The sequence below is a fragment of the Aeromicrobium wangtongii genome (genome assembly GCF_024584515.1).
In the GTDB taxonomy this organism is placed as follows: Bacteria; Actinomycetota; Actinomycetes; order Propionibacteriales; family Nocardioidaceae; genus Aeromicrobium; species Aeromicrobium wangtongii.
In genome coordinates, this window is sequence record NZ_CP102173.1 from 2360976 (window position 1) to 2473252 (window position 112277).

Sequence of the window (112277 nt, forward strand, 5' to 3'; positions counted from 1 at the left end):
GTCGTTGATGTCCTTGATCATCGCGTACTCGATCGAGACCCGGCGCTTGGTCTTCTGGGCGTACTCCCAGGCCGCCTCGACGGCCTCGTGCACCGACCAGCGGGTGTTGATCGGCACGAGCTCGTTGCGCAGCTCGTCATCGGGGGCGTGCAGCGACAGGGCCAGCGTGACGGGGATGCCCTCGTCCGCGAGCTGCTTCATGCGCGGCACGAGTCCCACGGTGCTGACCGTGATGTTGCGCGCCGACATCCCCAGCCCGTCGGGCGCCGGCGCGACCATGCGTCGCACCGCCCCGATGACGGCCTTGTAGTTGGCCATCGGCTCGCCCATGCCCATGAAGACGACGTTCGACAGGCGCCCCGGTCCGCCGGCGATCTCGCCGCGAGCCATCTTGCCGGCGGCGTCGACGACCTGGTCGACGATCTCGGCGGTGCTCATGTTGCGTTGCAGTCCGCCCTGCCCGGTCGCGCAGAACGGGCACGCCATGCCGCAGCCGGCCTGGCTGGAGACACAGATCGTGGCCCGGTCGGTGTAGCGCATCAGCACCGACTCGACCAGCGCCCCGTCGAACAGCTTCCACAGGTTCTTGACCGTGGCGCCCTTGTCGGCCTCCATCGTGCGGACGGGGTTCAGCAGTGTCGGGAGCAGCTCGGCGACGATCCGGTCGCGGCTGGCCGCGGGGAGGTCGGTCATGTTGGCCGGATCGCGCTCGAGCCGGCCGTAGTAGTGCTGGGCGACCTGCTTGACCCGGAAGGCCGGCTCCCCCAGCGCCGCGGCCGCGGCAACGCGCTCGTCACCGCTCAGATCGGCGAGATGACGGGGAGGCTTGGCACGGCCACGCTTCTGCTCGAAGACGAGCGGCAGCGGGTTCGGATTGACAGTCGACACATCGGCCATTCTCTCATCCCGGACCCAATGTCCCGAATCCGTCAGCGGCGCGGCAGATCGGCGACGAACTGCAGCTTGTCGAGCACCGGCGCAGGGATCACGAACGGGTACAGCGGTCCCTTGCCCATGCTGCGGTTGATCTGGTTCAGCGCGACGCTGAGCGGGATCCACACGCCGACGACCAGGTCGCGGAACGAGGTGAAGCTCTGCGGCGACGCGACCGTGGTCAGGCCGTGCGCCGACGCCGTCTCGATCGTGTCGCAGATGTGCATGTAGTGGGCGAAGGTCTCCGCGAAGTCCTCGAACGGGTGCATCGTGGCGTACATGCTGATGTAGTGGCCCTCCCATCCCGCGGGAGGCCCCTCGGAGTAGTGCCGCTCGATCGCATCGGCATAGCTCTCCTCCTCGTTGCCGAACAGCTCACGCGCCTGCTCGATCAGGTCGCCCCGCACGTGCTGCCACTCGATGTAGTGCCCGATCTCGTGGCGGAAGTGCCCCAGCATGGTCCGGTAGGGCTCGTCGAGCTGGACGCGCACCTTCTCGCGGTGCGCGTCATCGCTCTCGGCGAGGTCCAGCGTGATGATGCCGCTGGCGTGACCGATCGTGACCTTCTGCTTCGCACTGGAGAGCAGGTCGAAGGCCAGCCCGTTCACCGGGTCCTCGGTGCGCGGCACGATCGGGAACCCCAGCGTGTCCAGCTCGACCACGAGGCGGCGCTTGGCACCCTCGGCGACCTTGTACTCCTTGAGCGCCTCGACGTCCTCGTCATTGGGCCTGGTCCGCGTCAGGCCGCACGCGAAGCAGGAGTCGCCCGGCCGCTCGGTGAGCCAGGTGCAGCCCGAGAGCTTCAGGTTGCGGCAGACGTACCAGGTGCGGCCGTCGGCGTCGGCGTACTGTCCCTGGTCGTCGACCGGGACGATCGCGTGCTCGGCGCGGGAGAAGCCCAGCCTGGTGTGGCAGGTGATGCAGATCGAGTTCTCGAAGTACAGGGAGTTGCCGCACACACGGCAGGAGAAGGCCTTCACCCGCCAAGTCTGTCAGTGGCGGGCCGGTTCCGCCTGCGGCGGGATGCTCACAACGGTGCGACGTCGACCTCGACCCGCAGCGTCGAGGTCTTCGCCTCGGTGAAGATCACGCCCTTGACCGGCGGGACGTCGGAGTAGTCCCGTCCCCAGGCGACCGTGACGTAGCGGTCGTTGACCAGCTGGTCGTTGGTCGGGTCGATCGCGAGCCAGCCGTCGCCGGGAATCCACACCGCGGCCCAGGCGTGCGTCGCATCGGCCCCCACGATGCGTTCCTTGCCCGGCGGCGGTGTCGTGGCGAGGTAGCCGCTGACGTACTGCACGGCCAGACCGTGCGAGCGCAGGCAGGCCAGGGTCAGGTGGGCGAAGTCCTGGCAGACCCCGGCCCGCTGGGCGAAGATGTCGTCGACCGTCGTGCTGACGGTCGTGGCGGTCTTGTCGTAGGTGAAGTCGGCGTGGATGCGCCGCATGACCTCCACGACCGCCTCCCCCACCGGGCGTCCCGGGGTCAGCGACTGCGCCGCGTAGGCGTGCGCCTCGGGCGTCTGGTCGGCCAACGCCGAGGCGAGCGCGAGATCCTGGGCGCGCCACGCATCGGCGACGTCCGGGCGCTGCGCGGGCCGGGCGGACTCCCAGGGCATCGCGAGCGCCTCGGTGGAGTGCTCCTGCGGGCCCACCTCCACCTCGCTGGTGGCCAGGATGTCCAGTGCCCGGTGCGGCTGGGTGACCTGGAAGTAGGTCGCGGTGTTCCCGTAGAAGTCCAGGTCGTCGGACCGGTCGATCGGCGCCGGCGTGATGTCCAGCTCTCGGCTCACGATCCGCTGCCACGGCAGCTCACGCGGCACGAGATAGGCGATGCCCAGGCTGTCGGTGACGTCCTCGTCGTAGGAGTACGTCGTGCGGTGCGACACCCGGTAGCGGCGCGTGGTCATTCGCTCACCGTCGCGAAGCCGAACGAGCGGGGCACCGGGCCGGGAGCGAAGTGCAGCGCGCCGACGGCGTCGGCGAAGCGGGTCAGCTGGCCCAGGTACCCGGTCAGGAAGCGGTCCAGGTGGGGACGCCGCTCCCCCTCGACGGCCGTCAGCAGCGCGAGGTCGGCGCGGTCCAGCTCCTCGGCCAGGTCGTCCAGGAGCCGCTCGGGGCGGGTCGACCCGGTGGACCCGGGCATGGCCGACAGGTGCTGGCGCAGCTCGGCGATCCCGGCTGCCAGCGAGCGTGGGTTGTCGACATCGGCCAGCAGCAGGTCGAGCACACCGCTGACCCGCACGTAGCCGCGGTAGCGGCGCCGGTGCGTCACGGCGCTCTCGGCGGCCACGAGCACCGCATTGTTGACGTCCCGGTCGACGTCGATGCCGCGCCGCACCGTCGTGGTCGCCCCGAGCAGGTGGCACAGCTGCAGCCCGCGCTCGACGGCACGGCCCGTGCAGATCATCCGCCAGGCGGGATCGCGCATCATGTTCGCCGTGACACCCTGCAGGGACAGGATGCCGGTCAGCATCTGCCCGGCGCTCTCGGAGACCTGGTGGCTGTAGCGGTACGCCGACAACGTCGCCGAGGCGCGCTCGGTCCAGCTGAACGCCTGCCAGGCGTCCGGGGAGAGCTGGTCGCGCACGCTCTGGGCCGCATCGCGCAGGGCGCTGATCGACTGCGCCACCGATCCGGGCCGGTGGACGTCCAGCAGCAGCGACCGGAAGTTCTCGTCGAGCTCGTCGGCGCCGTGCCGCGAAGGGCTCAGCCGGTCGATGGTCGACATCAGGACGGCCAGGGACGCCCCGCCGGCGCTGTGCGGGCGGGACCGGAAGTCCTCCGCGCTGGCGTGGGCGGTCAGCACCAGGCGCAGCATGTCCTCGGCGCGCTCGGCATAGCGGCCGAACCAGAACATGTCCTCCAGGACGCGCGGCACCATCGCGGCGGGCGCCCGGACGTTGGTCAGCGGCAGGACGTCGACGAGCCCTTGGTCGGGGTCGTCGGGCCGGTCCTTGAGCACCCAGACGTCCTTGCTGGACGGCCGAGGGCTGCCGTCCTGCACCGTGGCCAGTCCCCCGACGAGCGGCCGGTACGTCGAGCCGTAGCGCAGGGTGAACGTCCTCAGGGTGAGCGCACTCGGCTGCAGGCCGCGGTCACCCAGCGTCGGCGACTGCGACAACGGCAGCAGCTCCTGGCCGACGAACCGGTGCGGCTCGGCGCGGATCAGCTCGGCCCGCCGGGCGGACGGGAGGTCGTCGACGTCCACCGATCCGTCGATCGAGCGGATCATCAGTCCGTCGAGGTGGTCCAGCACGTAGGCCATCGAGCGGGGGTCGCCGGTCCAGTAGGTCTGGACCGAGGGCAGGCGCAACGGCTCGTCGAGCAGCAGCTCGCACATCGCCGACATGTACGGGAGCATCCCGGGGTTCTCGAGGACCCCGGCGCCCAGGCCGTTGACGACCCGCACCGTGCCCCGCCGCACCGCCTCCGACAGCCCTGACACCCCCAGCTGGGAGCCCTTGCGGAGCTCCAGCGCATCGCTCCAGTCGGCGTCGACCCGGCGCAGGATGACGTCGACGCGCTCGAGCCGGTCGAACACCCGCATCCACACGGCGCCCTGGCGCATCACCAGGTCGCTGCCCTCGACCAGGGGGAAGCCGAGGCTCGAGGCGATGAACGCCTGGTCGTACGCGGTCTCGGAGTGCGTGCCCGGCGACAGCACGACGACCCGGGGATTGCTGGCGTGGCCGGGTGCCGAGTCGATCAGCGTGGCACGCAGCGCCTGGAAGAACGGCGCCATCCGGTGCAGACCGGCCTGCCGGTACAGCTCAGGCAGGACGCGCGAGATGACCCGCCGGTTCTCCATCGCGAAGCCGATGCCGGACGGGGCCTGGGCGCGATCGGCCAGCACCTGCCAGTCGCCGGCAGCATTGCGCCCCAGATCGGCCGCGGCCAGCAGCAGCGGGTGCCGGTCGCGGGTGGACGCCCGCGCCGCGACCCGCAGGAAGCCGCGGTGGGAGAACACCACCGCCGGCGGCAGCACCCCGGACGACAGCAGGCGCTGCGGCCCGTACAGATCGACCAGGATCGCGTTGAGCAGCTCCGTGCGCTGCGCCAGGCCGACCTCGAGGGGCGCCCACTCGGCGGCCTCGATCACGAGCGGGAAGGCGTCGAGCCGCCACGGTCCGGGCTCCTGCTCCGGGGGCGTGTAGGTGACCCCGTCATTGGCCAGGAAGCGCTCGATGTCTCCGCCGATGCGCTGCAGGTCCGGCCCGGTCAGCTGCACGGCCCGCTCGGCCAGCAGCCGCCAGGCCGGGCGCAGGGTCCCGTCGGGGGCGACGACCTCGTCGTGGCGCGCCGGCGCGCCGGTCAGCGTCGGCTGGGTCACGGCCGAGGAGTAGTCGCGCAGCGCGGTCATCGACCTGCTCCGCGAACGTCCGTGATCGACATGCCCCAAGAGTGCCCGGCACCGATGACGCGAAGGTCACCGACCCCGGCGGTGGTCAGCTGACGTCGACCAGCAGGTACAGGATCAGCCACGAGACAGGGGCCACCGCGATGAGCGAGTCGAGCCGGTCCATCAGGCCGCCATGTCCGGGCAGCAGGTTGCCCATGTCCTTGATGCCGAGGTCGCGCTTGATCAGCGACTCCGACAGGTCGCCCAGCGTCGCGAACACGACGCCGGCGATGCCCAGCACGACGCCGACCCACCACGGGCCGTCCAGCGCGTAGGTGACGGTCACGATGCCCGTGACGATGCCGAACAGCATCGAGCCGGTGAAGCCCTCCCAGGACTTCTTCGGGCTGATCGTGGGTGCCATCGGGTGCTTGCCGAACAGGACGCCGGCGACGTATCCGCCGATGTCGGAGGCGACCGTCGCGGCGATGAACGCCACGATGCGCCAGGGGCCGTCGGCCTCCTTGAGCATCAGCACCACGAACGTGCCCATGAGGTACAGGTACGACAGCGAGAAGATGCCGGCGCTGACGTCGCGGACGAATCCTTCGGCACCCTCGGACAGGCGCCACACCATCGTGCCCAGGACCGTCAGCGCCATCGCGACGGCGGCGGTCTCCATGCTGCCGTAGTAGGCGCCGATCAGCATGATCGTGCCACCGGTGATCACCGGGAGGACGGGCAGGTGGATGCGCGCGGTGGAGAAGGCGCGGGCCAGCTCGAACAGGCCGATGCCCAGCGCCACCGCGATGACGACGACGAACGACTCCTTGAGCACCGTCAGGGACACGACCACCATCGCCACCAGGGCGACGCCCACGGCGATGGAGGCCGGGAGGTTGCGCCCCGCGCGGCTGGTCTTGAGCGCCTTCGCGGGTGTCTCCTCGGCGGGAGACTCAGACCTCAAGGAGCTCTGCCTCCTTGTTCTTCAACAGCTCGTCGATGGCCTCGACGTGCTTCTTCGTCAGCGCGTCGAGGCGCTTCTCGGCGCCGGTGTTGTCGTCCTTGCTGATCTCGGAGTCCTTCTCGGCCTTGTCCATCGCCTGCTTGGCGTTGCGCCGGACGCCGCGCACCGCGATGCGTCCGTCCTCGGCCTTGGACTTGGCCAGCTTGATGTACTCCTTGCGGCGGTCCTCGGTCAGCTCGGGCAGCGTCACGCGCAGCACCTTGCCGTCGTCGCTGGGGTTGACGCCCAGGTCGGAGTCGCGGATGGCCTTCTCGATCGCCGGCTTCGCGCCGGCGTCGTACGGCTGGATGATGACGGTGCGCGGCTCGGGCACCTGGAAGCCGGCGAGCTGGTTCAGCGGCGTCTGCTGGCCGTAGTACTCGGCCGTGATCTGCGCGAACATCGCGGGGTGCGCGCGACCGGTGCGGATCGCGGCGAACTCCTCGCGGGTGTGCTCCACAGCCTTGTTCATCTTGCTGTCGGCATCACGCAGTGTCTGGTCAATCACGATGTTCTCCCCATCACGGTCATTGTGTCGTGCAGCCTAGACGGCGTGCACGAGTGTTCCGATCTTCTCACCGCGAAGGACGCGCGCCACGTTGCCCTCGCCCTCCATGCCGAACACGATCATGGGCAGCTTGTTCTCCATGCACAACGCGAACGCTGCGGCGTCGACGACCTTGAGACCCAGGCGCAGCGCGTCCTCGAAGGTCAGCTCGTCGTACTTGATCGCGTCCGGATCGGTGCGCGGATCGGCGGAGTACACCCCGTCGACGCCCGACTTCGACATCAGGACGGCATCGGCCTTGATCTCCAGCGCGCGCTGCGCCGAGACGGTGTCGGTGGAGAAGTACGGCATGCCGGCGCCGGCGCCGAAGATGACGACGCGACCCTTCTCCAGGTGGCGCATCGCGCGCCGCGGGATGTAGGGCTCGGCGACCTGGCCCATCGTGATCGCCGACTGGACGCGCGTCTCGACGCCCTGCTTCTCGATGAAGTCCTGCAGCGCGAGGCTGTTCATCACGGTGCCCAGCATGCCGATGTAGTCGGCGCGGGAGCGTTCCATGCCGCGCTGGCTCAGCTCGGCGCCACGGAAGAAGTTGCCGCCGCCGACGACGATCGCGACCTCGACGCCCTCGGCCACCGCCTCGGCGATCTGCTTGGCGATGCCGTTGACGACATCGGGGTCGATGCCGATCGATCCGCCGCCGAACACCTCGCCCGACAGCTTCAACAGCACACGCTTCAGCTGATGACCAGAGGCCGGATCGCCGACATGCTCTGCAGTGGTCACGAATCCGGCCTCTCGTCAATCAGCGGGTAGAACAGGTGGTGCTGGTGATCAGGCGCCGATCTCGATGTGCGCGAAACGCTTGAGCGTCACACCCGCCTCATCGAGGATGGCCTTGACCGTCTTCTTGTTGTCCTGGACGGACGCCTGCTCGAGCAGCACGTTCTCCTTGAAGAAGCCGTTGAGGCGTCCCTCGGTGATCTTGGCGATCGCCTGCTCGGGCTTGCCCTCCTCGCGCGAGGTGGCCTCGGCGATCTCGCGCTCCTTGGCGACGAGGTCCGCCGGGACGTCCTCACGCGTCAGGTAACGAGGACGCATGGCCGCGATCTGCATCGCGACCTGGCGGGCCACGTCGTGGCCCGACTCGCCCTCGAACTCGACGAGCACGCCGACTGCGGGGGGCAGGTCGCTGGCACGACGGTGCATGTAGGTCGCGACCTGGCCGTCGAACGAGGCCACGCGGCCCAGCTCGATCTTCTCGCCGATGACGACCGCGAGATCGGCAACAGCCTCGCCCACGGTCTTGCCGGCCTCGAACTCCGTCGCGGCGAACGCGGCGGCGTCGGCGGGACGGGTCTTGTCGGCCAGCTCGGCCAGCTTCTCGGCCAGCGTGATGAACTGCTCGTTCTTGGCGACGAAGTCGGTCTCGGAGTTGAGCTCGACGATCGCGCTGCCGTAGTTCGCGACGAGGCCGGAGGTGGCCTCGCGCTCGGCACCGCGCTTGGCAGCCTTCGCGGCGCCCGAGATGCGGAGCACCTCGATCGCCTTGTCGAAGTCGCCGTCGGCCTCGGTGAGCGCCTTCTTGGCGTCCATCATGCCGGCGCCGGTCGCGTCACGAAGCTTCTTGACGTCTGTGGCGGTGATAGCCATGTGTGTTCTCGCTTCTCAGGTAGTGGGGGTCACTCAGCGGCGGGAGCGGCGTCGGCCTTGGGGGCCTCGGCGGCGGGAGCCTCGTCGGCCTTGGGGGCCTCGGCGGCAGGCGCAGCAGCGGAGTCAGCGGTCGCGGCCGGAGCCTCGGTGCCGGCGGCCTTCGCCTCGGCGTCCTTCTTCTCCAGCAGCTCGCGCTCCCAGTCGGCCAGGGGCTCCTCGGCACCGAGCTCGGCGCCGGGCTCCTCTTCACCGGTCTTGGCGCCACCGCGGGCCAGCAGGCCCTCGGCGACGGCGTCGGCGATGACCCGGGTCAGCAGGCCGACCGAGCGGATCGCGTCGTCGTTGCCCGGGATCGGGAAGTCGACGTCGTCGGGATCGCAGTTGGTGTCGAGGATCGCGATGATCGGGATGTTCAGCTTCTTGCACTCGTCGACCGCGAGGTGCTCCTTCTTCGTGTCGACGATCCAGACGGCGGCCGGCGTGCGGCCCATGTCACGGATGCCGCCGAGGGTGCGCGAGAGCTTCGCGTACTCGCGGCTCATGCCCAGGAGCTCCTTCTTCGTGCGGTTGGATCCCGCGACGTCGTCGAAGTCGATCTCCTCGAGCTCCTTCATGCGCTGGAGCCGCTGGTGCATCGTCTGGAAGTTGGTGAGCATGCCGCCGAGCCAACGCTGGTTGACGTAGGGCATGCCGACGCGCTTGGCCTGCTCCTCGATCGGCTCCTGCGCCTGGCGCTTGGTGCCGACGAACAGGATCGTGCCGCCACGGGCGACGGTGTTCTTGACGAACTCGTACCCGGCGTCGATGTAGGCCAGCGACTGCTGCAGGTCGATGATGTAGATGCCGTTGCGCTCGGTGAAGATGAAACGCTTCATCTTGGGGTTCCAGCGACGGGTCTGGTGCCCGAAGTGGACGCCGCTCTCGAGCAGCTGGCGCATGGTGACGACTGCCATGTCGTATCTCCTTGAGGCACACGTGCGTGTGCCGATTCCTGGTTGACTCACCGACGGTTGCCGGTGACCTGGCACCTGTCCGTCGACGTGACCCACCATCCGGCTGTGCCGGACGGACCAGGACCACATCCGTATTCAGCTCTCGCGTCATACGGAGACAGGCGCGCGAATTTCACTTCCGGAGAAGTGAGTGCTCCCCCAGTCTAGGGCACCGACCCGCCCGGAACGAAATCCACAGACCCCGTGCTTGCAGCGGTCGTCCCCAGCCCGCTGCCCGGGCCTGTCGTGGCCCGGCGCGCGGACGTTGGCTGGGCCCATGCCCTTGCGTCTCGCCTGTGTCCTGCTGGTCATCTCCGTGCTGCTGGTGCCCGCTCCCGCGGCCGCCTCCGCACCCGGCTGGTCGTGGCCTCTTGAGCGGCACGAGGTGTCCGGACCCTTCGACCCGCCGGCCGACCGCTACGCGGCGGGACACCGCGGGATCGACCTGTCCGGCGTCGTGGGCGACCGGGTGCGCGCCGTGGCGCCCGGGCGGGTGACGTTCGCCGGGCGGGTCGGTGGCGTGCCGGTCGTGACGATCGACCACGGCGGCGAACGGTCCACCTATCAACCCGTCGCGGCGCGCGTCGAGGTCGGCGACGCGGTCACGGCCCGGCAGGTCATCGGCACGTTGCAGGGTGAGCACAGCCACTGCCCCGGCGCGTGCCTGCACCTGGGCCGGCGCATCGGCGAGGACTACCTCGACCCGCTCGACCTGCTCGGCGCGGGACGCTTCGTCCTGGTCAGTCCCGACGGCGCCCCTCCCCCACCCCCGGCCGGCGCGGGGGGCCGGCTGACCCGGCCCGTGGGCGGCCCGGTGACCTCGCCGTTCGGCATGCGGGTCCACCCGCTCACCGGGGTCCGCAAGCTGCACGACGGCACCGACTTCGCCGTCCCGTGCGGCACGCCGGTGCGTGCGGCCGCAGGCGGGACCGTCACCGCAGCCGGGTCGGCGGGCGCCTACGGGCGCCGCATCACCATCCGGCACGGGCAGGATCTGGAGACGTCCTACGCGCACCTGTCGGTCGTCTCGGTACCGGTGGGCGCCCCGGTGACGGCCGGCGAGGTCATCGGCCGGTCCGGGACGACCGGCCTGTCGACCGGGTGCCACCTGCACTTCATGGTGCGGGAAGGCGGAGCACTGACCGATCCGATGTCATCGCTGTGACCGGGCGCGTATCGCCCGAGGCCGGTCGTGCACCATGAGGGCATGCACGATCTCCTCACCCTGCCCAAGGCCGAGCTGCACCTGCACATCGAAGGAACCCTCGAGCCGGAGCTGGTCTTCGCGCTCGCCCGTCGCAACCGGCTGACCGTCCCGTTCGCCGATGTCGAGGCCCTGCGCACCGCGTACCGGTTCGACGACCTCGTGTCGTTCCTCGACCTGTACTACGCCTGCATGGACGTGCTGCGCACCGAGGAGGACTTCGCCGACCTGGTCACCGACTACGCGCGACGCGCCGCCGCTCAGGGCGTCCGGCACGTCGAGATGTTCTTCGACCCGCAGGCCCACACGTCCCGCGGAATCCCCCTCGACGTGGTGATGGCGGGGCTCACCGAGGGCATCCGACGGGCCAGCGCACTCCACGACCTGTCCGCCGGTCTCATCGCGTGCTTCCTGCGCGACCGGCCCGTGGAGGAAGCGCACAGCACGCTGGACGCCCTGGCCGGGCACGTCGACTCGCTGCTGGGAATCGGCCTGGACTCCGCCGAGGTCGGCTACCCGCCGTCGCTGTTCACCGAGGTCTACCGCGATGCCCGTCAGATGGGTCTGCGACTCGTGGCGCACGCCGGCGAGGAGGGCCCGCCGTCGTACGTCTGGGAGGCGATCGACGAGCTCGGTGTCGACCGTGTCGACCACGGTGTCCGCGTCATGGAGGACAGCGCCCTCGTGCAGCGCCTGCAGTCCGACCGGATGCCCCTCACGCTCTGCCCGCTGTCGAACGTCCGACTGCGCGTCCTGCCCGACCTGAGCTTCCACCCGATGCAGGCGATGCTGTCCGCCGGCTTGGTCGTGACGGTGAACTCCGACGACCCGGCCTACTTCGGCGGCTATGCCGGCGACAACTTCGTCGCCCTGGCCGAGGACCTCCCGCTCGGTCAGGACGACTTCGTGCTCATGGCACGCAACTCCTTCGACGCCTCGTTCATCGACGACGATCGACGCCGCGAGCTCATGACCGCGGTCGACGAGTGGCGGGCCGATGCCGACCAGGACGATCAGGCGCGGGGGTGGGCCAGCTTGTAGGCGCTGCGCAGGCGTTCGTTGCTGACGTGGGTGTAGATCTGCGTCGTGCCGAGCGATGCGTGGCCCAGGATCTCCTGGACGCTGCGCAGGTCGGCTCCACCCTCCAGCAGATGGGTCGCCGCGGTGTGGCGCAGGCCGTGCGGGCCCAGATCAGGTGCCCCCTCCACGGCGGCGAGCCGCTCGTGGACGATGCGCCGCACCGCACGCTGATCGATGCGGCCACCGCGAGCCCCCAGGAACATCGCAGCACCGCTGGACTCGGTCGCCAGCTCGGGGCGTCCTCGTTCCAGCCACAGCTCGAGCGCGTCCGAGGCGGGCAGGCCGTAGGGCACCGACCGCTCCTTGCGCCCCTTGCCGAACACCCGGACGACCCGGCGCTGGCGGTCGAGGTCGTCGACGTCGAGACCGGTGAGCTCCCCCACCCGGATGCCGGTGGCGTACAGCAGCTCGAGGATCGCCAGGTCGCGCAGACCACGCGCGCCGTCGTCGACCAGTGCCGCGATCGTGGCGTCCAGCAGCCCGCGCACCTCGGTCTCGCTCAGGGCGACCGGCAGCTCGCGGTGCGCCTTGGGATTGACCAGGAGCGCCCCGGCATCGGACGTCGCCCGGCCGGTGCGCGCCATCCACGTCGTGAAGACCCGTGCCGATGTGGCCCGCCGGGCCAGTGTCGTGCGCGCCTTGCCGAGGGTCTTGAGATTGGCCAGCCAGCTGCGCAGCACCCGGATCGTCAGATCGGCCGGGTCCGCGACCCCCAGGCGGGCCGCGTGGGCGCCCAGGTTCTCGATGTCGGTCAGGTAGGCGCGGACCGAGTGCGCCGACAGGTCACGCTCGGCGGTCAGGTGCTGCTCGTAGGCAGCCAGGACGGCCGACCACGGCTCGGTCAGCTCGTCAGGGGTCTCGGCACTCATCGTTCCCAGTGTGGTCCCCGGGCGGAGTCAGCCCACGTCGCCGCGCCGGGCGCGCGCTCACGACGGCGATCCTCCTCGACGGCGTGACTGATCCACGCGTTGCCCGGCGAACCCGGTGCCGTGGGCATACAGTGGGGGTCTCCGGTTGGAACAGCAGACGGATCCCAGGTCAAGCACGTCGAACGGGGATCACATGTCCGTCCAGCCGAGTGATCGCGACCAAGCGTGGTCGATCCTGAGCCAGGCAGTCAGCCACCCCACCGGTCAGCACCGCATCCTGCGGCGTTCACCGGACGGGCAGCGATCAGGACCCATCGTCCCGCGGTGAGGCCGAGGGCTGTTCAGCACGTCACACCGGGCAATCCACGACCAAGGGGGCGACCATGCAGGATCGTGTTCAGGCCGCCAGATTCGCCAAGATCATCGGCTCGCTGGACTCCGACCTGTCCGTCCTCGAGCGATTCTGTGAAGCAGGCAAGCAGATGCTTCGTGCGCACGGCGCAGCCATCACGGTGTACTACGACAGCCTCGAACGGCACACCGTGAGCTTCACCTCCGATCTGGCGCTCCGGATCGAGGAGGCGCAGGAGGTGGCCGGCGAGGGTCCCGGCTTTGAAGCCGCCCGCACCAACAAGATGGTGTTCGCGGACTTCAGCACCCCGTCAGGCACCCCATGGATGGCGCTGGAGGACTGCATGGCGGCCTTCAGCTTCGGCGGCACCGTGCTGGCCCTGCCGATCGATGCGGCCGGCGCACGCCTGGGGGTGCTCGTGGCGCACACCCTGTCGGCTTCGGACACCTTCGACGACGCCGCTGCCGGATATCTTTCCTCCGCGCTGGGCCCGGTCCTGCTGGACTACATCGGTCCGACGGCGTTGGAGGCCGAGCTCACCGAGGACTGGTCGTCACGAGCGGTCGTGCACCAGGCGACCGGGATGCTCATCTTCGATCTGCGGATCTCTGCCGATGACGCCCTGACCCTCCTGAGGGCCCATGCCTACGCCACAGTGTCCACACTGCTAGAGGTGGCGGCACACGTCGTGCACGGAGATCTCAGCTTCGATGACTTCAGCATGGAAGGAGACTGACATGGACGACATTCGCGTGGATCAGGCGTTGGCCGAGGTCACTTCCGCACTCCACCACCATCACGACGTCACCGGATTCCTGGCCGATCTGATCGAGGTCTGTCAGCGAGCGCTGGCCGTCGACGCGACGGGCATCATGGTGCTGTCGCGCAGCGGCCGCCTCCAGCTGTTGGCCGCTTCGACCCATCGATCGACCGAGCTGGAGCTGTACCAGTCGCAGATCGACGAGGGTCCGTGCGTCGACGCCGCCGCCGACGACCTGTCAGTCATCCTCGCGGAGGAGGCAGCACTGCGTGAGCGGTGGCCCCGTTTCGGGCCGGCCATGGTCGAGGCGGGCTTCCGGTCGGTTCACTCCATGCCCTTGCGGTGGGAGGGCGCACCCCTGGGCGCGATGGCGCTGTTCCGCCACGAGGCGGTCGCGCTGGACGGACGCGAGGACCAGGCCGCGCGAGCATTCGCCGATGTGGTCGTGCAGGCGGTGATGGACGACGAGCTGCCGGGCAGCTCCGCGACGCAGGACCGCATCGACGCAGCTCTGGCCGGGCGGGTGCTGGTCGAGCAGGCCAAGGGCGTGATGGCCCGGCACCGAGGGATCGGGATGGGCGATGCGTACGATCTGCTGATCGAGCGCGCCACCGCATCAGGACGCACACTGACCGAGGCCGCCGCAGAGCTCGTCGCCCAGGCTCAGCGAGGTGAGCTCGACCCCGCCTGAGCAGGGTGCTGAACGCCAGCACCGGCGAGGTCGTCGGGACCTGCTCCCTCGACGGGTGACCTTCAGCACCTACATCGGTCCGGAGTTCCGGGCCGAGGCGAAATCGCAGCCGAACGGTGAGCAGGACCGGAGCGACGCATCGAACACCGACGAGGTGCAACCGGAGGCTGACGAGCCGACGGCGTCGGCCACATCATCCGATGTCCGCGCGCCGGTGCAGCACCCAGCCCGCTCCGCTGCGCGTCGCGAGCTCCTGTCGCTCCAGCAGCGCCAGGGCTGACCGCACATCGCGCTCGCTGATCCTGGCCTCGGCCGCGATGTCGGCCGCTGACCTGCTGGTGCGCCAGTCGAGGCCGTCGAGCGTCGTCCGCGCGGCCGGCGGCAACAGGTCGAACTCCGTCGAAGGACTCGCCGCCGCGGACTCCTCGGCGCCGAGACCACCGAGCTCCTCGAGGACGTCCTTGCCCGAGGTGACCAGCACCGCCTTGCCCTCACGCACGGCCGCGTGCGCCCCACCCGACGCCTGGGAGGTCACGGGGCCCGGCACGGCCATCGTGACCCGGCCGAGCTGATCGGCCCAGTTCAGCGTGTTCAGCGAACCACTGCGCACCGCTGCCTCCACCACGACGGTGCCCTGGGTCAGCGCGGCGATGATCCGGTTGCGGGACAGGAACCGGCGTTTGATCGGGGTCTGCCCGGGTGCCTGCTCGCTGATCACCAGCCCTTCCTGTGCGATGTGCTCGAGCAGGCCCGCGTGCGAGCGGGGATAGTCGATGTCGGCCCCGCAGGCGAGCACGGCCACGGTCGCCCGGCCCATCGCCAGTGCGCCGCGGTGGGCGCATCCGTCGATGCCGTACGCCGCGCCACTGATCACGGTCCACCGCCCGTCCGCCAGGTCAGCGGCCAGATCAGAAGCGCACTCGGCCCCATAGGTCGTGCAGGCGCGCGCACCGACGATCGCGACGGCCTGCTCGCCCAGCTCGGCCAGGTCTGCCGCGCCTCGCAGCCACAGGCCCAGCGGTGCACCGCTGGTGCCGTGCAACGGCTCGACGTGCTCGAGATCGCCGAGCGCATCGGGCCAGCCCCGGTCACCCGGGCAGATCCAGCGCAGCCCGGCGGCCGTCGCGCGGGACCGGCAGATCTCGACCAGGCGGTCCAGGTCGTGCGACCGCTCGGTCCAGGCCTCGGGCATGCGGAAGCCCGGCAACGGTGAACCGCCGCGGACCGCCTCGACCACACGACCCGGCTCGTGCACCGCGAGCAGGTCCGGGAGGCGGGGATCGCCGGGTTCGGCGACGAGGCTGAGGGCCAGGCGGTCGTGCCGCGTCATGAGGCCTGCACCAGATCACGCATCGGCCCGCCCAGCGCAGTGCCACGACGCAGGCAGAGCGCGGCATCCACATCGTCCGCGCCGGGGACGTCGTGCCCGTTCAGATCGGCGATCGTCCAGGCCAGACGAAGGATGCGGTCGGCCGACCGCGCATTGAGCTTGTTGCTGCGCAGCTGCTGATCGACCAGGACGCGCCCCTCGTCCCGGACGGGCCAGTGCTTGCGCAGCTCGACCCCCGGCACCTCGCTGTTGAGCCGCCACGGGCTGCCGCTCAGACGACGCTCCTGACGGCCGCGGGCCTGCAGGACCAGGCCCGCCAGCTCTGCGGTCGACCGCGCCCCCGTGATCGCGGCGGTCAGATCGGGCCTGCTCATGGCCGACAGCGTGCGATGGATGTCGATGCGGTCACGGATCGGCCCCGACAGCCGGTCGGCGTAGCGCCGACGCATCAGGGGGGTGCACCGGCACTGGTCGGCCACGGCCGAGCTGAGGCCGCAGGGGCACGGGTTCGCGGCCAGCACGAGCTGGAACCTGGCCGGGAACGCTGCCGTCATGGCGGCCCGGGACACCACGACGTGACCGCTCTCCAACGGCTGGCGCAGCGCCTCCAGGACGTTGGAGGCGAACTCCGGCGCCTCGTCGAGGAACAGGATGCCGTGGTGGGCCAGGCTCAGCGCGCCGGGACGGATGACCTTGCTGCCGCCGCCCACGATCGAGACGGCGCTGGCCGTGTGGTGCGGGTCCAGGAACGGTGGACGGGTCAGCAGGGGTGCGTCGCTGGGCAGCACCCCGGCCACCGAGTGGACCGCGCTCACCGCCAGCGACTGCTCGTAGGTCAGGTCCGGCAGCAGCCCGGGCAGCCGTTGCGCCAGCATCGTCTTGCCGATGCCGGGCGGCCCGGTCATCAAGACGTGGTGCCCGCCCGCGGCCGCGACCAGCAGCGCCATGCGGGAGTCCTCCTGTCCGGAGATGTCGGCCAGGTCGAGGTGGGCCAGCCGGTCGGCGGACGTCCAGGAGATCGACGGGCTGTCGTCCAGTGGCGGGACCGGCGGGTCATCGGGTTCCTGCTGCCCGGTGAGCAGCGCGACGGTCTGCCGCAGCGATCGGACCCCCACCACGCAGATGCCGTGCACCAGTTCGGCCTCCGGCACGTTGACCTCGGGCACGAACACCCGGTCGAATCCGGCCTCAGCCGCCGCCAGCGTGGCCGGCAGGACGCCTCGGATGGCCCGCAGGCGCCCGTCGAGCGCCAGCTCGCCCAGGAAGGCAGCACCCGCCAGCTGCTCGGCCCCGATCAGCGACTTGGCGGCGAACACCGCCAGCGCGATGGCCAGGTCGTAGTGCGAGCCCGACTTCGGCAGCGTCGACGGCGCCAAGTTGATCGTCACCCGCTGGTCGGGCCAGGTCGTGCCGGAGTTGGCCACCGCGGACCGGCACCGGTCGCGTGCCTCGTTGACCATCGTGTCGGCCAGGCCGACCATGACCGTCTGCGGCAGCCCACCGCCGATGTCGACCTCCACCTCGATCGGGCGCCCCGCCAGGCCGTCGAGCGTCACCGAGTGGGTCGCGGCGGCCATCAGGCGACTCCGGCGATGCGTTGGACGACCGGGCCGCCCTTGGGCGGGACCACGACCGAGACGACGTCGATGCGCACGCTCGGCGGCGCGATGTCGTGCACCTCGAGCCAGTGGCTCGCGAGCCGGCGCAGACGGGCGGCCTTCTGACCGGTGATCGCCTCGAACGGGCCGCCGTGCTCGTGGGACGTGCGGGTCTTCACCTCACAGATCACCAGGGTCGAGCCGTCCCGGGCCACGATGTCGATCTCGCCGAAGCGACACGTCCAGTTGGTCGCCAGCACCACCATCCCGATGGATCTGAGGTGCTCGGCCGCCACCCGCTCGCCGTAGTCGCCGACGGACTTGCTGCGCTGATACGTCATGGCTCGAGCCTCGCCGGGGCGGCAGCGGCGATCCAGCGGGCACGGGCAACCTGTGGACGGCGCACGGGCGCGGTCATCGCTGTGGAGAACCGGCTCTAGAATCGCCCGGTGACTGCACTGACGAGACCTTTTCGTGGCCTGATCCTGGCGGTGCAGTTCCTGACCCGCATCCCCACACCGCAGGTCCGCGACTTCCACGAGGACGACATCGGCCGGTCTGCCTTCTGGTTCCCCGCCGTCGGACTCATCGTCGGGCTGGCGGTCGCGGTGCCCGTCGAGCTGTTGTCCGACCGTCCGCAGCTCGCGGCGCTGGCCGGCCTGGTCATCTGGGTGTGGGTCACCGGCGCCCTGCACATCGACGGGCTGGGCGACGTGGCCGACGCCCTCGGTGCCTCGCACCGCGATCCGGCTCGCTACGCCGCAGCGCTCAAGGACCCGCACATGGGCGCGTTCGGCGTGGTCACGGTCGTGATCCAGCTGATCGTCAAGTTCGTGCTGCTGTCGGAGGCGGCCAGCCAGGACCTCACCTGGGTGCTGGTGCTCGTACCGGCCTGGGCCCGTTGGATCAGCCTGGCCCTCCCCCGCCTCACGACGTCCCTGCAGGCCGGTCTCGGCGAGCGGTTCGGCGGCCAGATCACCTGGCCGACGATCACGGTGTGGGTCGTGGGCCTGTCCGTCGCGAGCGTCCTGACCGAGCCCGTGCTGCTGGTGGCGATCCCCGTGGCGGGCCTGATCGCGTTCTACTGGCACCGCCGGCTGGGTGGCGTCTCGGGCGATGGCCTGGGAGCCAGCACCGAGGTGTCCGAGAGCGTCCTGCTGATCGCCCTGGTCGCCACCACGCTGGGCTGAGGAGCCTGATCGGGCTCAGTCCGCGTCGGGCACCTTGACCTCGGAGTCCTGCAGCTCCTCGACGTTGACGTCCTTGAACGTCAGCACCTTGACGTTCTTGGCGAACCGCGCCGGGCGGTAGATGTCCCACACCCAGGCATCGCTCATCGAGACCTCGAAGTAGGCGTCCCCCGTCTCCGAGCGCACCTTCACGTCCACCGCATTGCACAGGTAGAAACGGCGATCGGTCTCGACGACGTACTTGAAGATCGAGACGACGTCGCGGTACTCGCGATACAGCGCGAGCTCCATCTCGGACTCGTACCGCTCCAGGTCCTCAGAGCTCATGGTGTGTGCCTTCCATCGCTGCCTTGACGTTCACGTAGGTCTTGCGGTGCTCCTCGCACGGACCCAGGGAGCGGAGCGCGGCCTGGTGGACCGGCGTGCTGTATCCCTTGTGCGTGGCGAAATCGTATGCCGGGAACTGCTCGTGCATGCGCACCATGATGCGGTCGCGTGTCACCTTGGCGATCACCGAGGCCGCCGCGATGGACGCCGCGACCCGGTCGCCCTTCCACATCGCGAGGCCCGGGACGCCCAGCCCGTCGACCGGGAAGCCATCGGTCAGGACGTAGCCGGGACGGACCTCGAGCTTCCACAGCGCCCGCCGCAGTGCGGTGATGTTGGCGTGCTGCAGTCCCATGCGGTCGCAGTCGGCGGCCGGGACCACCACGACCGACACATCGGCCGCCCGCTGCATGATCAGCTCGAAGCACGACTCGCGGCGCTTCTCGGTCAGGAGCTTGGAGTCGGCCAGACCGGGGATGGGTCGATCCAGGACGACCGCAGCCGCGACCAACGGTCCGGCGCACGCTCCGCGCCCGGCCTCGTCCACACCGGCCACAGGGTGCAGCCCCTGGCGCGCGAGCGCACGCTCGTAGCCGTACAGACCCGCGTCGCGGCGGATCGTGGAGCCCTTGGCCAGCGTCGTCATGGGATCTCGTCGGTCACTTGTCGTTGATGGCTTTGAATGCTGCCGGTTTGTGGATGAACCCGGCCCGGTTCAGCGGCCAGACGCGGAACCATGCCTTGCCGACGACCGCCTTCTCCGAGACCTGTCCCCCGCCGGGATCGCCCAGGTGCGCGCGCGAGTCCGAGGAGTTGCCGCGGTTGTCGCCCATCACCCACAGGTACCCGTCGCGGACCTTGACCTCGAATGTCCGGTCCTTGGTCGCCGACTCGTCCAGCAGGTACGGCTCGTCGAGCTTGACGCCGTTGACCGTGAGCTTGCCGTCGGTGCAGCACGCGACCGTGTCGCCGCCGACGCCGATGACCCGCTTGATCAAGTGGCCACCGGTCGGGAACAGGCCGACCTTCTCCAGCACCTTCTGCAGGCCGTTCGTGGCGTGACGCGAGTCCTCCGCGCCCAGCCAGCCTCCCGGGTCGTCGAACACCACGATGTCGCCGCGCTGGACGTCCCCGCCCCAGTAGGACACCTTCTGGACGAGGATCTTGTCGTCGACGAGCATCGTCGGCTCCATCGACTCCGACGGGATGTAGAACGCCTGGAGGAAGAAGGTCTTGACGATGACCGCCATCACCATGGCGGTCAGGACGAGAAGGATCGACTCCTGCCAGACAGGGAGCTGTCGCTTCTTGTCGGTCACCCGGAGAGCCTAGCCGGAAAGGTCAACGCGGCGACGCACGGATGGAACGTGTTCCCGTCCAGCCGTCCCGGACACCGACAGGGTGGTTCGGAAACGACAGCTGCCCCCGCCGCGAACGGCGAGGGCAGCTGCTGAGGGAGGCGACTCAGATGTCGCGCTTCTCCTTGATCTTGGCGGCCTTGCCGCGCAGGTTGCGCAGGTAGTAGAGCTTGGCGCGACGAACGTCACCGCGGATGGCGACGTCGATCTTCTCGATCACGGGGGTGTGCAGCGGGAAGGTGCGCTCGACGCCGACGCCGAAGCTGACCTTGCGGACGGTGAACGTACGACCGATGCCCGAGCCCTGGATCTTGATGCAGACGCCCTTGAAGACCTGCACGCGCGAGCGGCTGCCCTCGATGACCTTCACGTGGACCTCGAGCGTGTCGCCCGCGCGGAAGGAAGGCAGATCGGAGCGCAGCGACTCGCTGGCGACCTGATCGATGATGTTGGTCATGGTTGACTCCTCGTTGGTGCCACAGGTCACCCACGGCTGGTGATGAAAAGGAAGTGGTTCGGCGGTGATCGACGGCTCCCCTGTGGCAGATCCGTCCGGCGCCAAAGGTCAATGTTGCCATATGCGACACGAGCGGCGTTAATCGGCCACCGACGCACAACGCGCCCGCCGGATACCGGCGGGCGCGTCTGTCGTGCGGGTCGGTCAGCTGAGGGCGTAGCCCTCCTCGCCGTGCAGCACCGAGTCGATACCGGCGGCCTCCTCGTCCTGCCCGATGCGGAAGCCGATCGTCTTGCTGATGACCGTGGCGAGGACGAACGACACCACGAAGGAGTACGCGGCGACCGCCACGGCGGGGATCAGCTGGACGATGAACTGGTCCAGGTTGCCGCCACCGGTGAACAGGCCGGTGTCGATCGCGAAGAAGCCCAGGTACAGCGTGCCGATGACGCCGGAGACCAGGTGGATGCCGACGACGTCGAGCGAGTCGTCGTAGCCGAGCTTGAACTTCAGGTCGACGGCGATGGCGCACACGCCGCCGGCGAGCAGGCCCAGCACGATGGCCCAGATGGGCGTCAGCGCGACACAGGCCGGCGTGATGGCGACGAGGCCCGCAACGGCACCCGAGGCGGCGCCGACCGAGGTGGCCTTGCCGTTCTTGAAGTGCTCGATGACGATCCAGCCCACGATGCCGGCGGCGGGGCAGGCCAGCGTGTTCAGGAAGATCAGCGCGCCCTGGCCGTTGCTGATCGCAGCACCGGTGTTGAAGCCGAACCAGCCGAACCACAGGATCGCGGCACCGATGAGCACCAGCGGGACGTTGTGGGGCTTCTGCAGCTCCCGGCTGAACCCGACGCGCTTGCCGAGCACGAGGGCCAGCGCGAGGGCCGCCGCACCGGCGTTGATGTGGACCGCGGTGCCACCGGCGAAGTCGATCGTGCTGACGTCCAGACCCATGTCCGAGCCGAGGGTGCCGATCCATCCGGTCATGCCGTCGGCGTCGAAGGAGAACACCCAGCCGGCGACCGGGAAGTAGACCAGCGTCGCGAACAGGCCGGCGAACAGCATCCACGGGAAGAAGCGAGCGCGGTCGGCGATGGCGCCGGAGATCAGCGCGACGGTGATGATCGCGAACGTGGCGCCGAAGGCGGTCGACGCCAGGACGACACCGGCGTCTGCCGCTGCGTCACCGCCACCGAAGGCGGCGGTGGCCGCGTCCTGCATGCCGAAGTCGGAGAATCCGTTGCCGACGATGCCCGGGATCCAGTCGTCGCCGCTGTCGGTCAGCGTGGCCATGTTGCCGCCGTACAGGACCCACAGCACGCCGACCAGGCCGATGGCGCCGAAGCTCAGCATCATCATCGAGACGACGCTCTTGGCCCTGACGAGGCCGCCGTAGAAGAACGCCAGACCTGGCGTCATGAAGAGAACCAGGGCCGCTGTGATCAGCAGCCAGATGATGTCCGGGGTCATGAAGAACCTCTCTTGGGGGTGTGTGGTTCCGCCGAGCCAGCGACGTTGCTGCATTCGGACGCTCGTCACACTGTGTCGTCGAGAGGTTTTGCGGGCCTTGCCTGAGCATGTCCGCGGTGTTACGTGACCGTGGTTTGTGTTAAATCCATGTCACGCGACGGGGGTTCGGCCTGCAACGGCAGGTCAGGACAGCAGGTCGGGACGGCGCTGACGCGTCCGTTCCACGGCCTGCTCGTGCCGCCATGCCGCGATCGCCGCATGGTTCCCGGACAGCAGCACCGGCGGGACGTCACGTCCGCGCCACGAGGCCGGCTTGGTGTACACGGGGTACTCCAGCAGCCCGTCCTGGCCGTGGGACTCCTCGACGAGCGACTCCGGATTGCCCATGAACCCCGGGACGAGGCGCACGACGGCCTCGATGATCGCCAAGGCCGCGACCTCTCCCCCGTTGAGGACGAAGTCGCCCAGCGAGATCTCCTCGACGCGCCACGTCGTCGCGGCCTCGTCGATGACCCGCTGGTCGATGCCCTCGTAGCGGCCGCAGGCGAACACCAGGTGCTGCTCGGCGCTGAGCCGTTCGGCCACCCGCTGCGTGAAGGGCGTGCCCGACGGCGTCGGGACGACGATGACGGCCTCGTCGGTCGCCAGGGTGTCCAGGGCCTCACCCCACGGCTCGGCCTTCATGACCATGCCGGCGCCGCCACCGTAGGGCGTGTCGTCGACGCTGCGGTGCTTGTCGTGGGTGAACTCGCGCAGGTCATGGGTGGCGATCTGCAGCAGACCGGAGGACTGCGCCTTGCCCGCCAGCGACAGCTGGAGGGCGTCGAGGTAGGCGGGGAAGATCGAGACGACGTCGATGCGCATGGTGCTCAGTCGCCGGCGAGGTCGGACGCGGCGTTCTCCGCCTGGTCCGGGTCCAGCAGGCCGGCGACATCGGCGACCGTCACGAAACCGCCGGCGATGTCGACGACCGGGACCAGCTCGGTGACGAACGGGACGAACACCTCTCGCCCGTCGACGTCGACGGTCAGGGTGTCCTGGTAGGGCAGGTGGACGAGTCCGGTCACGGTGCCGACGACATCGTCGCCGGAGCGGACCTCGAGGCCGACCAGCTGGTGGTCGTAGAACTCGTCGGGATCGTCCGGGGTGTCCTCGGGGTCGATGACCGCTTCGAGGACGGTGCCGTGCAGCTGCTCGGCGGCGGTGCGATCGGGGATCTCCTTGAACGCCACGACCAGGCGTCCGCCGTGATGGCGCGCCGATGCGACGGTCAAGGTTCGGGGTCCACACACGACAGACGAGCCCGGGGCGAAGCGCCGGTCGGGCTCGTCTGTTCGGATGTCGACGTTCAGCTCACCACGGATACCGTGGGCGCGGCCGATACGGCCGATGACGACCTGCATTGTCACCGTCTAGCTACGACGGTCGACGTCCACGAAGTCGATGCGTGCACCGCCGCGACCGGCGATAGCACCCGCGACCTTGCGGATGGCTGTGGCCGTACGGCCCTGTCGGCCGATGACCTTGCCGAGGTCGTCGGGATTGACCCGAACCTCGAACAGCTCGCCTCCACGCGTCTGCTTGGCGCGGACGTCAACATCGTCAGGATGCTCGACGATGCCGGAGACGAGATGCTCGATGACCTCGATGAGGGGTGCGGCCACGATCAGGCCTTGGCCTCGTCAGCGGGTGCTGCGTCGGCTGCGGCGTCGGCGACGGGATCGCCCTGCACCTTGGCCTCCTCGGCGGCGGGCTCGGCCTCGGCGTCAGCCTTGGGCGCGTCGGCCTTCTTGGCGGCGGCCTTCTTGGTGACGGCGTCGGCCTTGGGCTCGCTGTGCAGATCCTTCAGCGCGTCCTGGAAGATGTCTTCCTTGCTGCGCTTCTCCGGGGCGAACTTCATGGTGTTGTTGCCACCGATGTCGCCGGTGATCTTCAGCAGCGCGGCGACGGCCTCGGTCGGCTGGGCGCCGACTCCGAGCCAGTACTGCGCGCGCTCACCGTCGATGTTGATGATCGACGGCTCGGCCTTGGGGTTGTACGTGCCGATCTCCTCGATGACACGGCCATCGCGCTTGGTGCGCGAATCGGCCACGACGACGCGGTAGAACGGGGTACGGATCTTGCCCATACGCTTCAGGCGAATCTTGACTGCCACGAGTGTGGTGTCTCCTCAGATGTGTGTATGTGGTTGACCAGCCGGTGCCGCGTGGGGACACGGCCGACGAGATCGGTGAGCCGGAGCGCACGAGGATGAGAGGGTCCCCGCGCAGACCGGACGCAATGCTTCATTCTGCCAGATCGATGCCGTGGGCTCCAATTCGGCACCCCCGACCGGAGGCCGCCGGTCTCGTGCGACCGCGCTCAGTGCTGCCGGACCCGCCGGCCGCCGATGCGCCGCTCGTGGATGACGATGATGACGTCCCGCTCCCCCGGCGCCCACGGGCGCGGTCGTGCCGTCGCGAGCAGCTCGGAGATCAGCGCCGGATCGTCGACCCGATCGGACGAGCCGACGACGGTGACGTTCCAGCCACGCTGGTAGGTGTCGTCGTGGAAGTCCGCCCCGAAGGCGACGTCGTCGTGCCCCTCACCCAGCTCCGCCAGGACGCTGTCGGCCGTCGTGCGGAAGTAGATGTCGTGGCCGCGCACGGCGAAATTCACCGGCAGCAGCTGCTGCCCCTCGTCGTTGACGAAGGCGACCCGCCCCACGGTCGTCGTGCCCAGCAGATCGCGGCACTCCTGCTCGGACAGCGCGGTGAACGAGCTTCTCGTCGCATCGGTCATGGCCGGGCCCCTCTCCTCGGTGGTGTCCTGCTCCGATCATGACAGGTCGCTCTACGATCGGGTCATGGCTGACCTCACCGTGTTCCATCACACCGGGTGCTCGACCTCGCGCCACGCCGTCGACGAGGTGTCGGCCGCCGGCATCGATGCCGAGGTCGTCCAGTACCTGAAGACCCCGCTCGACCGCGCATCACTGCTCGGGCTGATCGACAAGCTCGAGGACGAGCCGGCCGATCTCGTGCGCAAGGACGGTTTCTTCAAGGGCCTGGGCCTGGATCCGGACGACTTCGTGACACCCGATGCCGTCGCCGACCTGCTGGTCGAGCATCCCCGGCTGATGCAGCGCCCCGTGCTGGTGCGGGGCGACCGGGCGATCATCGGACGCCCCAAGGACCGCGTGGCCGCCTTCCTGGCCTGACCCGGCCCGACCGCCGTCAGGCGGTCGGGGCCGCGAACTGGGCCGAGTACAGCCGCTCGTACGCTCCCCCGGCCGCTCGCAGCGAGTCGTGCGTGCCCTGCTCGACGATGTGCCCGTCCTCCATCACCACGATGTGGTCGGCATCGCGGATCGTCGACAGGCGGTGCGCGATGACGAAGGACGTCCGGCCCGCGCGCAGCTGCTCCATCGCACCCTGCACGAGCGACTCGGTGCGGGTGTCGACCGAGCTCGTCGCCTCGTCGAGCACCAGGATCGACGGATCGGCCAGGAAGGCCCGGGCGATCGTCAGCAGCTGGCGCTGGCCGGCGCTGACATTGGTGCCCTCGTCGTCGATGACAGTGTCGTACCCGTCCGGCAGCGTCCGCACGAAGTGGTCGACGTAGGCGGCCTCGGCGGCAGCGATGATCTGCTCCTCGGTCGCCCGGTGCGCACCGTAGGCGATGTTCTCGCGGATCGTGCCGTTGAACAGCCAGGTGTCCTGCAGGACCACGCCGAAGTTGTCGCGCAGCGGACCACGGTCCATCCGGGCGATGTCGACCCCGTCGAGCGTGATGCGCCCCGACTGGACGTCGTAGAACCGCAGGACCAGGTTGGTCAGGGTCGTCTTGCCGGCGCCCGTGGGCCCGACGATCGCGACGGTCTGGCCCGGCTCGGCCACCAGGTCGAGGTGCTCGATCAGCGGCTCGTCGGGCGAGTACGAGAACGACACGTCCTCGAAGACGACCCGGCCGCGGACCGGGTCCGGGAACGGCGCATCGGCCTCGTCGGGACGTTCCTCGTCCTCGTCGAGCAGCCCGAAGACCCGCTCGGCCGACGCGACGCCGGACTGCAGCACCTGGATCATCGCGGCGAGCTGCGTCAGCGGCTGGGTGAACTGGCGCGAGTACTGGATGAACGCCTGCACGTCGCCGATGCTGAGGGCACCGGACGCGACCCGCAGGCCGCCGATGACCGCCACCAGCACGTAGTTGATGTTGGCCACGAACATCATGACCGGCTGCACGATGCCGGAGATGAACTGCGCCCGGAAGGACGCGTTGAACATCGCGTCGTTGCGCGAGTCGAACTCCTCACGCGCCTCGGCCTGGCGACCGAAGACCTTGACCACCTCGTGACCGGTGAAGACCTCCTCGATGTGGCCGTTGAGGCGCCCGGTGCTGGCCCACTGCTTCATGAACTCCGGCTGTGAACGCTTCGTGACCGCCTTGGTGATGAGGAAGGCCAGTGGGATCGTGATCAGGGCGACGAGCGCCAGCAGCGGTGAGATCACGAACATCATCGCGAGGGTGCCGATCACCATCAACAGGGACGTGAGCAGCTGGCTCATGGTCTGCTGGAACGACTGCGCGATGTTGTCGATGTCGTTGGTCGTGCGCGACAGCACCTCGCCGCGCTCGGTGCGGTCGAAGTACGACAGCGGCAGCCGGTTGATCTTGGCCTCGACGTCGTTGCGCAGGTCGGCGACCGTCCGCTGCACCACCACGGTGGCCAGACGCCCCTGGAACCACTGCAGCAGCGATGCCAGGACGTACAGCACCAGCACCCCACCCAGCACCCACGACAGGCGGGTGAAGTCGATGCCCGAACCGGGCTGGAGATCGACCGACGACACCAGGGAGGCCAGCTTGTCCTGACCGTCCGCGCGCAGCTTCTCGACGACCTCTGCCTTCGTGGACCCCGCCGGGAACTGGTCGGACAGGTAGCCGGTGAACACGATGTCGGTCGCGTGCCCCAGCACCTTGGGGCCGACGACCGACAGACCCGTCGCGACGACGCCGAACGCCACCACGCCCCAGACCATCATCCGGTCGCGCAGCAACCGGCCCATCAGGCGCCGCAGGGTGCCCTTGAAGTTGCGGGCCCGCTGCGGGCCCATCCCCATCCCGGCCAGCGCCGGCCCACCCGGCCGATGTCCGCTCATGCCGTCGCCTCCTCAAGAGTGAGCTGGGACAGGACGATCTCGCGGTAGACCTCGCAGGTGTCCATCAGCTCCGTGTGCGTGCCGGTGCCGACGACGCGACCCTGGTCGAGCACGACGATGCGGTCCGCGGTGCGGATCGTGGAGACCCGCTGGGCCACGATGACGACCGCCGCATCGGCGGTGACCGTCCTCAGCGCGGAGCGGAGGGCGGCATCCGTGGCATAGTCGAGCGCGGAGAAGGAGTCGTCGAACAGGTAGATCGCCGGCTTCTTGATGATCGCCCGGGCGATCGCCAGACGTTGCCGCTGGCCTCCGGACACATTGCTGCCGCCCTGGGCGACCGGGGCCTCGAGGCGCTCGGGCATCTTCTCGACGAAGTCCTTGGCCTGGGCGATCTCCAGCGCGGCCCACACCTCCTCGTCGGTGGCGTCCGGCCGTCCGTAGCGCAGGTTGGAGCCGATCGTGCCCGAGAACAGGAAGGGGCGTTGCGGCACGAGCCCGATCGCCGACCAGACGTTCTCCGGGTGCAGCGACCGGACGTCGTGCCCGTCGATCTGGACCACGCCGTCGGTGACGTCGTACAGCCGCGGGATGAGCCCCAGGAGGGTGGACTTGCCGCTGCCGGTCGAGCCGATGATGGCGGTGGTCTCCCCCGGACGGGCGATCAGGTCGATGTCGTGCAGGACGTCCTGCTCGGCGCCGGGGAAGGCGAAGGACGCACCGCGGACATCGACCATCCCGCGGGTCAGCTGGACCTGCTGCGCGCCCTCGGGCGCCTGCACGCTGGGCTCGGTGTCCAGCACCTCGGTGATCCGCTCGGCCGACACCTCGGCACGCGGCCACAGCATCAGCATGAACGTGGCCATCATGACGGACATCAAGATCTGCACCAGGTAGTTCTGGAAGGCTGTCAACGTGCCGACGTCCAGGTCGCCGCTGCTGATGCGGTACCCGCCGAACCAGGTCGCCAGCACGACCGCGACGTTCATGATCAGCATGACGATCGGGAACATCATCGACATGAGCCGGCCGACGCCGATCGCGACCTCCATGTTGGCGCGGTTCGCGTCGCCGAAGCGCTCGGCCTCGTAGTCCTCCTTGACGAAGGCCCGGATGACGCGGATGCCCATGATCTGCTCGCGCATGACGCCGTTGATGCCGTCGATCCGGACCTGCATGAGCCGGAACAGCGGACGCGCCTGGCGGATCACCAGACCGATGCTGACCACCAGCACCGGGACCACGAGCAGCAGCAGCCCGGACAGCTCGACGTCCTGGCGCAGCGCCATCACGATGCCGCCGAAGCACATGATCGGCGCCGTCACCAGCAGGGTCAGCGCCATGAAGACGATCAGCTGCACCTGCTGCACGTCATTGGTCGACCGGGTGATCAGGGTCGGTGCGCCCAGCTGCGCCATCTCCCGGGCGGCGAAGGTCTCGACCTTGCCGAACACCCCGGCCCGCAGGTCGCGGCCCAGCGCCATCGACGTCCGCGCCCCGTAGTACACCGCCACGATCGTGCACAGCACCTGCAGCACCGTGATGGCCAGCATCACCCCGCCCGTGCGGATGATGAAACCGGTGTCGCCGACCACGACGCCGCGGTCGATGATGTCGGCGTTGAGGCCGGGAAGGTACAGATTGGCGAGCGTCTGGACCAGCTGGAAGAACAGGACGATCGCGATGGGCCGCTTGTAGGGCACCAGGTACGTCCGCAGCAGCGGAAGGAGCATGACCTGAGGCTAGCCGCACGGGTCCACCCCGGGGCGGGATCGGGTCGTCGGCCGTCACGCCCAGAGCGAACACCGCCGGACGCCTACACCACCACGTTGAGGGCCAGCACGACCACGAGACCACTGACCGACAGGACGGTCTCCATGATCGACCAGCTCTTGATGGTCTGGCCGACGCTGAGGCCGAAGTACTCCTTGACCAGCCAGAAGCCGGCGTCGTTGACGTGGGAGAAGAACACCGAGCCGGCGCCGATGGCCAGCACCAGCAACGACACCTCGCCGCTGGGCAGGCCGGCCGCGATGGGCACCATGATGCCGGCCGCGGTGATCGTGGCGACGGTGGCCGAGCCGGTCGCGACGCGGATGACGACGGCCACGAGCCAGGCGATGAGCAGCACCGAGACGCCGCTGTCCTCGACGAAGTCCGCCACGACCTGCGCGATGCCGGTGTCGACGAGGGTCTGCTTGAAGCCGCCGCCGGCACCGACGATGAGGATGATGCCCGCGATCGGCGGCAGCGAGCTGCTCAGGACGTCCGAGACGTCCTCCTTGGTCATGCCGACGCCGATCCCGAAGGTGAAGATCGCCACGATGACCGCGATCAGCAGCGCCACGAACGGCTCGCCGATGAAGTCCAGGACCGAGCGCAGCGTCGTCCCGTCGTCGACGAGGATGTCGCCGAATGCCTTGCCCATCATCAGCACGACCGGCAGCAGGACCGTCGCGAGCGTGATCGCGAAGCTGGGCCGGCGTTCGCGCTTGTCCGTCGAGGCGTCGTACAGGTCGCCCGCCGGCACCGGGACCCACCGGTCGGCGAACCGGGCGAAGAGGGGGCCGGCGACGATGATGGTGGGGATCGCGACGAGGACGCCCAGCCCGAGGGTCAGACCCAGGTTGGCGTCGACCAGGTCGATCGCGGCCAGCGGGCCCGGGTGCGGGGGCACGAAGCCGTGCATCGCCGACAGGCCGGCCAGGGCCGGGATGCCGAGCGAGATGATCGACCGCTCGGCACGCTTGGCCACCAGGAAGATGACCGGCATCAGCAGGACGAGGCCGATCTCGAAGAACATCGGCAGGCCGATGATCGCACCGATCGCGGCCATCGACCACGGCAGCATCCGAGGGCTGGAACGCCCCACGATGGTGTCGACGATCTGGTCGGCGCCACCGGAGTCGGCCAGCAGCTTGCCGAACATGGCGCCGAGCGCGATCAGCACGCCGACGCCCGACACGGTGCTGCCGACACCCGCGCTGAAGCTGGCGACGACGTCCAGCATCTGCCGGCCGGCGATCGCGCCGACCGTCAGCGAGCCGAGGATCAGGGCCAGGAACGGGTGCAGCTTGAAGTACGTGATCGCGATGACCAGCACCGCGATGCCGATCAGGGCGGCGGTGATGAGCTGTCCCGTCCCCGCAACGGCCTTGACCGGCTCGGGGGCGTCGGCGGTGGCCAGTGCGGTGAGCATCATGCGTCGTCTCCTTCGGACAGACCGGACCGCGCGATGAACTCATCGACGATCTCGGCGGGGGTCGGAGTGATGTCGAAGGCCCAGCCGCGCTCGTCGTCCTCCAACGGCTCCAGCGTGTCCTCCTGGGAGGACAGCAGGGACGACGGCATGAAGTGATCGCGGTGCTCCATGCGGGACTTGATCAGGTCGTGGTCGCCGATCAGGTGCAGGAACACCACCTGCGGTGCGGCGTCGACCAGGACGTCGCGGTACGCCCGACGCAGCGCCGAGCAGCTGACGACTCCCCCGGTCTCGCCTCGCGCCGCGAGCCAGCGTCCGATGTCGGCGAGCCACGGCCAGCGGTCCTCGTCGGTCAGCGGCGTCCCGGCCGACATCTTGGCGATGTTGGCCTCGGAGTGGAAGGCGTCACCGTCCTCGTACTCCACCCCGAAGCGATCGGCCAGCTCGTGACCCACGGCGGACTTCCCCACTCCGGAGATACCCATGACGACGACCAGCGGGGGCGGCTTCATGGATCGACCGTAACGCAGAAAGATGCTTTTCGGCGGTACCCACTTTCGGCGTCCCGATGCCGACCATCGGCCGATGCCGGGGGCGGCCGGACGTGCCTACGCTCGAGCGATGTCGACCACGCGCACCCGCTGGGGCTCCGTCGTCGCTGTCATGGTGATCGCGCCATGGATGGCCGAGATGTCATGGGGCGGCATCCCCTTCACAGACGTGCTGCTGGTGATCGCCTTCCTCGGCCCGATGTACGGCGGAGCGGCGATCTTGATCCGTGAGGTCACCCGCCGGGCCGGACGTGGCTGGCCGACCGTGCTCCTCCTGGCGGCAGCGTTCGGCGTGCTCCAGGCAGGCGTCGTCGATCAGTCGCTGTTCAACCCCGAATACGCCCGGTACGACTTTCAGCACCCGCTGCACGTTGACGGGATCGACATCAGCCTGTACTACCTGGTTGCCTTCGTCACAGGTCATGTCGTCGTCAGCATCACGGTGCCGCTCGTCCTGGCGGAGAGCTGGTCGCCGTGTCCTGGCGAGCCGTGGCTGTCCCGCCGTGGTGTCCGGGTCGTCGCCGGCCTGTATGTCGTGGCGTCGGTCATCAATCACCTCGGGGTCAAGGACGAGGACGGGCGGGGCTTCCAGGCGTCCCCACTGCAGGTGGCTGTTGCGCTGGCAACCGTTGCGGCGCTCGTCGCGGTGGCGCTGTCCTGGCCGCGGCGCAGTGCCACCAACGCACGCGTTCCCCCACCGTGGGCGATGGCGTGCCTCGGATTCGCCGGCTACCTGTTCCACCTGCCGAGCGAGGACGCTGCCGCGATCGCCGTTGCGGTCGCGGTCATCGGGGGCACGAGCGCCGTCGTGGGTCGCTGGGGACGGTCTGCCGGCTGGACGGCCGAGCACGTGTTCGGGCTGGCGCTGGGTGTCACGCTGACGGGCGTGGTCATCCCGTTCGTCGCCGATCCCTACGCGGCGGACGTCGGCCGCGCGCGAGAGATGCTCGACGACGGGGTCGCAGCGGCCATCTGTCTGGTCGGTGCCGGGTTGACCGTGTGGAGGCGCAGGCGCCGGCACCGTCCGGCTACAGCAGGTCCTTGAGCTCCTTGGGCAGCTCGAAGTCCTGTGCGCCCTGGGCCGGGAAGCCGAATGCGTTGGCGCCCTCGTTCTTGGGCGCCGCGCCGCTGGCAGCCGCGGCACGCTTGGCCGGGTTGCCCGACACACGCTTGCCCTTCTTCTTCTGCTGCGGCTTCTGCTTGGCGCCGGCGCGCTTGCCGGCACCCGGCAGACCGGGCATGCCCGGCATCCCGGGGATGCCGCCGCCCTTGGCCATCTGCTGCATCATCTTGCGGGCCTCGAAGAATCGGTCGACCAGACCGTTGACGTCGCTGACCTTCGTGCCCGATCCCCGCGAGATACGGGCGCGGCGCGATCCGTCGATGATCTTGGGGTTGGTGCGCTCGGCCGGAGTCATCGACAAGATGATGGCCTTGATCTTGTCGACCTCGCGGTCGTCGAAGTTGGCCAGCTGGTCCTTGTACTGACCCATCCCCGGCAGCAGGCCGACGATCTTGGACATCGAGCCCATCTTGGAGATGGCTTCCATCTGCTTGAGGAAGTCGTCCAGCGTGAACGACCCGCCCATCAGCTTCTCGGCGTCCTTGGCGGCCTGATCGGCGTCGAAGGCCTTCTCGGCCTGCTCGATCAGGGTCAGCATGTCGCCCATGTCGAGGATGCGCCCGGCCATGCGGTCGGGGTGGAAGACGTCGAAGTCCTTGAGCTTCTCGCCCGTGGACGCGAACATGATCGGCCGGCCCGTGATCGACCGGACCGACAGCGCGGCACCACCGCGGGCGTCGCCGTCGAGCTTGGTCAGGACGACACCGGTGAAGTCGACGCCCTCGAGGAAGGCCTGCGCCGTGACGACGGCGTCCTGGCCGATCATGGCGTCGATGACGAACAGGACCTCGTCGGGGTTGACCGCGGCACGGATGTCGGCGGCCTGCTGCATCAGCTCGGCGTCGATGCCCAGGCGTCCGGCGGTGTCGACCACGACGACGTCGTGCAGGGTCCGCTGCGCCTCGGCCACACCGGCCCGCGCGACCTGGACGGGATCGCCGACGCCGTTGCCGGGCTCGGGCGCGAACACCGTGACACCGGCCTGCTGGCCCACGACCTGCAGCTGGGTGACGGCGTTGGGGCGCTGGAGGTCGGCCGCGACGAGCATGGGCGACTTGCCCTGCTCCTTGAGCCACAGCGCGAGCTTGCCGGCCAGCGTCGTCTTGCCGGCACCCTGGAGGCCGGCGAGCATGATGACGGTCGGGCCGTTCTTGGCGTACTGGATGCGTCGGGTCTCGCCACCGAGGATCTCGATGAGCTCGTCGTTGACGATCTTGACGACCTGCTGGGCGGGGTTCAGCGCCTGGCTGACCTCGACACCGAGGGCGCGCTCCTTGACCTTGGCGATGAACTCGCGGACGACCGGGACCGCGACGTCGGCGTCGAGCAGGGCGACGCGGATCTCGCGCGCGACCGCGTCGATGTCGGCCTCGGAGAGCCGGCCCTTGCCACGCAGGTTCTTGAACGCTGACTGCAGGCGGTCTTGCAGGGTGTCGAACATGGAGCGGCGACGTCCTCAGGTGGGAAGAAATACGGTCTGCTCAACTCTAACCGAGCCCCCTCAGGTCTCGGGCACGACCGCACGAACGGGCCGTCAGGCGAGGTCGGACGCGACCGCGGAGCGCAGCGACTCGGCGGTCGCGTCGCTCAGCCGCCCACCGGCGGCGTCGACGACGTAGAAGACGTCGCGCACCTCGTCGCCGTACGTCGACATGTGTGCCGAGCGGATCGACAGGCCCAGCGATGCGATGCGGTCGCACACCGTCCACACCAGTCCGCGGCGGTCACGAGCGCGCACCTCCAGGACCGTGGCGGTCTCGGTGACGCGGCCCAGCAGACGGACCCGGGCGTCCGGCGCGTCGGGGATCGCTGCCAGCTCGAGGCGTCCGGCCAGGTCGAGCTCGCCGGCCATCGCGGGACGCAGCCGGTCACGCAGTCGGGCCGGGTCGACATCGGACCGGGAGACCTCCCACAGCGTCACCGCGGCATCGTCCAGCGTGACGGTGCGCGCCGACCTGATGGCCAGGCCGGCCAGCGCCAGGCCTCCGGCGAGCTCGGCCATGACGCCGGGACGGTTGGCCGTCACGATGGTGAGCAACGATCCGCCCTGGTGCGGCTCCACGGTCACGGTGAAGTCCGATGGTCCCGTGGTGCCTCGCGCCGGGATGGGCACGTGCGCGGGCCACCCCTCGTACGTCGTCGCGTCGGGTGTCGGCACCGAATCGTCCAGCACCTGGCGCACCTTGGCCACCAGGCCCTCCACCAGACCGCGTCGCCATCCCGTCCACGCGGTGGCGCTGGTCGCCAGCGCGTCGGAGGCCGACAGGGCGCTGAGCAGGTCCAGGAAGTCCTCGGTGCCGACGATCTCGGCGACGTTGGCGGCGGTCGACGGGTCCTCGATGTCACGGCGGGTCGCGATGGTCGGCAGCAGCAGGTGCCACCGCACGAGCTTGCCGATGACCGCCGCATCGTCGGGCGTGAATCCCCAGCGCAGGGCGATCTCGGCGGCCATCGGCTCCCCCGCCTCGGAGTGGTCCGCGCCGTCGACGCCCTTGCCGATGTCGTGGAGCAGGGCCGCCACCGCGAGCAGGTCCGGGCGCGCGACATCGCGTCGCAGCCCGGCGGCGTTGACGCAGGTCTCGACGCTGTGCCGGTCGACCGTGAAGCGGTGCACCGGTGAGGACGATCCACGCAGCCGGATCGGGCCCCACTCGGGCAGCAGGCGCTCGACGACGCCGGCGAAGTCCAGCTCGTCCCACACCGGCACGAGCCCCGGCCCGGCGGTCAGCAGGTCGACCAGGTACCGGGTCGTCGACGGGGCCCATGGATCGGGCAGGTCCCCCATCGTCGTGGCGAGGCGCCGGGCCGAGCCGGAGCTGAGCGGGAGGCCGGAGCGCGCTGCGGCGGCCGCAGCGCGAAGGGCGATCTCGGGGTCTGCCGACGGATCGGCCGTCCTGGTCACGATGACCTCGCCGTCCAGCACGCCGACGCCGTCGTCGACCTGCTGGACGAGCGGGCCCTTCGCGGTGAAGGCGCCCTTGCGGGTGATGGGGGCCAGCGCGTCGTCGACCTTGCGCCAGGCCATCGACGCGAGGTGCGCGATGCGCCGGCCGACCTGCCGGGCGTGCAGGTCCAGCTCGACGGGCTCCATCCCGAGCAGGCGAGCGACATCGGGGACCATCTCGGGGCCCAGCCGCTCGACCCGGCGGCCGGCGGCCTCGTGCAAGGCGTCACGGATGTCCAGCAGCTCGTTGCGCAGCTGCTCGGACTCCGTGTGCGGGACGTCGATCAGCCACGTGGCGACCAGCGCGCGCAGCGTGACGCTGTCGCGCAGCCCTCCGCCGGACTCCTTCAGGTCGGGGACGGCAGCGTGCGCCAGCCAGCCGGACCGCTCGATCCGGGCCGTCCGGGCGGTGCGCACCTCCTCGACGCGGGTGCGGGCGTCCCGCCGCCAGTCGGCCAGCACCTCGGACCGCAGGGCCATGACCAGGCCGGTGTCGCCGGTGACCGGCCGCGCATCCAGCATGCCCATCGCGGCCCGGTGGTCGGTGGCCGCAGCCTCACGCATCTGGATCGTGTCGCGCACCGAGTGGTCCAGCGCGACGCCGTCGTCCCACAGGGGGTACCAGATCGCCTCGGCGACCTGCCGCACGACGGACTCGGCGACCGACGGGTCGTGCAGCAGCACGACGTCCAGGTCGCTGAACGGCGAGAGCTCCGACCGCCCGTACCCACCGACGGCGACCAGCGCCATCCGCGGTCCCCCCCGGGGATCGTCACCGGGCGGCGACGCCGCGGCGAACAGCTGGCGCAACCGCCGGTCGGCCCCGAGAGCCCGCTCGGCACGGCGACGGGCGAGATCGGGGTGCACGGTCACGCCCACAGGCTAGTGCCGCCCGACACGACGCTGGGCCTGACGTTCTGACGAACACGCCGACGGCGTGTCTGCCAGAACGTCAGGCCCAGCGGGGCGGGGTGGGTCAGAGAGCTGCCTCGTCCGTCTCGCCCGTGCGCACGCGCACGACCGAGTCGACGGGCACGACCCAGACCTTGCCGTCACCGATCTTGCCGGTCTGCGCCGACGTCGTGATCGTCGAGACGACGGTCTCCACGTCGGCGTCGTCCACCACGACCTCGAGACGGATCTTGGGCACGAGCGACACGTCGTACTCCGCGCCGCGGTAGACCTCGGTGTGCCCCTTCTGCTGCCCGTAGCCGCTCGCCTCGGTCACCGTCATGCCGGCGACGCCTGCCGCAGCGAGGGACTCGCGCACTTCTTCCCACTTGTGCGGCTTGATGACCGCAGTTACCAGCTTCATGCTCAGAGCTCCTTCAAGAGGTTGGATCCGCCGCTGTTGCTTCCGTACTCGTACGCCGTCTCGAGGTGCTCGATCTGGTCGATGCCGGTCACCTCGTCCTCCTCGCTGATCCGGAAGCCGATCGTGACGTCGATCAACTTACCGATGACATAGGTGAGGACGAATGAGTAGGCCAGCACGGCGACCGCCGCGACGACCTGCTTGCCCAGCTGCGAGACGTCGCCGCCGTAGAACAGGCTGCCGATGCCGCCGGTGTTGGCCTTGGTCGCCAGGACGCCGATCAGGATCGTGCCGACGAGGCCGCCCACGAGGTGGACGCCGACGACGTCCAGCGAGTCGTCGTAGCCGAGCTTGTACTTCAGGCCGACCGCGAGGGCACACAGCACACCCGCGACGATGCCCAGGACGATCGAGCCCACCGGGGACACCGCGCCGGCGGCCGGGGTGATGGCCACGAGACCAGCGACCGCGCCCGATGCGGCGCCCAGGCTGGTGCCCTTCTTGTCGCGGATGTACTCCACCAGGATCCAGCCGATGATGGCCGCGCCGGTGGCGACGGCGGTGTTGACGAACGCCAGACCGGCCAGGCCGTTGGCGCCGACGGCCGAGCCGGCGTTGAAGCCGAACCAACCGAACCACAGCAGGCCGGCGCCGAGCAGCACGAACGGCAGGTTGTGCGGACGCATCGGGTCACGACGCCAGCCGACGCGCTTGCCGAGCACCAGCGCCAGGGCGAGGCCCGCGGCACCGGCGTTGATGTGGACCGCCGTGCCGCCGGCGAAGTCGATCGCCTCCAGCTTGGTGGCGATCCAGCCGCCGTCGTCGCCGAAGTCGAAGACCCAGTGCGCGACCGGGAAGTACACGATCGTGACCCACACGACCACGAACACGAGCCAGGCACTGAACTTGGCCCGGTCGGCGATCGCGCCGCTGATCAGCGCGACGGTGATGATGGCGAACATGAGCTGGAAGCCCACGAAGACGTACTCGGGGATCGTGCCCGAGAGGCTGGCCTGAGTGACGCCGTCCAGCCCGACCTTGCCGAAGCCGCCGAGCAGGCTGCTGCCGTCAGGCCCGAAGGTCATCGTGTAGCCGTACAGGACCCACAGGACGGGAATGATGGCCAGAGCCGAGAAGCTCATCATCATCATGTTCAGCACGGTCTTCGAGCGGACCATGCCGCCGTAGAAGAACGCGAGTCCCGGGGTCATGAGCAGGACGAGGGCCGAGCTGGCCAGGATCCACGCGGTGTCGCCGGTATCCATGAAACCTCCGAAAGGATGAAGTGCTGCGGATGAGGTGCCATCCGCTGCATGACAGCCTGATGTCGGAGGATTTCGCGATGCCGCCGCGCATGTTGCACCCAGGTCACGAAATGCGCGGTCGTGTTAACAGCGCGTTACGTGCCGGACCGAGTGCGTCAGGACAGCAGCGCGTCGACGAACTCCTCGGCGTCGAACGGGGCCAGGTCGTCGGCGCCCTCGCCGAGACCGATGAACTTGACCGGGACACCGAGCTCGCGCTGGACCGCGATGACGATGCCGCCCTTGGCGGTGCCGTCCAGCTTGGTCAGGACGATGCCGGTGACCTCGACGACCTCACCGAAGACACGGGCCTGGGTCAGGCCGTTCTGGCCCGTCGTGGCGTCGATGACCAGCAGCACCTCCGTGACCGGCGCCTGCTTCTCGATGACCCGCTTGACCTTGCCGAGCTCGTCCATCAGGCCGGACTTGGTGTGCAGACGTCCGGCGGTGTCGACCAGGACGACGTCGGCGCCCTCGGCGATACCGCGCTGGACCGCTTCGAACCCGACGCTCGCGGGGTCGCCGCCCTCGGGGCCGCGCACCGTCGGGACGCCCACGCGCTCGCCCCAGGTCTGCAGCTGATCGGCGGCCGCGGCGCGGAACGTGTCGGCCGCGCCCAGGATCGTGTTCTTCTCCTCGGCCACCAGCACGCGGGCGAGACGGCCGACGGTCGTGGTCTTGCCGGTGCCGTTGACGCCCACAACCAGGACGACGCCGGGCTTGCCGTCCGCGCCCTGCGCCGTCAGCGACCGGTCGAGCGTCGGGTCGACCAGGCGGATCAGCTCCTCGCGCAGCGCGGCCTTGGCCTGCTCGGGATCGGTGATGCCCTCGACGCGCAGCTTCGTGCGCAGGTTCTGCACCAGCTCGTCGGTCGCGGTGACGCCGACGTCGGCGGCCAGCAGGGTGTCCTCGATCTCCTCCCACGCGGCATCGTCCAGCGTGGAGCGGCCGAGCACTGCCAGCAGCCCGCGCCCCAGCGCGCCCTGCGACTTGGCCAGCCGCGTGCGCAGGCGGACGAGGCGTCCCTGCGGGGTCTCGGGACGCTCGATCGTCGAGGTCGGCGCGACCTCCACCGGACCCGGCTCAGCGGGTTCCCCCTCCTCGACCCGCGACGGCGGCTCGATCGGTCGCGTCTTGGCGGCAGGCGGCAGCTGCTTGCGCGTCCGCGTCGCGACGAGCGCGACACCTCCGCCCACCAGGACGACAACAGCGGCAATGATGAGGATGAGGGCAGTCGTGGTCACCGCTCGATCCTACGGCGTGGCCGATGCGGCCCGCCTGACCCCGGCCTCGCCCCCGGCCGACGGTTTACCACGGTCCCTCGGCAAACCGTGTCCGCCCAAGGGAAATCTCCCTCGGGAGGACGACGTTTGCCGAGGGACCGTGGTAAACCGTTTTCGCGGGCGGACGCGTCAGCGCCCGGCGGTGACCGCCTCGGCGCCCACGAGGACCTGTCGTCCGACGCGCTCCAAGACCTTCGGGGAGTGGGAGACGATCACCAGGCTGCGTCCGGGCGCGAGCGCGAGGACGTCATCCAGCATCGCGTCGGCGGCGGCCTCGTCGAGGTGCTCGGTGGGCTCGTCGAGGACCAGGATGCGGTGGCCGCCCAGCACCAGACGGGCCAGGCACAGCCGCTGTCGCTCGCCACCGGACAGCCGGTTGCCCCGCTCCCCCACCCGGGTGCCAAGTCCGTCCGGCAGCGAGGTCACGAAGTCCTCGAGGCCGGCCGTGGACAGGGCACGCAGCATGTCCTGGTCGTCGGCGGACGGGTCGGCGATGCGCAGGTTCTCGCGGATCGTGGTGTCGAACACGATCTCGTCCTGGCCCAGGTAGCCGATGACGCCGCGGACGTCGGAGGCCGCGAGGTCGCGGATGTCGACGCCGCCGAGCAGCACCTGCCCCCCGCGGGGCTCCACCAGCCGAGCGAGGGTGTGCGCGAAGGTGCTCTTGCCCGACCCGCTGGGCCCCGTCACCGCGATGACGTCACCCGCGGGCAGGTCGAGCTCGATGCCGTCCGCGACCGTCGACGTCCACCCGACCGCGAGATCGTGCACCCGCAGGTCGTGGGACGCGGGCAGCGGGAGCGGCTCGGTCGGGTCGGTGATCGCCGCGTCCGCGACAGCCAGCTCCCCGAGGCGCGCCTCCGCACCCTCGATCTCGGGCCGCAGCCGCTCGGCCTCCGCCAGCGTGGACAGCGACTCCACCAGCGCGAGCGGCGCGAGGACCACGACGCCCACGAGCACCGGCGCGAGGCCGCCGGACAGGGCAGCGATCGTGGCGACGGCCGCACCGGTGGCCAGCAGCACGATCGCCTCACCCAGGCCTGTGACGACGGCCGCGCGACGTTGCGCCGCCGCCAGCGAGGCGGTCGCGCGACGGGTCTCGCGGCGCAGGACGTCGGTCGCGCCATAGGCGACGAGGTCCTGGGCGGCCAGCACGGCCTGCGAGACGTCCGCCGACAGATCGCCTCGCCACTGGGCGGTGAGCTCCCCGGCCCGCCGTACCGACCACGGCACCACGACGCGGATCGCGGCCATCGCCGCGAGCGTCGAGGCGGCCAGCACGGCACCGGCGAGGGGGTCGATCACCGCCACCAGCGCGATGGTGACCGCTGACGAGACGATCGCCACGACCCACGGCCCGCGCAGCCGCAGCACCCGGTCCTGGATCGCGTCGACGTCTGACACGACCCGGCTGACCAGGTCGCCACGCCGGTGCGCCGGCATGCCGCCGGGCGCGATCCGGTCCAGATCCCGGTAGACGGCGACCCGCGCCTCGGTGATGCGCGCGAACGTCGCATCGTGGGTCAGGAGCCGCTCGACGTATCGCAGCGCCGCCCGGGACAGCCCGAAGAAGCGCACGCCGACGATCGCGACCATCAGGTACAAGACCGGCGGACGCTCGGCCGCGCGCACGATCAACCACGCCGAGACCAGGAGCAGGGCGATGCCGGCGAGCTCGGACAGGACGCCGAACGTGCGTCCCCACAACATCTTCTTCATGCCAGCACCATCCTCGAGGCGAGCCGCAGCTCGCGGTCCGCGGCCGCGATCGTCTCCGGCCGGTGCGCCACGACGACGACGGTCACCCCGAGCGAGCGCAGCGTCGCCAGGACGGCTGCCTCCCGCGATGCGTCCAGACCGGCCGTCGGCTCGTCCAGGAGCACGAGCCGGGCGCTGCCGCGGCGCACCCGCAGCACCGCACGGGCCACCGCGATGCGCCGACGCTCGCCGGCGGACACGTCGTCGCCGGACTCGTCGACGACGCGGTCCAGAGGCAGGTCGGCCGCCCCGGCGTCACGCAGCGCCGCGGCGACGTCCTCGCGGCTCGCGGCGACGTCGCCCAGACGGACGTTGTCCTCGATCGTGCCCGGCACCAGGCCGGGCACCTGCGGGACCCAGGCGATCTGCTCACGCCAAGCGACCGGGTCGATCGACGACAGGTCGACGTCGTCGACCAGGACGTAGCCGGTGGTGGGGCGCTCGAAGGCCATCAGCAGCGACAGCAAGGTGGACTTGCCGCACCCGGAGGGGCCGGTCACCGCGATGAACTCTCCGGGACGGATCCGGGTGTGCGCCAGGTCGAGGCCGGGAACCGCGCGGCCGTCGCGCCGCACCACGATCCCGTCCAGGACGATCTCGGCGGTGCGCAGGTCCGGTGCGGGACCGGTCCCGGTGTGCCGGTCGTGATCGAGCAGGTTCAGCAGCTCGGCGGTCGCCTCGGCGCCCGCGGTGCTGTCGTGGAACATCGCGCCCAGCCGCTTGATCGGGGCGAAGGCCTCGGGCGCCAGCAGCAGGACGAACAGCGCCGGCTCCAGCTCGAGATCGCCCTCGACGACCCGCAGCCCGACGCTGACCGCCACGAGCGCGACCGAGAGGGTCGAGAACAGCTCGAGCACGAACGAGGACAGGAATGCCAGCCCCAGGGCCCGCACCGTCTCACGGCGGTGACGCTCCCCCACCTCACGCAGTCCCTGCTCCTGGCGACGGCCGAAGACCTTGAGGACCGTCAGCCCGTCCAGCACGTCGGCGAAGTGGGCGCCGAGGCGCTCCAGAGCCTGCCAGCGCCGATCGATGCGGTCCTTGGTCACCATGCCGACCAGGACCAGGAACACGATCACCAGCGGCAGCGTCACGGCCAGCACGATCGCCGACAGCAGGTCCGCGCTCGCCACGGCCAGCAGCACCAGCGGCGGGACGAGCCCTGTCAGGACGATCTGCGGCAGGAACCGGCCGATGTACCCGTCGAAGGCGTCGAGCCCCGGGCCGAGCAACGCGACGACACGTGAGCTGCTCGGCCGGGGGCCCAGGCGGCGGGGATCCAGCAGGTCGTCGACGACCTCCTCGCGCAGCTCGGCCTTGACCGTGGCGGCGGCTCGCGCCGACACCGTCGTGTGGCACCACGTGACGAACGCCCGGACACCGAGCCCGGCGGCGATCGCCGCCACCAGCGCCGCGACCGGCTCACCGTCGAAACGATGGGCGACCACCTGTGCCACGACGTACGCGACGGCGATCACCAGCCCGGCGGTGGCCAGGCCCAGCGCGACGCTGGCGCCCAGCAGGCGGCGGACGCCGCGCGAGCGGCGGACGAGACGCGGATCCAGGGGTGCCATCGCGATCAGACCGGGATGTGGTGGACGCCGATGCGGCGACGGAACACCCAGTACGACCAGCTCTGGTAGCCGATCACGATCGGGGTGAAGACCACCGCGACCCACGTCATGATCTTGAGCGTGTACGGCGTCGATGCGGCGTTCGTCGTGGTCAGCGACCACGCGGCGTCCAACGAGGAGGGCATGACGTCCGGGAACAGACCCGTGAACAGCGTCGCGACGAGCAGCGCGATCGCGACCGCGGTGCCGGCGAACGCCCGGCCGTCCCGTCCGGCGACAGCACTGGCCATACCGACCAGGAAGGCCGAGACCGTCAGTGCACCGAGGATCCAGACCGCCAGGCTGCCCTGGTCGAAGCCCGTCCACACCACGAAGGCCACGGCCAGGGCACCGGCCACGACGCCGACCTTGAGGCCCAGGGCGATCGCCCGCTCGCGGATCTCGCCGACGGTCTTGAGACCGACGAAGAACGCACCGTGCACCAGGAACACCGACAGCGTCACCAGACCGCCGAGCAGTCCGTAGGGGTTCAGCAGGTTGAAGAATCCGCCGACGTACTCGTGGTCGGCGTCGATCGGCACGCCACGGACGATGTTGGCCAGGGCCACGCCCCACAGCAGCGCCGGGACGACCGAGCCGAACACGATCGCCGCATCGCAGCGCATGCGCCACGACGGCTCGTCCCGCTTGGAGCGGAACTCGATGCCGATGATGCGCACGATGAGCGCCAGCAGGATCAGGAACAGCGGCAGGTAGAACCCGCTGAACAAGGTGGCATACCACTCGGGGAAGGCGGCGAAGGTGGCGCCGCCGGCGACCAGCAGCCACACCTCGTTGCCGTCCCAGACCGGACCGATGGTGTTGAGCAGGACGCGGCGTTCCTTGTCGTTCTTGGCCAGGACCGCCATGAGCATGCCGACCCCGAAGTCGAATCCCTCGAGCACGAGGTAGCCGACCCACAGGACCGCGATGGTGATGAACCAGAAGGTGGTGAGATCCATGTCAGTGTCCGAATCAGTAGGCGTACGCGAGCGGCGCGTCGGCGTCGTCGGGGTCGGTGGGCGGCTCCAGATCGGGCAGGCCCTTCTGCACGTAGCGCAGCAGAAGCTTCACCTCGATGATGGCCAGGACGCCGTAGAGCAGCGTGAACCCGATCAGCGAGGTGGCCACCTCGGCCACGCTCGTGCTGGGCGAGACGCCGGCCGAGGTCGGCATGAGGCCGAACACGACCCACGGCTGGCGGCCCATCTCGGTGAAGATCCAGCCGAAGGAGTTGGCCACCATGGGCAGCAGCGGCAGGACGATCGCGGTGCGCAGCATCCACTTCGAGCGGGGGATCTGGTTGCGCCGGGTCGCCCAGAGCATCGCAGCGCCGGCCAGCATCGCGAGCACACCGGTCGTCATCATGGCTCGGAACGTCCAGTAGGTGACCGGGATGTTGGGCTTGTAGTCGCCGGGGCCGTACTTCTGCTCGTACTCGGCCTGCAGGGAGTCGATGCCGCGGACCTCGCCGTCGAAGGTGCCGGTGCCCAGGAACGACAGGAGCTTCGGGACCTCGATCTTGAAGACCTCTTCGCTGCCGTCGAGCGTCCCGATGGTCAGGACCGAGAACGGCGCGGGCTTGGCGTCCTCGTACAGTGCCTCGGCCGCGGCCATCTTCATGGGCTGCACCTCGGTCATGACCTTGCCCTGGAAGTCGCCGGTGATCATCGTGCCGACACCGGACACCAGCAGCACGATCGCGCCCATGCGGAACGCCGGCCGGAACGCGTCGGCGTCGCGGTCGGGGTGGCGCATCATGTTCCACAGCGCGATACCGGCGACGAACGCTCCGGCGACCATGAAGCAGCCGATGATCTGGTGCGGGAACGTCGCCAGGAGGACCTTGTTGGTGAGCACGGCGCCGAAGTCGGTGAGCTCGGCGCGGCCCTTCTCGGCGTTCATCGTGTACCCGACGGGGTTCTGCATGAAGGAGTTGGCCGCGAGGATGAAGTAGGCCGAGAACACGGTGCCGGCCGCAGCGATCCAGATGCAGGCCAGGTGGAGGCCGGGCTTGAGCCGGTTCCAGCCGAAGATCCACAGGCCGAGGAAGGTCGACTCCAGGAAGAACGCCAGGAGGCCCTCGATCGCCAGCGGGGCACCGAAGATGTCACCGACGAAGCGCGAGTAGTCGCTCCAGTTCATGCCGAACTGGAACTCCTGGACGATGCCGGTCGCGATGCCCATCGCGAAGTTGATGAGGAACAGCTTGCCGAAGAACTTGGTCAGGCGCAGCCAGCGCTCGTCACCCGAGCGGTGCCACTTGGTCTGCATCACGGCGACGAGGACGGACAGACCGATCGTGAGCGGCACGAAGAAGAAGTGGTAGACGGTCGTGATGCCGAACTGCCATCGTGCTAGGTCAAGAACATCCATCATCGACTCCGTCTCCTACTACGCTGTGTAGTAACTACTACGGAGCGTAGTAAAGCGGTCGGTTCATCGGCAACTCCATTTACTACGTGGCGTAGTAGGATGGGTCACATGCCTCATCTGGGTGAGCTGGAGCGATCGGTCATGAACATCCTGTGGGACGCCCCTGCGCCGCTGAAGGTTCGCGAGGTCCTCGACATCCTGGGCGAGCGAGACCTCGCGTACACGACCGTCATGACGGTCCTCGACCGCCTCGGGAACAAGACCATGGTGCGTCGCGAGCGCGACGGACGCGCCTTCCGCTACGCCCCCGCGATCAGCCGCGATGCCGCGACGTCGGAGCTGCTGCACGCCGCGCTCGACCAGGCCGGCGCCGATCGGACGGCTGCGCTGGTCCACTTCGCCCGCACGGTCGACCCGGCCGAGGCTCAGGCCCTGCGTGCCGCCCTCGACGAGATCGAGTCGCGCACCTCGTCATGACACCGCTCCTGCTCGGCGCGATCGGGTTGGCTCTCGCGCTGCCGATCCCTGCCCTGCTCGCCCGCACCTCCTGGCCGCTGCTGGTGCCCCGCGCCGGCATCGTGCTGTGGCAGTCGTTCGCCCTCGCCGCGATCCTGGCGATCTCCGGCGCGGCCCTGTCGACCGCGCTGTGGCTCGTGACGGCCGACCGGTTGACGTGGTGGCGGGTCGCCCTCCACCTGGTCATCCTGGGCGTCGGCGTGCTGGTGTGGATCCGGTTCTGGTGGACGGCCTGGACAGTCTGGCGCGAGACCCAGGCACGGCGCCGCCGACAGCGCCACCTGGTCGATCTGCTCGGCACGGCCGACGGCGTGGCGCCCTCACTGCGCATCCTGCAGGAACAGACACCCATCGCCTACTGCGTGCCCAACATGTCGTCGCCGCGCATCGTGGTCTCGCAGGGCACGATCTCGTCGCTGGCGCCCGCCGACTTCGACGCCGTCCTGGAGCACGAGCGGGCGCACATGCGCAGTCGGCACGATCTCGTGCTGGAGGCGTTCACGGTGCTGCACCGGGCCTTTCCGTGGTTCATGCGCACCGACGCGCCGCTCGTGCAGAGCCAGGTCATGGTCGAGCTGCTGGCCGATGACGCCGCCCGCCGCGCGCACGGCGCGACCCCCGTCGCCCGTGCGCTCGTGACGCTCGCCGGTTCACCCACCCCGGCCGGCGCGCTGGGCGTCGGGAGCGCTGCGAGCATCCGGATGGCGCGCCTGAAGAACCCTGATCCGCGCAACCCGCTCGCCTCGATCGCCGCCTACTCGATCTCGGTCCTGGTGCTGGTGGCTCCCACGGTGTTCCTGGCCGCTCCGTGGATGATCCACGCCTGGCACACCCTCATCACCTGACCCACCCCACCGCCCCCCGACCGCTGACGCGTGGGTTGCGCACCGCGAGGCGTGGGTTGCGCCCGCTGACGCGTGGGTTACGTATCGCGAGGCGTGGGTTGCGCACCGCGAGGCGTGGGTTGCGCCCGCTGACGCGTGGGTTACGTATCGCGAGGCGTGGGTTGCGCCCCGCGAGGCGTGGGTTGCGCCCGCTGACGCGTGGGTTACGTATCGCGAGGCGTGGGTTGCGCCCCGCGAGGCGTGGGTTGCGCCCGCTGACGCGTGGGTTACGTATCGCGAGGCGTGGGTTGCGCCCCGCGAGGCGTGGGTTGCGCCCGCTGACGCGTGGGTTACGTATCGCGAGGCGTGGGTTGCGCCCCGCGAGGCGTGGGTTGCGCCGTACACAAGCCACGCGTGACCGTGCGCAAGCCACGCGTCAGCGTACGCAAGCCACGCGTGACCGTGCGCAACCCACGCGTGACCGTGCGTAAGCCACGCGTCAGCGTGCGCAACCCACGCGTCAGCGTCGGGGGTGGGGTCAGAGGAAGTCGTTCGGGTCGAACTCGTCGATCGGGATGACCCGGATGCGCGGCAGCTTGGAGTTGAAGGCCTGGACGTCGTACTCCAGGTCGTGGAACTCCATCCCGCGGTCGATCAGCGGGACGTAGCCGGCATTGCGGAACTCGCGGAAGGCCAGCAGCGCCGTCCGGCGGTCGCGGCCCACCAGCGGGCTGAGCTGCTCGATGAAGTCGCCGTCGTTGCTCGCCAGCATGACATCGGCCTCGCGACCGGCCAGCGCCTCCAGCGTGCGCTGGATGGCCATGTCGACGACCTTCTCGTCGGGCCGGCCCGACAGCGGCACCGCCCGGAAGCCCATGGAGGTGAGTGCCTGCACGAACGGCATCGGCAGCTCGTTGTTGGCGGCGAGGAAGAACAGCCCCGTGACCTGCTGGTCCCACGTGTCCTCGGCGAACTGCAGCAGCCGGTCCCACCGCGGACGCTCGTGGGGCTGCGGGCGGCGGCCGAGGATGGACTGACCCAGGGTCGCGTCGATGTTCTCGCCGTCGACCAGGACGTAGGTGGTGCGATCGGTCATGGTCGGACCCTATACGTCAGCTCTGGACGAGCGGCGTGACGGCAGCCCGGATGACGTCCGGCACCGGGGTGACCGCACGCGTCTGCGCATCGACGTAGACGTGCACGAAACGGCCGATGGCCGCCGGCTCGTCGCTGTCGCCCTGGAAGATCGCGAGCCGGTAGACGATGCTCGACGTACCGAGGCGCGTCACCGACAGCCCGACCTGCACGTCGGCCGGATAACCCAGCTCACGCAGGAACTCGCACTGCGTCTCGGCGACCAGGCCGACCGCGTCGAGGCGGCGGATGTCCGTGCCCGTGACGTCCAGCAGGTAGCCGTTGACCGCGGTGTCGAAGTACGAGTAGTAGACGACGTTGTTGACGTGGCCGTACACGTCCTCGTCGCTCCAGCGCGTCGTGATGGTGCGCAGCGCCGGGAAGTCCGTGCGCAGCCGGGGCTCGCTCACGCGGGCTCCTCCTCGCGCAGGCGCTGGCTGATGACGGCGGACACGCCGTCGCCGCGCATCGAGACGCCGTACAGGGCGTCGGCGACCTCCATCGTGCGCTTCTGGTGGGTGATGACGATGAGCTGGGAGTTGGCGCGCAGCTCTTCGTACAGCTCCAGCAGCCGGCCCAGGTTCGCATCGTCGAGCGCAGCCTCGACCTCGTCGAGGATGTAGAACGGGCTGGGCCGGGCCTTGAACAGCGCCACCAGGAAGGCCACCGCCACCAGCGACCGCTCACCGCCGGACAGCAGCGACAACCGCTTGACCTTCTTGCCGGCGGGACGCGCCTCGACGTCGATACCGGTCGTCAGCATGTTCTGGGGGTCGGTGAGGATCAGGGCACCCTCGCCGCCGGGGAACAGCCGGGTGAAGACGTGCTGGAAGGCGGCCTCGACGTCGTACCAGGCCTCGGTGAAGACCTGCTCGACCTTCGCGTCGACCTCCTCGACGATGTCCAGCAGGTCCTTGCGAGTCTTGCGCAGGTCGTCGAGCTGTTCGGACAGGAACTGGTGACGCTCCTCCAGCGCGGTGAACTCCTCCAGGGCGAGCGGGTTGACCTTGCCCAGCATCGCCATCGACCGCTCGGCGCTGCGCAGGCGCTTGACCTGCGCCTCCCGCTCGTACGGGACCGGCTCGGCCGGCGACGAGTCGTCCTCCCCCTCGACGCTGATGACCGGGACCAGCTGATCGGGCCCGTAGTCGGTCACGAGCGTCTCGACGTCCAGCCCCAGCTCCTCCAGGGCCCGGTTCTCCAGGCCCTCGAGGCGCAGCCGCATCTCGGCGCGGGCCATCTCGTCCTTGTGCACGGTGTCGGTGAGGCGGTCGAGCTCGGTCAGCAGGTCGCGCAGCTGGGTTCGGACGGCGCGCAGCGTCTCCTCGCGACCAGAGCGGGACTGCTCGATCTCGGTACGCAGCGCCGATGCCCGGGCGATGGACGTCTCGAGCCTGCCCAGCACCAGGTCGCTGGCCGTGATGACCGCGCGGGCCGTCTCGGCCTCCCGCAGCTGGCGGGCACGACGCTCGGCGGCCCGGGCGCGTGCCTCGCGCTCGGCCTTCGCCGCCTGGAACAGCGACGTCACCTGGGACGCGAGGGCGCGGGCGCGCTCCTCGTTGGTGCGCAGCGCCAGGCGCGCCTCGGTCTCCGTCTTGCGGCAGGCCGACGCCCTCTCCGCGAGCTCCTCGAGCAGTGCCGTGTCGGGCTCCTCCTCCGGGGCCGACTCGGCCTGGCTGAGCCGGTCCTCCAGCTCGGCCAGGCCCGAGCTGTCGGTCGCCATGGCCTCCTCGGCCTTGACGATCGCCGCCGACAGGCGCTCGGCCTCGCCGCGGGCAGCCCGCGAGGTCGCCCCGAGGTGGCCGAGCTTCTCGGCGACGGCGGCCATCGTGGCGTCCGACTCGTGCAGCTCGGCCAGCGCCGCGTCGACGCGTTGCTGGGCGGCGGCGCGCGCGGTCTGGCCCGCCTCCTGCTCGAAGCGGAGGCGCTCGATCGTGTGGGTGGACGCCGCCAGGTCGTTGTCGGCCTTCGTGATCGCGGCCTGGACCTCGATGAGGCTCTGCTTGGAGGTGGAGCCACCGGCGGCGAAGTGGGCGCCGAGCAGATCGCCGTCCCGGGTCACCGCGGTGACGTCGGGCGCCAGCCGGATGACCTCCTGCGACTGCTCGAGCGTGTCGACGACCGCGACCTTGAACAGCAGCCGGCGCAGCGCACCCTCCAGCGCCGGCGGTCCGTCCACGACGTCGATGGCATAGGTCGCGAAGTCCGGCAGACCCGGCCAGCCCGAGTCGTCGACCTCTCCCCCGCCCAGCAGCATCCCGGCGCGACCGAGATCCTCGGACTTGAGCTTCTCCATCGCCGTGACGGCGGTGTCGAGGTGATCGACCGCGACGGCGTCCGCCGCCGAGCCGAGCGCGGCCGCGATCGCGGTCTCGAATCCGTTGCGGACGGTCAGCAGGGCTGCGACGGACCCCAGCAGGCCGCTGATCTCGTCGGTCGCGGCCAGCAACGCCCCCGCGCCGTCCTTGCGGGACAGGCCGAGCTCGAGCGCTTCCTTGCGGGCGGCGAGCGCCGCCTGCTGCCGCTCGGCGTCCTGCAGCTGGGTGCCGAGCGTCGCCAGCGCGGCCGTCGCCTCGGCCAGATCGGCCTCGGCCGCCTCCAGCTTCTCGTCGAGTCCCGACTCGCCGGCGTTGAGCCCGGCGATCTCGTTCTCCAGCGCCGTGAACTGCCGCTGCGCGTCGACGGCCCGCGACTCGGCCTCCTCGCGTGCCGCGGTGAGGCGCCCGATCTCCTCGCCGGCGGCCGCCGCACGACTCTTGAGGGCGTTGACCTGGCCGTGCAGGCGGGCCAGGCCCTCCCGCTGATCGGCCGCTGCCCGCAGCAGCCCGGCGACACGGCGCTCCTCGGCGGTGTACGCGGTCTCGGCCTCGTTGCGCTCGGCGATGACGGTCTGGAGCTGCTCGGTGGCCGCGGCCACCCCGGCGCTGAGCTGCTCGTGCTGCTCCTGGGCCCGGCGAGCCTCCGCCTCCAGCTCCTCGGGCTCTCGCCCGGCCCGGCGGTCCTCGGACTCCACGGCGGCGAGGCGCACCCGCTCGTTGGCCAGCCCGGCGGTGCCCCGCAGCCGCTCACGCAGGCCGGACAGCGCGTACCAGGTCTCCTGCGCGGCCGACAGCCGCGGCGAGTCCTCACGCAGCTGGTCCTCCAGCTCGGTCTCCTGCTCACGGGCGGCGGCGATGGCCTGCTCGACGGACTGCCGCTTGGCCTTCAACGCCGACTCGTCGGCCAGCTCGGTGGCGATCGTCGTGCGCGCCGTGACGATGTCGTCGGCGAGCAGCCGTGCCCGGGCATCGCGCACATCGGCCTGGATGACCGCAGCACGGCGAGCCACCTCGGCCTGGCGGCCCAACGGCTTGAGCTGGCGACGCAGCTCGGTCAGGACGTCGTTGAGCCGGGTCAGGTTGCCCTGCGTCGCATCGAGCTTGCGGAGCGCCTTCTCCTTGCGCTTGCGGTGCTTGAGGACGCCGGCCGCCTCCTCGATGAAGCCGCGGCGCTCCTCGGGGGTGGCCCGCAGGACGCTGTCGAGCTGCCCCTGGCCCACGATGACGTGCATCTCGCGGCCGATGCCGGAGTCGCTCAGCAGCTCCTGGACGTCCAGCAACCGGCAGGTGTTGCCGTTGATCGCGTACTCCGAGCCGCCGTTGCGGAACATCGTGCGCGAGATCGTGACCTCGGTGTACTCGATCGGCAACGCGCCGTCGGTGTTGTCGATCGTCAGCACGACCTCGGCGCGGCCCAGCGGCGGTCGCCCGGACGTGCCGGCGAAGATGACGTCCTCCATCTTGCCGCCGCGCAGGGACTTGGCGCCCTGCTCGCCCATGACCCACGACAAGGCATCGACGACATTGGACTTGCCGGAGCCGTTGGGGCCGACCACGGCGGTGATGCCGGGTTCGAGCTGCAGGGTCGTCGAGGACGCGAACGACTTGAACCCACGCAGCGTCAGGCTCTTGAGGTACAACGTGGCTCCTACGGACGGCGGACTGGAGCCACCCTAGTGCCGTGGAACGTCAGCGGGCGAAAGGCTCGGCGAGGTCGCCGGCCGTGACCTGGTCGACGCGCTCACGCAGCGCGGCCAGCAGGCCGTCGTTCTCGACCTTGAGCCGCAGTACCTCGTCCTCCAGATCCGCGACCCGACGACGCAGGGAAGCGGTCTCACGCAGCTGATCGACGGTGGGTCCGCCGAGATATCCGACAAGTGCTTTGGCCATGACTTTTCTCCGCGAGCTGAGCGTTCGGGTGGGCGCTGAAAACATGGGCAGAAATGCCCTGTTATGCGTCTATCAGTGTCGCACCCGGCCTGTGTCCCGGTCAACTCCGGCGGGTGTGACTAGGGTGGCGTCGTGGACGACTTGTTCGCCCCTGCGACCGGGGCCTGGCAACGGGTCTCCCCGCGTCTTGCGACAGTGCGCCGCATCGTCATCGCGGCGATCGCCGCCCCGGTCGTCATCGCCGGCATCGTGCTGGCGGTCCTGCTGCCCGACCAGCGGTGGATCGGCGCAGCGGTGACGGTGGCGACGCTGCCGCTCGCCGCGTGGGGCGGCGTGTGGGCCGGACACAACCAGCGCACGTGGGGCTACGTCGAGAACGCCGACGACCTGCTGGTCACCCGCGGCGTCATGTTCAAGCGTCTCGTCGCCATCCCGTACGGCCGGATGCAGTTCGTGGACGTGCAGGCCGGGCCGCTGGCCCGCGCCTTCGGCATCGCCACGGTGACCCTGCACACCGCCAGCACCGAGACCGCCGCCGACATCCCCGGCCTCCCCTCCGACGAGGCGACCCGGTTGCGCAACCGGCTGACCGAGCTCGGCGAGTCCCGTGGCGCCGGTCTCTGAGGAGGCCGTCACGCGGGGGCAGCGCACCCACCCGCTGACAGCGGTCGTCCAGGGGGCGCTGTTCGCCACCGCTGCCGCCGTGGGTCTGGTCAGCACGATCCTCAACGGCGACGGATGGGGCAACCTCGGTCCCGCGCTGAGCCTGCTCGTCGCGGTCGTCGGCGGCCTCGCGCTCGGGATGCTGGCGGGCTACGTGAGCTGGCGGTTCACCCGGTACGTCATCGACGGCACCGAGCTGCGGATCGACTCCGGCGTGCTGACCAAGTCATCGCGGCGCATCCCCTACGAGCGGATCCAGTCGGTCGACACCGCCGAGCCGCTCGTCGCCCGCATCCTGGGCCTGGCCGAGCTGCGCATCGAGATGGCCGGCGGCAAGAACTCGCGCACGTCGCTGAAGTTCCTGCGTCTCGACGACGCGCAGGCGCTGCGGCGCATCCTGCTGTCGAGGGCGCACGGCGAGGCGGTCTCGGAGGCTCCGGACGAGCAGCGCAGCATCATCACGAAGGTCGCGCCCGAGCGGGTCGTGATCGGCACGCTGCTGTCACTGGACTTCTTGTTCGCGGCGGTCGGATCGGCCGCGCTGATCGTCTCGGCGATCTGGTTCGGCGGCATCCTGGTGGCGCTGGGCGGCATCATCCCGATGGCGACGTGGCTCGCCCAGATCGTCGCGCAACGCGTCCTGCAGCAGTGGGACTTCACCCTGTCCCGCGGCGAGCGCGGCCTGCGCATCGAGCGTGGGCTGCTGTCGCGGACGTCCCAGACCATCCCGTACGACCGGGTGCAGGGCATCGCGATCAAGGAGCCGTTCGTGTGGCGCCGATTCGGCTGGCAGCGCCTGGAGGTCGACGTCGCCGGTTACGCCTCCTCCTCGGACGAGCAGGAGAACGGTGGTGCGTCGTCGATCCTGCTGCCGATCGCCGACCGCGCCCTGGCCGCGGCCGTCATCGCCGAGCTGATGCCGCGCGCCTCGGTCGACGTCCCCCGCACCCACGCACCGCGCCGGTCGTGGCCGTTCGCCCCGATCGGCTGGCGGTTCCGGTGGATCGGTGCGGACGAGGTGTCGTTCGTCGCCCACGAGGGCTGGGTCCAGCAGGTCACCAGCATCGTCCCGCACCCGCGCACCCAGTCCGTCGAGCTGAGGCAGGGCCCGCTTCAGCGGCTGCGTCGGGTCGCCACGATCGAGGTGCACACCCCCAAGGGGCCCGTCAACGCCGATGGCCGGAGCCTCGACCAGGCCGATGCGAGGGCGATGATGCTGTCCCAGCTGGACCGCGCCCGCGCCGCTCGGCGCTGAGCTCAGCCGCCCGAGGTGGCGTCCTCGGCCAACGGGTCGAGCGGGGCGCTGAGCTCGCGGCTGTCGAGCCAGCCATCGGGCACCGACACCTTCTTGGGCGTGCCTTGGCGTCCGCGCGGGGTGCCGAGCTCTCCGACCGGATAGGGCTCGGTCGGGTCGAGCCGTCCGAGCAGATCGTCCAGGTCGGCGAAGGACGACACCAGCCCCAGCCGGCTGCGGACCTCCTTGCCGGCGGAGAATCCCTTCAGGTACCAGGCGATGTGCTTGCGGAACTCGATGCATCCGCGCTCCTCGCCCATCACGCCGCCCAGCAGCTCGGCGTGCCGGCGCATGACGGCGGCCACCTCGCCCAGGGTGGGCAGCCCCACGACCGTCTCACCGGCGAAGGCCGCCGCGAGATCACGGAACAGCCACGGGCGACCCAGGCATCCGCGCCCGACGACGACGCCGTCGCATCCGGTCTCCTCGACCATGCGGATGGCGTCCGCGGCCTCCCAGATGTCGCCGTTGCCGAGCACGGGGATGTCGACCGATGTCTTCAGCTCGGCGATCGAGGCCCAGTCGGCGTGACCGGAGTAGTGCTGGACGGCCGTGCGCCCGTGCAGGGCGATCGCGGCACACCCGGCGTCCTGGGCGATACGTCCCGCGTCCAGGTAGGTGAGGTGCTCGTCGTCGATGCCCTTGCGGGTCTTCATCGTGACCGGGACGCCATAGGGCGCTGCGGCGGCGACGGCGCGGGTGAGGATCTGGCCGAGCAGGACGTCCTTCCACGGCAGGGCGGCTCCCCCGCCCTTGCGGGTCACCTTGGGCACCGGGCAGCCGAAGTTGAGGTCGACGTGGTCCACGCCGTGGTCGGCGCACAGGATCTCGACCGCGCGGCCGATCGTCTCGGGATCGACGCCGTACAGCTGCACCGAGCGGAACTTCTCGTTCGGTGCGAAGTTCAGCATCGCCAGACTCGTCTTGTCTCCCTGGACGAGACCGCGCGAGGTGATCATCTCGCAGACGTACAGACCGGCACCCTGCTCGGCGCAGAGCTGGCGGAACGCGGCGTTCGTCACGCCGGCCATCGGTGCCAGCACCACGGGCGTCTCGACCTCGAGATCACCGAGGCGGAGGGTGCGCGGCAGCGTGGCGATGGACATGACCCGATTGTCTCAGACCGCAACACTCCGCTTGAGCGGGCGACACCTTGCTGACCCGGTCACGCAGCACACTGGTGGGCCAGGAGGACCTGATGACCAAGGTGCAGCGAACAACCCGTGATGCCGGCCGCGCACGAGCCGTGCGGACGATGTTGCGACGCGCCTCGGGTCCCCTGGCGCACCTGAGCTGGGCGATCGCGGCCGTGGGCCAGGTCGTGGGGGTCTGGCTGTTCGACGAGAGCGAGGACTTCGGGGCCGGGATGATCGTCTGGACCGTGACGGGCCTGCTGTTCGGCGTGGTCACGACGACCGTCGTCCAGGCCGGCGCGCCCTCGCCGACCAGGACCGGTCGCCGCGGCCGGCCGAGGTCACGATCGGGGCGGCCGTGGGACAGCCCCGCCGTCTTCGGCTACCTCGCGATCTGCCTCGTCGGGCTGCTGGTGTCGCCCACAGCCTTCGCGTACGGCGCCCTCATGCTGCTGCTGACGGGTCTCGGTGGAGTGTGCGTGTGGCTGGTGTTTCTGCTGCAGCTCGTCTGCTGGACGGGGCTCCGCGGATTCGGCTCGATCCTGTTCAGGGGCGTCCCGCAGGGCGAGGAGGGGTCGCGCTGGTTGGCGCTCGGCCCGTTCGTGGCGACCGTGGGCGCGAGCCTGTGGTTCTTGCCGATCCTGGGTTGCCTGGCCTATGACAGCCCCGGTCGCAGGGATCTGCTCCCGCTGGTGGGCGTCGTGGGTGACGGCGTCGAGATCACCCACCCGGCCCTGCTGCTGATCGGGCAGGTCGGCACCGCCCTGGTTCTCGGTCTGATCGGGCTCGGGGCGCTGCTGAGCGCCGCCACCGCACGCCTTCGCCCCTGAGAACGAGTCCGTCAGCGCGGCAGGCGAGGCATCCATGGCTTCGTGAGTGGCGCAAACCCACCTGCGAGTGGCGCAGATCGGACCGACACGACGTCTCAGAATCGACAGATTGCGCCACTCGCGGATTCGGGGGGCGGGTCAGGGGGTCCAGGCGATGGCGTCCTGGGTCGTGCCGGTCTGCAGGCTCACCGATGTCACGATCCGGCCCTCGGGGACCAGGTAGACCAGGCAGACGTCCGCCGTCGCGCCGGGCAGGAAGCTGGCCGGCAGGGTCGGCGACGGGCACGGCTTGAACGTCCCGACGATCTCGTTGGCCGGCAGGTTGGTGTTGCTGGAGTCGAGCGCGTACAGCGGCAGCGCGGCCCCGCCGAGACCGGCGGGCCCGTCGTTCTTGACCGTCGCCTTGACGTAGTACGGGGTGGACTTCTTGGTCTGCTCGTCCAGCGAGAAGAACCGGAAGTCCTTCATCGACCCCTGCTTGACCTCGGCCACCGTCACCGTGACGGCGCTGGTGCCACGATCGCCCGGCTCGTAGACCACGGTCGCCGGCGCGCCGAGGGCCAGCTTCGTCCCACCCTTGGTGATCGTGACGCCGGCCGGGACGTCGAATCCCTTCGGCACCGCTGCCGTCGGTGTGGCCGGGGTCGGCTCGGGCTCCGACGACGAGCACCCGGCCAGCGTCAGGGCAGCCGACGCCACGATCGCCGCGATCAGAGAAGTCCTCACGCGCCGATTGTGCGGTACGAGGGGTTCAGCAACCCGGAAGGCGCGCCGCCAGGTAGCTGGTGACCTGGTCGAGCGCGATGCGCTCCTGGGCCATCGTGTCGCGCGAACGAATCGTGACCGCATCGTCCTCGAGCGTCTCGAAGTCGACCGTGATGCAGAACGGCGTGCCGATCTCGTCCTGGCGGCGGTAGCGCTTGCCGATGGCCTGCGCATCGTCGAACTCGACGTTCCAGAAGCCACGCAGCTCGGCGGCCAGCGCCCGCGCCTTCGGCGAGAGGTCCTCGTTGCGCGACAGCGGCAGGACGGCGGCCTTGACCGGAGCCAGCCGGTGGTCGAGCTTGAGCACGGTGCGGGTGTCGGTGCCGCCCTTGGCGTTGGGCACCTCCTCCTCGGTGTACGCGTCGATCAGGAAGGCCATCATCGAGCGGTTCACGCCGGCGGCGGGCTCGATGACGTACGGCGTCCAGCGCTCGTTGGCCTGCTGGTCGAAGTACTGCAGATCCTTGCCGGAGTGCTCGCTGTGCGTCTTGAGGTCGAAGTCGGTGCGGTTGGCGATGCCCTCGAGCTCGCCCCACGTCGAGCCGGCGAACTCGAACCGGTACTCGATGTCGACGGTGCGCTTGGAGTAGTGCGACAGCTTCTCGGCGGGGTGCTCGAAGAAGCGCAGGTTCTCGGGGTTGATGCCCAGCCCGGTGTACCAGTCCATCCGGATCTTCATCCAGGTCTCCTGCCACTCCTCGTCCGTGCCCGGCTCGACGAAGAACTCCATCTCCATCTGCTCGAACTCGCGGGTGCGGAAGATGAAGTTGCCCGGCGTGATCTCGTTGCGGAAGCTCTTGCCGATCTGGCCGATGCCGAACGGGGGCTTCTTGCGCGCGGTGGTCATGACCTGCGAGAAGTTGATGAAGATGCCCTGGGCGGTCTCGGGGCGCAGGTAGTGCAGGCCCTCCTCGGACTCCACGGGGCCGAGGAACGTCTTCAGCAGGCCGTTGAACATGCGCGGCTCGGTCCATTCACCGCGGGTGCCGCAGTTCGCGCAGACGATCAGGCCCATGTCGACCGAGTCGGGGTCGTCGATGCCCTTCTTCTCCGCGTAGGCCTCCTGCAGGTGGTCCTGGCGGTAGCGCTTGTGGCAGTGCTGGCACTCGACCAGCGGGTCGACGAAGGCGGCGAGGTGGCCGGATGCCTTCCAGACCTCGGTCGGGAGGATGACCGACGAGTCGAGGCCGACGACGTCGTCGCGGCCCTGCACCATCGAGCGCCACCACTGACGCTTGATGTTGTCCTTGAGCTCGACACCGAGCGGTCCGTAGTCCCAGGCGGACTTGGTGCCGCCGTAGATCTCGCCGCACTGGTAGACGAATCCCCTGCGCTTGCTGAGGCTGATGACGTTGTCGACGGTCGATGCCATGAGGGGATGTTCCAATCCGGCTGGGTGTCGGCGGGCCTGTGTCCGTCATCGGAATGACGGACGCCCGAGGGTGCGCCCCAGCCTACCGGCGCGGTGCGACGGCCCGGCCGGGGGCCTCCCGCGGATTTGACAATGATTATCAATCGCGATGAAAATGATTCTCATGAAGAAGTCCCGTCTCCTGCTTGCCACGGTCCCCCTCCTCGCGGCGCTCACCGCATGCGGCGGCGGCGCGCAGGATGACGGGCGGACGTCCGTCATCGCGTCGTCCTACCCCTTCGCCTTCGTCGCCGAACGGGTCGGCGGATCCGCCGTCAACGTCAGCAACCTGACCGCGCCGGGCACCGAGCCCCACGATCTGGAGCTCAAGCCCAAGCAGGTCGCCTCGGTGCAGGACGCCGATCTGGTCATCTACCAGAAGGACTTCCAGGCCGCGGTCGACCAGGCCGTCGAGCAGGCCGGTCGCTCCGACGACGACACGATCGACGTCGCGTCGCTGGTCAAGCTGCTGCCGAACCCCTCGGAGGAGGGCGAGCACCACGCGGACGACGGCCACGACCACGGCGACGCCGATCCGCACACCTGGCTGGATCCGCGGACGATGATCGCCCTGACCGAAGCCGTCCAGGCCGAGCTGTCCAGCATCGATCCCGAGCACGCCGCCGACTACCGGGCCAATGCCGACCAGCTCGTCGACGAGCTCACCGCGCTGGACGAGGACTTCTCGGCCGGCCTGCGCGGCTGCCGCACCCGCACGATCGTCACGAGCCACGCCGCCTTCCAGTACCTCGCAGCGCGCTACGGCCTCGAGCAGGTCGCGATCGCCGGGCTCGATCCGACCAACGAGCCCTCCCCCTCCCAGCTGGGCGACATCTCGCGGCTCGTCCGCGCCGAGAAGATCACCACGATCTTCACCGAGGAGCTCGTCAGCCCCGCGATCGCGAACACCATCGCCAAGGAGACGGGCGCGACCACCGCTACGCTCGATCCCATCGAGGGCTTGTCCGACCAGACCAAGGACGAGACCTACCTGACGCTCATGCGCCGCAACCTCGACACCCTGAAGAAGGCGAACTCGTGCCAGTGAGCCAAGCCCCACCGCTGATCGTCCGAGGGGTCAGCGTCGCCCTCGACGGCCGGCCCGTCCTGCGCAACGTCGACCTCGACGTCGCTGCCGGTGAGTTCGTCGCCCTGCTCGGCTCCAACGGCTCAGGCAAGTCGACACTGGTCCGCGCCGCGGTCGGGCTCGTCCCGATCAGTGCCGGATCCATCGAGCTGTTCGGGACGCCGCTCGACCGCTTCCGCGACCGCCAGCGGCTCGGCTACGTCCCGCAGCGCACCCGCGCCGTCGCCGGTGTCCCGGCGACGGTCCGTGAGGTCGTGATGAGCGGACGCCTGGCACGCCGCCGGTTCTTCGGCTGGCGCACCGCCGCCGACATCGCGGCGGTCGACGCAGCCATCGAGCGCGTCGGCCTCGCGGACCGCAGCCGGTCCTCGGTCAGCGAGATGTCCGGAGGCCAGCAGCAGCGCGCCCTGATCGCCCGCGCCCTCGCATCCGAGGCCGAGCTGCTGATCATGGACGAGCCGACTGCCGGCGTCGACCATGACAACCAAGAAAGCCTGGCCGAGCTGCTCGGCAGCCTCGTCCACGACGGGACGTCGGTGCTGCTGGTCGCGCACGAGCTCGGCCCGCTGCGTCCACTGATCGACCGCGCAATCGTCCTGCACGACGGCGAGATCGAGTACTCGGGGCCCTGCGACGCGATTCGCGACGAGCAGCTCATGCACGTGCACCGCCACGGTGGACAGCCCGACCAGCCCGATGGCTTCAGCCCGAATCCGGTGGGCTCATGATCGAGCTGCTCGACTACGACTTCATGCGGCGCGCCCTCGTGGCCGCCGTGTTCACCGGCCTGGCGGCCCCGGCCATCGGCACCTTCTTGGTGCAGCGCCGGCTGGCCCTGCTCGGCGACGGACTCGGACACGTCGCCCTGACCGGCGTCGCCCTGGGGCTCCTGACCGGCATCGCCCCCATCGTGACGGCTGTCGTCGTGGCGGCAGTCGGGGCCATCGTGATCGAGCTGTTGCGGATCTACGGACGCACCAGCGCCGATGTCGCCCTGGCGATGCTGTTCTACGGCGGCATCGCCGGTGGCGTGCTGCTGACGAATCTGGCCGACGAGAGCGCCGCATCCCTGAATGCCTATCTGTTCGGCGCCATCACGACCGTCTCCAACGGCGATCTGGTGCTGGTCGGTGTGCTCGGCCTGCTGGTCGTCGTGCTGTCCCTCGGGCTCTCGCCGCAGCTGTTCGCGGTCTGCCAGGACGAGGAGCACGCCAAGGTCAGCGGCGTGCCCGTCCGGCTGTACAGCATCCTGATCGCGGTGCTCGCCGCCGTGACGATCACCGTCGCGATGCGCACCGTCGGCCTGTTGCTGGTCTCGGCACTGATGGTCGTCCCGGTCGCGGCGTCCCAGCAGCTCACCCGCAGCTTCCGCACGACCCACCTCGCCGCCATGGCGATCGGCCTGGTCGCGGCGGTCGGCGGCCTGTTCGCGAGCTACGAGATCGACACGCAGCCCGGGCCGACGATCGTGATCCTCGCGCTGGCGATCTTCGTGGTCGCCTCGCTCGTGGCGATCGCGACGAGCCGCCTTCGTGCACGCCGCCACCGGTTAGATTCGGTCTGAGGAGAAGTCATGGTCGAAGTTCCCCGCAACACGCGCCAGCGGCGCGCGGTCGTCGCGATCCTGGAGGATCTGGACGGCTTCGCCAGCGCCCAGGAGATCCACGACATCCTCAAGCAGCGCGGGGAGTCGGTGGGACTGTCGACGGTCTACCGCAGCCTGCAGGTGCTGGCGGATGCGGCGGAGGTCGATGCCCTGCGCAATGACGACGGCGAGGTCTTGTACCGCCAGTGCAGCGCCGGGCACCACCACCACCTGGTGTGCCGCGCCTGCGGCCGCACCGTCGAGGTCGACGGGCCGACCGTCGAGCGCTGGGCCGACAGGATCGCCGACGAGAACGGCTTCCGGGACGTCGCCCACACCCTCGAGATCTTCGGCACCTGCGCCACCTGCCCCGACTGACTCCTCCGGCCCTACCGCGCAGCCACTTCCACGGCGCGGCGGGTCTCGCCGTGATTGGCCTCGCCGCACGTCGCCTGCGGATTGCCCCTGATCGCGTGCACGGCGGGATCATCGGGATCGAAGCACACCACCCGGTCACTCAGCGTGGTGCGCGACAACCAGGTCGAGCTCTGGAACGTCCGACCCCCGGCCACGTACAGATACTCGATGTCCGCGCCCTGATGGCGCTTCTTGCGGCCGTGGCTCTTCGGCTCGTAGTCGGTCAGCTCGACCTCGGACGTCGTTCCCGTGAGCGGCTCGCTCTTCGCCGTGCCTCGTCGTTCGACCGCGATCGCCACACCGACCAGCACAGCGGCTCCGAACACCATGAAGGCCAGCACCGCCACGCATCCCTTCACGCCGTCACCATCCTCGCGCCCCTGTCGCCGTGTCCGCACCATCATGGAGGCGGCATCGCCACGGCGCACGCCCATCCATCGGCACCACCTCCTAGGCTCGTGGCATGAGCATCCGCATCGTGGCCGGCGACGAGCTGACGACCCAGGACGTCTACGACATCTGGAAGATCCGCGACGCCGTCTTCGCCGTCGAGCAGCAGTGCGACGAGGAGGACGTGGACGGACGCGATCTGCTGCCGACGATGACCCACCTGTGGTTCGCCGACGAAGACGGCCCGACCAGCTACTTGCGCTCGTACGTCGAGGACGGCGTCCGGCACATCGGCCGGGTCTGCACCCGCAAGGACCAACGACGCAAGGGATTGTCGGGCGCGCTGATGCAGGAGTGCCACCGCCTGTGGGGCGACGAGACCATCGTCCTCAACGCGCAGGCATACCTCGAGGACTGGTACGGCCGCTACGGATACGTGCGGTCCGGTGAGAACTACATGGAGGCCGGGATCGATCACGTGCCGATGACGAGGACACCGAAAAGCCTCTGATCACGGCAAAAAAGAGTGTCAGTGGTGACGTCTAGATTGGAGACATGGCACCACCACCGATGCCGAGCTGGACGTCCTGACCGACGTCGTGCGGTGGCGGGCGCGGGCCGAGGCGTTCGAGGTCGGCGCGATGCTGGACTACCGCGATCGGGAGATGGCGCGGACTGCCTCCGTGGAGCCCGCGATGCGCCGGCAGATCGAGCGGTCGGCGATCTGCTTGAGCATCGGTGAGGCCACCGGATTGAGCGAGGGGCAGGTGCAGGGCCGGTTGTCGGCGGCTGAGACGGTGCGTGAGCATGCGCCGTCGGTATGGGATGCCTTCGGTGACGGGCTGATCGACTTCGGACGCGTGCGTGACATCGCCGCCACGATTGACCAGCTCAAGCGGGAGGAGTCCATCGCCCGCCTCGACCGGCTGGTGGTCGGCTACGCGGTCGACCACACCGGCGCGGAGCTGCGGGCCTGGTTGCGGCGATTCGTCCAGCGGGTCGAGGCCGATCTGGCTGTTGAGCGCGCCGACGACGAGCGCCGCAACCGGCACGTGTCGATACGCCACGGCGCGGACTCGATGGGGACGCTGTACGCCTATCTGCCGTCCCACGAGCTGGCGGCGATCGAGGCCCGGCTGCACAAGGCTGGTCGGCGTCCGGCTGACCCGAATGACGGCCGGACCGTTGCTCAGCGGCAGGCCGATCAGCTGGTCGCCTGGTGCACCGGCGGCGAGGCAGCCACGTCGGCAGTCGATGCGAACATCGCGGTCACGATCACTGCCGACGTGCTCGCCGGCGCGGTCGCCGGGTTCGCCGAGTCCACCGACGGGCGGTGGGCCGTCCCGGCTGGTTGGATCGCCGAGGTGGTCGCCAGTGGGAGCACGTTCTGGCATCGGATCGTGACCGACCCGGTGACCGACGACATCCTCAGCCATGAGTACCTCGGGAGATTCAGTCCGGACACCTTGGATGTCGCGCTGCGCTTTCGTGACGGTGTCTGCCAGTCACCCGGCTGCATGGTCCCGGCCGAACGCTGCGACATCGATCACCGAGAACCGTGGCCCCAAGGGCCAACCACTGCAGACAACCTCGGCCCTCTGTGCCGAAGACATCACCAGATGAAGGGCCACGGGGTCCTGCGGTGGTCGACCCGACCACCCAAACCCCTCAAGCCGATCGTGATCGAGGTCTACCGCGACCCCGTCAACATCCAGTACGCGGGTCAGTCGTCGATGCGAGGGCGCACACCGTGAAGTCGCAGGCCGTAGGTGAGGGCGTCGACCAGCGCCTCCCATGACGCCTCGATGATGTTGGCGCCCACACCGACGGTGACCCACACGTTCTTGCCGTCGGAGGTCTCCAGCAGCACTCGCGTCGTCGCGTCCGTGCCATGACCCTGGTCGAGGATGCGGACCCGGAAGTCGGTCAGGTGGAACCGGGCGACATCGGGATAGACCTGCTCGATCGCCTGGCGCAGTGCGTGGTCGAGGGCGTTGACCGGGCCGTTGCCCTCACCGATGACGGCCAGGCGCACTCCCCCGGCGCGCAGCTTGACCGTCGCCTCCGACACCGCGTCGTCACCGCGCGACGACTCCGCCAGCACCCGCCACGACTCGACGTCGAAGTACGACGGCCGGGCGCCGTCCATCTCCTCGGCGAGCAGCAGCTCGAAGGACGCATCGGCAGCCTCGAAGGTGTAACCCTGCTGCTCCATGGCCTTGACCCGGTCGGTGACCCGGGCCAGCCGCTGCGGGTCCTCGGCCAGGTCGTAGCCCAGCTCCTTGCCCTTGAGCTCGATCGTGGCACGACCGGCCATCTCCGAGACCAGCAGCCGCATGTCGTTGCCCACCAACGCCGGATCGGTGTGCTGGTACAGGTCGGGGTCGACCCGGATGGCGCTGGCGTGCAGGCCGGCCTTGTGCGCGAACGCCGAGACCCCCGTGTACGGCTGGCGCGCGTGCGGCGGGTAGTTGGTGATCTCCGAGATCGCGTGCGCGACGCGGGTCGCGTCCGCGAGGTTGCCCGGCGGCAGCAGGCGCATGCCGAGCTTGAGCTCCAGATTCGCCACGCAGGTCACCAGGTCGGCGTTGCCGGTGCGCTCGCCGTAGCCGTTGATGCATCCCTGCAGGTGGGTCGCGCCGGCCTGCACCGCAGCCATGGAGTTGGCGACCGCGCACCCGGTGTCGTTGTGGGCGTGGATGCCCAGACGCGCTCCGGTCGTGGCGACGTCGGCCACGATCTCGCTCACCCAGTGCGGCAGCATCCCCCCGTTGGTGTCGCACAGGACGGCGACCTCGGCCCCGGCCTCCGCAGCCGTGCGGACGACCTCCAGGGCGTAGTCGCGGTTGGCGCGGTAGCCGTCAAAGAAGTGCTCGAGATCGACGAAGACCCGCTGTCCCTCCTGGCGAAGGTGCGTCACGGAGTCGCGGACCATCGCCAGGTTCTCGGCCAGCGTCGTGCGCAGGGCCAGCTCGACATGGCGGTCATGGCTCTTGGCCACCAGCGTCACCACTGGGGCGCCGGACTCACGCAGCGCAGCCAGCAGGACGTCGTCCGCGGCTGCCACGCCCGGGCGGCGGGTCGCGCCGAAGGCGGCAAGGGCCGCGTTCCTCAGGTCCAGCTCCTTGGCCGCGAGCCGGAAGAACTCGGTGTCCTTGGGATTCGAGCCCGGCCAGCCGCCCTCGATGAATCCCACGCCGAGATCGTCCAGGAGACGCGAGATGTGCAGCTTGTCCTGGACCGAGAGGTTCAGACCCTCCTGCTGGGCACCGTCGCGCAGGGTCGTGTCGTAGACGTGGAAGTCGGGTGCGTTCACTGCTTCATCCTTCGTCGAGGAGCATCTCGGGCACAAAAAAACCTCCCATGTGGATGGGAGGTAGCGCGGCGGGCGAGGTGTTTCAGCGCCCGGCGCGCCTGTCGATAATGATCGAGCTGCTCTGCATGCGCGCCAGTCTAGACTGATCGTCCTATGACCGCCAGACCCGTTCCCCGTCCCGCGGAGGCGCGAGTCATGTACGCCGTGATGACCGCCGAGCCCGTCGGTACCGACGATCTCATCGCCGTCCCGTCGCCCGATCTGTTGCGCAGGTACGGCACCTCCGAGGCGTCGCTTCGCCAGCTGGACTCGCGCCCGCACCAGACGCTGTTCCTGCGCACCGCAGAGCTCCAGGACGCTGCCGCGACCCAGCTCGCCGTCCGGGTCGAGGCGCTCCGCATGGCCGCCGAGCACGACGGTCTCGTGATCGACCTGACGATCCCCCGCGTCGTGGAGGATCGCCCGGACGCCGTCTCGCTCGCGTACGCCACCCAGTGGTACGTCGTCGATCCCTTGGCGTTGACGGCCGGCCGCCTGGAGACGGTCGGCCTGGCGTCCTTCGGCCTGCCGGAGGTCGCCCTCGAGGGCGTGGACAGCACGACCCACCCGATGTTCGGCGCCGTGCTGGCCGGGCTGGCGCACCGGCTGATCGCCGAGTGGCCGGCCAACGACCCCGTCGGCTCGGCGACGGTCACCCTGCGGGACATCGCATACGGACTGGGCGACCCGGCCGCCGGCACCACACCCGGCGACCGGTCCGTCGACGTCGCGATCGAGTACGACCCCGCTGAGCAACGGCTCATCGTGCGGCTCCTGGGCGACCCCGCAGAGACGCTGTTCGCGCCCTAGTGCCCGGGCCGCTTCGACAAGTTGGCCAGCACCTCGGGCCGCAGGATCGCCTCGAGCTTCGCGCGGGGAAGCAGGCCGCGCTCCAGCACGAGCTCGGCGACTCCCCGGCCTGACACGAGTGCCTCCTTGGCCACCTCGGTCGCGGCGGCGTACCCGATGTACGGGTTGAGGGCCGTGACCAGCCCGATCGAGTTCTCGACCTCCGCGCGCAGCAGCTCGACATTGGCGGTGATGCCGTCCACGCACCGCTCCGCGAGCACCAGGATGGAGGCGCGCAGACGCGAGATGCCGGCCGACAGTGAGTAGCAGATGACCGGCTCGAAGGCGTTGAGCTGCAGCTGACCGGCCTCGGCGGCCATCGTGACCGTCACGTCGTGGCCGATGATCTGGAAGGCGACCTGGTTGACGACCTCCGGGATGACCGGGTTGACCTTGCCCGGCATGATGCTCGACCCTGCCTGGACGGGCGGCAGGTTGATCTCGTTGAGCCCGGCGCGGGGGCCGGACGACAGGAGCCGCAGGTCGTTGCAGATCTTGGACAGCTTGACCGCGACGCGCTTGAGCGTCCCCGACAGCTGCACGAACGCGCCGCAGTCCTGGGTCGCCTCGATCAGGTCGACGGCCGTCTCCAGCGGCAGGCCCGTGATGTCGGCGAGGTGGCCGCAGGCGGCCTGGACGTATCCGGCCGGCGCGTTGAGCATCGTGCCGATCGCGGTCGCGCCGAGATTGATCTCGTGCAGCAGCAGGACGGCCTCGCCGAGGCGGGCGCGGTCCTCGCCGATCATCAACGAGTAGGTGCGGAACTCCTGCCCCAGCGTCATGGGAACGGCGTCCTGCAGCTGGGTGCGTCCCATCTTCAGGACGTCGTGGAACTCGTCGGCCTTGCGGGCGAACGAGTCCTCGAGCACCTGCATCGCCGCCAGGAGGTCGTGGGTCGCCATGATGACCGCGATCTTGACCGCCGTCGGGTAGACGTCATTGGTCGACTGGCTCAGGTTGACGTGCTCGTTGGGGTGGATGACGTCGTACTGGCCCCTGGCGTGGCCCATGATCTCCAGGGCCCGGTTGGCGATGACCTCGTTGGCGTTCATGTTGGTCGACGTCCCGGCGCCGCCCTGGATGACGTCCACGACGAACTGGTCCGACAGCGCCCCGGCGCGGATCTCCTCGCAGGCGGCGCGGATCGCGGCGTACCGCTGGTCGTCGAGCAGTCCGAGCTCGTTGTTGGCGGTGGCGGCCGCCTGCTTGACGGCCGCCAGCGCCTGGACGAGATACGGGCTGGACGCGATCGGGATGCCGGTGATCGGGAAGTTGTCCAGCGCACGGAGCGTGTGGACGCCCCAGTACGCGTCGGACGGGACCTCGCGGTCCCCGATCAGGTCGTGCTCGGAACGGGTGATCAGAGTGTCGGGTGTGACGTGTGCCATGACCCGATCAGATCACACCTGCCGAAGGCAGGCCTACGAGACGCGCGTGAGCCAGCCGTGCCGGTCCTCGGCGCGCCCGTACTGGATGTCGATCAGCGCCGAGCGGATGTCGGAGGTCACCTTGCCGGCCTCGCCGTCCCCGGACGTCACCTCGCCGCCGTCCCACTTCAACGTGCCGACGGGGGTGATGACAGCGGCCGTGCCGCACGCGAACACCTCGGTGATGGAGCCGTCCGCGACACCTTCACGCCACTCCTGGATGCTGACCCGACGCTCGACGACCTCGTGTCCGAGGTCGCGCGCGACCTGGATGATGCTGTCGCGGGTGATGCCCTCCAGGATCGAGCCGGACAGCGTCGGCGTCACGATCGAGCCGTCGGAGTGGACGAAGTACAGATTCATCCCACCGAGCTCCTCGATCCAGGTGTGCTCGGTGGAGTCCAGGAACACGACCTGCTCGCAGCCGTGCTCCATGCCCTCCTGCTGGGGAAGCAGGCTGGCGGCGTAGTTGCCACCGCACTTGGCCGCGCCGGTGCCGCCGGTGCCCGCCCGCGAGTACTGCGACGACAGCCAGATCGAGACCGGCTTCACGCCGCCCTTGAAGTAGGCGCCGGCCGGCGAGGCGATGACCGAGTACGTGACGTGCTGCGAGGGACGCACGCCGAGGAAGACCTCCGAGGCGAACATGAACGGGCGCAGGTACAGGCTCTTCTCGCCGCCGGAGGGGACCCAGTCGCGATCAGCGTCGACGAGCGCCGTGACCGAGCCGAGGAACCAGTCGGTCGGCAGCTCCGGCAGCGCCAGACGGTGCGCCGAGCGCTGCAGGCGGGCCGCATTCGCCTCGGGACGGAACAGCCACACCGAGCCGTCGGCGTGGACATATGCCTTCAGGCCCTCGAAGATCTCCTGCGCGTAGTGCAGGACGGCCGTGGCCGGATCGATCGAGAGGGGGCCGTATGGCACGACGCGGCCATTGGCCCAGCCGGTGTCCGGCGTCCACTCGGCCAGGAACATGTGGTCGGTGAAGTGGTTGCCGAAGCCGGGGTCGGCCAGGATCGCGTCACGCTGCTCGGGTGTCTTCGCAGCGGGGTTACGCGAGACGGTGGCGGCGAACGGGGTGGAGGTCATGATGCTCACGGTACAACTTTCTGGTCGGAGGTCGTGGGGGTCGCTAGGCGACCGATACGCCTTCGGCCACGCGTGACGCGAGAGCCTCCCCCACCTCCTCGGTGGATCGCAGGGCCCCGCCCCGCTCGGCGATGTCGGCCTCGACCGCGGCCGTGATCTTCCCGGCGGCCTCGGGGAAACCGAGGTGGTCCAGCAGCAGGCCGGCCGACAGGACGGCTGCGGTCGGGTCGGCCTTGGACTGGCCGGCGATGTCGGGCGCCGAGCCGTGGACGGGCTCGAACATGCTGGGCGCCGTGCGGTCAGGGTTGACGTTGCCGCTCGCGGCCAGGCCGATGCCACCGGTGATGGCGGCGGCCAGGTCGGTCAGGATGTCGCCGAACAGGTTGTCGGTGACGATGACGTCGAATCGTCCCGGATCGGTCACCAGGAAGATCGTCGCGGCGTCGACGTGCAGGTAGTCCACCGACACCTCGGGGAACTCCTCGGCGACCGCGTTGACCGTGCGGCTCCACAGGTGTCCGGCGTGCACGAGGACGTTGTTCTTGTGCACGAGCGTCAGCTTGCGGCGCGGACGCGCCTGGGCGCGCGCGAAGGCATCGCGCACGACCCGCTCGACGCCGAACGCCGTGTTGAGGCTGACCTCGGTGGCCAGCTCCTGCGGCGTCCCCACCCGGATCGCGCCGCCGTTGCCGACGTACGGACCCTCGGTGCCCTCACGGACGACGACGAAGTCGATCTCACCGGGGTTGCCCAACGGAGTCGGAACCCCGGTGAACAGCTTGGACGGCCGCAGGTTGACGTAGTGGTCCAGCGCGAAGCGCAGCTTCAGCAGCAGGCCACGCTCCAGGACGCCCGACGGGACGCTCGGGTCGCCGATCGCGCCCAGCAGGATCGCGTCGTGCCCACGGATCTCCTCCAGCACCGTCTCGGGCAGGACCTCGCCCGTCGCGTGGTAGCGCCGCGCACCCAGGTCGTACTCGGTGGTGGCGAACGAGATGTCGTGGGCGGGGGCGATGACATCCAGGACCTTGAGGGCCTGGGCGGTCACCTCGGGTCCGATGCCGTCACCGGCCACGACTGCGAGCGAGAAAGAGGTCGTCATGCTGTCCATCCTATGATCCACATCTCAAGATGTGAAACTGCGGTCCCGACATGTGGATCGAGCTCGGTCTCAGTTGTCGTCGGGCCGGTCGGCCGGTTCGATCTCGGGCCGGGTCGCCTCGTCACGCAGGTGCGCCGGTCCCCACTCCATGAGCTTGCGTTCCATGATGTTTCTCCTCAGATGAATAGACGGTTGGACACGGGTTCGGCGGATTCCGCCGTCCAGCGCGCCACATGCCCGGAGATCGTCCAAGGATGTGCGAGGTGGGCGATCAGATCGTGTCGTTCACGATCGATCTGCTCCTGCCCTGCTGCGGAACGGCGGGCCAACGCCGAAACTCCGCGACAGGGTGTGGCCCTAAGAGGCCCTGCCGCGGCAAGCGATGACTACGAGCTGCTTCCGCATGATGGAGTGAGCCTAACCCGCTCAGACGTCCCGACGGGCCAACTTGTGGTGCGTGTCTCACGGAGTGGTCGCATCGCCGCACGCCGGCCGCGCCGGCAGCCGCCTCTTTCGGTTCGTGAAACACTGATCGGCGTGAGTGCACCCGCGGAAGTCCCCGAACTGGTCTCGAGGGCACTGGACCTGTCCCGACAGCGAGGGTTCATCACCTCCATCCGCAACGAGACCGGCCGGCTGCTGGCCGCCCTGGCCGCCTCCCGGACCGGGACCCTGGCCGAGCTGGGCACCGGATGCGGCGTCGGATCGGCCTGGCTGTCCAGCGGTGCGCCGAAGGACGCCCGGATCGTCAGCGCCGAGCTGGACCCGGTGCTGGCCAAGGACGTGCAGAAGATCTTCGCCGACACGCAGAACGTCGACGTCATCGCGGGCGACTGGTCGACCCTCGAGCAGTACGCACCGTTCTCGCTGCTGTTCATCGACATCCCCGAGGTCATGGAGACCATCGACGTCGTCGCCGACCTGCTCGAGCCCGGCGGCATCGTGGTGCTGGACGACTTCGTGCCGTCGGCGTTCTGGCCACCCATCGTCGAGGGACGCGTCGACACCGTCCGCGAGCGGTGGCTGACCGACGAGCGCTTCGCCGCCGTCGAGATGCTGATCGACGTCGACGCCTCGCTCATCATCGCGACGCGGCGCTGACCTTCGGCTGCGGCCCGAACTGGGTCCAGCGCAGGAACAGCTGCACCAGCGGCCCGATCGTCAGGGCGTACACGACCGTGCCGACCCCGACGGTGCCGCCGAGGGCGAATCCGAGCACGACGACCGTGACCTCCACGACCGTGCGCCAGAGGCGGACGCTACGGCCGGTCCGTCGCACCAGCCCGAGCCAGAGGCCGTCGCGCGGACCCGATCCGAGCGCCGCGCCGATGTAGAGGGCGCCCGCGAAGCCATTGCCGACGACTCCCCCGACCAGCAGCGCGATCCGCAGCCACAGCTCGTCGGGACGCGCGATGACCGCGATGCCGACGTCGGCCGCCAGACCCACGACGATCACGTTCAGGACCGTCCCGATGCCCGGCACCTGCCGCAGCGGGACCCACAGCAGCAGCACGACGGCTCCGACCGCGATGACGACCTGTCCGAAGGTGAGGCCCACGTGATGGGTCAGGCCCTCGTGCAGGACATCCCACGGATCGAGGCCCAGCGTCGACTCGAGGATCATCGCCATCGTGAACCCGTAGAGGAACAGACCGGTGACCAGCTGCACCAGCCGCCCGGTCATCCGCATCACCGGCGCAGCTCCCGGTCGACGCGCGTGCCGAGCTCCTCGTGGTGGCTGCGGGGCGGCGGGAGGGTGCCGTACCCGTCGGTGGCCACGAGGCGTGCCAAGCGCCACGTGAGGAGCAGCAGGAGCGGCACGCCCAGCGCCACGAGGAGGATCATGGGTCCAGCGTGGACCTAATTGGCATTCGTTTCCATAGCCACTTGTGCAAGAGTGGCCTCGTGGCCCTGACTCTCTCCGCCCGCCGGCTCGCCGAGCTCCTCGGCCCGCTGGATCATGCCGGCCCGGCCTACCGCGAGATCGCCGACCGGATCCGGCTGCTGGTCGTAGACGGACGAGTCGCCGACGGCAGCCGGCTACCCTCCGAGCGCGAGCTCGCGACCGCGCTGGGGGTCAGCCGCACGACCACGACCCGGGTGTACGCCGAGCTGCGGGAGGCCGGCATCCTGGTGTCCCGACAGGGATCGGGCACCGTCGTCAGGCTGCCGCTGGCCACCTCCAGCACCAGCAGCCTGATCGTCACGCCTGATGACTCGGGCACGATCGCCTTGACCTATGGGGCGCCGGCCGGTCCCCCGGGCCTGGCCCGGGCCTTCGAGTCGGCCCTCACCAAGCTGCCCGGCCTGCTGTCCACCAGCGGCTACCTGCCGGACGGCCTGCCCATGCTGCGCGAGGTGCTGGCGCAGCGGTACACCGACGACGGGTTGCCGACCGATCCGAGCCAGATCATCGTGACCAGCGGTGCGATGGGCGCGATCTCACTGCTGGCCCGGTCGCTGATCACCCCGGGTCAGCGGGTCGTCGTCGAGGGCGTCAGCTATCCGCATGCCCACGACTCGTTCACCGCCGCCGGGGCACGCCTGTCGGCCCTGCCGGTCGACCGCTCCCCCTGGGACACCGAGGCGCTGACGGCCCTGCTCGCCGGGTCACCGCACCGGGCGGCATACCTCATCCCCGACTTCCACAACCCGACCGCGGCGGTCATGAGCGATGACGAGCGGGCCGTGTGGGCACGCGAGCTGCGCCGGCACGATGTCGTGCCGATCGTCGACTCGTCGCTGCGTGAGGTCAACCTTGACGGCATCGAGCTCCCGCCGCGGTTCGCCGCCTACGATCCCCGCGCGATCATGATCGACTCGTCGTCCAAGGCGTACTGGGGCGGGTTGCGCGTCGGCTGGATCCGGGCGCCGCACGAGTTCGTCACGCCATTGGTCCAGGCGCGCATGATGGACGACCTCGGCTCGTCCGCCTTCGACCAGCTGGTGCTGTCCGAGCTGCTCACCGAGGGCGGGCAGACCGCGGCCGCCGGACGCGCGCGCTCCCGGGCCGCCCGCGACCACCTGCTCGCCGAGCTGGCCCACCACCTTCCGGGCATCCAGGCGCCCTGCCCGCCGGGCGGGTTGAGCCTGTGGGTCACGCTGCCCGAGCGGATGTCGTCCCGGCTGACCTCGGCAGCGTCCCACCACGGGCTGCTGCTGACGCCCGGCCCCCGGTTCTTCTCCCGCGCCGGCACCGCGGGCGAGCGTCACCTGCGGTTGCCGTACATCCAGTCGCACGACGTCATGACCGAGGTGGTCCACCGGCTCAGGCGCGCGTACGACGAGGTCCTGGACGGGGCCACGACGAGCGACCGCGCACCGCGGCCGTCCAGGACCCTCGAGATGATCGCCTGACATCTGTGCCGACGCGGGTGTGTCCCCCTGTCACATGGGCCGGTGCGACCCTCGTTGACGTGCGGCCACCCGCGGGGGGTCGCTACTGTGTCGCCAGCGCCACGCCAAGCCACCACGCACGCACACCTGGGAGCAACACGTGACCACAGACGACGACCGACCCGACGTCGACATCGCCGCTGATCCCGCGATCTGGCTCCGCGGACCGTCGCCCGAGGCCTCGGACGAGGACCGACGCGAGTGGCTCCTCGGCGCCCAGCACGCGGTGTCGACCGACTTCGACCTGGAGAACGCCAAGGGCGGGGCCGACTACCGCGAGTACCTCTCCCAGGTCCTGAAGGCCTTCGTGAGCTGGCAGACCTCGGCCAACGTGACATTCCTGCGGATGCGGCATCAGGGTGACACGCCCATCCCGGTGTCGCTCGAGCTCTACTCACGCACGGACCTGCAGGACATCGCCGCCGACCCGTCGATCGACTTCTCCACCGACAAGCCGCTCGCGGACCAGTTCGTCGACAGCCTGCTGGCCGACCCGGACGACGTGCCGACGGTGGGCGAGACGTCGTGCGAGCCGGTCGGCACCACGGGGTGGCAGCGGCTGGTCTACTGGGTGGAGGACCCGAAGGACGGTGTGACCGGCCGGGTCCGGTACGTGCGCCACTTCGAGGCGTCCGGAGTCGTGGCGGTGTTCCGGTTCGGTGGCCTCGACCCCGCCCTCACGATCGAGGCACTCGAGGACGTCGACGAGCTCGCCCTCGGCGTGCGGGTCGGCGGTGAGTCATGACCGAGCAGGCCACGATCGCCGGCTACCGTCTGGCCGTGCCGCCACCATGGCGTCGGATCAGTCTGGACTCCACTGCCGAGGCGACGATCCAGGCGATCGTCGACGACGTCGCCGCGAAGCACACGCCCGCGTCGGTGTCGCCCGACGAGATCGGGCCCCGCAAGCGTGAGCTCGTCCGCGAGCTGATGAGCCAGGTCACCCAGGCCCGCGACAACGGCGGGGTCGACCTCTACCTGCCGCTGGACCAGATCCACGGCTACTCCGTGCAAGCGTCGTTCGTGGTGAACCGGGTGATCCCGGATGCGAACATGTCCGCCGACGAGGTGCCCGGCGTCATGGCGTCGCTGCTGCGCGATCCCACGACGGCACCGGTGACGGTCGCCGACACGGTGTGGGTCCGCCGCGAGCGGTCGGTGCCCGCAGAGGGGCAGGAGCCGCCGGTCGACTCGGTGCGGGTCGACTACTTCACCGCCGTCCCCGGCCAGGCGCGGAGCTGGATCATGGTGTCGTTCTCCTCGGCCGGGGCACCGATCGTCGGCCCGGAGGGGGAGCTCAACATGCTGGTCGAGCTGTTCGACGCCATCATGAGCACATGGAGATGGCACTACGATGCTGTCCCACCGGCGTGAGCCGGCGACACACACGAATCCTGGATGACGTCGAGAGCACGGGGGCACGACATGTCAGACGCAGATCTGAAGGTGGACTACTACCGTCTTGAGGACAGCGAACGTGTCCTCTCGACCTTGAAGAGCGAGTTCGACGGCATCGAGGACAACACGAGCGGAAGCGTGGACGTCTGGAGCCACCCCCGCGTCCGTGACGCGATGGACGAGTTCTCGGGCAACATGGACTACAACCGCAAGAAGCTGAGCGAGAAGATCAAGGACTGCGGCGAGAAGATCTCCGCCACGCTGGAGACCTTCCGCGAGGCCGACCAGGACCTCGCCGACTCCTTCGACGAGGAGCGCGCATGAGCAAGCGGGCCGGTGAGTGGCACCTCCTCGGGCACGACAGCGATCCCGTGCCCGGCGACTGGGAGCAGATCCAGGACGCAGCAAGACACCTGAGCGGCATCGCCGACACCATCGCCAACCAGGTGCGCCGTCTGCGGCAGATCAACGAGGACGACCAGATCTTGCGCGGCGAGTACGCCGACGGCCTGAAGAAGTCGTGCGGTGATCTCGCCGACGACCTGGACCGCGTCCAGGGACGGTTCGAGAAGGTCGGCGAGGAGCTCGCCGGCTGGTGGTCCCCCGTCATGACCGCGCGGACCCAGACCTGGAACGCCCTGCAGGATGCGGAAGCCGCCCAGCAGGTGCTGGACGCCAACCCGTCCCCCGGCCCGGCGGCCCCGGGATCGCCGCCACCCACCGAGGCGGAGAAGGACGCCGAGGAGATCCGCGCGGGCAAGGTCGACGGCGCGTCCGGCGACCTCACGGCCGCCCAGCGGGCCTTCGACGAAGCGATGTCGACGTATGACGAGAAGGCCAAGAAGGTCGCAGAGGCGATCGAGGACGCGTCCGACGACGACATGAAGGACGGTCGCTGGGACAAGTTCAAGAACTGGGTCGATGCGAATGCCAAATGGCTCAAGAAGATCGCCGACATCATCAGCATCATCGTGACGGTCGTCGCGGTCATCGCGCTGTTCTGCACCCCGGTCGGCTGGGTCATGGCGATCGTCGGGGCCCTGGCCTTGGTCGGCCTCGCGATCAGGTTCGCGCTCGCGGCGTCGGGCAACGGTTCATGGACCGACTTCGCCCTCGACGTGGTGGGGATCCTGACGCTCGGCACCGGACGCATCGCGGCGAGCCTGGCCAAGCTCGGGCGCGGCGCGACCCTGCGTGCCGTGGCGCCGGTGGCAGGCCGGGCCGCGCAGGCACGGACTGTTGCGGGCCTGCGCCAGGCCTTCGCGGACGCCTCGCTGCTGCGGAAGCCCGGTGTGTGGCTGACGAAGTCCAATCCGGTGTCGCGCTGGATCGCCGGCCGCACGGCCTACTCGACGGAGAAGGCCGCGTGGCTGGGCAAGGAGCTGGCGCCGGAGGTGACGACCGCGCTGCAGCGGCTCCGCGCCGGCGGTGACGAGATGGCCGCGGCCCTGCGCTCCGAGCTCGACGACATCACGACCCGCTTCGGACCTGGTCTCGTCGACGGTCTGCACAGCGGCGCCACCCAGGTCGCCGAGAACGCGGCCCGGGCCGGCACCGGCATCGACATCGTCGACACCCTGCTGGGCGACAACAGTGCGGTGAACTACCCGGGCGTCGGGCCGTACAACGACCTCAAGGACGTCTGGAAGTACAGTCCGGGCGGTCACCTCAATTGACGCGCGCACCAGTGGTCCAGCCCAAGTGCCCACGATGGATCTGGCTGCCCAGCCTGGGTGGCTTCTTCGGCGTCATCGCGCTCCTGGTCCTGCACGTGCTGCCTGAGTCCACGCACCCGTACCTGGCCTGGGCCATGGCGCTCGTGCCGCTGGCCGCGATGGGCGTCCTCGCACGGGAGTGGCGCCACCGCCGCCCCGTCACGGCGCACGAGCTGGAGTACGTCCGCGTCGGCATCGGGGTGCTGACGCTCTCCGGGATCGCCGCCCTGAGCGGCGGTGCGATCCCGCTGACCCTCGTGGCGGGTCCGGCCTTCTGGTTCTGGACGGTCGCGGACACGCGCAAGGGGCGCCGCACCTGACGGTGCGACGCCCCTGACGGGTGGTGCTGGTGACTAGCGGGCGGCCTGGCCGTCGATGTAGTCGGCGTCCTGCTGCTTCCACGAGAAGTGCGAGCGCAGGATCTTGCCGGTCTTCTCGATCGGGTGTCCGGCCTCCTCCTCGCGCAGACGCAGGAACTCAGACGCGCTGTCGTCCTGGTCGTCGATGAAGCGCTTGGCGAAGGTGCCGTCCTGGATGTCGGCGAGCACGGCCTTCATGCGCTCCTTGACCGAGTCGTCGATGATGCGCGGTCCGGAGACGTAGTCGCCGTACTCGGCGGTGTCGGAGATGCTCCACCGCTGCTTGGCGATGCCGCCCTCCCACATCAGGTCGACGATGAGCTTGAGCTCGTGCAGCACCTCGAAGTAGGCGATCTCCGGCTGGTAGCCGGCCTCGGTGAGCGTCTCGAACCCGGCCTGGACCAGGTGCGACATGCCGCCGCACAGCACGGCCTGCTCGCCGAACAGATCGGTCTCGGTCTCCTCGGTGAACGTCGTCTTGATGACACCGGCGCGGGTGCCGCCGATGGCCTTCGCGTACGACAGCGCCAGGTCCCAGGCCTTGCCGCTGGCGTCCTGCTCGACGGCGATGATGTCGGGGATGCCGCGGCCGTCGACGAACTCACGACGCACGGTGTGACCCGGCGCCTTGGGAGCGACCAGCACGACGTCGACACCCTTCGGGGGCGTGATGTAGCCGTAGCGGACGTTGAAGCCGTGACCGAAGACGAGGGCGTCGCCGTCGACCAGGTTGGGCTCGATGGCCTCGGCGTACACGTGGCGCTGCACCTGGTCGGGGGCGAGGATGACGATGACGTCGGCCTCCTCCACCGCCTCGGCCACGGAGCGGACGCGCAGTCCCTCGGCCTCGGCCTTGGCGCGGCTCTTGGAGCCCTCGAGCAGGCCGACGCGCACGTCGACACCCGAGTCGCGCAGGTTCAGCGCGTGCGCGTGCCCCTGGCTGCCGTAACCGATGACCGCAACATTGCGGCCCTGGATGATGCTCAGATCGGCGTCGTCGTCATAGAAAAGTTCAGCCACGGACGTATCTCCTCGGGAGTTCATTACGGGGGGTTTTCAGCTGACCTGCGTACCGGGGACGGTGCGCAGGGTGCGGTCGGTGATGGAACGGGACCCGCGGCCGATGGCCACACGTCCGGACTGGGCGATCTCGCGGATCCCGAACGGCTCGAGGACGTTCAGCATCGCGGTGAGCTTGCCCGCGTCGCCGGTCGCCTCGATCGTCACGGCGTCGGTGGCGACGTCGACCACCTTAGCCCTGAACAGATTGACCGTCTCGAGGACCTGACCACGGGTCTGGGGGTCGGTCTTGACCTTGATCAGCATGAGCTCGCGCTCGACCGCGCTGGACGACTCGAGCTCGACGATCTTCAGGACGTTGACCAGCTTGTTGAGCTGCTTGGTGACCTGCTCGAGCGGCAGGTCCTCGACGCTCACCACGATCGTCATACGCGAGATCTCGGGAATCTCGGTGGGACCGACGGCCAGCGAGTCGATGTTGAAGCCGCGTCGCATGAACAGGCTCGAGACGCGGGCGAGCGCGCCCGGGGTGTTCTCGACCAGCACCGACAGAGTGTGCGATGTCATCAGATGTCTTCCTCGTCCCACTCCGGCGCGAGGTCTCGCGCGATCTGGATGTCGTCGTTGCTCGCGCCGCCGTGGACCATGGGCCACACCATCGCGTCACGCTCGACGACGAAGTCGATGACGACCGGACGATCGGTGATCGCCATGGCCTTCTCGATCGTGGCGTCGAGATCAGCCTCGCTGTCGCAGCGCAGGCCCACGCACCCGTAGGCGTCCGCGAGCTTGACGAAGTCGGGGATGCGCCGGGCGCCGATCGACTCCGGTCCGGTGTTGAGGTCGGTGTTGGAGTACCGGCCTTCGTACAGCAGCGTCTGCCACTGGCGGACCATGCCGAGCGAGGAGTTGTTGATGACCGCGACCTTGATCGGGATGCCCTCGATCGCGCAGGTCGCCAGCTCCTGGTTGGTCATCTGGAAGCAGCCGTCACCGTCGATGGCCCACACGACCTTGCCGGGCAGGCCGACCTGGGCGCCCATCGCTGCGGGGACCGAGTAGCCCATCGTGCCGGCGCCGCCGGAGTTGAGCCACTGGCGCGGACGCTCGTAGTCGACGTAGTGCGCAGCCCACATCTGGTGCTGTCCGACACCGGCGACGTAGGTGGCGTCCGGTCCGGCGATCGCGCTGAGGCGCTCGATGACCGTCTGCGGGGCCAGGCCCGATGCCGGCTTGTCGTAGCCGACCGGGAACTTGGCCTTGACCGCGAGCATCTGCTCCTTCCACGCCGAGTAGTCGCCCTCGACGCCGTCCTCGTCGGCCTGCTTGCGCAGGGTGGTGATCAGGTCGGCGATGACCTCGCGGCAGTCGCCCACGATCGGGACGTCGGCGATGCGGTTCTTGGAGATCTCGGCCGGATCGATGTCGGCGTGGATGATCTTGGCCAGCGGCGCGAACGAGGACAGCTGGCCCGTCACCCGGTCGTCGAAGCGCGCGCCGAGCGAGATCAGCAGGTCGCTGCGCTGCAGCGCGGCGACGGCCGCGACCGTTCCGTGCATGCCCGGCATGCCCAGGTGCAGCTCGTGGGAGTCGGGGAACGCGCCCCGTGCCATGAGGGTCGTGACGACCGGGATCTGCGTGAGCTCGGCGAGCATCTTGAGCTCGGCGGCCGCATTGGCCTTGATGACACCGCCGCCGACGTAGAGGACGGGGCGCTCCGCGGCGGCGATCAGCCGAGCGGCCTCACGCACCTGCTTGCCGTGCGGGCGGGTCGTCGGCCGGTAGCCCGGCAGCGCCAGCTCGTTCGGCCAGTGGAAGGACGTCTTTGCCTGCAGCGCGTCCTTGGCGATGTCGACGAGCACCGGGCCCGGGCGACCGGTGCCGGCGATGTGGAACGCCTCGGCGATGACGCGCGGGATGTCAGCAGCGTCGGTGACCAGGTAGCTGTGCTTGGTGATCGGCATCGTGATGCCGCGGATGTCAGCCTCTTGGAAACCGTCCGTGCCGATGAGGTGGGTCGCCACCTGGCCGGTGATCGCGACGATCGGGACCGAGTCCATGAACGCGTCGGCGATCGCGGTGACCAGGTTGGTCGCGCCAGGGCCGGATGTCGCCATGCAGACGCCGACCTTACCGGTGACCATCGCGTAGCCCTGCGCGGCGTGTCCTGCTCCCTGCTCGTGCCGGACCAGGATGTGTCGGATCTGCTCGGAGTCGAAGAGCGGGTCGTAGGCCGGAAGGATGGCGCCGCCCGGGATACCGAAGATGGTGTCCACGCCAGCGTGCTCCAGCGCTCGAACGAGGCTCTGGGCCCCGGTCAGCTGCTCGGAGATCTGCTCTGTCATGAGTCTTGATACCTAACTGTTCGTTTCATCGTAGGCCGGTTGCGACCTGGTTCGATCGCATAAAAAAATCCCCCGGCCCCAGACGTTCACTGGGTGCTATCGAGGGAGACGCGGAGCCGAATGAAGGCTATCGCGTCACTGACGTACTACGAGGAGGGGAGCGTGCATGCCCTCAGCATGAACCGGGCGCAGGGAAATATCAAGTCGCGAGACAAGGCGTACCAACATGTGGACATGTCCTGTCCCGACGACCCCCCGGTTGGCCCGGACCCCGCCTCATGGGATGCAATGGAAGGGACCTGCCGCACAGAGGCAGGCGCCTAACTTAGGGGAACTCACATGAAGAAGACCATGAGCGCGGCGTTCCTCGTCGCAGCACTGGCCCTCACATCCGCGTGCGGCGGAAGCGACGACAACCGTCCCACCAAGGCCGAGGTGAAGACCGCCATCACGAGCGAGGACAGCGTCTTCGGCACCGCGATCCCCGAGGAGTCCGCCGACTGTGTCGCGGGCGTCCTGGTCGACTCGGACGTCTCCGACAAGACGCTGAAGGCGATCGTCGAGAGCGATGACGACTACAAGGGCAGCAAGGACGACGAGAAGGCCCTCACCGGCCTCAGCGACGAGTTCGCCAAGTGCGTCACCACCAAGACGCCCGCTCCGGACGCCACGGAGACTCCTGCGCAGTAGTACCCCGCGCATCAAGGAACGGCCCGGTGGAGCATCGCTCCCCGGGCCGTTCGCATGTCCGGTGTCAGAGCAGCGGCAGCGCGGCGTCGTCGCTCGGCTCGCGCCCCGTGGCCTGGCGGATCCAGGTGAGCCGCTCCCCCGTCTGCGGCGGCGAGCCGGCCACCTCTGCGTAGGCCTGCGCCAGGGCACCGGCCACCGCGTCGACCGCCTCGTCGAGCAGCGGCGGCGCGGGGACGGTCGGCACCGACCGGCCGAGGTCGTCACCGTGGACGACGAGCTCCAGCAGCCGCGTCATCACGAAGTCGTCCAGCCCGATGGTGCCGCGCGGGCCCCGGACGACATCGGTGTGCAGTGCATCCAGGGTCGAGAAGCCGAGCCTCGCACAGTTGTCGATGCCGCCGAGCAGATCGCTCTCGAACGACCGCGCGAGCTGGATCGTGCCGTCGGCGATCTCCTGTGCCGAGGCGCTGTACGCCGCTATGTACGAACCCAGGGTCTCGGTGCGTGCGCCGGGCTCGGGGCCGAGCACCGTGAGGGCCAGGAACGAGCGGCCCAGGTGCGTCACGAGCTCGTGGACGTTCCACGCCTCGAGGACGCTCGGTTCGGTGCGGTGGTCCAGCAGGCCGGAGTTCTCGATCCAGGCCCGCAGGTCCGTCCACTGGCGGTGCAGCAGATCGCGCGACGTCACCACGGCGACGCCTCGTAGTCCTTGAGGAACACGCCGTGGACGTCCTCGCCTGCTTCACCTCGCACGATCGGATCGTAGACGCGCGCGGCGCCGTCCACCAGGTCCAGCGGCGCCTTGAAGCCCTCCTCGGCGAGGCGGACCTTGGTCGGGTGCGGACGCTCGTCGGTGATCCACCCGGTGTCGACGGCGGTCATGAGGATGCCGTCCTCCTCCAGCATCTCCCCCGCGCTCGTGCGGGTGAGCATGTTGAGGGCGGCCTTGGCCATGTTGGTGTGCGGGTGCCCGGGACCCTTGTAGCGCCGGCTGAACTGGCCCTCCATCGCCGAGACGTTGACGACGTAGGTGCGCCGGGCCTCCGAAGCGGCCATCGACGGCCGCAGCCGGCTGACCAGGATGAACGGCGCGGTGGTGTTGCACAGCTGGACCTCGAGCAGCTCCAGGGCATCGACCTCGTGCACGCGCTGCGTCCAGCTGTTGACGTCGACGGTGTCGGGCACGAGCCCGCCGGCGTCGATGCGCGACAGATCCGCGGAGCCGGCCATCAGCGCCATCGAGGTCAGCTCCTCGGCGGTGTGGGAGTCGCCGGCCATCACGGGGTGCGACGCGACCGAGCCCACGAGCGCCGCCGGGTGCGCGTCGCTGGTGTGGCCGAAGGTCAGCAGCTCGGGCAGCGGCCCCTCGGGCAGCGGTGCGTTCTCCGCCTCGGCCAACGGCGCGTACGCGCCGGGCGTGCGCCGCACGGTCTGGGCGGCGTTGTTGATCAGGATGTCGAGCGGCCCCTGCTCGGCGACGGAGTCGGCCAGGCCGACGACCTGGGCGGGATCGCGCAGGTCGATGCCGACGATGCGCAGACGGTGGATCCAGTCGGCGCTGTCGGGCATCGCGGTGAAGCGCCGCACGGCGTCGTGCGGGAAGCGGGTGGTGATCGTGGTGTGCGCACCGTCGCGCAGCAGCCGCAGCGCGATGTACATGCCGATCTTGGCGCGGCCGCCGGTCAGCAGCGCACGCTTGCCGGTCAGATCGGTGCGGGCGTCCCGCTTGGCGCGGTTCAACGCGGCGCACTCGGGGCAGAGCTGGTGGTAGAACGCGTCGACGACGGTGTACTTCTGCTTGCAGATGTAGCAGGGACGCGGGACGAGCAAGGTGCCCGCAGTGGCACCGGCGGCGTTCGAGACCAGCGGGATGCCTTCGGTCTCGTCGTCGATGCGCGTGGGCGACCCGGTGGCGGTGGTGGCGACCACGGCGCGGTCGGCCGCGGCGACCTCGGCCCGCTTGGCGAGCCGGCGCTGCTTCTTGACGTCCTTGTAGAACTTGCCGCAGGCCCGACGCAGCGCGACGTACGCCTCGTCGTCCTCCTCGAGGTACTGGGCCTCACCCAGGACCTTCAGAGCGGTCGCCAGCTCATCGTGGTCGAACTTTGCACGGGGATGAGAGGACATAGGTCCCATTCTCCCTGACCGCCCGGCACCGCCACAGTGCGGGTTAGCGCCGCCAGAACCGGGACTGACGCCTGCGGTGCAGCACGTGCGCATCCCCCAGCGCGGCCCGCACCTCCTCGGGCACGCCACCCATCCCCGTGATCGTGACGGTCGCCACTCCCAGCGCCTCCAGGCTCGTCGACGCGCTCAGGGCTGAGTCGAGGGCAGAGCCCACTTCGTCGGCGTCGCCGGCCTCGGCGACGTAGGCGATGCAGCCCAGCAGCGGGCTGTCGTCCACCGTGTAGCTGAAGGCATGAACCTCCTGGACGCTGCCGGTGCCCGTTGCCGCGTCGACCACCGCGTTGCGCACGGCCTCGTCGAGCTCCCAAGCGGCGACGCGCACCTGCGAGCGGGGCGGGAAGGGCGCGACGTACCGCTTGAGCTGGGCGACATAGGCCGCCGGTGCCGTCATCCCCGTCGACCGCTCGGGGTCGACGACAACGCCGACGCCGTCCGGGAGCAGCGCGAGCAGCTCCCGGACCTTGATCTGCTTGAGCTCCCACGACTCGACGTGCAGCGCCTCGGTCGCGATCTCCTCGCTGGTCCACACGGCCACCATCTGCTGGCCGGGCGTCGGCTCACTGCCGGAGAAGACACCGGTCGTGCGGTCGACGCCGATGAGGACGGTCGCGAACAGGAAGTCCCACTTGGTCGCGAACACGCTGCTCATCGCGAGCCGAGATGGCCGACGGGTAGGACGTTCATGCTGACAACCATGAGCTCGATCACCCCTGGACGATACCGCCGGGTGCCGAACCTGCTTCCACTGAGGATTGCGCTCTCGAAGTCTGTGATCAGCAGGTGCTTTCCCAGGTCGCGCACCGTAGCAGTGCGCGGCACGGTGAGGCGGACGCCTCCGTCGAAGATGATCGTGAGCTCGACCCCGTCGTCGGCCACGGTCTCGAGTTCGTACCACTCGTCGTAGGGCCGGCCGAGCCAGCCGTCCGGCATCAAGAAGTAGACGCTGTGCCAGCGCCGGAAGAACGCACGGATGACCGCAGGAGACAGCTGGCCGATCATCTCGAGAAAGTCGCGGCACGCTTCGTCCTCGCTCTTGAAGACGACCGGGTTTTGATAGCTGCCGCGCTCGAAGTAGGACGTGAGCCAGGTGCCGTCCAGCCGTCTCACCAGGACGGAGACGTTGTCGTCACCCGGCAGCCGGCCGTTCTCCTCGCCGATCCACACGCGCCGATACGGCTCGTCGGACGCCGCAATGGCCTCGCGGACGTCCGCGACGGTCAGCGTGGGTCCCACGTCCGTACCGGCAGCGCGACGCCTCGCCCGCGGGCGCCACCAGCTCACCACCGTCGCCACCACGGCTGCTTGGTTGCTCCGCCCGGGCCGTGCCCCGGCAGCGGGCCGACGACCGAGCTCCATCCGTTGGTGAGCCACGTCCGCGCGGGGCCGACGCCATGCTTGAGGGTGCTGCCCGCGGCGAGGCCACGCTCGAGTGCTGCACCATCGACCGGGACCTCGAGCTGGTGCTCCCAGTGGATGCCGCCCCCGTAGTCCTTCGGGTCCAGGACCACGGGGTCGGGCAACCCCAACAGGTCATGGGCGGCCAGGGCGAGGGCGTCATCGGGGTCGCGATGCTGCGACGCCGGCAGCACCGTCAGCACGAGCGGCTCGGTGGCGGGCGCAGGAGCCTGCGTGAGGTCGCCTGCTCCGGCGGCGCGCAACAACCAGGTCAGCGACGACGTGCGCGCGCCGATGTCGGACCTCAGAACGGTCAGTCGCAGGTGTCCGTCACCGACGGACGTCTCGGCCAGCCACCAGGTGCGCTCGCCGGGCGCCATCGCCTGCAGCCAGGTCTCCACCGTCCAGCGCGCGTCCTCGCCTCGCCGCACCACCTCGCTCGGGGGCACGCAGGCAGCCACGAACCACGGCGGCAGATCAGCCGATCGTGCCAACGCTGACACGACCTCGCGTAACCGGTCGAGCACGATCTGCGGCGACCCGTCCACCAGTACGCCGTAGGTCTGGTTGGGGCCGCGCACCGCCAGCGGACGTCCGTCCAGCACGGCGAGCTCCTCGTCGACGGCAGGTGTAGCCCACTGGCGCTGAAGATCGGGTCGATGAGCGAGGTACCCGATCCGGCGCCGAGGCGATGTGGCAGGACGGGCCCCGTCATACGGCGCCGCCTCACCCGTGCCGTGCAGCGTGGCATCCGTGATGTCGTCGACCAGGACCCAGCCGCCGGCGGGCCCCACGTACCACCACGCGAGTGACCCGAGCTCGAACTGCGCCTCGACGCGACCGCGATCCAGCGGTGCCGACATCCTCCACTCGGCGGGATTGCCGTGCCCGTCCCCGGCGGGATGGTGAGAGACGATCGACTGCCCGTCCTCGACCAGCGCGGCGGCGACGATCGCCAGGAATGACCCAGCCACCGGTGTCAGCTCTTGACGTGGAACGACTGCACGTCGACCGACAGGTCTGCCATGTGTTCCCCCGGAAGTGGTTGTCAGCTGCAACACGCTGTCGACATCCTGCCGGGTGGGTCGGTACGCGTCCAGCCGAAGCCGGACGCGCACCGCCTGTGATCAGCCGGTGATCGCGCCGTGGGCAGCCGAGCTGACCAGCTTGCGGTACTTCGCGAGGACGCCCGTCGTGTACTTCGGGGGCAGCGGCTCCCAGCCGACCTTGCGGGCCTCGAGCTCGTCGGCGTCGACCGCGACGTCAAGACGCTTGTTGGCGACGTCGAGGGTGATCTGGTCGCCGTCCTTGACGAAGGCGATGGGTCCACCGTCGACCGCCTCGGGCGCGACGTGGCCGACGCACAGGCCCGTCGTGCCGCCGGAGAAGCGTCCGTCGGTCATCAGCAGGACGTCCTTGCCCAGGCCTGCGCCCTTGATGGCGCCGGTGATGGCCAGCATCTCGCGCATGCCGGGGCCGCCCTTGGGGCCCTCGTAGCGGATGACGACGACGTCACCGGCCACGATCGTGCCGGCCTCGAGAGCGTCCATCGCCTTGCGCTCGCCGTCGAACACGCGGGCGGTGCCGGTGAAGACGTCCGAGTCGAAGCCGGCGCTCTTAACGACCGCGCCTTCGGGGGCGAGCGTGCCGTGCAGGATCGTCAGGCCGCCGGTCTTGTGGATCGGCTTGTCGATCGGGCGGATGACGTCGCCGTCGAGCTTGAGCTCGATGTGGGCCAGGTTCTCGGCCATCGTCTTGCCGGTGACGGTCAGGCAGTCGCCGTGCATGAGGCCCGCATCGAGCAGCGCCTTCATGATGACGGGGATGCCGCCGACCTTGTCGACATCGTTCATGACGTAGCGGCCGAAGGGCTTGAGGTCGCCCAGGTGCGGGACCTTGTCGCCGATGCGGCTGAAGTCCTCGAGGGTCAGGTCGACCTCGGCCTCGCGGGCGATCGCCAGCAGGTGCAGGACCGCGTTGGTCGAGCCACCGAGGGCCATGACGACCGTGATGGCGTTCTCGAACGCCTGCTTGGTCAGGATGTCGCGAGCCGTGATGCCCTTGCGGAGCAGCTCGACGACGGCCTCACCGGACTTGATCGCGTACTCGTCGCGGCGGCTGTCGATTGCCGGCGGGGCGGACGAGCCCGGCAGGCTCATGCCCAGAGCCTCGGCGGCCGAGGCCATCGTGTTGGCGGTGTACATGCCGCCGCACGCGCCTTCGCCCGGGCAGATGGCCCGCTCGATCTTGTCGACCTGCTCGCGCGACATGCGTCCGGCCAGGCAGGCACCGACGGCCTCGAAGGCGTCGATGATCGTGACGTCCTTGCCGTCGACGTTGCCGGGCATGATCGAGCCGGCGTAGACGAAGACGCTGGCCAGGTCGAGACGCGCGGCAGCCATCAGCATGCCGGGCAGGCTCTTGTCGCAGCCGGCCAGCAGCACGGAGCCGTCGAGGCGCTCGGCCATCATGACGGTCTCGACCGAGTCGGCGATGACCTCACGGCTGACCAGGGAGAAGTGCATGCCCTCGTGGCCCATCGAGATGCCGTCGGACACCGAGATCGTGCCGAACTCCAGCGGGTACCCTCCGCCGGCGTGCACGCCTTCCTTGGCGCGCTTCGCGAGCCGGTCGAGCGGCAGGTTGCACGGGGTGATCTCGTTCCAGCTGGAGGCGACACCGATCTGGGGCTTGACCCAGTCCTCGTCGCCCATGCCGACCGCTCGAAGCATCCCTCGCGACGCGGTGGCCTCGAGGCCATCGGTGACGGTGCGGCTGCGGGGCTTGATGTCGATCTCGTTCTCGGGGGGCATGAGAGCAAGATTACGGCTCAGCCCGCGCCTCCGGTGAGCGGACTCCGGATTCGGACGGCGCGAGCAGATGGATCGCGAGGTCCCGCAGCCGCTGCTCCTCGGACCACCGGGCCACCTGCAGCCGGCGACTGAACGCCTGGGGCGAGATGCCGAGCCGGCGAGCCACCGCCTTCTGCGTCCCGCCCGCTGCCATCGCGGCCACCGCCTCCGCACCCGCCTCGGTCCGGTCGGTGATGACCCGTGCCAGCGCGTGCAGCGCAGTCTCGGCGTGGCGAGCCCCCTTTCCCTCGACCGCGAGGCCGACCGGGGACGAGCTGGAGCGCTCGACCGCCGCCCGGGCCGCGATCAACGCCGGCCCGCGGCTGGCACGGACCGAAGGCGGGATCGGCTCGTCGACGGCGCCCAGGCCGATCCCGATCCACCACTGCTGCGTCGCGACCACCGAGCAGACCATGTCGACGACGACCGCCGGATCGTCGCACAGGCCCTGGACCTCGTCTCCGGCCGTCCGCTCGAACTCCCTCACCAGCGGGTACCGGTTGAGGTCGGCCAGGAGGCCGGGCACCGCGTCGGCGCTCTGACGGCTGCGGCGCTGGTCGATCGTGAGTGCGAACATGATTGATAATCAACGTTCTATCGTTGATTTGTCAAGATCAATCACAGAACATTGATACAACGAGATCAATTCTCACTCGCGGATCGGCGCCGTGTCACCGGCGCTTGATACCGTGACGTCCACCATCGTCACGGAGGACCCATGGCCCGAACACCGGCACCCGACGTCGAGCTGGCCATCCTGGCCGAGGCTCGCAACGAGGTCGGCGCGGCGGACCACAAGGCGTCCATGGTCCTGGCCGTGCTGGGCATCGGGTTCGGCGCACTGCTCGGCGGCCTCCTGGCCCGCGACTGGAGCCCGCGCGACCTCGACGGCGTCGGCGCCTTCCTCTGGTGGGTGGCCGCTGCGCTCGCGTCCTCGTCCGTCGCTGCCGCGGCGCTCGCGGTCTGGCCACGGTTCACCGTCCCGGACAAGACCAAGGACATCTTCTACTGGGGACACGCTGCCGCATTCGAGAGCCAGCGCTCGCTCGACGCCGTCCTCGACCGCCATCCCCCCAGCCTCGAGGACCGGACCCGGCACCAGCTGTTCGAGCTGTCCAAGATCGTGGCGAAGAAATACTGGTACGTCCGGCTGGCCATGTCGCTGGCCGGCCTGTCCGCGCCCCTGTTCCTGCTGGCGGCCCTCCTCGGCCAGTGACCTCGCTACCGGCCGCCGAACCACGAGGCGAGCTGGTCCTGCGAGCTCTGCACCGCGAAGGCCCCGCTGCGGCGCAGGTTCTGCGACACCGCGGACGTCGAGATGCCCTCGGCCACGGCCATCTCGACCTGTGACGCCCCGGCGAGAAGGTGCCGCAGGAGACGCCTGGATCGGCCCGACATCTGGGTCACGATCTCATCGCGCGTCAGCAGGAAGGCGTTGACGAGCTCCGCCGGCGGGTACTCGTCACGCGAAGGGCCGACCAGGCGCTCGGAGACCTGGTACCAGGTGCGCAGCGTGCGGTCGCGGACGCTCTCACGACTCTTGGCCTCGACGATCGCGTCACGCGCCGCCCACCACGCCGGTCCGTCCTGCAACGGCCCGTAGGGCGTCCGACCGAGATCCTCGACCTCACCGACGCCGATGCCGGCACGACAGTCCAGCTCCTCGGGCAGCGCCAGGCGCAGCGCGAGCGTCGCCCGCAGTGCGGACTCGACCGACAGGTATCGCGCCTGGGACTCATCGCCCAGCGTCGGCTCGAGCGGCTGGTCGAAGTCGACCTCCTGGTTGACCTGCTGCAGGGCCTCCATCATCCGGGCGTGCACCCACGCGCGGTCGGTGTGGCGGCGCGATCCCACCAGGTCGACGATGACGGCTGCGCGCACGGTCGGGTCCTGGGTCATGAATGAAGCATATGCATGCAGTTAAGACAAAAAGTGGATGACAGGATGGGGCCGTGACCCTCGCCTTTGTGACCAGCTCCACCTACCGACCGCACGACCCCGACCTGCCGCTGCTCGTGGCGGCAGCCGCCGAGCGCGGCACGGTCGGCGAGATCGTCGTCTGGGACGACCCCTCGGTCGACTGGGCCTCGTATGACGCCGTGGTCGTCCGCTCGTGCTGGGACTACATCGCCCGACGCGAGGAGTTCCTCGCCTGGGCTGCGACGGTCCCCCACCTGCACAACTCGCACGAGATCCTGACCTGGAACACCGACAAGGTCTACCTGCGTCAGCTGCAGGACGCCGGCGTGCCGATCATCGAGACACGCTGGGACGTCGCCCCCGGTGACGACATCGGCGACCACGACGAGTGGGTCGTCAAGCCGACGATCTCGGCCGGCTCCAAGGACACCGCCCGGTGGAGCACACCCGAGGAGGTCTGGACGCACAGCGCAGAGCTCGTGGCAGCCGGGCGCACCTCGATGACCCAGGCCTACATCTCCTCGGTCGACGAGGAGGGCGAGACGGCGATGCTGTACCTCGGCGGAGAGTTCTCGCACGCAATCCGCAAGGGGCCGCTGCTGCTGCGCGGCGAGGGCGTCCGCCAGGACCGGGACAGCCGCGAGGAGATCACTCCTCGCACGCCGACCGCCGCCCAGCGCGCCGTCTCCGACCACGTGCTGGAGACCACGGTGTCACTGCTCGGACTGGACGCTGCCCCGCTCTATGCGCGAGTCGACCTCGTCACCGCCGCGGACGGCGCCCCGATCCTGATCGAGCTCGAGCTCACCGAGCCCAGCCTGTTCCTCACCCAGTCCGACGGCGGCGCCGGACGACTCGTGGATGCAGTACTTGCTCGATCGAGCTGAGCCCACTTCCCCCGGGTATTCCAGTGTATTCGTGGTGATTTTCTCTTGCATTCGAACATGTGTTCGAATAGAATGAAGTCATGGACCCGGCCCCCACCATCGACGCGATGCGGACCGCCGCAGGCGTGCTGAGAGTGGGTGATGTGCGCGAGAAGCTGCACTCGGTGCAGGCCGCCCAGGATGCGCTTGATGCGGCCAAGGCGATGCTGCTGGCCGAGCTGGAGGCCTCCAAGGATTTTGAGATCGACGGCGCGTCAACGCTGAACGCCTGGGTGCGCACGCAGTTGCGGATGAATGCGGGGCAGGCCACGGCGCTGGTGCGCAGCGTCGCCGCGCTACGCGACCTGTCGCTGGTGGCCGAGGCTGCCGTGACGGGGCAGATCAGCGCCGCGCACGTCCGGGTGTTCGTCTACGGGCTCGCCCACGTCGGGCTCGACCTGATGCGGATGCACGAGGAACTGTTTGTGCAGGTCGCCTGTGAGCACGAGCCGGGTGAGCTGTTCGAGGCGGTCAAGCATCTGAAGGACCGCACGCATCCGGACGATCTGGATGATGCGTGGGAGAAGGGGATGGACAAGCAGGACTTCCAGGTCAACGCCCTGCCCGATGGCTGGCACGTGACCGGGTTCTTGAACACCGTGACCGGGGCCATGCTGAAGAAGGTCCTCGACTCAGTCTCCGCCCCTGATGGCCCCGAGGACCCCCGGTCCGGTTCGGAGCGGCGGGTGCAGGGGTTGGACGACCTGCTGTCGTCCATCTTGGGCAGCGGGCAGCTGCCCTCGGACAAGGGGCTGAAGCCGCACGTGTCGGTGTTCGCTGACGCCGACACCGTTGCCGCCGCTGCTGAGCAGGTCCGTCAGCAGACCGAAGAACCGTACCTCCGTCCCGATCCGATGCCGCCCACCGAACCGGCCACCCTGGCCGGGCACGGGGCGATCGGCCCCAACCTGCTGATGTACTTCATGTGCATCAGCGAGGTCACCGCCTTCTTGATGGGAACCGACGGCGGTCAACGACAGGCCCAAGTGCTCAACGCTGGCACGGCGAAGTACCAGCCGAACCTCAAGCAACGCCGTTCAGTGATCGCCCGCCAGGGCGGGGTCTGCGCGACCCCCGGGTGCAACCACACCCACCTGGAGATTCACCACGTCGTGTGGTGGTCCCTCGGCGGTCGCACCGACGTCGACCAGCTGATCGGGTTGTGCGTTCGATGCCATCACCTGCTGCACCGCGGCAGGTTGCACATCGAGGGCAATGCCGTCGACGGATTCACCTTCACCAACCGAGCCGGGCGGCCCATCCGCCGCCGACGACGAACCGGCTACCGCCAAGCCGCCTGACCCCCAGCGTCCGGCGGCCCACCGGCACGCCCACGGGCGCGAGACTTCTGCGGTTGTCCCAGGACGACGTCCAGGCATGACACGGCAAAGTTCGCGAGCACCAGAGAAACCGCGACCCCCGTCAGCAGCACCGCTGCCATGAAGCTGAGTCCTCCACCGACACCGCGGTCGTCCGTCGTGGCGAACGACCAGACGAAGGCCACCGCGAGGAGCGCGAAGGCACCCGTGGTGAACGCCAGGAGGACGCGCCCCCTTGGTGGCTGCCTCGTGGCTCGACGCAGAACGACGAGCCCCAGCACGCCTGTCGCGCCAGCCACAGATCCCCTCGCCGAAGGATCGATCGGGGCAAGCACAGATGCCAGGGAGCAGGCGAGCAGCAGCCCGGCGGCCAACTTGTCCCATCGCATGGTGCAACCTATCGCGCGTCACGCGTTGCCGTTGCACCCCTCGGCGTGCACAATCGGCGCGTGAACTCGCCCACTCCCCCGCTGCTGCGTTTCTACGATGTCGAGAGTGCAGACGGGACCCGCATCCGGGCCTGGACGAATGACGGCGACGGGCCGACGGTGCTGGTGTCGAACGGACTGGGCACCAACCCGTACGCCTGGCCGTCGCTCATGCGTGCCGACTCGGGGTTCCGCGTGGTCGGCTGGAACCATCGGGGCACGGGCGGGTCGGCCCGTCCCTCCGACGGACGGATCGATCTCGACTCATTCGTCGAGGACGGCATCGCGGTCATGGACGATGCCGGAATCGACGCCTGCGTGGTGGCCGCCTGGTCGACCGGGGTCACGATCGCCTTCGAGATCAACGCCCGCCATCCCGGGCGGGTGAACGGCATCCTGGCGGTGGCCGGCGTGCCCGGCAACACCTTCTCGACGATGCTCGCGCCGCTGCGCGTCCCTCCGCTGCTGGCTCGCAGCCTGATGGTCGGGGTCTCCCACACGGTGACGGTCACCGGCCACGCGCTGGCACCCCTCACCCGGCGTGTGCCGTGGACCAATGCGACCGCCGACCTGATCCGTCAGAGCCGGTTCATCAACCCGGCTGCCGACACGGCCGAGGTGCGCGTGCTGCTGCAGGAGTTCTTCACGACCCATCCGGCCTGGTACGCCAAGCTCGCGATCAGCGTCTCCAAGCACGCCCGTGTCTCGCTCAGCGACGTGGACATCCCGGTGACGTTCCTGGCCGCCAAGTGGGATGTGTTCACCGGCGCACGACACATGCGCACCGCCGCGCAGCGGATCAAGGGATCGCGCTATCGCGAGCTGAACGCAACACACTTCCTGCCGGTCGAGTTCCCCGAGATCGTCCTGGAGGAGCTCAACGAGCTGCTGGCCCGCGTGGGCTGACCGCCCCTCAGGTGCGTTCGTACGTCAGGCAGTCCGCCGCGTCCGCCCCGGGGCCGACCGAGATCGAGCTCGCGCCACACTCGAGGTTCTCGTTGTGCCGGCAGTCCGTCCGGTGGCACGCACCCACCTTGGCCACCATCTTGCTCAGCCCACCGCTGGAGCCGAGGTCGATGAAGGTGCCGCAGGCCGCCTGCGAGCCGGACACCGTGATGGCGCCGGCATGGCAGGCGGTGTCGCTGTTGTACGAACAGCCTTCGACGGAGCAGGTGTGGACGTCGGGGAGATCGATGACGGTCATGGAGTGCCTCCTGGGGTCGGTCCTTCGACGGTAACCCCGGCACCCCGTGATCAGGACACCCTCACGACGCAGCCGTCAGCTGAGCTTCTCCAGGATCAGCTCGCGGACGCGACCGGCGTCGGCCTGGCCGCGCATCTCCTTCATGACCGCACCGATCAGCGCACCGGCGACGCCGAGGTTGCCCGCGCGCACCTTCTGGGCCGCGTCCGGGTCGGCCTCGATGGCACGGTCGACCGCGGCACCGAGCGCGCCGTCGTCCGACACGACCTCGAGCTTGCGCGAGACCACGACCTCCTCGGCCGTGCCCTCCCCCGCGATGACGCCGTCGAAGACCGAACGGGCGAGCTTGTCGTTGATGCGACCCGCGTCGATGAGCGCCTGGATCTCGGCCACCTGCTGCGGCGTGATGCCGAGCGCGTCGATGTCCTGTCCGCTCTCGTTGGCGCGCCGGGCCATCTCGCCGAGCCACCACTTCTTGGCGGCCTGCGGGGTCGTGCCGGCCTCGACCGTCGCCACGATCAGGTCGAGCGCACCCGCGCCGATCGTGTCGCGCATGTCGAGGTCGGAGAATCCCCAGTCGGCCTGCAGCCGGGCACGACGGACGGCCGGCGGCTCGGGCAGCGTGGCCCGCAGCTCCTCGACCCACTCGCGGGACGGCGAGACGGGCGCCAGGTCGGGCTCCGGGAAGTAGCGGTAGTCGTCGGCGTCGGACTTCTCGCGACCCGGCAGGGTCGTGCCGGAGTCCTCCTGGAAGTGGCGGGTCTCCTGGACGACCTTGCCGCCGGCGTCGAGGATGCCCGCGTGGCGTGAGATCTCGTAGCGCACGGCGCGCTCGACGGACCGGAACGAGTTGACGTTCTTCGTCTCCGAGCGGGTGCCCAGGACGTCCGAGCCCTTCGGCTTGAGCGAGAGGTTGACGTCGGCGCGCAGCGATCCCTGGTCCATGCGGACGTCGGAGACGCCGAGCCCACCGATCAGGTCGCGGACGTACGACACATAGGCACGAGCGACGGCCGGAGCCTTCTCCGCCGGGACCTCGATCGTGCGGGTGACGATCTCGATCAACGGGATGCCCGCCCGGTTGTAGTCGACCAGCGAGAAGTCGGCGCCGTGGATGCGTCCGGTGGAGCCGCCGACGTGCAGCGCCTTGCCGGTGTCCTCCTCCATGTGCGCCCGCTCGATCTCGATGCGGAACGTCTCACCCTCGACCTCGACGTCGACGTACCCGTCGAAGGCGATGGGCTCGTCGTACTGCGAGGTCTGGAAGTTCTTCGGCATGTCCGGGTAGAAGTAGTTCTTCCGCGCGAACCGGCACCACTGCGCGATCTCGCAGTTGAGCGCCAGGCCCATGCGAATCGCCGACTCCACGGCCTTGGCGTTGACGACCGGCAGTGCGCCGGGCAGCGCGAGGCAGACCGGGCACACCTGCGTGTTGGGCTCGGCGCCGAACTCGGTCGGGCAGCCGCAGAACATCTTCGTCGCGGTGTTGAGCTCGATGTGGATCTCGAGGCCCATCACGGGGTCGTAGCGGCTGATCGCCTCGTCGAAGGGGACCAACGTCTCGGTTGCGGCGCTCATCGTGCGGCCTCCAGCTCGGGTGCGCGGGACAGCAGGGTGCCGCCCCAGTTCTGCTCGAGCATCCGCTCGAGGGCGGCCGCCGCGTTGTAGAGGCGGTCATCGGCCTTCTGCGGGGCCAGGAACTGCAGGCCGACCGGCAGGCCGTCCTCGTCGGCCAGGCCGACCGGCAGGGACAGGCCGGGGATGCCGACCAGGTTGGCCGGGATCGTGGCGACGTCACCGAGGTACATCGCCAGCGGGTCGTCCAGCTTCTCGCCCAGCGGGTACGCCGTGGTGGGCGACGTCGGCGACACCAGGACGTCGACATCGGCGAAGGCCGCGGCGAAGTCGCGGGCCAGGACGGTGCGCACCTTCTGGGCCGAGCCGTAGTAGGCGTCGTAGTAGCCGCTGGACAGGGCGTACGTGCCCAGGATGATGCGGCGCTTGACCTCGTCGCCGAAACCGGCGTCGCGGCTGGACGCCATGACCTGCTCGGCACTGGGGTCGTCGACCCCGGCCGGGGCCACGCGGACGCCGTAACGCATCGCGTCGAACTTGGCCAGGTTGCTGCTGGCCTCGCTCGGCATCACCAGGTAGTAGGCACCCAGGGCGTACTTGAGGCTCGGGATCGAGACCTCGACGACCTCCGCGCCCGCGGAGGTCAGCAGCTCGACGGCCTCGGTGAACCGTGCCTCGACGCCGGGCTGGAAGCCCTCTCCGCCCAGCTCCTTGACGATGCCGATCTTGAGGCCCTTGACGTCGGCGCGGCGGGCCGCGGCGACGACCGGCGGGACGGCGTCGGGGATGCTCGTGGAGTCCATCGGGTCGTGACCGGCGATGAGCTCGTGCAGCAGCGCCGCATCCAGCACGGTGCGCGTGACGGGGCCGGCCTGGTCCAGGCTGCTGGCCATCGCGACGAGGCCGTAGCGGCTGATGCCGCCGTACGTGGGCTTGACGCCGACCGTGCCGGTCAGGGCGCCGGGCTGACGGATCGAGCCACCGGTGTCGGTGCCGATCGCCAGCGGCGCCTCGAAGGCGGCGACGGCTGCGGCCGAACCACCGCCGGAGCCACCGGGGATGCGCGTCGTGTCCCACGGGTTGTGCGTCGGGCCGTAGGCGGAGTGCTCGGTCGACGAGCCCATCGCGAACTCGTCCATGTTGGTCTTGCCCAGGATCGGCAGGCCGGCGGCCTTGATCGTGGCGGTGACCGTCGCGTCGTAGGGCGGGATCCAGCCCTCGAGGATCTTGGAGCCGCACGTGGTGGGCATGCCCTTGGTCGCCAGGACGTCCTTGATCGCGATCGGCACGCCGGCGAGGTACGACAGCTGCTCGCCCTTCGCGCGGCGGTCGTCGATGTCGGCCGCGGTGGCCAGCGCACCCTCGGCGTCGACGTGCAGGAAGGCGTGGACGGCACCGTCGACGGCGCCGATGCGATCGACGAGCGCCTGGGTCACCTCGACGGAGGAGACCTCCTTGGCGGCCAGCGACTGGGCCAGCTCGTCAGCGGTCTTGCGCGTGAGATCGGTGCTCATGACTCCCCCAGGATCTTCGGGACGAGGAACCGCTGCTGGTCGGACGCCGGGGCGCCGGCGAGCGCGTCCTCGGGGGCCAGGCTGGGTCGGACGACGTCCTCGCGGAACACGTTGTCGACGGGCACCGGGTGGCTCATGGCCGGGACGTCGTCACCGGCGGCCTCCTGGACGCTCGCGACGTGCTCGAGGATCGCCGGCAGCTCGCTGGCGAGGTGGTCGAGCTCAGCATCGCTGAGATCGATGCGGGCGAGGCCGGCCAGATGGACGACGTCATCGCGCGAGATACCCGTGGCGGGCTCAGACATACACGTTCCTTGCGAGTGGGTGGTCTTGCAGGCGGGTGGTTCTTCTCCACCATCCTAGTGACCGGGCGACCGTGCTCTTCCCGGGCCATCAAGACCTGCCGAAGCGTGGCATTCCTGACAGGATTGGACGATGACCGACCAGCGAATCGACCAGTTCCGACACGCCGGGCTCACCTTCGACGTGATCGACGGCGGACCGCTCGACGGCACGCCCGTCGTCCTCCTGCACGGCTTTCCGCAGCGTGCGAGCGCGTGGGACGCCGTGTCGCAGCACCTGCACGCCGCTGGGATGCGCACGTACGCGCTGGACCAGCGCGGCTACTCCCCCGGGGCCCGTCCGCGCTCGCGCTTCGGCTACCAGGTGCCTGCCCTCGTCGCCGACGTCAAGGCGCTGATCGACCGGATCGGGACGCCCGTGCACCTCGTCGGCCACGACTGGGGAGCGATCGTGGCCTGGTCGGTCGCGGGCGCCCATCCGGACCTGATCCACTCACTGACCGCGGTCTCGGTGGCCCACCCCGCAGCGTTCGTGAAGTCGCTGACCAGCAGCACTCAAGCGCTCAAGTCGTACTACATGCTGCTGTTCCAGCTCCCGGTCCTGCCGGAGTGGCTGTTGAGCCTCAAGAACGGCCCCGGCGAGATGATGCTGCGGTCGGCGGGCATGAGCACGGAGATGATCGAGACCTTCCGCAGCGAGATCGTCCAGGCCGGCGCACTGAAGGGCGGCCTCGGCTACTACCGGTCGGTGCCGCTGGCCGCCGGCGCGCTGGGCAAGCGCGTGTCGGTGCCGACGACGTACGTGTGGAGCGATCACGATGCCGCCCTCGCCCGACGTGGCGCCGAGCTGACCCCGCAGTTCGTCAGCGGCCCGTACGAGCTGGAGGTCTATCACGGCGTCTCGCACTGGATCCTCGACGAGCGTCCGGCCGAGCTCGCCGCCAGCATCGCCAACCGGGTCCGCTCGGTCGACCGGGCGGCCTAGTCGGGAGCGGGCGCCAGGTGCGCGTGCACCTGCGACACCGCCCCGGCGCCCTCCCCGCTGGCCGAGGCGACGCGCTTCATCGATCCCGCCCGGACGTCGCCGGCGGCGAACACCCCCGGGACGGTCGTCTCCAGTGGCGCCGGGGGGCGCCCGTCGCGCCAGCGGTCCTTGGGGATGTCACGACCGGTCAGCACGAACCCACGGTCGTCCCGGACGACCTCGTCGGGCAGCCAGTCGGTGCCGGGCTCGGCGCCGAGCAGCAGGAACAGGCCGTCGATCGGCATCCGCTGCGGCTCACCGTGCTCACCCTCCAGCAGCACCCACTCCAGTCGACCGTCGCCACCGCCGTCGGTGACCCGTGAACGCGTCGACACCGAGATGTCGTCGTGGGTCGCGATCTCGTCGACCAGATACGACGACATCGTCTCGCCGAGGCTGGGGCGCCGGATCACCATCGTGACGCTGCGGGCGAACCGGGCCAGATGGATAGCGGCCTGCCCGGCGGAGTTGCCGCCGCCGACGATCATGACGTCGCGGCCCTCCATCTCGCGTGCCACGCTCGCCGCCGCGCCGTAGTGGACCCCCGTGCCCACCAGCGCCTCCAGCGCGGGGACGCCGAGGCGGCGGTACCGGACGCCGCACGCGATCAGCACGGACCGTGCCCGGAGCACGCCGTCGCCGTACGAGACCTCATGGACGTCGCCGAGCGTCATCGCGTCGACGGCGTGGCCGGTGAAGATCCGCGCGCCGAACCGGGTCGCCTGCAGGCGGGCGCGGAACGCCAGACGCATGCCGGAGACTCCGCGTGGGAAGCCCAGGTAGTTGCGGATCATCGAGCTGGTGCCGGCCTGGCCGCCGACCGCCTCCGGGTCCAGCACCACGGTGCGCAGCCCTTCGGACGCCCCGTAGACCGCAGCGGCGAGACCCGCGGGGCCGGCGCCGATGATCAGCAGGTCCGCCACGTAGTCATCACCCAGGTCGCGCGGCGAGCCGTAGAAGGCGCTCGCGACGAGCCGCTCCGTCGCCCCCGTGATGGCGGGACGGTCAAAGGCCGCCACCAGCGGCAGCGGTGCGTCCCGGCCCACCTCGGCCAGCAGCTCACGTCCGACCGGGCTGTCGGGCCGGTAGCGCGTCCACGGGGCACCCATCCGGTCCAGGAAGTCGCGGATGCCGGCCACCGCGGGCTGCCGGCCGTCGTCGACGATGCGCACCCCGGCGACCTCCGGTCCCGACGTCGTCGTGGCCCACTCCGACAGGTACTCGGCGATCGCGGTGTGGAACTCCTCGTCGCGCGGGCCCTGCGGGATCAGCAGGTAGGTGTCCAGGCGTCCGACGGCCAGCGCCGGGCGCAGCTCGTCCAGCGCCTCCCGGAACGATGCCATCGAGACCAGGACGATGCGGCGGCTGCTCGGCGAGAGCCTGCGCAGCTCGTCGACCAGCGCGAGCGGGTCCCCCTCGAGGGTGTGGTCCACGCCCAGCAGCGCGATCGGGTGTCCGTCGTGGACCAGCGCGGCGGCGGCGTCCGCAGCGCCGTCGATGCCCTCCAGCGTCCGCACGTCGTAGTCGCGCCAGTATCGGCTGCGGAACTCGTCCTCCAGCGCGTCCCGGTGCGTGCGGGACGAGACGAGCAGGATCACGGGCCGTTGCCGCGGGGACTCGCTCATGGCGCGAAAGTAGCACTCCCTAGGCTGGGTTCATGCCTCCCCAGAAGCCCCAGGACGTAGGACCGCTCGACGCCGTGGCGCTCATCTGCGAGGTCGCGATGGTCGTGCTGCTGGTGCTGGCGGGCCACGGCTTCGCGGACGGGTGGCGTGGTTGGGCGATCGGGGCGTTCCTGGCCTTCGTCGCGGTCGGCATCTGGGCGCAGTGGATGTCGCCGAACTCGGCGCGCCGGCTCGACAACCCGACCCGCGTCATCGTCCAGATCATGCTGTTCGTGACCACCGCCCTGTACGCCGCGGCCGGCGGGCTGGTCTGGCCGGCGCTGGCGTTCGTGGTGATCGCCTCGGCAGTATTCATCGCCGTGGCCATCGACGACGAGAACTAGAGCGGCAGCTCGCGGACGCTGCGGAACTCGCGGGCCGTCCCGTCGATCGGATCGGTGAACGCGACCTCGGCGGCCAGGAGCTGCAACGGGGTGCTGAAGTCGTCGATCGCGATGTCCCGCACCGTCGGGTACAGCGGGTCCCCCACGATCGGGATGCCGAGACCGTTCAGGTGCACGCGCAGCTGGTGGGTGCGCCCCGTCCGCGGGGTCAGCCGGTACACGCCGAGCTCGCCGGTCACGGACTCCAGCTCGACCCGGGTCTCGGCGTTGACCGGGGCGTCCGGCACGACCTCGGCCTGCCAGCTGCCGCGCCGCTTGACGATGTGGTTCGCCACCGTCAGCGGCAGCTCGAGATCGGCACGCAGCGGGGCCAGCGCCCGGTACGTCTTGCGGACCGCGCTGTCCTGGAAGAGCGTCTGGTAGGCACCGCGCCAGCGACGCTCCGTGGCCAGCAGCAGCAGTCCGGACGTGATGCGGTCGAGCCGGTGCAGCGGTGACAGCTCCGGCAGCCCTAGCTCGTCGCGCAGCCGGACGACGACGCTCTGCCGGATGTGCTGGCCGCGCGGGATGGACGACAGGAACGCCGGCTTGTCGACCACGACGAGCCGCTCGTCGCGGTGGACGATGTGCAGGTCACCGGGCACATGGGTCTCGTCGGGCAGGTCGCGGTGGAACCACACGAAGGTGTGCGGCGTGTACGGCTCGTCCTCGGTCACGGGGGTGTTGTCGTCGTGCACGAAGCGCTGCTCGGTCAGCAGCTGTGCGACGTCGACCCGCTCGGGCAGCCGGTGGCGCAGCCACGCACCCATCGTCGGCCACGGGTTCGGCCGGGGGCGGTCACGGTCGGGCGTCCGCAGCCACGCCGCACCGAGTCCGTGGCGGGGCGGCAGCGGCGAGCGAGGAGGCACCCGACGATGTTACGGGTAGCCCACGAAGCCGTCGGGCAGCTCGGGCTCACGCAGCAGCATGCTGCGCACCGGCGGGAGCTCGGCGCGGATCGACTGGTGGAACCGACCCCGGAAGAACACGATGTGGTGCTCGTCGTCCCACCGTGAGCCGATCTGCTCATGCAGCTGGGACAGCGCGTCGGGGGCGTCCGCGAGATGTGCCCGCCACTGCTGCGGCGTGACGTGGACCTGCACGGTGTCGTCGCCGGCCCCCGTGAGCCGGATCAGCCCGTCATCCTCGGTCACCTCGACGCCTGGCCGGCGCAACCCCCCGAGCAGCTGCTGCCAGCAGACCCCGATCCCGGGCACAGCCGCCTCCGCGGACCGGCGACGGCGGCGCGCCCGCAGCGACTCCGGCCGCACCTGCGAGAACCTCCAGCGGGCCAGGACGTAGGCCGCGCAGGACGCCGGGTCGAGCAGATCACTGGCCTCACGCCACGCGCGGTCGAACAACAGGCGTGCCACGACCGTGCGGCGACGCCAGACCGGCCGGCACAGGAACCGGACCGTGACCTCGAGATCGTCGAAGCCGTCGTCGGAGGGCACCAAGCGGACCGCCTCGATGCGGTATCGCTCGCCGTAGCCGTCGCTGCGGTCGATGGCGTCGGCCGGTCCGTCGCCGGCGAAGATCGCCTGCAGCGCCTCGATCAGCTCCCCGTCCGTCATACGCCCAGTATGTCGGTCACGCGTCAGCAGTGGGCGGACCCTCGGCCAGCAGCCTCTCGAAGCCCTCCTCGTCGAGGATCGGCCGGCCCAGATCGCGCGCCTTGTCGGCCTTCGTCCCGGCGTTGTCGCCCACCACGACGTAGTCGGTCTTCTTCGACACCGAGCCGGACGCCTTGCCGCCGTGGGCGATGATCGTCTCCTTGACGGAGTCGCGGGTGAACCGCTCGAGCGAGCCGGTCACGACGATCGTCAGGCCCTCCAGCGTGCGCGGGATCGACTCGTCCCGTTCGTCGGCCATGACGACTCCTGCGTCACGCCACTGCCGGACGATGTCGGCGTGCCAGTCGACGCTGAACCAGTCGACGACCGCCTCGGCGATCGTGGGCCCCACGCCGTCGACGGCCGACAGCGTCTGGACCGGGTCGTCGACCGTGAGGACCTCCTCGATGGCCTCCATCGTGCCGAAGTGGGCCGCGAGCGCGCGGGCGGCAGTCGGGCCGACGTGCCGGATCGACAGGGCCACCAGCACCCGCCACAGCGGCTGGGTCTTGGCGGTCTGCAGATTCTTCAGCAGCGCGATGCCGTTGGCGCTCAGCACGCGGTCGCCGGAGCCGGCCTCGATCTCCTTCTTCTTGGCGGCACGGGTGTACAGCGGCACGCCCATCAGCTGCTCGGCGGTCAGCGCGAACAGGCCGCCCTCGTCGGTGAGCACCCCGGCGTCCAGCAGCGCCGTGGCGCCCTCCCACCCGAAGACCTCGATGTCGAACGCGCCCCGGCCGCCGACGTGCGTGAGCCGCTCGCGCAGCTGGGACGGGCACGAGCGGGTGTTGGGGCAGCGGATGTCCTTGTCGCCCTCACGCGACGGGGCCAGCGGTGTGCCGCACGAGGGGCACTCGGTCGGGAAGACGAACTCGCGCTCGCTGCCGTCGCGCAGCGCCACGACCGGCCCGACGATCTCGGGGATCACGTCGCCCGCCTTGCGCAGCACGACCATGTCGCCGATCCGCACGCCCTTGCGCTTCACCTCGTGCTGGTTGTGCAGCGTGGCCATCTCGACGGTCGAGCCGGCGACCCGGATCGGCTCCATGACGCCGTAGGGGGTGACCCGGCCGGTGCGGCCCACGTTGACCCGGATGTCCAGCAGCCGGGTGTTGACCTCCTCGGGAGGGTACTTCCAGGCGATGGCCCAGCGCGGAGCGCGGGACGTCGCGCCGAGGCGTCGCTGGCGGTCGACCTGGTCGACCTTGACCACGACGCCGTCGATCTCGTGGACCACGTCGTGGCGGTGCTCGCCGTAGTAGGCGATGAACTCCTCGACCGCGGCGAGATCCTTGACCACCTTCGCTCGGTCGCTGGTGGGCAGGCCCCATGCCTTGAGCGCGTCATAGGCCTCGCTCTGCCGCTCGGGGTTGAATCCCTCGCGGTAGCCGAGGCCGTGGCAGACCATCGACAGCGGACGGCTCGCGGTGACCGAGGAGTCCTTCATGCGCAGCGTGCCGGCGGCGGCGTTGCGGGGGTTGGAGAACGGAGTCTTGCCCGACTCGGCCCACGCGGTGTTGAACTCCTCGAATTCCTTGGTCGGGAAGAACACCTCGCCGCGGACCTCTACATAGGCCGGGATCGGGTACTCGTCCGACGGCGTGAGCTCGTGCGGGATGACCTTGATCGTGCGGACGTTGTTCGTGACGTCCTCGCCCACCCGGCCGTCGCCGCGGGTGACACCGCGGGTGAGCCTGCCGTTCTCGTACGTCAGGGAGATCGCCAATCCGTCGACCTTGAGCTCGCAGAGGAACTCGGCGTCGTCGACGCCCTCGCGGATCAACCGGCCGTGCCACGCCTCGAGCTCCTCGATCGAGAAGGCGTTGTCGAGGCTGAGCAGTCGCTCACGGTGCTCGTACGCCGCGAACGAGGACGAGGCGTAGCCGCCGACGGTCTGGGTCGGAGAGTCGGGCGTGCGCAGCTCGGGCAGCTGCTCCTCCAAGCCCTCCAGCTCGCGCATGAGCTGGTCGTACTCGGCATCGGAGATCGTCGGCGAGTCCTCGACGTAGTACCGCTCGCGATGCTCCATGAGCGTCTCCGCGAGCTCCTTGTGCCGCTGCCTCAGCTCGTCGTCATTGCCCATGGACCCGACTTTATCGCCGGTCGGCGACACTCTGCGCGGCGGCGAGCGCGTCCCCCGCCCACTGGGGCGACGCCCCGGCCAGACCGCAGGTCGGCGTCACGACGAGGCGGCCGTCGTACGTCTCCTCGCCGAAGCCGAAGTGGCCGAAGAAGGTCTGGATCCGCTCGACCAGGGCCTTGTGCGAGATGGCCGTGTCAGTCGAGGGGACGACGCCGAACCACAGGTCGACGCCCTTCTCGAAGGTCTCGGCCCACACGTCGTCGGGACGGATCAGCCCGAGGTCGAACGAGATCGCGGTGAACCCCGCGCCGGCGAGCAGCTCGACCGGGACGTCGGTGGCGCACGAGTGGACGACCGGGCGTGCGCCGGCGTCGATGATCACCTCGACGACACCCCGCAGCAGCGCGTCGGCCTCCGGCGGGTGGACGGTGCGGTGGCTCCCCCAACCACTGGCGGTCGGGACGCGGCCGGCCAGGACGGCGGTGATCGCCGGCTCGTCGACCTGCACGATGACCTCGGACCCGGCGAATCGTCGGCGGACGTCCGCGAGGTGGGAGCGCAGCCCTTCGGCCAGCGACTGGCTCAGCTCGCGGCGTGCTCCATGGTCGGCCAGCATCTTGTCGCCGCGCGGGCGCTCGACGGTGGCGGCCAGCGTGAGCGGTCCGGTGATCTGGATCTTGATCGGTCCGGTGTGCTCCTGGGTCATCTCCTCGGCGAGGTCCAGATCCTGGGCCAGGAGCGAGCGGGCCCGGCGGATGTCGCCTCCCTCCCCCACGCCGACGCGCCAGCCATCGGGCTGCAGGTCGGCCTCCAGCCCCTCCAGCACCGCGAGGGTCCGGCCGATCATGCCGGCGTGGACGCCGCGGGCCGGGAGCTCGGGGACGTACGGCAGGTCGCCGACCGTGTCGAGCACGATGCGCAGCGACTCCGCGAAGTCCGTGCCGGGCATCGATCCGATGCCGGTCGCCAGTGCCATGTAGTCCTATTTTCTGTCTTGGGCGGTGTCTGAGCCACGTATCCAGCTCCCGATAGGTGTGTCAAGCACCGCTCCGGAGCGAGATAGGTGGCTAGTGCACCGCCACACGGGTGGTGGCGGAGATCGTGGCGGAGCCGACGACGCGGGTGCCGGCGTAGATGACACACGCCTGGCCGGGGGCGATGCCGCTGGCCGGGTCGATCAGGTCGACGTGGACGGTGGTTTCGACAGGCTCAACCGGCGTGGTTTCGACAGGCTCAACCGGCGCGACGGTGACCCGGGCGCGGTGCTCATCGCCGTGGGCGCGCAGCTGGACGGTGCAGTCCAGCGGCTCGGTCGGGGCGGTGCCGCACCACAAGGGCTTGACGCACTCCAGCGCGTCCACCGACAGTGCCTCGCGGGAGCCGACCGTGACCGTGCCGCTGACCGGCTCGATGTCCAGGACGAACCGCGGCTTGCCGTCGTCGGCCGGCACGCCCAGGCGCAGGCCGCGGCGCTGGCCGATCGTGAACGCGTACGCGCCGTCGTGCTCGCGCAGCACCGTGCCGTCCTCGTCGACGATCGACCCGGGCTTGGGGCCGAGCTTCTCGGCGAGCCAGCCGGCGTTGTCGCCGTCGGGGATGAAGCAGATGTCGTGGCTGTCGGGCTTCTGCGCGACCTGGATGCCGCGGGCGGCGGCCTCGGCCCGCACGACGTCCTTGGTGGTGTCGCCCAGCGGGAACAGCGAGTGCGCCAGCTGCTCCTGGGTCAGGACGCCCAGCACGTACGACTGGTCCTTGCCCATGTCGATCGCGCGATGCATCTCGATCGTCCCGTCGGGGGCGGTCTCGAGCTGCGCATAGTGCCCGGTCGCCACGGCGTCAAAGCCCAGCGCCATAGCGCGGTCGAGCACGGCGGCGAACTTGATCTTCTCGTTGCAGCGCAGGCACGGGTTCGGGGTGCGTCCGGCGGTGTACTCGGCGATGAAGTCGTCGACGACGTGATCGGCGAACTCCTCGCTCATGTCCCACACGTAGAACGGGATGCCCAGCGCATCGGCCGCGCGGCGCGCGTCGCCGGCATCCTCGATCGAGCAGCAGCCGCGGGCGCCGGAGCGGTACGAGCGGGGGTTGCGGCTCAGCGCCAGGTGCACGCCGGTCACGTCGTGGCCGGCGTCGACCGCACGGGCAGCGGCCACGGCCGAGTCGACGCCGCCGGACATCGCCGCGACGATTCTCATCGGTGCCTCCGGCACGGGGCCCTCACGAGCCGCTCCGCACCAGCGATGCCCGCAGGGCGCGCTGGCGCACCGCCGGCAGCGCCTCCAGCAGGCGGTCGACATCGGCCTCGGTCGAGGTGTGCCCGAGGCTGAAGCGCAGCGACCCACGGGCGGCGGTGTCGTCGTAGCCCATCGCGAGCAGCACGTGGCTGGGCTGCGGCACGCCGGCGGCGCACGCCGATCCGGTCGAGCACTCGATGCCCTGCGCGTCCAGCAGCATCAGCATCGCGTCGCCCTCGCACCCGGGGAACGTCACGTGCGCGATGTTGGGCAGGCGGTGATCGGGTCCCGGCTCGGGATCGCCGTTGACGATCGCATCGGGCACGACCCGCACGACGCCCTCGACCAGGCGGCGGCGCAATGTCTCGATGCGTTCCACGGTCTCGGCCTGACGGGCGATCGTGACGTCGACCGCCTTGGCGAACGCGGCGATCAGCGGGACGCTGACGGTGCCGGAGCGCAGGTCGCGCTCCTGCCCGCCGCCGTGCAGCAAGGGTGTCGCGTCGATCTCGCGGCGGATGATCAAGGCGCCCACGCCGACCGGTCCGCCCAGCTTGTGGGCGGTCACCGTCATGGCGTCCAGGCCGCTCGCGGCGAAGTCCAGAGGCACGTAGCCAGCGGCCTGCACCGCGTCGCTGTGCACCGGGATGCCGTGCGCCCGGGCGATCTCCACGACGTCCGCGATCGGCTGGATCGTGCCCATCTCGTTGTTGGCCCACATCGTGGTGACCGCCGAGACGCTGGACGGCTCGCGCTCGACGGCGGCACGCAGCGCGTCGACCAGGATGCGTCCCTGCTTGTCGACGGGGGTCATCTCGACCTCGGCGCCCTCGTGCTTGGCCAGCCAGGTGACGGGGTCGAGCAGTGCGTGGTGCTCGATCGAGCTGAAGACGATGCGGTGGCGTGCCGAGTCCTGCGCCAGCCGCGACCAGTACAGGCCCTTGATGGCCAGGTTGTTGGCCTCGGTGCCGCCGGAGCAGAACACGACCTCGCTGGGACGGGCGCCGAAGCGCTCCGCGATCAGCTCACGGGCCTCCTCGACCGTCCGGCGGGCAGCCCGGCCGGAGGCGTGCAGCGACGATGCGTTGCCGGTGATGGCCATCTGCTCGGCCATCGCCGCGATCGCCTCGGGGACCATCGGCGTGGTCGCCGCATGGTCGAGGTAGACCGTTCCGTCCGAGTCGTTCATCGCCCCCCAGCGTATCCCGCGTCCGTACACGCGTGCGCGCCCGTCGGGCAGCGAACGTCAGGACGAAGCCGCGACGGGCAGCAGGGAGATCAGCACGAACAGCAGGACGAAGGTGACCAGCACTCCGCCGAAGACGGTCAGCCAGGGATGCCGGTACGTCCACGGCAGGAGTCCGGGGGCGCGGCGCTGCCACGCACGGGCGTCCATGAACCCCGTCGCGGTGTCGACACCGATGATCGAGACCAGCTCGTCGAGGACAGCAGGACTCCACGAGCCGCTGTCGAGCATGATGCGGCGCCGCCCGCCGCGGCGGTGCCGATGCCCAGCGCACACGCCAGGACCTGTCGCAGGACCGCGCGGTCCGACCGGAGCTCCCGCACCGCGGGCCCGATCACCCGTCGGCGGTTCAGGAGGCGCCCTTGACGAGGGCCTGAGACTCGCGCACCGGGACATTGGTGGTCGAGTCCATCACCACGCCGTCCAGCTGCTGCTCACCGGCCGGCACTCCCGGACCGGTGCCACGCCAGGACGCTGTCCATGCGACGGTCGCCCGCACCGGAAATCCGCCCTCGTACGCCGTCGAGGCACGCTGGAAGGTCAGCGTGCAGGCCGAGCTCTGTGGCGTCCCGCTCGCATAGACGGTCCGGGCCTGGGCGATCGAGCACGACGCGGCACCCGCCGGTGAGGCGATCTGCAGCTTGCTGGCCTTGGCCGTCACCGTCACCGTCATCTGCTGCCCGCCGGCATCGGCAGTAGCGGTCACCCTTCGCTCGCCGCCCGCATCGCCCACGGCCGGCTCCGGGTTGGTGACCCAGAACCACGTCGGGAGATTGACCAGGGTGCCGCCACCGAGCGAGTCAGCCTTGGGATTCCAGTTGAGCTCCGGCCCTTCGAGGTCGATGTTCTCCATCGCGACGTCGGCCATCTCCTCGGGATCCGGAATGGGCTCAGGCGGGTTTCCGGGCTCGAACGGGCGCAGGAGGAGACCGATGAACAGTCCGCGGTAGGGACCGGAGAAGTCGTTGCACCCCGCGGCCTCGAGCTGTGCGGGACTCGCCGTCGGGCTGGTCTTGCGCTGGTACCACTCGAAGGTCTTGCCGGCCTCCTCGTCCTTCTTCAGCTGGTCGAGGGCCTTCTGATCGAGGTTGATGCCGAACATGACCTGGAAGATCAGAGCGATGCTCTCGATGCTGTCGCCGCTGACGTCGCTCTTCTCCCACCAGCAGATGGCGGGTGCACTCACGGTGGTCGTGCCGCTGCGACCGCCCTTGACGTGGCCGCTGACGCGGATCTCCGCCCTGGCCTCGAGGTTGCCCGGCCCGGCCGTGCCTCCGGGACCAGCCTTGTCGGCCGAGACGGGCGACGACAGGGCCGCGGCGCCGAGCGCCCCGACGGACACGGCCGTGGCCATGCGGATGAGCAGACGAGTCTTCATGTTCTTCCCCCGGAGCATGTGCGATCTCCCCTGAAATCGCAGCTGCTCCGATGATGCCAGCCCCTGACCGCCCTGTCGATCCGTGGTGGCGTGAAGACTCCTCAGCTGCGGCAGTCCTGTTGGCGACGCTCCGTCGTCAGACCGGTCACGAGCCACCGTCCGTCCTTGCGGGTCAGTTGGGCGATGATCGAGTAGAACGGCGTGACCTCCTCGACGGGCTTGCCCGCGGCATCGACCTCGAACGTGAAGTTCTCCGAGCAGTCCCGGATCACGGCCGCGTCGCCCTTGACCCCGACTGCCAGCACGTGGTCACGCGTCCAACCGACGCTGCGATGGTTCTTGGTCTTGAGCTGGTTGAGGTAGTCGAGCACATCGGTCAGGGGCTTGCCCCGGGCCTGGTCGAGGCCCGGCGCAGGCTCGAGCTTGTCGTACGTCGCGGAGACCGCCTGCCAGTACGTCATCCACGCGTCGACGGCAGCCTTCTCGTCTGCTGTCTTGGCCACGCTGCTGCCGAGCACTGCCACGGCGACCTTGGCCGCCTCCGGAGTGGTGGTGGGCAGGGGGGCGTCGGTGGTCGCCGAAGGAGTCGGCGAAGGAGTCGCCGAGGCGGACGGACTGGCGGACTTCACGGGCTTGATCGCCTCGGACTCGTCGCTTCCCCCGCAGGCCGACAGAGCCAGGACCGGGACGATGACCAGTGTGGACAGGACTCGACGGCGCACATTTCCCCCTGAGATGACGACCAACTGTCGCGATCACCCTAATACAGGACAGCGCGCCTGCGGGCTCATCGTCGTCTGAGCGCGGCACGGCCCCCGTGGCTAAACTCGGTGGATGAGCGCACCCTCGGAGCGCACGACCATGCTCGTCACCGGCGCGGCCGGACCGGCGGGGCGCGCACTCGGCGTCCAGGCGCTGGCGCAGGCCGACAGGGGTGGGGGTCCGCGCCTGGTGGGCGTCGACCTCGCGCCGACCGACGTCCCCGGGTACGACGCGGTCCTGCCGGCGGTGGGCGCGCTCGACCCGGCGTACGACCAGGACATGCGCGACCTGGTGGCGCGGCTGCGTCCCGACCTCGTCGTCCCCACCGTCGCCGAGGAGCTGCCCCGGCTCGCCGTCCTCGGCCTGGCGACGGGGATGGGCGCGGGGCTGGTGCTCTCGGCGCCGGGCCCGGTCGCCGTCGCCGCCGACAAGCTGCTCACCATGTGGGCGCTGGCCGAGCGCGGCGTCGCGGTGCCGCCGCACGCCACCGTGGCGGAGGTGGGCTCGGCGGCCGACGCCGTGTCCTGGGGCGGCGGCCTCGTCGTGGTGAAGCCGCGGGTGAGCCGCGGTGGTCGCGGCGTGCACGTCGTCGAGGACGGGGGCGACCCGGTGTGGGACTCGCTCGACGCGACGTGGCTGGTCCAGGGCTACGCGCCGGGCGTCGAGTACAGCCCCCAGGTCTACCGCTCGCCGCACACCGGCAGGTGCCGGGTCGTGGTGCTGCGCAAGACCGAGCTCAAGCAGGGCCGGGTGGGCAACGCGGCGGCGGTCGAGCGCCTGCCCGACGACGCCGAGCCCGACGTGGCCGCGCTGGCCGTCCGCACGGTGGAGGCGCTGGACCTGGTGGGTCCGGTCGACATGGACGTGCGGAGGGCGGGCGACGGGACCCCCGTGGTGCTCGAGGTCAACAGCAGGTTCGGCGCGCTGTCCGCCCACGCCCCAGAGGTCCTCGAGGACGTGCTCGTCGAGTGGTCGGGCTGATCCGTGATCGCCTTCGTGGCGGCGCTGGTCCTCGTGCTGCTCGTGCCGCTCGCCGCCGCCGGGATCGTGCGTCTCGGGATGGTGCCGTTCGCCCTCGTCTTCGAGGTCCGCGCCCGGCGCAGCGGCCTCGGGCCGGGCGGCTACGGCCCGATGTTCACCGAGGCGCCGCGACTGACCGTGGTGGTGCCGGCCTTCGAGGAGGCGCGCGTCATCGACCAGTGCGTACGCTCCATCGCCCGCAGCGACTATCCCCACCTGGAGATCGTGTGCGTCGACGACGGCTCCACCGACGACACCTTCGCGCGAATGCAGCAGCTGGCCGCCGACCACCCGGGCGTCGTGCGGGCGCTGCGGCAGGCCAACGCAGGCAAGGGCGCAGCCCTCAACACCGGGATCGCTGCGGCCGCCGGTGAGGTCCTCGTGCTCGTCGACGCCGACGGTGTCTTCCGCCCCGACACCCTGACGATGCTGCTGCAGGGCTTCCGCAACCCGCGCATCGGCGCGGTGTGCGGCAACGACAGGCCGGTGAACCTCGACCGGACGCTCACCCGCCTCCTCTCCGTCATCAGTCACGTCGGCACCGGGCTGATGCGTCGCGGTCTCGACGTGCTCGGTTGCCTGCCGGTCGTGTCCGGCAACATCGGCGCCTATCGTCGCGACGTGCTCGACCGGGTGGGGCCGCTGCGCACGGACACGCTGGGCGAGGACCTGGAGCTGACCTGGCGGGTCCACCGGGCGGGCTTCCAGGTGGCGTTCGCGCCGCAGGCCGTGGTGTACGCCGAGTCGCCCTCCACCCTGCGAGGGCTGTGGCGGCAGCGGGTGCGGTGGGCGCGGGGACTGCTGCAGACCATCGAGATGCACTGGCCGATGGTGGGCAACCCCCGGTACGGCACCTTCGGCGTCTACCTGCTCTTCAACATCGTCACCCAGGTGATCGCGCCCTTCCTGCAGCTGTCGGCCGCGGTGGGCGTGGGCTGGCTCCTCGCCGTGGACGGCACCGACTGGCTGCCACAGGCCTGGTGGGCGTGGGTGCTGCTGCTGGGGGTGCCGACGTCGCTGGCGCTGCTGGCGCTCGCGCTGGCGCTCGACCGGGCAGTCGACGACCTGCGCCACCTCTGGACGGTCCCGCTGTGGCCGCTCTACTCGACCCTGATGACCTTCGTCGTGCTGGACGCCGTACGGCTCGAGCTCGGGAACGCGGAGAACCGATGGAACAAACTGGAACGGACCGGAACGGTCTCGGTGCGGGGACTGAGCGACAACGATGGCCGTGGCTCCTGATCGTCGTGGGCATCGTGACCACCTCCGTGGTCGCCGCCCTGGCGATCTCGCAGCCGTGGGAGACGACCAGCCCCACCGCGTCGGGCAAGGACACCACGTCGGTGCCCCCGATGCGCCCCTCCCTGGTCCCCGACAAGACCCGGTCGGTGAGCGTCGACTTCGCGACCGTCGTCGACCCGGACACCAACTGGTCGCAGGTCGCCGGCCGGCTCGACGAGGCGGGCGCCAACGCGGTCGAGCTCAACGCCGGGCGGATCGAGTTCACCGCCTTCGACTGGAAGGCCCATCCCGCGGCGGCCGCCGAGCCCGGCACCGACCACCTGGCCCGGGCGGCCCGGGACCTCCACCGGGCGGCGGACGGGTCGAACCGCCAGGTCGGCCTGATCGTCGACGCCATGGCACCGAACTGGCTGGCGGACCACCCGCGCGCCGCCGGGGTCTCCATCGACGGACGCCGGGCGGTCTACCAGGCCTCGGCCAGCCAGCTCGTCCACGGCGAGGTCGGCCGACGCCTGGTCGACTTCGTCGGCGCGCTCTGCGAGCGCTACGACCCCGCCCAGATCTCGATCACCGAGCTGTTCCTCAACGGCTACACCTTCGGCAGCGACGACCGGCGACTCTTCAAGCAGATGACCGGCCGCAGCGACTGGCCGCGCACCAGCGACGGGTCGATCAACGAGGAGGCGTCCAGCATCAAGGCGTGGCGCGCGGCGGTGATCGCCGACCTGCTCGGGCGGATGCGGAAGCGGATGGACGCCACCCGGGACGGTGCGGGGTCGCGGGTCGGCCTCGCGATGGACGTACGGATCAACTGGAAGCACCCGGCCCGCGGCGACCTGATCAGCGGCCACGACTACGCCGTCCTGCTCGGCCAGTTCGAGCGCCTGATCCTGTGGGCCTACCTCTACCGCACCCACCGCTCGAAGGACCTCGAGCAAGTGCTCGACCGGCTGGAGCAGACCGGGCTCGACATGTCGCGGCTGACCGTGTCGGTCGGGGTCTGGGATCGACCGCCCGGTCCGCGGGTCCGACCGATCAGCACGTCGCGGTTCGTCGCCGCGCTGCGGGCCGCGGAGACCCACGGGATCACCTCGGTCAACGTGACGCCGTTGTCGCTGATGTCCGATCCCTACTGGAAGGCGCTCGCCTCGGTGTGGAACCCCGACGGCACCTAGCCCTCGTGGTCGGCGCGGGCCGCGGCGTCGGGCAGCCGGACGACGACCTCCGTGCCGCGTCCGGGCTCGCTGTCGATCGTGAGCGTGCCGCGGTGCTCCGACACGAGCGCCTGGACGAGCGTGAGGCCGAGCCCGACGCCCGCGATCCGGCGACGGCGGCTCTCGCGCGAGCGGTAGAAGGGCTCGGTGATGCGGCGCAGCTCGTCCGGTTCGATCCCGGCGCCGTCGTCGGCGACCCGGATCCGTGCGCCGCGTCCGCCGTCGGGCGCGGGCTCGGCCACCACCTCGACCCGGACCTGCCCGCCGGCGTGGCTGAACTTGACGGCGTTCGTGAGGAGGTTGTCGACGACCTGGCCGAGCCGCTGCGGGTCCGAGACGAGCGGCACGCGGTCGTCGCCGGACAGCTCCAGCGCCACGTCGGCGGCGTCCGCGATCGGCCGGACGCTGGCGAGCGCCGCCCGCACGACCTCGACGGCGTCGACCTCCTCGTGGGCCATCCGCTCGCCGGCCGCCAGGCGGGCGCTGAGGAGCAGGTCGTCGACGAGGCCACGGAGGCGGCGGGCGTTGCGGGCCAGCACCTCGACGTACTCGCGCTGCTCCGTCGTGAGCGCAGCGGGCTCGAGCCGCAGCAGGTCGACGTAGCCGAGGATCGAGACCAGCGGCGTGCGCAGCTCGTGGGTGACCAGTCCGATGAACTGCTCCTGCCGCTCCTCCTCCTCCTCGCGCGCGGTCACGTCGGTCGCGACGACGAGGTAGCCCTCCGGCGGGGCCGGGCCCGGCCCCGAGCCCGGCTCCGACGCAGGCTCCGAGGCGTTGCCCGGTCGGGGCGTCACGACGTACTCCACGACACGCGCCGAACCGCCGATCGACCGTCGCCACTGCGAGACGTGCGAGCCGCCGTCGGCCGCCGCCCCGACGAGCCCGGCCAGCGATGCGCCGTCCTCGCCCATCAGCCGGGTCAGCTCGGTGCCCACCAGGCGGTCGGCGGGAGCCTCGAAGAGCCGCTCGGCACCGCTGCTCGCCGCCACCAGGCGGCCGGTCGCGTCGGTCGCTATGATCGCCTGCTCGGACGCGGCGGACATGATGCTGCGCATCAG

General features: G+C 69.9%; 112 protein-coding genes (2 of these 112 cut by a window edge). 36 read left to right on the forward strand and 76 right to left on the reverse strand.

Features of this window, described 5'->3' with window-relative positions:
- The 9 genes from rlmN to rpsB form a co-directional block, all read right to left on the reverse strand.
- On the reverse strand, window positions 1-897 hold the 5' portion of the coding sequence (gene rlmN / locus NQV15_RS11600; protein ID WP_372490361.1) for a 23S rRNA (adenine(2503)-C(2))-methyltransferase RlmN. The gene continues 243 nt to the left of window position 1, outside the view; only the first 897 of its 1140 coding nucleotides appear in the window; it begins with the start codon at window positions 895-897; the stop codon falls past the left edge of the window.
- 32 nt (window positions 898-929) lie between these two features.
- Entirely contained in the window at window positions 930-1913 is a 984-nt protein-coding gene (locus tag NQV15_RS11605; RefSeq protein ID WP_232400022.1) for a zinc-binding metallopeptidase family protein, read from the reverse strand.
- Between the two features lie 47 nt (window positions 1914-1960).
- Window positions 1961-2842, reverse strand: a complete 882-nt coding sequence (locus NQV15_RS11610; protein WP_232400023.1) for a transglutaminase family protein — start codon at window positions 2840-2842, stop codon at window positions 1961-1963.
- Entirely contained in the window at window positions 2839-5295 is a 2457-nt protein-coding gene (locus NQV15_RS11615; protein WP_232400024.1) for a circularly permuted type 2 ATP-grasp protein, read from the reverse strand. Before NQV15_RS11615 ends, NQV15_RS11610 begins: the two co-directional genes overlap by 4 nt.
- Before the next feature lie 85 nt (window positions 5296-5380).
- A complete protein-coding gene (locus tag NQV15_RS11620) occupies window positions 5381-6241 on the reverse strand; it encodes a phosphatidate cytidylyltransferase (protein ID WP_232400025.1) in 861 nt (286 codons plus the stop codon).
- A complete protein-coding gene (frr, locus tag NQV15_RS11625; RefSeq protein ID WP_255670025.1) occupies window positions 6231-6752 on the reverse strand; it encodes a ribosome recycling factor in 522 nt (173 codons plus the stop codon). Before frr ends, NQV15_RS11620 begins: the two co-directional genes overlap by 11 nt.
- A 72-nt stretch (window positions 6753-6824) precedes the next feature.
- Window positions 6825-7574, reverse strand: coding sequence for a UMP kinase (gene pyrH / locus NQV15_RS11630; RefSeq protein WP_232400026.1), 750 nt, complete (start codon window positions 7572-7574; stop codon window positions 6825-6827).
- Between the two features lie 48 nt (window positions 7575-7622).
- Window positions 7623-8441, reverse strand: a complete 819-nt coding sequence (gene tsf / locus NQV15_RS11635; protein WP_232400027.1) for a translation elongation factor Ts — start codon at window positions 8439-8441, stop codon at window positions 7623-7625.
- Between the two features lie 29 nt (window positions 8442-8470).
- A complete protein-coding gene (gene rpsB / locus NQV15_RS11640; protein ID WP_232400028.1) occupies window positions 8471-9394 on the reverse strand; it encodes a 30S ribosomal protein S2 in 924 nt (307 codons plus the stop codon).
- 316 nt (window positions 9395-9710) lie between these two features.
- Here rpsB and NQV15_RS11645 point away from each other — a divergent pair, with 316 nt between their 5' ends.
- The gene (locus NQV15_RS11645; RefSeq protein ID WP_232400029.1) at window positions 9711-10598 is read left to right on the forward strand and encodes a peptidoglycan DD-metalloendopeptidase family protein; all 888 of its coding nucleotides are present in this window, start codon (window positions 9711-9713) and stop codon (window positions 10596-10598) included.
- 42 nt (window positions 10599-10640) lie between these two features.
- Window positions 10641-11678: an adenosine deaminase gene (locus NQV15_RS11650; protein ID WP_232400030.1), complete on the forward strand. Its 1038-nt coding sequence runs from the start codon at window positions 10641-10643 to the stop codon at window positions 11676-11678.
- Here the strand turns inward: NQV15_RS11650 and NQV15_RS11655 are convergent.
- Window positions 11651-12586, reverse strand: a complete 936-nt coding sequence (locus NQV15_RS11655) for a tyrosine recombinase XerC (protein WP_232400031.1) — start codon at window positions 12584-12586, stop codon at window positions 11651-11653. The genes NQV15_RS11650 and NQV15_RS11655 overlap by 28 nt on opposite strands.
- A gap of 383 nt (window positions 12587-12969) precedes the next feature.
- Here NQV15_RS11655 and NQV15_RS11660 point away from each other — a divergent pair, with 383 nt between their 5' ends.
- Both NQV15_RS11660 and NQV15_RS11665 read left to right on the forward strand, forming a co-directional pair.
- Window positions 12970-13674: an ANTAR domain-containing protein gene (locus NQV15_RS11660; protein ID WP_232400032.1), complete on the forward strand. Its 705-nt coding sequence runs from the start codon at window positions 12970-12972 to the stop codon at window positions 13672-13674.
- A 1-nt stretch (window position 13675) separates the two neighbouring features.
- Window positions 13676-14389 (forward strand): GAF and ANTAR domain-containing protein, encoded by a 714-nt coding sequence (locus NQV15_RS11665; protein WP_232400033.1) that lies wholly within the window; start codon window positions 13676-13678, stop codon window positions 14387-14389.
- 193 nt (window positions 14390-14582) lie between these two features.
- Here NQV15_RS11665 and dprA read toward each other — a convergent pair whose 3' ends face one another.
- From dprA to NQV15_RS11680, 3 genes are read right to left on the reverse strand one after another with little or no spacing between them, the layout of a single operon-like run.
- Window positions 14583-15719: a DNA-processing protein DprA gene (dprA, locus tag NQV15_RS11670; RefSeq protein ID WP_232400034.1), complete on the reverse strand. Its 1137-nt coding sequence runs from the start codon at window positions 15717-15719 to the stop codon at window positions 14583-14585.
- Complete coding sequence (locus NQV15_RS11675; RefSeq protein WP_232400035.1) at window positions 15716-17296, reverse strand: YifB family Mg chelatase-like AAA ATPase; 1581 nt, start codon at window positions 17294-17296, stop codon at window positions 15716-15718. Before NQV15_RS11675 ends, dprA begins: the two co-directional genes overlap by 4 nt.
- The gene (locus NQV15_RS11680; protein ID WP_232400036.1) at window positions 17296-17658 is read right to left on the reverse strand and encodes a YraN family protein; all 363 of its coding nucleotides are present in this window, start codon (window positions 17656-17658) and stop codon (window positions 17296-17298) included. The genes NQV15_RS11675 and NQV15_RS11680 overlap by 1 nt, the downstream gene beginning before the upstream one ends.
- Before the next feature lie 108 nt (window positions 17659-17766).
- Between NQV15_RS11680 and cobS the strand changes: the two genes are divergently transcribed.
- Complete coding sequence (gene cobS, locus NQV15_RS11685) at window positions 17767-18507, forward strand: adenosylcobinamide-GDP ribazoletransferase (RefSeq protein ID WP_232400037.1); 741 nt, start codon at window positions 17767-17769, stop codon at window positions 18505-18507.
- A gap of 15 nt (window positions 18508-18522) precedes the next feature.
- On the opposite strand, the gene NQV15_RS11690 is transcribed toward cobS, so the two are convergent.
- The 10 genes from NQV15_RS11690 to NQV15_RS11735 all read right to left on the reverse strand — a co-directional run bounded on the left by NQV15_RS11690 (window position 18523) and on the right by NQV15_RS11735 (window position 24903).
- Window positions 18523-18834: a DUF2469 domain-containing protein gene (locus tag NQV15_RS11690; protein ID WP_232400038.1), complete on the reverse strand. Its 312-nt coding sequence runs from the start codon at window positions 18832-18834 to the stop codon at window positions 18523-18525.
- A complete protein-coding gene (locus tag NQV15_RS11695) occupies window positions 18824-19480 on the reverse strand; it encodes a ribonuclease HII (protein ID WP_232400039.1) in 657 nt (218 codons plus the stop codon). The genes NQV15_RS11690 and NQV15_RS11695 overlap by 11 nt, the downstream gene beginning before the upstream one ends.
- 13 nt (window positions 19481-19493) lie before the next feature.
- Entirely contained in the window at window positions 19494-20153 is a 660-nt protein-coding gene (lepB, locus tag NQV15_RS11700) for a signal peptidase I (protein ID WP_232400040.1), read from the reverse strand.
- A 145-nt stretch (window positions 20154-20298) separates the two neighbouring features.
- Window positions 20299-20649, reverse strand: coding sequence for a 50S ribosomal protein L19 (gene rplS, locus NQV15_RS11705; RefSeq protein ID WP_232400041.1), 351 nt, complete (start codon window positions 20647-20649; stop codon window positions 20299-20301).
- A gap of 204 nt (window positions 20650-20853) precedes the next feature.
- Window positions 20854-22122 (reverse strand): ammonium transporter, encoded by a 1269-nt coding sequence (locus NQV15_RS11710; protein ID WP_232400042.1) that lies wholly within the window; start codon window positions 22120-22122, stop codon window positions 20854-20856.
- A gap of 183 nt (window positions 22123-22305) precedes the next feature.
- The gene (trmD, locus tag NQV15_RS11715) at window positions 22306-22986 is read right to left on the reverse strand and encodes a tRNA (guanosine(37)-N1)-methyltransferase TrmD (protein ID WP_232400043.1); all 681 of its coding nucleotides are present in this window, start codon (window positions 22984-22986) and stop codon (window positions 22306-22308) included.
- Between the two features lie 5 nt (window positions 22987-22991).
- Window positions 22992-23525 (reverse strand): ribosome maturation factor RimM, encoded by a 534-nt coding sequence (gene rimM / locus NQV15_RS11720; RefSeq protein ID WP_232400044.1) that lies wholly within the window; start codon window positions 23523-23525, stop codon window positions 22992-22994.
- Between the two features lie 9 nt (window positions 23526-23534).
- Window positions 23535-23786 carry an RNA-binding protein gene (locus NQV15_RS11725; protein ID WP_232400045.1) on the reverse strand — a complete coding sequence of 84 codons (252 nt, stop codon included), beginning with the start codon at window positions 23784-23786 and terminating at the stop codon, window positions 23535-23537.
- 2 nt (window positions 23787-23788) lie between these two features.
- On the reverse strand, window positions 23789-24277 hold the full coding sequence (gene rpsP, locus NQV15_RS11730; protein WP_232400046.1) for a 30S ribosomal protein S16: 489 nt from the start codon (window positions 24275-24277) through the stop codon (window positions 23789-23791).
- Window positions 24278-24483: 206 nt separating this feature from the next.
- Complete coding sequence (locus tag NQV15_RS11735; protein ID WP_232400047.1) at window positions 24484-24903, reverse strand: pyridoxamine 5'-phosphate oxidase family protein; 420 nt, start codon at window positions 24901-24903, stop codon at window positions 24484-24486.
- A gap of 64 nt (window positions 24904-24967) precedes the next feature.
- Here NQV15_RS11735 and NQV15_RS11740 point away from each other — a divergent pair, with 64 nt between their 5' ends.
- Complete coding sequence (locus NQV15_RS11740; RefSeq protein ID WP_232400048.1) at window positions 24968-25321, forward strand: arsenate reductase family protein; 354 nt, start codon at window positions 24968-24970, stop codon at window positions 25319-25321.
- A 16-nt stretch (window positions 25322-25337) separates the two neighbouring features.
- Here NQV15_RS11740 and NQV15_RS11745 read toward each other — a convergent pair whose 3' ends face one another.
- The 4 genes from NQV15_RS11745 to NQV15_RS11760 all read right to left on the reverse strand — a co-directional run bounded on the left by NQV15_RS11745 (window position 25338) and on the right by NQV15_RS11760 (window position 30977).
- Window positions 25338-27263 (reverse strand): ABC transporter ATP-binding protein, encoded by a 1926-nt coding sequence (locus NQV15_RS11745; RefSeq protein WP_232400049.1) that lies wholly within the window; start codon window positions 27261-27263, stop codon window positions 25338-25340.
- Window positions 27260-28996, reverse strand: coding sequence for an ABC transporter ATP-binding protein (locus NQV15_RS11750; RefSeq protein ID WP_232400050.1), 1737 nt, complete (start codon window positions 28994-28996; stop codon window positions 27260-27262). The genes NQV15_RS11745 and NQV15_RS11750 overlap by 4 nt, the downstream gene beginning before the upstream one ends.
- A gap of 83 nt (window positions 28997-29079) precedes the next feature.
- On the reverse strand, window positions 29080-30462 hold the full coding sequence (locus NQV15_RS11755) for a GntT/GntP/DsdX family permease (RefSeq protein ID WP_404801334.1): 1383 nt from the start codon (window positions 30460-30462) through the stop codon (window positions 29080-29082).
- The gene (locus tag NQV15_RS11760; RefSeq protein WP_232400052.1) at window positions 30462-30977 is read right to left on the reverse strand and encodes a gluconokinase; all 516 of its coding nucleotides are present in this window, start codon (window positions 30975-30977) and stop codon (window positions 30462-30464) included. The genes NQV15_RS11755 and NQV15_RS11760 overlap by 1 nt, the downstream gene beginning before the upstream one ends.
- Before the next feature lie 109 nt (window positions 30978-31086).
- Here NQV15_RS11760 and NQV15_RS11765 point away from each other — a divergent pair, with 109 nt between their 5' ends.
- On the forward strand, window positions 31087-32061 hold the full coding sequence (locus tag NQV15_RS11765) for a hypothetical protein (protein WP_232400053.1): 975 nt from the start codon (window positions 31087-31089) through the stop codon (window positions 32059-32061).
- Here NQV15_RS11765 and ffh read toward each other — a convergent pair.
- The 9 genes from ffh to NQV15_RS11810 form a co-directional block, all read right to left on the reverse strand.
- Window positions 32045-33580: a signal recognition particle protein gene (ffh, locus tag NQV15_RS11770; protein WP_232400054.1), complete on the reverse strand. Its 1536-nt coding sequence runs from the start codon at window positions 33578-33580 to the stop codon at window positions 32045-32047. The two genes, NQV15_RS11765 and ffh, sit on opposite strands and share 17 nt — an antisense overlap.
- Window positions 33581-33673: 93 nt before the next feature.
- A complete protein-coding gene (locus NQV15_RS11775; protein ID WP_232400055.1) occupies window positions 33674-35956 on the reverse strand; it encodes a [protein-PII] uridylyltransferase in 2283 nt (760 codons plus the stop codon).
- Between the two features lie 103 nt (window positions 35957-36059).
- Window positions 36060-36398: a P-II family nitrogen regulator gene (locus NQV15_RS11780; protein ID WP_232400056.1), complete on the reverse strand. Its 339-nt coding sequence runs from the start codon at window positions 36396-36398 to the stop codon at window positions 36060-36062.
- Between the two features lie 2 nt (window positions 36399-36400).
- Complete coding sequence (locus NQV15_RS11785) at window positions 36401-37663, reverse strand: ammonium transporter (RefSeq protein WP_232400057.1); 1263 nt, start codon at window positions 37661-37663, stop codon at window positions 36401-36403.
- Window positions 37664-37818: 155 nt separating this feature from the next.
- Entirely contained in the window at window positions 37819-38946 is a 1128-nt protein-coding gene (gene ftsY / locus NQV15_RS11790) for a signal recognition particle-docking protein FtsY (protein WP_232400058.1), read from the reverse strand.
- Window positions 38947-39114: 168 nt separating this feature from the next.
- Window positions 39115-40704: a thiol reductant ABC exporter subunit CydC gene (cydC, locus tag NQV15_RS11795; RefSeq protein WP_232400059.1), complete on the reverse strand. Its 1590-nt coding sequence runs from the start codon at window positions 40702-40704 to the stop codon at window positions 39115-39117.
- Window positions 40701-42317, reverse strand: a complete 1617-nt coding sequence (gene cydD / locus NQV15_RS11800; protein WP_232400060.1) for a thiol reductant ABC exporter subunit CydD — start codon at window positions 42315-42317, stop codon at window positions 40701-40703. Before cydD ends, cydC begins: the two co-directional genes overlap by 4 nt.
- Window positions 42318-42322: 5 nt before the next feature.
- Complete coding sequence (gene cydB, locus NQV15_RS11805) at window positions 42323-43318, reverse strand: cytochrome d ubiquinol oxidase subunit II (protein WP_232400061.1); 996 nt, start codon at window positions 43316-43318, stop codon at window positions 42323-42325.
- A gap of 13 nt (window positions 43319-43331) precedes the next feature.
- Window positions 43332-44732: a cytochrome ubiquinol oxidase subunit I gene (locus NQV15_RS11810; RefSeq protein ID WP_232400352.1), complete on the reverse strand. Its 1401-nt coding sequence runs from the start codon at window positions 44730-44732 to the stop codon at window positions 43332-43334.
- Between the two features lie 108 nt (window positions 44733-44840).
- Here NQV15_RS11810 and NQV15_RS11815 point away from each other — a divergent pair, with 108 nt between their 5' ends.
- A complete protein-coding gene (locus NQV15_RS11815) occupies window positions 44841-45209 on the forward strand; it encodes a BlaI/MecI/CopY family transcriptional regulator (protein ID WP_283252408.1) in 369 nt (122 codons plus the stop codon).
- On the forward strand, window positions 45206-46093 hold the full coding sequence (locus NQV15_RS11820; RefSeq protein WP_232400063.1) for a M56 family metallopeptidase: 888 nt from the start codon (window positions 45206-45208) through the stop codon (window positions 46091-46093). Before NQV15_RS11815 ends, NQV15_RS11820 begins: the two co-directional genes overlap by 4 nt.
- 517 nt (window positions 46094-46610) lie before the next feature.
- Here the strand turns inward: NQV15_RS11820 and NQV15_RS11825 are convergent.
- From NQV15_RS11825 to NQV15_RS11840, 4 genes are read right to left on the reverse strand one after another with little or no spacing between them, the layout of a single operon-like run.
- Window positions 46611-47168 carry an NYN domain-containing protein gene (locus NQV15_RS11825; protein WP_232400064.1) on the reverse strand — a complete coding sequence of 186 codons (558 nt, stop codon included), beginning with the start codon at window positions 47166-47168 and terminating at the stop codon, window positions 46611-46613.
- Between the two features lie 16 nt (window positions 47169-47184).
- Window positions 47185-47616 carry an acyl-CoA thioesterase gene (locus tag NQV15_RS11830; RefSeq protein WP_232400065.1) on the reverse strand — a complete coding sequence of 144 codons (432 nt, stop codon included), beginning with the start codon at window positions 47614-47616 and terminating at the stop codon, window positions 47185-47187.
- Window positions 47613-51164, reverse strand: a complete 3552-nt coding sequence (gene smc, locus NQV15_RS11835) for a chromosome segregation protein SMC (RefSeq protein WP_232400066.1) — start codon at window positions 51162-51164, stop codon at window positions 47613-47615. The genes NQV15_RS11830 and smc overlap by 4 nt, the downstream gene beginning before the upstream one ends.
- A 49-nt stretch (window positions 51165-51213) precedes the next feature.
- Complete coding sequence (locus tag NQV15_RS11840) at window positions 51214-51414, reverse strand: hypothetical protein (protein ID WP_232400067.1); 201 nt, start codon at window positions 51412-51414, stop codon at window positions 51214-51216.
- 132 nt (window positions 51415-51546) lie between these two features.
- Between NQV15_RS11840 and NQV15_RS11845 the strand changes: the two genes are divergently transcribed.
- Window positions 51547-52038: a PH domain-containing protein gene (locus NQV15_RS11845; protein ID WP_232400068.1), complete on the forward strand. Its 492-nt coding sequence runs from the start codon at window positions 51547-51549 to the stop codon at window positions 52036-52038.
- Window positions 52022-53332 (forward strand): PH domain-containing protein, encoded by a 1311-nt coding sequence (locus tag NQV15_RS11850; RefSeq protein ID WP_232400069.1) that lies wholly within the window; start codon window positions 52022-52024, stop codon window positions 53330-53332. The genes NQV15_RS11845 and NQV15_RS11850 overlap by 17 nt, the downstream gene beginning before the upstream one ends.
- Before the next feature lie 2 nt (window positions 53333-53334).
- Here the strand turns inward: NQV15_RS11850 and dusB are convergent, their stop codons facing one another.
- Entirely contained in the window at window positions 53335-54477 is a 1143-nt protein-coding gene (gene dusB, locus NQV15_RS11855; RefSeq protein WP_232400070.1) for a tRNA dihydrouridine synthase DusB, read from the reverse strand.
- Window positions 54478-54569: 92 nt separating this feature from the next.
- Here dusB and NQV15_RS11860 point away from each other — a divergent pair, with 92 nt between their 5' ends.
- Window positions 54570-55334, forward strand: coding sequence for a hypothetical protein (locus NQV15_RS11860; RefSeq protein WP_232400071.1), 765 nt, complete (start codon window positions 54570-54572; stop codon window positions 55332-55334).
- 138 nt (window positions 55335-55472) lie between these two features.
- Here NQV15_RS11860 and NQV15_RS11865 read toward each other — a convergent pair whose 3' ends face one another.
- Entirely contained in the window at window positions 55473-56060 is a 588-nt protein-coding gene (locus tag NQV15_RS11865; RefSeq protein WP_232400072.1) for a hypothetical protein, read from the reverse strand.
- Between the two features lie 25 nt (window positions 56061-56085).
- Window positions 56086-57471, reverse strand: coding sequence for a glycine--tRNA ligase (locus NQV15_RS11870; protein WP_232400073.1), 1386 nt, complete (start codon window positions 57469-57471; stop codon window positions 56086-56088).
- A gap of 163 nt (window positions 57472-57634) precedes the next feature.
- Here NQV15_RS11870 and NQV15_RS11875 point away from each other — a divergent pair, with 163 nt between their 5' ends.
- From NQV15_RS11875 to NQV15_RS11890, 4 genes are read left to right on the forward strand one after another with little or no spacing between them, the layout of a single operon-like run.
- Window positions 57635-58558, forward strand: coding sequence for a metal ABC transporter substrate-binding protein (locus NQV15_RS11875; RefSeq protein WP_232400074.1), 924 nt, complete (start codon window positions 57635-57637; stop codon window positions 58556-58558).
- Window positions 58555-59325, forward strand: a complete 771-nt coding sequence (locus tag NQV15_RS11880) for a metal ABC transporter ATP-binding protein (RefSeq protein ID WP_232400075.1) — start codon at window positions 58555-58557, stop codon at window positions 59323-59325. The genes NQV15_RS11875 and NQV15_RS11880 overlap by 4 nt, the downstream gene beginning before the upstream one ends.
- Window positions 59322-60161, forward strand: a complete 840-nt coding sequence (locus tag NQV15_RS11885; protein ID WP_232400076.1) for a metal ABC transporter permease — start codon at window positions 59322-59324, stop codon at window positions 60159-60161. The genes NQV15_RS11880 and NQV15_RS11885 overlap by 4 nt, the downstream gene beginning before the upstream one ends.
- Before the next feature lie 9 nt (window positions 60162-60170).
- Window positions 60171-60560 (forward strand): Fur family transcriptional regulator, encoded by a 390-nt coding sequence (locus NQV15_RS11890; RefSeq protein ID WP_232400077.1) that lies wholly within the window; start codon window positions 60171-60173, stop codon window positions 60558-60560.
- Between the two features lie 11 nt (window positions 60561-60571).
- Here NQV15_RS11890 and NQV15_RS11895 read toward each other — a convergent pair whose 3' ends face one another.
- Window positions 60572-60958, reverse strand: coding sequence for a hypothetical protein (locus NQV15_RS11895; protein ID WP_232400078.1), 387 nt, complete (start codon window positions 60956-60958; stop codon window positions 60572-60574).
- Window positions 60959-61062: 104 nt separating this feature from the next.
- On the opposite strand from NQV15_RS11895, the gene NQV15_RS11900 reads away from it, so the two are divergent.
- Complete coding sequence (locus NQV15_RS11900) at window positions 61063-61500, forward strand: GNAT family N-acetyltransferase (protein WP_232400079.1); 438 nt, start codon at window positions 61063-61065, stop codon at window positions 61498-61500.
- 88 nt (window positions 61501-61588) lie between these two features.
- A complete protein-coding gene (locus NQV15_RS11905) occupies window positions 61589-62743 on the forward strand; it encodes an HNH endonuclease signature motif containing protein (RefSeq protein ID WP_232400080.1) in 1155 nt (384 codons plus the stop codon).
- On the opposite strand, the gene cimA is transcribed toward NQV15_RS11905, so the two are convergent.
- The gene (gene cimA, locus NQV15_RS11910; protein WP_232400081.1) at window positions 62713-64305 is read right to left on the reverse strand and encodes a citramalate synthase; all 1593 of its coding nucleotides are present in this window, start codon (window positions 64303-64305) and stop codon (window positions 62713-62715) included. The two genes, NQV15_RS11905 and cimA, sit on opposite strands and share 31 nt — an antisense overlap.
- Window positions 64306-64458: 153 nt before the next feature.
- On the opposite strand from cimA, the gene NQV15_RS11915 reads away from it, so the two are divergent.
- Window positions 64459-65154, forward strand: a complete 696-nt coding sequence (locus tag NQV15_RS11915) for a hypothetical protein (RefSeq protein ID WP_232400082.1) — start codon at window positions 64459-64461, stop codon at window positions 65152-65154.
- On the opposite strand, the gene NQV15_RS11920 is transcribed toward NQV15_RS11915, so the two are convergent.
- Genes NQV15_RS11920 through NQV15_RS11930 form a run of 3 tightly spaced genes read right to left on the reverse strand, consistent with a single transcriptional unit; the run spans window position 65151 to window position 68811 of the window.
- Window positions 65151-66581, reverse strand: coding sequence for an aspartate ammonia-lyase (locus NQV15_RS11920; RefSeq protein WP_232400083.1), 1431 nt, complete (start codon window positions 66579-66581; stop codon window positions 65151-65153). The two genes, NQV15_RS11915 and NQV15_RS11920, sit on opposite strands and share 4 nt — an antisense overlap.
- Before the next feature lie 33 nt (window positions 66582-66614).
- Complete coding sequence (locus NQV15_RS11925) at window positions 66615-67709, reverse strand: branched-chain amino acid aminotransferase (RefSeq protein WP_232400084.1); 1095 nt, start codon at window positions 67707-67709, stop codon at window positions 66615-66617.
- Between the two features lie 43 nt (window positions 67710-67752).
- A complete protein-coding gene (locus tag NQV15_RS11930; RefSeq protein WP_232400085.1) occupies window positions 67753-68811 on the reverse strand; it encodes a 3-isopropylmalate dehydrogenase in 1059 nt (352 codons plus the stop codon).
- Window positions 68812-69348: 537 nt separating this feature from the next.
- On the opposite strand from NQV15_RS11930, the gene NQV15_RS11935 reads away from it, so the two are divergent.
- Window positions 69349-69912 carry an O-methyltransferase gene (locus NQV15_RS11935; protein ID WP_232400086.1) on the forward strand — a complete coding sequence of 188 codons (564 nt, stop codon included), beginning with the start codon at window positions 69349-69351 and terminating at the stop codon, window positions 69910-69912.
- Here NQV15_RS11935 and yczE read toward each other — a convergent pair.
- Window positions 69893-70495, reverse strand: coding sequence for a membrane protein YczE (gene yczE / locus NQV15_RS11940; RefSeq protein WP_232400087.1), 603 nt, complete (start codon window positions 70493-70495; stop codon window positions 69893-69895). The genes NQV15_RS11935 and yczE overlap by 20 nt on opposite strands.
- Before the next feature lie 5 nt (window positions 70496-70500).
- On the reverse strand, window positions 70501-70656 hold the full coding sequence (locus NQV15_RS11945) for a hypothetical protein (RefSeq protein ID WP_232400088.1): 156 nt from the start codon (window positions 70654-70656) through the stop codon (window positions 70501-70503).
- Window positions 70657-70716: 60 nt separating this feature from the next.
- On the opposite strand from NQV15_RS11945, the gene yczR reads away from it, so the two are divergent.
- The 6 genes from yczR to NQV15_RS11975 all read left to right on the forward strand — a co-directional run bounded on the left by yczR (window position 70717) and on the right by NQV15_RS11975 (window position 75640).
- Window positions 70717-72168, forward strand: coding sequence for a MocR-like transcription factor YczR (gene yczR, locus NQV15_RS11950; protein WP_232400089.1), 1452 nt, complete (start codon window positions 70717-70719; stop codon window positions 72166-72168).
- Between the two features lie 139 nt (window positions 72169-72307).
- Window positions 72308-72952 carry a hypothetical protein gene (locus NQV15_RS11955; protein ID WP_232400090.1) on the forward strand — a complete coding sequence of 215 codons (645 nt, stop codon included), beginning with the start codon at window positions 72308-72310 and terminating at the stop codon, window positions 72950-72952.
- A complete protein-coding gene (locus tag NQV15_RS11960) occupies window positions 72949-73581 on the forward strand; it encodes a hypothetical protein (RefSeq protein ID WP_232400091.1) in 633 nt (210 codons plus the stop codon). The genes NQV15_RS11955 and NQV15_RS11960 overlap by 4 nt, the downstream gene beginning before the upstream one ends.
- Window positions 73582-73632: 51 nt before the next feature.
- A complete protein-coding gene (locus NQV15_RS11965) occupies window positions 73633-73929 on the forward strand; it encodes a hypothetical protein (RefSeq protein ID WP_232400092.1) in 297 nt (98 codons plus the stop codon).
- A complete protein-coding gene (locus NQV15_RS11970) occupies window positions 73926-75281 on the forward strand; it encodes a hypothetical protein (RefSeq protein ID WP_232400093.1) in 1356 nt (451 codons plus the stop codon). The genes NQV15_RS11965 and NQV15_RS11970 overlap by 4 nt, the downstream gene beginning before the upstream one ends.
- Before the next feature lie 11 nt (window positions 75282-75292).
- Window positions 75293-75640, forward strand: coding sequence for a hypothetical protein (locus NQV15_RS11975; RefSeq protein WP_232400094.1), 348 nt, complete (start codon window positions 75293-75295; stop codon window positions 75638-75640).
- 33 nt (window positions 75641-75673) lie between these two features.
- Here the strand turns inward: NQV15_RS11975 and ilvC are convergent, their stop codons facing one another.
- The 3 genes from ilvC to NQV15_RS11990 are packed head-to-tail and all read right to left on the reverse strand — an operon-like array spanning window position 75674 to window position 79044.
- Complete coding sequence (gene ilvC, locus NQV15_RS11980) at window positions 75674-76699, reverse strand: ketol-acid reductoisomerase (RefSeq protein ID WP_232400095.1); 1026 nt, start codon at window positions 76697-76699, stop codon at window positions 75674-75676.
- 36 nt (window positions 76700-76735) lie between these two features.
- Window positions 76736-77266, reverse strand: coding sequence for an acetolactate synthase small subunit (ilvN, locus tag NQV15_RS11985; RefSeq protein WP_232400096.1), 531 nt, complete (start codon window positions 77264-77266; stop codon window positions 76736-76738).
- Complete coding sequence (locus NQV15_RS11990) at window positions 77266-79044, reverse strand: acetolactate synthase large subunit (protein WP_232400097.1); 1779 nt, start codon at window positions 79042-79044, stop codon at window positions 77266-77268. Before NQV15_RS11990 ends, ilvN begins: the two co-directional genes overlap by 1 nt.
- Before the next feature lie 339 nt (window positions 79045-79383).
- Between NQV15_RS11990 and NQV15_RS11995 the strand changes: the two genes are divergently transcribed.
- On the forward strand, window positions 79384-79734 hold the full coding sequence (locus NQV15_RS11995) for a hypothetical protein (RefSeq protein WP_232400098.1): 351 nt from the start codon (window positions 79384-79386) through the stop codon (window positions 79732-79734).
- 64 nt (window positions 79735-79798) lie between these two features.
- Here the strand turns inward: NQV15_RS11995 and NQV15_RS12000 are convergent, their stop codons facing one another.
- From NQV15_RS12000 to NQV15_RS12030, 7 genes are all read right to left on the reverse strand, one after another.
- Window positions 79799-80425 (reverse strand): maleylpyruvate isomerase N-terminal domain-containing protein, encoded by a 627-nt coding sequence (locus tag NQV15_RS12000; protein WP_232400099.1) that lies wholly within the window; start codon window positions 80423-80425, stop codon window positions 79799-79801.
- Window positions 80419-81861 carry an SDR family oxidoreductase gene (locus NQV15_RS12005; RefSeq protein ID WP_232400105.1) on the reverse strand — a complete coding sequence of 481 codons (1443 nt, stop codon included), beginning with the start codon at window positions 81859-81861 and terminating at the stop codon, window positions 80419-80421. The genes NQV15_RS12000 and NQV15_RS12005 overlap by 7 nt, the downstream gene beginning before the upstream one ends.
- Window positions 81862-81904: 43 nt before the next feature.
- Entirely contained in the window at window positions 81905-82570 is a 666-nt protein-coding gene (locus NQV15_RS12010) for a hypothetical protein (RefSeq protein ID WP_232400106.1), read from the reverse strand.
- The gene (locus NQV15_RS12015) at window positions 82567-83154 is read right to left on the reverse strand and encodes a hypothetical protein (RefSeq protein WP_232400108.1); all 588 of its coding nucleotides are present in this window, start codon (window positions 83152-83154) and stop codon (window positions 82567-82569) included. Before NQV15_RS12015 ends, NQV15_RS12010 begins: the two co-directional genes overlap by 4 nt.
- 44 nt (window positions 83155-83198) lie before the next feature.
- Complete coding sequence (locus tag NQV15_RS12020) at window positions 83199-84290, reverse strand: hypothetical protein (protein ID WP_232400110.1); 1092 nt, start codon at window positions 84288-84290, stop codon at window positions 83199-83201.
- 153 nt (window positions 84291-84443) lie between these two features.
- Entirely contained in the window at window positions 84444-86129 is a 1686-nt protein-coding gene (gene ilvD, locus NQV15_RS12025) for a dihydroxy-acid dehydratase (protein WP_232400111.1), read from the reverse strand.
- 10 nt (window positions 86130-86139) lie between these two features.
- A complete protein-coding gene (locus NQV15_RS12030; RefSeq protein ID WP_232400112.1) occupies window positions 86140-86745 on the reverse strand; it encodes a helix-turn-helix domain-containing protein in 606 nt (201 codons plus the stop codon).
- A gap of 141 nt (window positions 86746-86886) precedes the next feature.
- Between NQV15_RS12030 and NQV15_RS12035 the strand changes: the two genes are divergently transcribed.
- Window positions 86887-87384: a Pycsar system effector family protein gene (locus tag NQV15_RS12035; RefSeq protein WP_232400114.1), complete on the forward strand. Its 498-nt coding sequence runs from the start codon at window positions 86887-86889 to the stop codon at window positions 87382-87384.
- Between the two features lie 5 nt (window positions 87385-87389).
- On the opposite strand, the gene NQV15_RS12040 is transcribed toward NQV15_RS12035, so the two are convergent.
- A complete protein-coding gene (locus tag NQV15_RS12040) occupies window positions 87390-88067 on the reverse strand; it encodes a SatD family protein (protein WP_232400115.1) in 678 nt (225 codons plus the stop codon).
- A gap of 53 nt (window positions 88068-88120) precedes the next feature.
- Between NQV15_RS12040 and NQV15_RS12045 the strand changes: the two genes are divergently transcribed.
- The 3 genes from NQV15_RS12045 (at window position 88121) to NQV15_RS12055 (ending at window position 91667) form a co-directional block, all read left to right on the forward strand.
- On the forward strand, window positions 88121-88975 hold the full coding sequence (locus tag NQV15_RS12045) for an ATP-grasp domain-containing protein (RefSeq protein WP_232400116.1): 855 nt from the start codon (window positions 88121-88123) through the stop codon (window positions 88973-88975).
- 80 nt (window positions 88976-89055) lie between these two features.
- A complete protein-coding gene (locus NQV15_RS12050) occupies window positions 89056-90315 on the forward strand; it encodes an HNH endonuclease (protein WP_232400117.1) in 1260 nt (419 codons plus the stop codon).
- A gap of 467 nt (window positions 90316-90782) precedes the next feature.
- A complete protein-coding gene (locus NQV15_RS12055; RefSeq protein ID WP_232400118.1) occupies window positions 90783-91667 on the forward strand; it encodes an alpha/beta fold hydrolase in 885 nt (294 codons plus the stop codon).
- Between the two features lie 7 nt (window positions 91668-91674).
- Here the strand turns inward: NQV15_RS12055 and NQV15_RS12060 are convergent, their stop codons facing one another.
- From NQV15_RS12060 to gatC, 4 genes are all read right to left on the reverse strand, one after another.
- On the reverse strand, window positions 91675-91965 hold the full coding sequence (locus tag NQV15_RS12060) for a DUF1540 domain-containing protein (RefSeq protein ID WP_232400120.1): 291 nt from the start codon (window positions 91963-91965) through the stop codon (window positions 91675-91677).
- Window positions 91966-92040: 75 nt separating this feature from the next.
- The gene (gene gatB, locus NQV15_RS12065) at window positions 92041-93543 is read right to left on the reverse strand and encodes an Asp-tRNA(Asn)/Glu-tRNA(Gln) amidotransferase subunit GatB (RefSeq protein WP_232400122.1); all 1503 of its coding nucleotides are present in this window, start codon (window positions 93541-93543) and stop codon (window positions 92041-92043) included.
- The gene (gene gatA / locus NQV15_RS12070) at window positions 93540-95054 is read right to left on the reverse strand and encodes an Asp-tRNA(Asn)/Glu-tRNA(Gln) amidotransferase subunit GatA (RefSeq protein ID WP_232400125.1); all 1515 of its coding nucleotides are present in this window, start codon (window positions 95052-95054) and stop codon (window positions 93540-93542) included. The genes gatB and gatA overlap by 4 nt, the downstream gene beginning before the upstream one ends.
- A complete protein-coding gene (gene gatC, locus NQV15_RS12075; protein WP_232400126.1) occupies window positions 95051-95359 on the reverse strand; it encodes an Asp-tRNA(Asn)/Glu-tRNA(Gln) amidotransferase subunit GatC in 309 nt (102 codons plus the stop codon). The genes gatA and gatC overlap by 4 nt, the downstream gene beginning before the upstream one ends.
- Before the next feature lie 130 nt (window positions 95360-95489).
- Between gatC and NQV15_RS12080 the strand changes: the two genes are divergently transcribed.
- On the forward strand, window positions 95490-96341 hold the full coding sequence (locus tag NQV15_RS12080; RefSeq protein ID WP_232400128.1) for an alpha/beta fold hydrolase: 852 nt from the start codon (window positions 95490-95492) through the stop codon (window positions 96339-96341).
- On the opposite strand, the gene NQV15_RS12085 is transcribed toward NQV15_RS12080, so the two are convergent.
- Window positions 96338-98005 (reverse strand): FAD-dependent oxidoreductase, encoded by a 1668-nt coding sequence (locus NQV15_RS12085; protein ID WP_232400129.1) that lies wholly within the window; start codon window positions 98003-98005, stop codon window positions 96338-96340. The genes NQV15_RS12080 and NQV15_RS12085 overlap by 4 nt on opposite strands.
- 32 nt (window positions 98006-98037) lie before the next feature.
- Here NQV15_RS12085 and NQV15_RS12090 point away from each other — a divergent pair, with 32 nt between their 5' ends.
- Window positions 98038-98388: a DUF2568 domain-containing protein gene (locus tag NQV15_RS12090; RefSeq protein ID WP_232400130.1), complete on the forward strand. Its 351-nt coding sequence runs from the start codon at window positions 98038-98040 to the stop codon at window positions 98386-98388.
- On the opposite strand, the gene NQV15_RS12095 is transcribed toward NQV15_RS12090, so the two are convergent.
- The 9 genes from NQV15_RS12095 to NQV15_RS12135 all read right to left on the reverse strand — a co-directional run bounded on the left by NQV15_RS12095 (window position 98385) and on the right by NQV15_RS12135 (window position 107703).
- A complete protein-coding gene (locus tag NQV15_RS12095) occupies window positions 98385-99197 on the reverse strand; it encodes a pseudouridine synthase (RefSeq protein WP_232400370.1) in 813 nt (270 codons plus the stop codon). The two genes, NQV15_RS12090 and NQV15_RS12095, sit on opposite strands and share 4 nt — an antisense overlap.
- A gap of 108 nt (window positions 99198-99305) precedes the next feature.
- The gene (locus tag NQV15_RS12100; RefSeq protein ID WP_232400131.1) at window positions 99306-100001 is read right to left on the reverse strand and encodes a hypothetical protein; all 696 of its coding nucleotides are present in this window, start codon (window positions 99999-100001) and stop codon (window positions 99306-99308) included.
- Window positions 100002-100017: 16 nt separating this feature from the next.
- Window positions 100018-102123 (reverse strand): NAD-dependent DNA ligase LigA, encoded by a 2106-nt coding sequence (gene ligA / locus NQV15_RS12105; RefSeq protein WP_232400132.1) that lies wholly within the window; start codon window positions 102121-102123, stop codon window positions 100018-100020.
- Window positions 102124-102133: 10 nt separating this feature from the next.
- Complete coding sequence (locus NQV15_RS12110) at window positions 102134-103099, reverse strand: uroporphyrinogen decarboxylase/cobalamine-independent methonine synthase family protein (RefSeq protein WP_232400133.1); 966 nt, start codon at window positions 103097-103099, stop codon at window positions 102134-102136.
- A 91-nt stretch (window positions 103100-103190) separates the two neighbouring features.
- On the reverse strand, window positions 103191-104318 hold the full coding sequence (gene mnmA, locus NQV15_RS12115) for a tRNA 2-thiouridine(34) synthase MnmA (RefSeq protein WP_232400134.1): 1128 nt from the start codon (window positions 104316-104318) through the stop codon (window positions 103191-103193).
- Between the two features lie 22 nt (window positions 104319-104340).
- Entirely contained in the window at window positions 104341-105546 is a 1206-nt protein-coding gene (locus tag NQV15_RS12120) for a cysteine desulfurase family protein (protein ID WP_232400135.1), read from the reverse strand.
- A gap of 57 nt (window positions 105547-105603) precedes the next feature.
- Window positions 105604-105834, reverse strand: coding sequence for a hypothetical protein (locus NQV15_RS12125; RefSeq protein WP_232400136.1), 231 nt, complete (start codon window positions 105832-105834; stop codon window positions 105604-105606).
- A gap of 118 nt (window positions 105835-105952) precedes the next feature.
- The gene (locus NQV15_RS12130; protein ID WP_232400137.1) at window positions 105953-106981 is read right to left on the reverse strand and encodes a hypothetical protein; all 1029 of its coding nucleotides are present in this window, start codon (window positions 106979-106981) and stop codon (window positions 105953-105955) included.
- A 101-nt stretch (window positions 106982-107082) separates the two neighbouring features.
- Window positions 107083-107703, reverse strand: a complete 621-nt coding sequence (locus tag NQV15_RS12135; protein ID WP_232400138.1) for a hypothetical protein — start codon at window positions 107701-107703, stop codon at window positions 107083-107085.
- A 112-nt stretch (window positions 107704-107815) separates the two neighbouring features.
- Between NQV15_RS12135 and NQV15_RS12140 the strand changes: the two genes are divergently transcribed.
- The 3 genes from NQV15_RS12140 to NQV15_RS12150 are packed head-to-tail and all read left to right on the forward strand — an operon-like array spanning window position 107816 to window position 111180.
- The gene (locus NQV15_RS12140) at window positions 107816-108724 is read left to right on the forward strand and encodes an ATP-grasp domain-containing protein (RefSeq protein WP_232400139.1); all 909 of its coding nucleotides are present in this window, start codon (window positions 107816-107818) and stop codon (window positions 108722-108724) included.
- 3 nt (window positions 108725-108727) lie between these two features.
- Entirely contained in the window at window positions 108728-110005 is a 1278-nt protein-coding gene (locus NQV15_RS12145; protein ID WP_232400140.1) for a glycosyltransferase, read from the forward strand.
- A 14-nt stretch (window positions 110006-110019) separates the two neighbouring features.
- Window positions 110020-111180: a hypothetical protein gene (locus tag NQV15_RS12150; RefSeq protein ID WP_232400141.1), complete on the forward strand. Its 1161-nt coding sequence runs from the start codon at window positions 110020-110022 to the stop codon at window positions 111178-111180.
- Here the strand turns inward: NQV15_RS12150 and NQV15_RS12155 are convergent.
- A protein-coding gene (locus tag NQV15_RS12155) for a sensor histidine kinase (RefSeq protein WP_232400142.1) crosses the window boundary here: on the reverse strand, window positions 111177-112277 show its 3' portion. Its footprint extends 567 nt past the window's final position; only the last 1101 of its 1668 coding nucleotides appear in the window; its start codon lies off the right edge, out of view; the stop codon is at window positions 111177-111179. The genes NQV15_RS12150 and NQV15_RS12155 overlap by 4 nt on opposite strands.

Excerpts from the sequence above, each read along its gene's own strand:
- NQV15_RS11610 (WP_232400023.1), bottom strand. The coding sequence starts at position 2,842 with ATGACCACGCGCCGCTACCGGGTGTCGCACCGCACGACGTACTCCTAC.
- NQV15_RS11615 (WP_232400024.1), bottom strand. The coding sequence starts at position 5,295 with ATGACCGCGCTGCGCGACTACTCCTCGGCCGTGACCCAGCCGACGCTG.
- frr (WP_255670025.1), bottom strand. The coding sequence starts at position 6,752 with ATGAACAAGGCTGTGGAGCACACCCGCGAGGAGTTCGCCGCGATCCGC.
- tsf (WP_232400027.1), bottom strand. The coding sequence starts at position 8,441 with ATGGCTATCACCGCCACAGACGTCAAGAAGCTTCGTGACGCGACCGGC.
- rpsB (WP_232400028.1), bottom strand. The coding sequence starts at position 9,394 with ATGGCAGTCGTCACCATGCGCCAGCTGCTCGAGAGCGGCGTCCACTTC.
- NQV15_RS11645 (WP_232400029.1), top strand. The coding sequence starts at position 9,711 with ATGCCCTTGCGTCTCGCCTGTGTCCTGCTGGTCATCTCCGTGCTGCTG.
- NQV15_RS11650 (WP_232400030.1), top strand. The coding sequence starts at position 10,641 with ATGCACGATCTCCTCACCCTGCCCAAGGCCGAGCTGCACCTGCACATC.
- NQV15_RS11655 (WP_232400031.1), bottom strand. The coding sequence starts at position 12,586 with ATGAGTGCCGAGACCCCTGACGAGCTGACCGAGCCGTGGTCGGCCGTC.
- NQV15_RS11660 (WP_232400032.1), top strand. The coding sequence starts at position 12,970 with ATGCAGGATCGTGTTCAGGCCGCCAGATTCGCCAAGATCATCGGCTCG.
- NQV15_RS11665 (WP_232400033.1), top strand. The coding sequence starts at position 13,676 with ATGGACGACATTCGCGTGGATCAGGCGTTGGCCGAGGTCACTTCCGCA.
- dprA (WP_232400034.1), bottom strand. The coding sequence starts at position 15,719 with ATGACGCGGCACGACCGCCTGGCCCTCAGCCTCGTCGCCGAACCCGGC.
- NQV15_RS11675 (WP_232400035.1), bottom strand. The coding sequence starts at position 17,296 with ATGGCCGCCGCGACCCACTCGGTGACGCTCGACGGCCTGGCGGGGCGC.
- NQV15_RS11680 (WP_232400036.1), bottom strand. The coding sequence starts at position 17,658 with ATGACGTATCAGCGCAGCAAGTCCGTCGGCGACTACGGCGAGCGGGTG.
- NQV15_RS11690 (WP_232400038.1), bottom strand. The coding sequence starts at position 18,834 with ATGAGCTCTGAGGACCTGGAGCGGTACGAGTCCGAGATGGAGCTCGCG.
- NQV15_RS11695 (WP_232400039.1), bottom strand. The coding sequence starts at position 19,480 with ATGACGACGCTGGCCAAGGGCTCCACGATCCGCCGCGACGCGGGTCTG.
- rplS (WP_232400041.1), bottom strand. The coding sequence starts at position 20,649 with ATGACCAACATCATCGATCAGGTCGCCAGCGAGTCGCTGCGCTCCGAT.
- NQV15_RS11710 (WP_232400042.1), bottom strand. The coding sequence starts at position 22,122 with ATGACCCCGGACATCATCTGGCTGCTGATCACAGCGGCCCTGGTTCTC.
- trmD (WP_232400043.1), bottom strand. The coding sequence starts at position 22,986 with ATGCGCATCGACGTCGTCTCGATCTTCCCCGCCTACCTCGACGCCCTC.
- rimM (WP_232400044.1), bottom strand. The coding sequence starts at position 23,525 with ATGCAGGTCGTCATCGGCCGTATCGGCCGCGCCCACGGTATCCGTGGT.
- NQV15_RS11735 (WP_232400047.1), bottom strand. The coding sequence starts at position 24,903 with ATGACCGATGCGACGAGAAGCTCGTTCACCGCGCTGTCCGAGCAGGAG.
- NQV15_RS11740 (WP_232400048.1), top strand. The coding sequence starts at position 24,968 with ATGGCTGACCTCACCGTGTTCCATCACACCGGGTGCTCGACCTCGCGC.
- NQV15_RS11745 (WP_232400049.1), bottom strand. The coding sequence starts at position 27,263 with ATGAGCGGACATCGGCCGGGTGGGCCGGCGCTGGCCGGGATGGGGATG.
- NQV15_RS11750 (WP_232400050.1), bottom strand. The coding sequence starts at position 28,996 with ATGCTCCTTCCGCTGCTGCGGACGTACCTGGTGCCCTACAAGCGGCCC.
- NQV15_RS11755 (WP_404801334.1), bottom strand. The coding sequence starts at position 30,462 with ATGCTCACCGCACTGGCCACCGCCGACGCCCCCGAGCCGGTCAAGGCC.
- NQV15_RS11760 (WP_232400052.1), bottom strand. The coding sequence starts at position 30,977 with ATGAAGCCGCCCCCGCTGGTCGTCGTCATGGGTATCTCCGGAGTGGGG.
- NQV15_RS11765 (WP_232400053.1), top strand. The coding sequence starts at position 31,087 with ATGTCGACCACGCGCACCCGCTGGGGCTCCGTCGTCGCTGTCATGGTG.
- ffh (WP_232400054.1), bottom strand. The coding sequence starts at position 33,580 with ATGTTCGACACCCTGCAAGACCGCCTGCAGTCAGCGTTCAAGAACCTG.
- NQV15_RS11780 (WP_232400056.1), bottom strand. The coding sequence starts at position 36,398 with ATGAAGCTGGTAACTGCGGTCATCAAGCCGCACAAGTGGGAAGAAGTG.
- NQV15_RS11785 (WP_232400057.1), bottom strand. The coding sequence starts at position 37,663 with ATGGATACCGGCGACACCGCGTGGATCCTGGCCAGCTCGGCCCTCGTC.
- cydC (WP_232400059.1), bottom strand. The coding sequence starts at position 40,704 with ATGAAGAAGATGTTGTGGGGACGCACGTTCGGCGTCCTGTCCGAGCTC.
- cydD (WP_232400060.1), bottom strand. The coding sequence starts at position 42,317 with ATGGCACCCCTGGATCCGCGTCTCGTCCGCCGCTCGCGCGGCGTCCGC.
- cydB (WP_232400061.1), bottom strand. The coding sequence starts at position 43,318 with ATGGATCTCACCACCTTCTGGTTCATCACCATCGCGGTCCTGTGGGTC.
- NQV15_RS11810 (WP_232400352.1), bottom strand. The coding sequence starts at position 44,732 with ATGGATGTTCTTGACCTAGCACGATGGCAGTTCGGCATCACGACCGTC.
- NQV15_RS11815 (WP_283252408.1), top strand. The coding sequence starts at position 44,841 with ATGCCTCATCTGGGTGAGCTGGAGCGATCGGTCATGAACATCCTGTGG.
- NQV15_RS11820 (WP_232400063.1), top strand. The coding sequence starts at position 45,206 with ATGACACCGCTCCTGCTCGGCGCGATCGGGTTGGCTCTCGCGCTGCCG.
- NQV15_RS11825 (WP_232400064.1), bottom strand. The coding sequence starts at position 47,168 with ATGACCGATCGCACCACCTACGTCCTGGTCGACGGCGAGAACATCGAC.
- NQV15_RS11840 (WP_232400067.1), bottom strand. The coding sequence starts at position 51,414 with ATGGCCAAAGCACTTGTCGGATATCTCGGCGGACCCACCGTCGATCAG.
- dusB (WP_232400070.1), bottom strand. The coding sequence starts at position 54,477 with ATGTCCATCGCCACGCTGCCGCGCACCCTCCGCCTCGGTGATCTCGAG.
- NQV15_RS11860 (WP_232400071.1), top strand. The coding sequence starts at position 54,570 with ATGACCAAGGTGCAGCGAACAACCCGTGATGCCGGCCGCGCACGAGCC.
- NQV15_RS11870 (WP_232400073.1), bottom strand. The coding sequence starts at position 57,471 with ATGGCATCGACCGTCGACAACGTCATCAGCCTCAGCAAGCGCAGGGGA.
- NQV15_RS11875 (WP_232400074.1), top strand. The coding sequence starts at position 57,635 with ATGAAGAAGTCCCGTCTCCTGCTTGCCACGGTCCCCCTCCTCGCGGCG.
- NQV15_RS11885 (WP_232400076.1), top strand. The coding sequence starts at position 59,322 with ATGATCGAGCTGCTCGACTACGACTTCATGCGGCGCGCCCTCGTGGCC.
- NQV15_RS11890 (WP_232400077.1), top strand. The coding sequence starts at position 60,171 with ATGGTCGAAGTTCCCCGCAACACGCGCCAGCGGCGCGCGGTCGTCGCG.
- NQV15_RS11900 (WP_232400079.1), top strand. The coding sequence starts at position 61,063 with ATGAGCATCCGCATCGTGGCCGGCGACGAGCTGACGACCCAGGACGTC.
- NQV15_RS11915 (WP_232400082.1), top strand. The coding sequence starts at position 64,459 with ATGACCGCCAGACCCGTTCCCCGTCCCGCGGAGGCGCGAGTCATGTAC.
- NQV15_RS11920 (WP_232400083.1), bottom strand. The coding sequence starts at position 66,581 with ATGGCACACGTCACACCCGACACTCTGATCACCCGTTCCGAGCACGAC.
- NQV15_RS11925 (WP_232400084.1), bottom strand. The coding sequence starts at position 67,709 with ATGACCTCCACCCCGTTCGCCGCCACCGTCTCGCGTAACCCCGCTGCG.
- NQV15_RS11930 (WP_232400085.1), bottom strand. The coding sequence starts at position 68,811 with ATGACGACCTCTTTCTCGCTCGCAGTCGTGGCCGGTGACGGCATCGGA.
- yczE (WP_232400087.1), bottom strand. The coding sequence starts at position 70,495 with ATGACCGGGCGGCTGGTGCAGCTGGTCACCGGTCTGTTCCTCTACGGG.
- NQV15_RS11945 (WP_232400088.1), bottom strand. The coding sequence starts at position 70,656 with ATGATCCTCCTCGTGGCGCTGGGCGTGCCGCTCCTGCTGCTCCTCACG.
- NQV15_RS11960 (WP_232400091.1), top strand. The coding sequence starts at position 72,949 with ATGACCGAGCAGGCCACGATCGCCGGCTACCGTCTGGCCGTGCCGCCA.
- NQV15_RS11965 (WP_232400092.1), top strand. The coding sequence starts at position 73,633 with ATGTCAGACGCAGATCTGAAGGTGGACTACTACCGTCTTGAGGACAGC.
- NQV15_RS11970 (WP_232400093.1), top strand. The coding sequence starts at position 73,926 with ATGAGCAAGCGGGCCGGTGAGTGGCACCTCCTCGGGCACGACAGCGAT.
- ilvN (WP_232400096.1), bottom strand. The coding sequence starts at position 77,266 with ATGACATCGCACACTCTGTCGGTGCTGGTCGAGAACACCCCGGGCGCG.
- NQV15_RS11990 (WP_232400097.1), bottom strand. The coding sequence starts at position 79,044 with ATGACAGAGCAGATCTCCGAGCAGCTGACCGGGGCCCAGAGCCTCGTT.
- NQV15_RS11995 (WP_232400098.1), top strand. The coding sequence starts at position 79,384 with ATGAAGAAGACCATGAGCGCGGCGTTCCTCGTCGCAGCACTGGCCCTC.
- NQV15_RS12005 (WP_232400105.1), bottom strand. The coding sequence starts at position 81,861 with ATGTCCTCTCATCCCCGTGCAAAGTTCGACCACGATGAGCTGGCGACC.
- NQV15_RS12010 (WP_232400106.1), bottom strand. The coding sequence starts at position 82,570 with ATGAGCAGCGTGTTCGCGACCAAGTGGGACTTCCTGTTCGCGACCGTC.
- ilvD (WP_232400111.1), bottom strand. The coding sequence starts at position 86,129 with ATGCCCCCCGAGAACGAGATCGACATCAAGCCCCGCAGCCGCACCGTC.
- NQV15_RS12030 (WP_232400112.1), bottom strand. The coding sequence starts at position 86,745 with ATGTTCGCACTCACGATCGACCAGCGCCGCAGCCGTCAGAGCGCCGAC.
- NQV15_RS12035 (WP_232400114.1), top strand. The coding sequence starts at position 86,887 with ATGGCCCGAACACCGGCACCCGACGTCGAGCTGGCCATCCTGGCCGAG.
- NQV15_RS12040 (WP_232400115.1), bottom strand. The coding sequence starts at position 88,067 with ATGACCCAGGACCCGACCGTGCGCGCAGCCGTCATCGTCGACCTGGTG.
- NQV15_RS12050 (WP_232400117.1), top strand. The coding sequence starts at position 89,056 with ATGGACCCGGCCCCCACCATCGACGCGATGCGGACCGCCGCAGGCGTG.
- NQV15_RS12060 (WP_232400120.1), bottom strand. The coding sequence starts at position 91,965 with ATGACCGTCATCGATCTCCCCGACGTCCACACCTGCTCCGTCGAAGGC.
- gatB (WP_232400122.1), bottom strand. The coding sequence starts at position 93,543 with ATGAGCGCCGCAACCGAGACGTTGGTCCCCTTCGACGAGGCGATCAGC.
- gatA (WP_232400125.1), bottom strand. The coding sequence starts at position 95,054 with ATGAGCACCGATCTCACGCGCAAGACCGCTGACGAGCTGGCCCAGTCG.
- gatC (WP_232400126.1), bottom strand. The coding sequence starts at position 95,359 with ATGTCTGAGCCCGCCACGGGTATCTCGCGCGATGACGTCGTCCATCTG.
- NQV15_RS12080 (WP_232400128.1), top strand. The coding sequence starts at position 95,490 with ATGACCGACCAGCGAATCGACCAGTTCCGACACGCCGGGCTCACCTTC.
- NQV15_RS12085 (WP_232400129.1), bottom strand. The coding sequence starts at position 98,005 with ATGAGCGAGTCCCCGCGGCAACGGCCCGTGATCCTGCTCGTCTCGTCC.
- NQV15_RS12090 (WP_232400130.1), top strand. The coding sequence starts at position 98,038 with ATGCCTCCCCAGAAGCCCCAGGACGTAGGACCGCTCGACGCCGTGGCG.
- NQV15_RS12095 (WP_232400370.1), bottom strand. The coding sequence starts at position 99,197 with ATGGGTGCGTGGCTGCGCCACCGGCTGCCCGAGCGGGTCGACGTCGCA.
- NQV15_RS12100 (WP_232400131.1), bottom strand. The coding sequence starts at position 100,001 with ATGACGGACGGGGAGCTGATCGAGGCGCTGCAGGCGATCTTCGCCGGC.
- ligA (WP_232400132.1), bottom strand. The coding sequence starts at position 102,123 with ATGGGCAATGACGACGAGCTGAGGCAGCGGCACAAGGAGCTCGCGGAG.
- NQV15_RS12110 (WP_232400133.1), bottom strand. The coding sequence starts at position 103,099 with ATGGCACTGGCGACCGGCATCGGATCGATGCCCGGCACGGACTTCGCG.
- mnmA (WP_232400134.1), bottom strand. The coding sequence starts at position 104,318 with ATGAGAATCGTCGCGGCGATGTCCGGCGGCGTCGACTCGGCCGTGGCC.
- NQV15_RS12120 (WP_232400135.1), bottom strand. The coding sequence starts at position 105,546 with ATGAACGACTCGGACGGAACGGTCTACCTCGACCATGCGGCGACCACG.
- NQV15_RS12125 (WP_232400136.1), bottom strand. The coding sequence starts at position 105,834 with ATGCTCGACAGCGGCTCGTGGAGTCCTGCTGTCCTCGACGAGCTGGTC.
- NQV15_RS12130 (WP_232400137.1), bottom strand. The coding sequence starts at position 106,981 with ATGAAGACTCGTCTGCTCATCCGCATGGCCACGGCCGTGTCCGTCGGG.
- NQV15_RS12140 (WP_232400139.1), top strand. The coding sequence starts at position 107,816 with ATGAGCGCACCCTCGGAGCGCACGACCATGCTCGTCACCGGCGCGGCC.